This window comes from Granulicella tundricola MP5ACTX9, from assembly GCF_000178975.2.
Classification (GTDB): domain Bacteria; phylum Acidobacteriota; class Terriglobia; order Terriglobales; family Acidobacteriaceae; genus Edaphobacter; species Edaphobacter tundricola.
In genome coordinates this window covers 3,844,147-3,956,831 of sequence record NC_015064.1, presented here as the reverse complement: position 1 = coordinate 3,956,831, position 112,685 = coordinate 3,844,147, and the positions used below count along the sequence as shown (strand labels likewise).

Here is a 112,685-nt window from a genome sequence, read left to right as displayed (position 1 = left end):
CACGCAGGCAGGGAAACGGTTCTTCATCACGGGGGCCAATAGCGGTATCGGCTACTACGCTGCGCTGGAGCTTGCGAAGCGAGGTGGGATCGTCGTGATGGCGTGCCGCGACCAGGCACGCGGGCAGGCCGCATTGGAGCGCCTGAAACGGGAGGCGACCGGGCCGGAATCAGCCGCGTCCGAGGCGGAGCTTGTAGTGCTGGATCTGGCCTCCCTGGCCTCAGTGCGGGCCGCTGCGACCGCCGAATGCACCCGAAATCTACCCTTGCACTGCCTGATCAACAACGCTGGCGTCATGGCGCCGAAGCAGCGGCTGGAGACCAGGGATGGCTATGAACTTCAGTTCGGCACCAATGTGCTCGGGCATTTTGCATTGACCTGCCTGCTGATGCCGTTGCTGGAGCGCGGGCGTGCCTCGCGGCCTGAGGATGCCTCCCGCGTGGTGACGCTGGCGTCGATCGCCCACAAGAGCGGCAAGATCAACTTCGACGATCTCGAGTCGGAACGGAGCTACTCGCCGATGGGCGCGTACCAGCAGTCCAAACTCGCGGACCTGATGTTCTCCTTTGAGCTGGAGCGGTGCCTGCGCGAGAAGAATCTTGGGGTCGTCAGCCTGGCCGCGCACCCCGGCGTGGCGAATACGAACCTATTCCACGCAGGCGAGGTCTCCGCCGCCGAGAAGCTGGGACGCAAGTTCATGGGAACGCTCTTCGACCTGTTCCTGAACTCAGAGCAGGGCGGCGCACTTCCCACCCTCTATGCGGCAACGGCGGATTCAGCCGAGCCGGGCGCCTACTACGGGCCGCAGGGCTTCATGGAGATGCGCGGCGGCGATGTGGGGCCGGCGAAGATCGCTCCACAGGCCCTGGATCAGAAGGCGCAGAAGCGGCTTTGGGAGATCTGCGTGGAAGAGACCGATACGAAGCTGGCTTAGAGCTTGACGAGCGCCGCTTCGATGCCGGAGTTGACCTCGGCCTGGGCGAACTCGGCGGCGACCCGGATACCGTTCATGACGGCCTTGTCGTTCGACGAGCCGTGTCCAACGATGCAGACGCCGCGTACACCTAACATCGGCGCTCCCCCATACTCTGAGTAATCCAGCCGCTTCTTGAAGGCGTTGAAGGCCGTCCTCGAAAGCAGAGCCCCCACCTGTGAGGTCACGGTAGACTTCAGCGACTCGCGCAGCGTAAAGCTCACCAGCTTGGCGACGCCTTCAGACGTTTTGAGCGCCACATTACCCACGAAACCATCGCAGACGATGACGTCGGCAGTGCCGTTGAAGAGGTCGCGGCCTTCCACGTTGCCGATGAAGTTGATGCCCTTGATGGTGCGGAGGATGGGCAGCGTATCCCGGGTAAGGGAATTGCCTTTGGAGTCCTCTTCGCCGATCGACAGCAGCCCCACGCGCGGGTTCGAGACCTTAAGCACATTGCGCGCGTACATGGAGCCCATGACGGCAAATTGCACAAGGTTTTCCGGGTCCGAATCCACATTGGCACCGACGTCCAGCAGAAGCGCTGGCTGGCCATACATGCTGGGCATAATGGTGGCCAGGGCAGGTCGGTCTACGCCGCTGAGGCCGCCGAGCACCATCTTGGCCGTGGCCATGGCTGCGCCGGTATTGCCTGCGGTGAAGAAGCCGTCGGCCTTGCCTTCGCGGACCAGCTTTAGTCCGACGCGCATGCTGGAGTCACGCTTGGACCGGACGGCCGAGGCCGCCTTGTCGTCCATGGTGATCCATTCGGAGGCGTGGACGATGCGGATGGGCAATCTTGCGCCGAAGCGCCGTCCGCCCAACGCGGTTTCGAGCGCGGGCGCGAGGATATCTTCAGGGCCCGTGAGGGCCACATGGACATCCAGCGTACGGCACGCAAGAATGGCCCCGCGAATCTCCGATTCCGGGGCCTTATCCGAACCCATTGCGTCGACGACGATCTCAACCGGCATCAGTCTGGTCTGGCTCAGCTTTCCTGTTCTGTTGCGTTTGCTGCGCGCCGCTTAGCTGGCGGTTTCGGCCTTGGCAAGAACGGCACGGCCCTTGTACTCGCCGCACTTGGGGCAGGCACGGTGAGAGAGCTTACGCTCTCCGCAGTTGGGGCAGGCGCCGCTGTTGACGGGCGTAAGGAAGTCGTGGCTGCGGCGCTTGGCGGTGCGCTGTTTGGAATGGCGCCGTTTCGGATTAGGCATTGCTGGTATCCCTTCAAAGTGCCCGTGAGCCGAGGCTCGAAGCGGGCGAAACTCGTGTCATTCGATCTGCTACTACTTACTGCTTCAGGCTGCCGGCCAGTCCTTGCAACGCATTCCACCGCGGATCGACCGCGGTTTCAGCGCATTTGCAGGGGTTGGTATTCAGGTTTTGCCCACAATTCGCGCAAAGACCCTTGCAGTCCTGCGTACAGAGCGTCCGTCCGGGCAGGGTAAGCAGCACCTGCTCCCGCACGACGTCCTCTAGCAGAAGACCGTTCTTTCCATAATACCCTATTTCCGTCTCGTCTTCCGTAATTGCTCGCTCGCCGGATTCGGCGTCGGCCTCTTCGGGGCGGAAGAGCAGGTCGAAGCTGCCCTTGAGGGGCACGTCGACGGGATCCAGGCAGCGGGCGCATAGCACTTCAAAGCGGCCGTCATAGCTGGCGCGGACACGGATATCTTCTACTTCTTCACTTGGGCCACGGTGCTCGACGATGAGGTCCGCCTTGCCCTCAACGGGCAGCGGGCCGATCTGCGAGGTGTCCGCCGCATACTCGATCGTGCCGGGCGCGATGGTCTGGGTGAAGACGAGCGGTTCTTTCTGGAGGTCGAACGGGGTGATCAGCACATCTTCCAGCGTAGGACTGCCGGGGCCTGAGGTCAAATGCGATGGGTAACCCCCACCGGGGTATTTCTCGCAACTTCGTCGTGGTTCCGGTGAATTTGGTGCGCATTCGGATGTTCGCGCAACTTTTAGGGGATAGATGAGTTCTTATTACCAAGGCACTTGTACCGGGCAGCCAAAAGATTGGCGGATCGGCGAACGGCCCAGAATCTGGCCAGATGGCTGATTCGCCCTGTTAGGAGGGGCTATGAAAATTCTTCGTTATCTCGCACTTCTCAGCATCTTCGTTATTCCCTTCGGCGTGGCTCACGCGCAGATCGGGATCGGCATCGGCATTGGCGGATACTACAACGCGCCTTCCTGCAGCTACGGCTACTACGGCTATGCGCCTTACTCCTGTGCGCCCTATGGCTACTATGGCCCCAGCTACTTCAATGACGGCATCTTCATCGGTGCTGGTCCTTGGTTCCGTGGTGGATATGGCTATCGTGGCGGATACGGCTACGGCGGCTACGGATATCGCGGTGGCTACGGCTACCGTGGTGGCTACGGCGGATATGGCCGCGGCGGCTATGGCGGCGGATACCGTGGTGGCTACGGCGGCGGCGCACGTGGATTTGCCGGCGGCGGAGGCCGTGGTGGCTTCGGCGGCGGTGGCGCGGCACGCGGTGGATTTGGCGGCGGTGGCGGGCGTGGCGGGGGTGGTGGATTCCACGGCGGCGGCGGCGGTGGACACCGGTAATCGGTAGTCTGAAAACAACAGAAGGGCCGGCGGAGTTTGCCGGCCCTTTTTATTGCTGAATTCGCTAACAAGAACAGCAACCTATGGGCTACTTTCGGGCATTAGTTTTCAGTTGGCTGCCTCTCCACATGGTCCACCACAACCACCTCCACCGGGACCCTTTGCGCCTGCAGTTTGAGCCCTAACTGTTCCTCGATCGCCTTAAAGATTGAGGGCAGCGTGGAATCCTCCGAGCCCTCCGGCGCATAGCTCAGGTTGATATGAAACTCGCCCGTCAATCCCGTCTTATCGATCACAGGCTGATGGAGAGGAATCCGCAAGGCAGCCGCAAAGCTTAGCATCGACGCGCTCTGCAACCGAATCTCGTTGCTGAGAATGTAGTTTCCGCTCCCTTCGGTTGCCCCCGTGCTCGCTTCGAGCTTCGCTCCGCCCTTGGCCACCAGCAGTCCATAGCCCGGCACATCCTTCGTCTCGTGGTGCCACGTCAGCTTCAACCGCTCAGTTAACATCTGTTGCAGCAGCGGCATCATCTGCTGGCGCGTCAGCGATACGCCACCTTGGGTCGTCGCATTCAGGTCATACATTTGGGAATCAAGCCACTCAGGACCCCGCACCTGGTCCCGTTCCACTCCAAACGCAAGCTGGATCAGGATCGTCAGGCTGATGCCCGCCTCATGCACGCGAGAGCCCTCAGGCGGCGTAAGGTTGGACATCGTCCCGGGCGGGGACTGCCGCAGAGAAACCACCTCGAACCCCACCGCGGGTGCCACCTGCCCGAGCCCGTACCTCGATCCCAAAACAACAAAAGCCGCAGCGAGAGCTACCCTACGAGTCCGACCGTCCATCATCCCTCTCCCCTTACTGTTCCGACTGGAAAACCTGAAACAAATCCATCTCCTCTGAGCATCTGAACGACCAGTCAATCCAGACAAGAGAAAGGGTATGGCCCCGAACCATCCGTTACCCCAATAAACTGGGAACTGACACCTGAGCAATAACTACTCCTTTATGCCTCGCACTGAAACCGCAGCCCGAAAGATCGTCCAGACCCTCCGCTCCGCAGGCCATCAAGCCTTCTTCGCCGGCGGCTGCGTCCGCGACCTCCTCCTCGGCAAGACGCCCAAGGACTTCGACGTAGCCACCAGCGCCACGCCGGATCAGATCACCGCGCTCTTCCCCCGCACCCTCCAGGTCGGAGCCCACTTCGGCGTCATCCTCGTCCAAATGGACGTTGAAGGCGAGCCCACCTCCACTGAAGTCGCCACCTTCCGCCACGACGGAGCCTACTCCGACGGCCGCCGCCCAGACGCCGTCCGCTTCTCCACCGATCCCCGCGAAGACGTCCTCCGGCGCGACTTCACCATCAACGGAATGTTGCTGGACCCGTTCGCTGAAGGTTCAGACAACGCCATCCTGGACTTCGTCGGTGGTCGCAACGACCTGGCCGTGAAGATCATCCGCACCATCGGCTCCCCGGACACCCGCTTTGAGGAAGACAAGCTCCGCATGCTCCGGGCCGTTCGCTTCGCCGCCCGCCTCAGCTTCGCCATAGACCCCAACACCGCAGCCGCCATCACCCGCCACGCAGCCGAAATCTTCCAGGTCTCGAACGAGCGCATCCGCGACGAACTCACCCTCATGCTCACCGAAGGCAACGCCCACCGAGCCTTCGAACTCCTCTACCAGACCGGCCTCCTCCACCACATCCTCCCGGAGGCCGAACGCATGATCGGCGTCCAGCAACCCCCGCAGTACCACCCGGAGGGCGACGTCTGGGTCCACACCCTGCTCCTGCTCGACCACCTGTTCGCCGGAGCCTCGCCTACCCTAGCCTGGGGCATGCTCCTCCACGACATCGGCAAACCCGCCACCTTCCAGCCCCCCAACCCCGCCAAGCCCGGCGACCGCATCCGTTTCAACGGCCACGTAGAAACCGGCGTCCGCATCGCAGAGTCCATCCTCGCGCGCCTCCGCTTCTCCAACGACGACACCGCCCAGATCCTCGCCCTCATCCAGAACCACATGCGCTTCGGCGACATCCTCCACATGAAGCAAAGCACCCTCAAACGCTTCCTCCGCCTCCCCCACTTCGAGGAGCACCTCGCTCTCCACCGAGCCGACTGCCTCAGCTCCCACGCCCGCCTGGAGCTCTACGACTTCGCCAAAACCCAGTACGAGTCCCACGATCCCGAGCAGATCCGCCCCACGCTCCTCCTCACCGGCCGTGATCTCATCGCCGCCGGCTACCGCCCCAGCCCGCAGTTCAAGTCCATGCTGGAACGCGCGGAAGACGCCCAACTGGAGGGCATTCTGCACTCGCTTGAAGACGCTATCCACCTCATTATAAAAGAGTTCGGCGCACCCCCGCCAAGCCGGTAACCCAATTCGTCCGGCAGGTATGCACAACTCTTGGTGCAATCACATGTTTTTCCGCACTTAAACGACGAAACCCCCGTATTGACAGGGGTCTCACCACAAACTCGACCTGCAATTTGTGGTGCATTTGTGGTGATTTGTGGTCACTTACCGCGCATAACCAGCACAACGCGAACTTTACCCGCGATGGCCCGTAAATAACGCGTGCCCGACCCAGACCAGCGGAGCGGCCAGCGCGGTCATCAAAATATAGAACGCCGAAGCCGTCTTTTGCTTCGGTGCGGGCGCCGTCCACGTCACCAGCACCGGACCTTTAGCCGCAACCTCGGAAGTAACACATTCCAAACGCCGCTTAGGCACAAGAAACAATCCGTGTGAGGAAACAGCTCGTTGCGACATGACCCAACTCCTTGTCCCCAAGGCTACCCGCGCCCCGAACCCCCGCAAATCCCCCAAACGGGTCAGCAACTAGAATGGTTCCATGCCCTCCGGCCTCATCTTAGGAATCGAAAGCAGTTGCGACGAAACCGCCGCCTCCGTCGTCAAAAACGGCACGCAAGTCCTTTCGAATGTTGTAGCTTCGCAAATAGCCCTGCACGCAGCCTACGGCGGAGTCGTCCCCGAACTAGCCTCTCGCGAGCACCTCCGCAACATCGTCCCCGTAGTCCGCTCCGCCATTGCGGAAGCAGGCATTGTTTTCAGTGATTTAGACGCCATCGCCGTCACCGAAGGCCCCGGCCTCCCAGGCGCCCTCCTCGTAGGCATCCTCTATGCCAAATCCCTCTCCTTCGGCCTCGATAAACCCCTCATAGCAATCAATCACTTAGAGGGGCACATCCACGCCGTCCTCATGCAATCCGCCCCCAGAACCGACGGCCCCCTCCTGGCCCTCGTCGTCTCCGGCGGCCACACCCACCTTTACCTGGCTACCCTAACCCCCTCCAACACATGGACTTACCGCAACGTAGGCAAAACCGTAGACGACGCCGCCGGCGAGGCCTATGACAAAGTAGCCAAACTCCTCGGCCTGGGCTACCCCGGCGGCCCCTGGATCGACGCCCTCGCCCCCTTCGGTAATCCTGCAGCCATCTCCTTCCGCTTCGGCCCAATCGATACAAAAGAAAAGGACTTACGCTTCAACTTCTCCTTCAGCGGCATCAAGACCGCCGTCCTCCGTTACATCCAGGCTCACGCGATGCAGCCGGAAATCGAAGCCCGCCGCTCAGCCTTGGCCCTCACCCCGGATCTCCCGCCCAAAGACGCCGCAGCCCTTTGCAATCAACAAACCCTGGACCTGATCGCCTCCTTCCAGGCCTCAGTCGTAGGCGTTCTCATCCGCCAGACCCTCGCTGCGGCGGAGGCCTTCGGCGCAAAATCCATTGTCGTCTCCGGCGGTGTCGCCGCCAATCGCGAACTCCGCGAGCGCTTCCACAAAGAATCGGAGTCCCGCGGCCTCTCCGTGGCATTCCCGTCGCTCGCCCTCTCCACGGACAACGCCGCGATGATCGCCGCTGCCGCTTGGCCCAGGCTGTTGGCCAACGAAGTCGCGCCAGAGTCCATGAGCGCGATGCCGCAACTCCGCCTGGGCGCTTGATCCGCAGCCAATCGGCTAGAATCGACCTCAGCGGAAATCCTAAGGAAAAGACTGCACCACGCCTGCTTTCGGCGGCTGCGGCGGGCTGAAAAGACGTGGCTTTGGAACTCTTCAACACACTTGGCGGGCGAGTGGAATCGCTCACCCCGGCAGACGGCGCTGTTCTCCGAATGTATGCCTGCGGTCCCACGGTCTACGACTACGGCCACATCGGCAACTTCCGCACCTTCATCCATGTCGACGTGCTCCGCCGCTATCTGAAGCAGACCGGCATTGAAGTGAAACACGTCATGAACATCACGGACGTGGATGACAAGATCATCCGCAACGCCGCGCTCCTGAAGATGCCCATCGAGGACTACACCCGCAAGTATGAGGATGCGTTCTTTGAGGACATGGCCGCCCTTGGCGTCGAACGCCCCGAAGTCCTGCCCCGCGCCACCGAGAACATCGAAGAGATGGTCGCGCTCATCGAGCGGCTTGCCGAGAAAGACATCGCCTATCAGGCCGAGGACGGAAGCTGGTACTTCCGCATCGCTCGCTTCGCCGACTACGGCAAGCTCTCCAAGAAAGACTTTGAAGGCATTGAAGACGGCGCACGAGTCGACGTCGATGAGTATGAGAAGGATGCCGCCCGCGACTTCGCCCTCTGGAAGGCTGTGAAGCCGGGTGAGCACGCCTGGGAGACACGCCTCGGCCCCGGCAGGCCTGGCTGGCATATCGAATGCTCCGCCATGGCAACCAAGTTTCTCGGAGACGGCTTCGATCTCCATGCAGGCGGCGAAGACCTCACCTTCCCCCACCATGAGAACGAGATCGCACAGTCCGAATCAGCCAGCGGCACGGCCTTCGCTCGCCACTGGATGCACGTCCGATTCCTGCTCGTGGAAGGCCGCAAGATGTCGAAGTCCGAGGGCAACTTTTACACCCTCCGCGACCTCCTGCTCAAGGGCCATCGCGCCTCCGCCATTCGCTTCCTTCTGATGAGCGTACCTTACCGGCATCAACTCAACTTCACCTTCGACGGGCTGATCGAGTCCACGAACGCTGTCGAGCGCCTTCGCACCTTCGCCGATCGCATGCGCAAGGGCAGCTTCCCGGAAGGCCTGAACGAAGACCTTGCAGCAGCCACCGCCAAGGCCCTCGCAGGCTATGACGCGGCTCTCAGCAACGATCTCAACACGGCAGAAGCGCGCGCGGCCATCTTCGACCTGGTCCGTGCCGGCAACTCCGCGGCCGATGCCGGCACCGTCAAGTCCGGCAACGCCGCAGAGATTTTGAAGGTGCTGGAGCGCTTCGACGGTGTCTTTGCGGTCCTCGTCGACCGTGACGCGGAGATCACACGCGCCGCGCTGGACTGGGCAGAGAAGGACGGCCGCATGGATGAGGCCGCGCCTGAACTGGTCGCAACCCTGTCATTCAGCGATGCGGACATCGACGCGCTGGTCGCAGAGCGCACCCATGCGAAGAAGACTCGCAACTTCGCGCGCGCAGACGCCGTACGCAATGAGCTGCTCGCCAAAGGCATCCTGCTTGAGGACACCAAGGATGGAGTGCGTTGGAAGCGCAAGTAGCCGCGCACTCCAACGCTTCCTACATCCTCACGCTTGCGCTCGATCCAGCGTCACAGGATCTCTTCGACCGTCTCCGCAAGGCGCACTACCCACCGAAGCTCAACCAGATCGCGGCTCATCTCACGCTGTTCCACAAGCTCCCGCAGACTGAAGCGGTCCAGGCCTACGTGGCGAGCGCGGCTGTCCAAGAGAGCTTCACCATGCGAGTCACCGGTCTTCGTTCGCTTGGCCGAGGCGTCGCGTACAGCCTTCACTCTGATGAATTACAGGCGATTCATCGCCAGCTTTCCACCGGCTTTGCGGAACACCTGACCGCGCAAGACAAGCAGAAGTTCTGGCCGCACGTCGTCGTGCAGAACAAGGCCTCCGGTGAAGAAGCACGCGAGCTCAAATTAAAGCTCGAACTTGAATTCCGCGAGTTCGACGTGCAGGCGACCGGCTTGCAGCTTTGGCGATACCTCGGCGGCCCATGGGAGCTCGCCGCCACCTATACCTTCAGCTCGTAAGCTGACGCGCCAGTGCGCGGGCATCGCGGATCAGGTCCGGCAAGCCGACGCCTCGATATGCATTCCCGAGCAAGTGGACGTTCGACGGCAGCAGCCCCGCCAACTCAGTCATCCGGTCCAGGTGGCCGACCTCATACTGCGGCAGGCTCAACGGCCAACGCTGCACGGTTGAGAAAGCCGGCACAGGCAGCGGCCCGAGAATCCTGACCAGCTCCGCATGAGCCAGCGCAGCAAGCGCTCCATCATCGAGCGACGTCAGCGCCAGACCATTTGCACCGCCGAAGAAGGCGCGGAGAAGGCGCTTGCCCGGAGGCACTCGCCCGGGAAACTTCTGGTCCACGAACGTCGCGGCCAGCAACTGCGAGGGCTCGGAGTGCGGCACCAGAAAGCCGAAGCCTGCGGGCAGCGCAAACTCCTCGTCAAAGGCCAGCGCCACCAGCACCGCGGACGACGCCTCCGCAGGCAGCAACTCGACCGCGCGCTCCGGAGCCAGCCCGCGCAGCAGCGTTCGAATCACGTGTGCCGGCGTGGCCAGGATGATGTGATCGCTGTCCGGGATCGAGTTGATCGGCGCACTCATCCGGACCGAGCCGGCAGGCAAAGCCGCCGCCATGCGGTCAATCAACGTCCCGAGACCCGAGGCCAGAGTCGTAAAGATACTCGGACTATCGCGCCGGACAAGCGATTGCAGAGCCGTGATCAGCGAGCCGTGCTGCCGCTCCATCTCAACGAAGCGCGGCATCACAGCCCGTACGCTCAGCTTCCAGACGTCTCCGCCGAAGACCCCGGCCAGCAGCGGCGCGGCCACCGCATTCAGGACCTCGTGGCCGTAGTGGCGCAGCACGAAGGCTGCGATGGACTCGTCCTGGTCCGGTGCGGCAGCGCGTAGCTCTTCTGCGCGGGCTGGCTCGGCGGCGTAGGCTGCGCGAGCTTCATCGCTGAAGAGCGGTGAGCCTTCCAGTGCAAGCAGGTCCGTGGGGACCATCATGCGCATGCCGTCGGGCATCGCCATCAGTTTGTTATCGCGGACGATCCAGGTGACCCGGCCGGCGTCGTTCGATGGCGTGAGCTCATCTCCCAGGCCAAGATCGCGCGCGAGCTCCGCGGCCCACGGTTTTTCCGTGACCCACCCATCCGGCCCCTGCTCGATCGTGAACCCGTCGCGGTGGAGGGTGCGGACGGTTCCGCCCAGGCGAGGGGTGGCCTCGTACAGCGTAAACGGCTGGCCGAGCTGGTGGAGCTGCCACGCGCAGGTCAGCCCAGCGATACCGCCGCCGATGATGGCGATCCGCTTCATGCGCCCGCGAGCTCTTCCACGTCAGCCTTGTACGTGCCTTCGGCGATCGTCTTCAAGGCGCGGATCAGTGGCTCTGAGGCGTTGAGACTTTCGGCGCGGGAGACCTTCAGCCCCAGTTCCCGGCCCGTCTCCGCGAACGCGATGTCGATGTCGTACAAGATCTCGACGTGATCGCAGAGAAAGCCGATGGGCTGCATGACGACTGCCGTATGACCCTCCGCCACCAGCGCCTTGAAGGTGTCTTCGACGGTCGGGCCGATCCACGGCCCCCCGGCCACACCCTGGCTCTGGAAGGCGAAGTACCAGTCCCGGTCCGTCATGCCGACGGGGGCCAACGCCTGCGCGACCAAGGCGGCGGTGCGCTTGGCCTCGACCGGGTAGGGGTCGGGCTCGGTGCGTGCGCCGTAGTTCTGGATGCCCTCAGCCGGAACGGGGCGGCCCGGCTCCGCGCTGGGGCTGGTGGCGCTCTGGACCGTGCCCATCATGATGGTGCGGCAGGGAACGGAGTGGGCGGTGAAGAGGACGGGGACACGTCTGCCTGTGGTGGCGCAGGCTTCGGCCCATGCGGGCCAGAGGCGCTCAGCGAAGGCTGCTGCGAGGAGCGGATGCTCGGCCCAACCGGCGACGAAGTCCATCTGCATTGCCGGTTCTTCCGCCGCGGCCTTCGCGGTAACGGAGCGGTAGAGCCCGACCGAAGTGCGGCTGTTCTGCGGCGCCAGGCAGATGGCCTTGAAGTGGCGGACGCCATCGGCACGCATCTGCGTCACGACGTCCGCGATGTACGGGTGCCAGTTGCGCATGCCGACGTAGACCGGAATTTCAAGCTCGTCCGCGAGCATGCGGCTCTGCTGGAGGGTCAGCCGGGTGAGCGGCGGCCCGTCCGGTAGCGGCGTCTCCTGCAGGCCGATCTCCGCGTAACGGTGTTGCAGCTCTTCTACGACGGCGGCCGGAAGCGGGCGGCCATTGGTGACCTTGGACAGATACTCGGCCATCTCGGAGAGCACGTCCGGGGTTCCATGGGCGAGAAGGAGGATGGCGTCAGGCTGAGACATTCAGGTTCCTGCGAGATGGGTCTCCCCACTCCCGTATGTTTTTATCTAAAGTCTTGATTCGATTATGTTTAGATCGTGGACGTTCGCAAAGTATTTGAAGCAAACGACTTATACGCAAAGTATTCATTCAAAACGAGTTAGAAGTATACCCCGGCGATGCTTTGCTTTTAATCCCTACTTCCATTGTAGGCTTTTGCGTGGAGTGAATATGCCAACTATTTTCAACTTTTATCTCTTTTCGATTGAAGGAGATAAGCGAATTTTTGATGAGTTGGGGGCTTGACAAGATTTCGAGCTAATCCGAGTTCCGGACCTCCAGCGTGTCCACGGTGAGGTGGTCGATGTGCAGATGGTCGATGCGCGCTTCCATCAGGCGCAGACGGCGGATGGCGAGCGTGCCGATGGCCAACGCACCGATAGCCGTGGCACCGATGGCCAGAGCACCGGTGGCGAGGGCACCGAAAGCAAGGCTGGGTTTGCGGGGGAGCAGACGCATGCCCATGAGATGCGGCTGACGGCCCCAGCGCCTCTTCGCTCCACGACAACTCTCAACCTTCTACAATCTCTCCAGCCCAGTATGCCCACCGCCTCCATCATCGGCTCCGGACCCAACGGCCTCTCTGCCGCCATCACTCTGGCACAGGCGGGGCTTGAAACCACGGTCTACGAGCGCAACGCGCAGGCCGGCGGCGGCTGCTCCACCGGCGAGATCACCCTGCCCGGCTTCCGCCACGATCTCGGCTCCTCGGCTTATCCACTCGGCATCGCCAGCCCCTTCTTCAACTCGCTGCCCTTTGAGGTCCCCATTCCGTGGGTCCAACCACCCGCCGCCTGCGCCCACCCGCTGGACGACGGCACCGCCGTCCTGCTCGAGCGTTCACTCGCCGACACCATCGAGAACCTGGACGCCGCCGACGCCCGCAAGTATCGCTCGCTGATCGAGCCCATCGCCGACGCCTTTCCGCGCCTGATTGTAGACCTCCTCGGCCCCATCCAGCACATCCCGAAGCACCCGCTTCTCCTCGCACGTTTCGGACTCAGCGCCCCCCTGCCCGCCGCCTCGCTGGCCCGTTCCCGCTTCAAGGGTCCCCGCGCCCGAGCACTCTTCGCCGGCATGGCCGCGCACTCCGTCCAGCCACTCGAGATGCCCGGCACCGCCGCCGTGGCGCTGGTCCTGATGGCAGCGGGTCACGCCGTGGGCTGGCCCATCCTGGCCGGAGGAGCCCAGACCCTGACCGACGCGCTGATCGCGCACCTGCAATCGCTCAGCGGCCGCGTGGAACTCAACCACGAGATCAACACCCTCACCCAGCTTCCCGACACCCTGACCCTGGCCGACATCACCCCCCGCCAGCTCCTCCAGATCGCCGGCCCGACGCTGCCCCACGCCTACCGGACCCAACTCGAGTCCTTCCGGTACGGCGCAGGCGCGTTCAAGGTCGACTACGCCCTCAGCGCGCCCATCCCTTGGACCGCGAAGGAATGTCTCCGCTCCGCCACCGTCCATCTGGGCGGCACGCTGGAAGAGATCGCCGCCTCCGAACGCGGTTTCAATGCTGACAAGCCCTTTGTTCTCTTGGTCCAGCCATCCCTCTTCGATCCCACCCGCGCACCGGAGGGCAAGCACACCGCCTGGGCGTATTGCCACGTCCCTAACGGCAGTACAGCCGACCATCTGGCCGCGCTTGAAGCCCAGATCACCCGCTTCGCCCCGGAGTTCCAGGATGTCGTCCTAGCCCGCACCGTCTCACCACCTGCGGCGCTCGAGCGCTGGAACCCCAACCTGATCGGCGGCGATCTCTCCGGCGGCGCCATGACCCCGTCACAACTTCTCTTCCGCCCCACCCCGAGTCTCTACGGCACGCCGCTGCCGAACCTCTTCCTCTGCGGCGCCTCCACGCCTCCCGGCGGCGGCGTCCACGGCATGGCCGGCTTCCACGCCGCGCGCGCTGCCCTGAGGTCTCAAACTGCTAACCACCCCCGCTCTCGGTCCTGACACCCGGACCCGATAGAATTGCGTCTAAACCAGTCGTAGTTGACTCCCTTGCAGCCAAGGGGACCCAGAGGAACTTGATGCCAGACGCAATCCGCACACTGCGCCGCACCGCAGCCCTTCTGCCCCTGCTCCTGAGCCTCCTCACCGCCGGCGCGCAGGCGCAGGATCTCAAAGACCCCAAGGGTCTTGTCTCCGCCGCCGTCCAGTCTGAGCTCAACGCCAACCGCACCGACCACACCGCCTTCATCTACCGCGATCACGACACCACGCCCGATCACGACACCCTGAACCTCGTCGTCGAGACCCCCGAAGGCCTGCTGCAGCGCCGCCTGGAAAACAACGGCCACCCCCTGAACCCGGATGAACGCCGCGCGGACGACGCCAACATCAACGCTCTGCTGGCCAACGTGGACCTCCAACGCAAGCGAAAAAAAGACTCCGTCCACGATGACCAGCAGGCCGAAGACTTCCTCAAGCTCCTGCCGGTCGCATTTATCTGGACGCTGGATCATGAGCAGGGCGAACTGGTCTACCTCAACTTCAAGCCCGACCCCAACTACAACCCTTCCACACTTGAGCAGCGTGTGCTCTCCGCACTCGCCGGGCAGATCGTGATCTCGCTGCCGCAGAAGCGCATCCGCACCATCAAGGGCGCGCTGGTGGACGACGTCAAGTTCGGCTATGGCCTCTTTGGCCGCCTGCACAAGGGCGGCAGCTTCCAGGTGGAGCGGCGTGAGGTCGCACCGCGCCACTGGCAGGTGACCGAATCGCGCGTCCACCTCAGCGGCCACGCGCTCTTCTTCAAGAACATCGGAGACCAGGAAGACGAGATCAAGACCGACTTCCGCATCAGCCCGGCCGAGACCCTGAAGCAGGCCGACGAGATCCTGAAACAGAGCGCAAAGTAACCCGCTCCGTTATTCCTCTGCCTCCATCGCCCCGGTAGCATCGGGGCATGGCTGAAACCACCCGCGCTGAAACCACCCGAGCCGCCACACCTCGCTTTGACACGATCGACCTGCTTCGCGGTCTTTCCATCCTCGCCGTCGTCCTACTCCACACCTGGCTGCGCTTCTGGCTCAATGACATCAAGGTCCAGCCGCCCGTCCCACCCTGGCTCGCCCACCTGCTCTTCCATAACGGCGACTATGGCGTCACCGTCTTCTTCTGCATCTCCGGCTTCCTCATCACGTTCACGTCGCTGAAGCGCTTCGGCTCGCTCGCGCAGATGAAAGCCGCCATCTTTTACCGCATCCGCTTCGCCCGCATTGCGCCCTTGCTGATGCTGCTCCTTGCCATTCTCAGCGTCTTCGCCGTCCTGCACGTCCCTGGGTTTGAGATCAATCACAAGAAGGCCTCACTCCTCGGAGCAGTCTTCTCCGCGCTGACCTTCCACCTCAACTGGTACGAGGCCGTCCACGGCTATCTGCCCGCCTGCTGGGACGTCCTCTGGTCGCTCTCCGTGGAGGAGATGTTCTATCTCTTCTTTCCGCTGGCCTGCCTGCTGCTGCTCCGCTGGAAGCACGGCATGTGCGTCTTTATCGCGATGCTGACCTGTTTCGTCGTGATCGGCCCGTTCGCCCGCGCAATCTGGAGCGCCTACAACCCCATCTGGCAGGAGAAGACCTATCTCGGCGGCACAGACGCGATAGCCCTCGGCTGCCTGACTGCTCTGCTCACAAACCACCTGCTGGGCCGCCGCAAGGTGGGAGACAAAACGCTTCTGGCGATCCAGACCTTCGGCGCACTCCTCATCCTTTTCATCGCTCTTGCGCCGCGCTGGCATTGGCTCCACCCCGCCATGCGTTTTCTCGGCCGCAGTGCGCTGGATAACGACGTCCTCATGCTCGGCACCTGCCTGGTTATGCTGTGCAGCGTCCTGCTGGGCACCGGCGGCAGCCTCTTCACCGCACCCATCCGTTGGTTCGGCCGCCACAGCTATGAGGTTTACCTCACGCACGAGTTCCTCGTCATCGGGGGCGTCAGTCTTTACCTCCACTACAAAAAGGGCCCCATCACCCTCTGGTACCTCGGCATCCTGCTCCTGACCGTCCCGTTAGGCTGGCTGGTTTCACACTTCTTCTTCGAACCCCTGAACAGAAAACTCCGCGGAGCCCGCCCACCGGCCTAGCCATTTCATTTTCGTTGCAGCTAGAGCAGATTGCCCGTAAAGTAATGGCAGGTTGCTCGCAGAGGTCCATGATGACCGTCCAAGCCATTCCGCAGCGCCAGCCCGCCGTCTTCTATCGCCGCCTGGAGTCCAAGCTGGGCGTCAGTCCGCTGGACTCAGATCGGGATATTGCCCGCTTCGTCGAGGCCCGCCTGCCCCTGACCTCGGTCGACGCACTCTCCAGCCATGGCATCACCACGGAGGAGATTTACGACTACATCCTCCCACGCCGAACCCTCGTGCATCGCCGCACCCGCCATGAGGCCCTCACGCATGAGGAATCGGACCGGGCCGTCCGTCTGGCACGCATCGCTTCCCTGGCTGAGGAGGTCTTCGGAGAAGATGCAAAGGCCGCACGCTGGCTTCGTAAGCCCAAAACCCGCTTTGAAGGAAGAACACCCCTGGAGCTCCTGCGTACCGAGGCCGGCGCACGCCTGATCGAAGAGATGCTGCTCCAACTCGATTTTGGCTTCGCCGCCTAGCCATGCTTTTCTGGCGCATCAGCAACTACGCCACGCTCGATGGTGCCGGCGGCCTCTATGTCTCCGGCCGGTGGCACACGCGCGGACGTCCGGTCGTCTACTGCACATGGCACCCGTCCACCGCGCTGCTTGAAACGCTTGTCCACCTGGAGATCGACGCGGAAGATCGTCCGGCCAACTTTCAACTCCTCCGCATCGAATCCCCTAAAGGCCTCTCGCTTGAACGTCTCGAAGAGTCAGGGCTCCCAGCCAACTGGCGTGCAGATCCCACCGCGACCCAGCGGCAGGGCGACGCATGGCTGGCCTCTCGACGCACTCTACTGCTCGAAGTTCCCAGCGCCCTCCTGCCTGAAACCTGGAACCTGATCGTCAACCCGCTACACCCACAAGCGCCGGAGCTTCGGATTACCAAGATTTACAACCGGCCTTTCGATCCGCGGCTCATCTAAAAACCGCCAACCCAGCCCAGAGCCATCAGCCTACAATCGACCCTGACGATGCCGAACTCCCCGTACCCCCAATCCGACCGCGATCTTATCCGCTTCATCGAGCGCAGCCCCTCCCACCGCGCCGGCTACAAGCAGCTCATCCGCGAGCTCGGCCTCGGCGGCGGACGCGAGCGCCGGCTGCTGCTGGAGCAGCTCGCCCGCATCACCCTTCGCGGAGACCTCGTCAAGATCGACGACGGCCAGTGGGCCCTCCCCCGCGCCACGCCAGACAAAACAGAACGTCCGGGTGCCCCACGTCCCGATTCTGGGACGTGGGATAGGGGTACTCGTCCACACGGCCGCATCACCCGGGAAAACCTCGTAGCCGGCAAGCTGGACCTCCACCGCGACGGCTTCGGCTTCGTCCGCCCCAACGGCTCCTCCAAGCGCGAGGACGACCTCTTCATCCCGCCGCACGAGCTCAACGGAGCCATGCAAGGCGACGAAGTCCTCGTCGACGAAGCCCCCCCGGCCGTCGATGGTCGCCGCTCCGGCCGTATCGCCCGCATCCTCACCCGCCGCAACACCACCGTCGTCGGCATCTTCCACTATGCGCGCGGCCGCGGCAGCCGAGGCACCACCCCAGACTCCTACAACACCGCCAACTTCCACTACATCGTCCCGCTCGACGAGCGCATGACCCAGCCCATCCTCATCGAGTCCGCCCCAGACGGCCAACCCACCCTCCCCGCCACGCCCGCAGAGTCCCAGCACCGAGTCCTGGGCGAAGAGGCCAGGCGCGAACTCAGCTTCGACCCCTCGCTCCCCCACTTCCTCGAAGGCCTGGCCGTAGACGTCGAAGTCACCTCCTTCCCCACTGAATCCCGCCCCGCCCAGGGCCGCATCCTGGAGATCCTCGGCCACCCCGATGCCTTCGGCGTAGACGTCGAGATCGTCATCCGCAAGCACCATCTGCCCTACGCCTTCCCCGCCAACGTCCTCGCAGAGGCTGCCGCCAGCGCTGACCAAACCGTAGACACCCTCACCCCGGAAGACCTCTCCCTCCGCCACGACTTCCGCGGCCTGCCCATCGTCACCATCGACGGCGAAACCGCCCGCGACTTCGACGATGCCATCCTCGTCCAGCCCCTCCCCAACGGCAACTGGCAGCTCCAGGTCCACATCGCCGACGTCAGCCACTACGTCCGCCCCGGAACAGATTTGGATTTGGAGGCCCGGCTAAGAGGCACCAGCGTCTACTTCCCCGACCGCTCCGTCCCCATGCTCCCCCCGTCCCTCTCGTCGAACATGTGCTCCCTCCGCCCCGACGAGGACCGCCTCGTCCTCTCCTGCATCGCCGAGATCGATAACCACGGCGAGGTCGTCGATTACCAGCTCTGCGAAGGCATCATCCGCAGCGCCCGCCGCATGACCTACACCCAGGTCCAATCCATCCTCGACACCTCCTCCACCACACCCCCGCCGGGTGCCCCACGTCCCGACTCTGGGACGTGGGTTTCCGCGTACCTCTCCACAGACCTCTCCCCCGCCGAATCCGAAAAACACACCCGCGACCTGGAAACCCGCCTCCAATTCCTCGACCTCGCCCCCGCCTTCGAGCAGATGTACGACCTCGCCCTGAAGCTCAACCGCAAGCGCCACCGCCGCGGCTCCATCGACTTCGACCTCCCCGAGCCCGTCATCCGCTTCGACCCCCAGGGCAACATGGCCGCCATCACCCGGTCGGAACGCGGTTGGGCGAATCGCCTCATCGAAGAGTTCATGCTCACCGCCAACGAGTGCGTCGCGCATTGGCTCGAAGCCCTCGGCCCCAGCATCTACCGCATCCACGAGCTCCCCGACGCCAAGCGCATCCTCGACTTCGAAGAGGTTGCCGCAACCTACGGCCAGACCCTCGGCTTCTCGTCCTTACCCGTCAAAAAACTCACAATGAAGTCCGACCGCCGCTCCAACCGTGCCGCATCCGAACGCCACGGAGGCCGCACCCGCCAGGCCCAATCCCACGAGATCCCGGAATCCATCCCAGTCACCCCACTGATGTACCAGAAGCTGACCGCAAAGATCGCCGGCACCCCGGAAGAGCGCATCCTGTCGTACCTGATGCTCCGCTCCCTCAAGCAGGCCCGCTACAGCGAAAAGAACGAAGGCCACTTCGCCCTCGCCAGCCCCAGCTACACCCACTTCACCAGCCCCATCCGCCGCTACCCTGACCTCATCGTCCACCGCCTCATCCGCGCCGCCCTCCACGCCAACGCCAACCCCAACGGCCAACCCATCTTCTCCACCGACCCCCAACCCTGGTCCTCAAAGCGGAGCAGCACAAAACCGGGTGCCCCACGTCTCGCTTCTGAGACGTGGGTTTCCACCACCCTCCCCCCGGAAGAACTCGCCGCCATCTCCCTCGAATCCTCCCAATCAGAACGCCGAGCCGACGACGCAGAGCGCGAGCTCATGGAGTGGAAAAAAATAAAGTTCATGCAGGACCGCGTCGGCGAGGAGTTCCACGCCACCGTCCTCTCCTGCACCAAGTACGGCTTCTACGTTGAGCTCGACGACCTCTTCATCGAAGGCATGGTCCCCATCCAGAGCCTCTCGGAATCCCTCCCCTTCGGCGACCCCGACCGTTTCTTCTTCCGCGACACCGACCGCGTCATCGTCGCCTCCCACTCCGGCCGCGTCTTCAAGCTCGGCCAGCGCGTCCACGTCCTCCTTGACCGCATCGACCGCCCCAACCGCCGCCTCCAGTTCGCCCTGGTCCCTTCCCGCACCCCCCAGGGCGAGTCCCCCCGAAGCCTCCGCAAACCCAAAGCCACACCCGCCCGCAGGGAGACGTTTTCATCTCCAACCCGCACCGGCAAACCCAGCCGCACCAAAACCAAATCCAAAACCCGCCTCCGCGACAAAAAGGCCAAGGGCAAAGGCAAGCGCCACTAACCCTTGGCTTTTCTTGTTGTCATTCCCGAAGGGAACCTGCGTCTGCCGTCGCCGTTGCCTGTTCTCCCTCTTTCCCTCCGTGCCCTCTGTGATTCGCTGTCCCACCGCCATTTACAATACTCAAAGGAGATTCCCCAACAATGCCCCACATGGTTTTTTGCAGCAAATACAAAGCAGAGCTGGAAGGCCTGGACGAGCCACCCTTCGACTCAGACTTCGGTCAGAAGATCTACAAAAACGTCAGCAAAAAGGCATGGGGCGAGTGGGTCGAGCGCCAGAAGATGCTCCTCAACGAGTACCGCCTCCAGCCCTGGACCGCGGAAGCCCAGTCCTTCCTCGTCGAGCAGATGAACGGCTTCTTCTTCAACGAGGGCGAAGGCGGCGAGCTCCCCAAGGAATTCGTCCCTCCCACCCACTAAACACTCCCTAAACGATCAACGAACGCCGGGATGGGGCGTTTTCTGTTGTAAACTGGTGACACCCCACGCGTCTGGCTGTAGGCAGAGGCGTTATGCAACAAGTCGGGACGTGGCTCAGCCTGGTAGAGCGCACCCTTGGGGTGGGTGAGGTCGCTAGTTCGAATCTAGTCGTCCCGACCAATTTCCAACGCATTGAGAGACGTGGATCGATCAAGCGCGCGCCCATTGCTTTAGCCTAAATGCTACGGCATAGACAAAAGTGGAACATAAAAGAGTGTCTAAGCAAACATAGCTTTCTATTTAATGGAATCATAGAGTTCCGGTTCTAGGAAAGATGTGTCACTTAATGCCAATCTTTTTGCGATTGAGAAAACTCTTAATTCTTCACTAACTCTTGTATTTGGAGAAGACCACAGTTGATCTAGGATTTTCGTTGGTGGGACAGGGTGCTTCGCGACCAATATCGATAACCGTTGCAATTCTCGCCTTACCTTGAGGCTGTATTTCTTCTTAGAAGATCCATTAAGAGCCATCCAATGCTTATTCAAAGATCTTGAATAAGCATTTATTCTATTTTCTTTCTTGGTGATTGCAACCAAAGATTGGGTTACATCTTTCAACCAATCATGTTCTCCGGTGAGAGGGACTCCAAACTCTTTTATATGGGAAGCTAGTTCGCTGCCTAGCCACAAGGGCAGCCGAACATCCTCTTTTCTCAAAACCAAAAGATCGATGGCCTTACTTTTAAGGTGTTTACGTTCGTTGCCAATGCAAAATATGTCAAGATCCGACGCCGAAGTGGAAAGCCCAGCAGCGTACGAACCAAAAACGATTATCTCTTCACAATTCTGAAGAAGCCGTCTGACTTCTTCAGAAGAAGTCTGTAGGCGATTTTGCATAACCGCAGCGAGACTCTGTGCAGCGATCATTTAGCTAGCCTTTCTTCGATAACAGTGATGATGCTGTCGAGATAAGATTGTGCAAGCTTCAGATTTTCCCCAAAGAGTTCCCCAGAATACCCATTTATGCAGTCCTCAAAGTTGACTGCCAAACTGACCAAGTCATCTCCAGATGAAAGAATTAAAGTAAATAATTCAGATATCGAGGATGGTTCGTCATTGATATCGCATGTTTCCGCTACAGTTGATACCAAGGCGGAGACTGCAATTTCAACGTCTTCTGACTCGATGCTCGATTCTGGCAAATCGATTTCTCCATCTTCATCGATCTTTCCCACTAATTGATATGCTGCAGGCAGGAGGTCGCTGATACCTCTAAGTTCTTCAAGGATCAGTCGAAGAGTTTTTATAGCATGCCGATTTGTTTTGTCCGATTTCACTGAATTCCTTGGTGTCTAAGCAGCGTGGGATTACTTGAAAAGTTGCCTTGTGTCGCAATGCTCACCACAGACATGCTTTTGTAGATTTGGTGACGCCGGCTCTATGACGATATGCTGCGCTGTAGGTTGCCCTGGAACTATCGGGATAATGAAGGGAAGCCAAGCCGCATATATAAGTCCCAAATAAAACAACCCGTCGGCGCTCTCGGCTATTCGGAACTGTTTGTTGAACCGGAGTCGGCGCTTTTCTAAGAAACGCGACTTAAACTTATATGAGATCAGGGCAGATGGAGATTTCATGCTCAATAATGTTCTTGCTATGTTAGGAGACGAGAAATAGCTTTTGGGGTGGTTTTTTTGTCGTCGCTCGTCAATACGAACTTCTATTGCTCTTGCCCGTGTCCCGAAGATGCGTTGCAGCAAGACTTGTTCACGTTCAAACCAGAAAAAGAAGCCTAGGGAAACTCTGCACAAGTTCTGCGTCCGCGGCCTGATGGATTAATCTGATGGTTAGGGGTGGATGGCGATGAAGCAGCAGACGTTTGCGTCCCAGTCGATCTTTGAGAAGTATGGGCGGAAGTCTCGGCGGGAGCTGTTTTTGGATGAGATGGAAGTGGTTGTTCCGTGGCCCGAGTTACAGGCTCTGGTCGAACCGCACTACCCGAAGGCCGGCAACGGCCGTCGTCCTGTCGGGCTTGCGATCATGCTTCGGACGTACTTTATGCAACAGTGGTTCAACTTGTCCGACCCCGGCGTCGAAGAGGCGTTTTATGAGTCCTTCACGCTGCGGCGGTTCGCTGGTGTTGACCTGGGCGTGGCTCCGGCACCGGATGAAACGACAGTGCTGCGCTTCCGCCACCTGCTCGAAAAGCATGACCTTGGCGGTGCCATGCTCGACGCGGTGAACCTGCATCTGGCGGCCAGGGGCATCCGCATCGAGACCGGCACGATCGTGGATGCGACCATTATTCATGCGCCTTCTTCGACCAAGAACGAGAAGAAAGAGCGTGATCCGGCGATGCGTCAGACTCGTAAGGGCAAGCAGTGGTACTTCGGACTGAAGGCGCACATCGGCGTTGATGCAAAAGAAGGTCACGTGCACTCAGTGGCAACGTCGGCGGCCAACGTCTCCGACGTACACATGCTGCCGGATCTGCTACATGGGGAGGAGCGCAAGGTGTGGGGCGACGGCGGCTATCAAGGCCAGACCAAGGCCATCCGGCAGGCCGCGCCCAAGGCCCAGGACATGACCTGCAAGCGAACCAGGTTCAAGAACTATGTCGATGAAGCGGCAAAGAAGAAGAATACGACGAAATCAAAAGTAAGAGCGAAAGTAGAACACGTCTTCCGTATCCTGAAGCGCGTCTTCGGCTTCGACAAGGTACGCTACAGAGGCATCGCCAAGAACCATCACCGGCTATGCGCCAACTTCGCCCTCATCAACCTCTACCTCCACCGCAAGCACCTGGCGGGAACCGCCGCCTAGCGCCGGGAGACGGGCTATGAGTCTTCGACTCCGCACAAACCCCAGCCAGAACAAGCAAAGCACGGCCCCCCCGCAGAAAAACTTGGCCGCCGACTCAAGTCACACACCGACATCGTCAAATCGGCCGCCTGCGCAGAGGCTCCCTAGAAGAATACTCAGTGCGAGCGTAATGGTGATAGGACTTGGTCCTTTTCCCGTCGAAACAGCTACAAGACCACCTCCTAGAGCGGTGGCGGAAAATCCTTTGATCGTTACCCGGAACGCACCGATCTTGTCGATTTTGTCTTGAAGAATCTTGTACTCATCTCCTAAACGATCCAAGCCCCAAGACCTCCTTGTGGTCTACCTTACGCTCTGGGTGGTCATCTGCCTATATCGAACATTATTTCATTTGTCCAACGAACTCCGCCTGTTCACTCATTTTAAGTCATCAGCAAACTCATCATTGGACCGGTGGCCCGGTCATCGCACGTTGCTCGATGAGGCACAAGCCCGTGCCCATTCATCATGGTCTCACGGTAATGAGTGGCCCTAACAACGGCTGTCAACGAGGCGGCCTTACGGGGTACATTCACATCAACGGGGCCTAGCCTCGCCCGACCTCATCTTCGTCTACGGCACACTCCATCCGATCACGCCCCAGCGAGATCGCGGACATCGTCCGCGCCATAAAGTCGATCGGCAAAGCTTCACTCCGAGGAACCCGCTACGAACTCGGCGAGTACCCAGCCGTCCAGCTCGGCTCAAGAGCCACCTGAACCGTGCGCGGCGAGGTCTCCCTCCGCCCCACAAACCCGAAAGACCCGGCGGGCACCCACTCATTGTCTTCGCCCAGGACCATCACAAACCGGTGCCCCATTCATCACAGTCTCATCCTGGTGAGTGCGTCTTAGCCACCGCTGTGAACGAGCCACCTTCTCCAAGCCTCAAAACTTCGGGGCACTCACCCCTCACGCCTTCCCGACCATCACTCCAGAACTAGACGAAATTACCCAACCAGAAGAATGCGGACGAAGTTGCCTTCTCGCTCTTCTGCCACCGGCACTCCAGAAAATCCCGCAGATAGAAGCTCAGGTCCGCGCGCCCTTCCAACCCCAGGAATGTGCCGAACCCCACAGATACCGCAGTCGGAGCTTCATAGGACAGATCGGCCACCATTCCCAAATCAGGAAAGCCCCACCAACAAACCGAAAGAAATCTTTCAAAAACACCCTCAAAAACACCAGCAAATTCACGTGTCAAGCCCCAAAACGACCTAACTCTTTCATTCCAAAGGAAATAAAGATGGGGTATTCACCCACCCCAAACGCGTACAATTAAAGCAGGAGATCAGGGTGAAAATCTCCTCAACTCGGCATATAAGTCATTTGATATGAATACTTTGCGCCTAAGTCTTTGCGAATGAATGCTTTGCAAACCTGGTCCAGACCTAAACCGAATAGAATGAATACTTTAGAACAAACCGCCGGGGGTGGGGGATACCCTCATCTGCAAGCGAAACACACCGCAGGAAGAAACCCAGCGGCCCCCGCTCGCATCGCAGTCCACAGCCTCACCTGAACCCTTGATCACGACCCTGCCTCCTCTCGTTGACTCAGCACTCGATCCGCAGCCAACCCAGAACTACCAGGAGCAGTCGTGAACGTGAAGACGCTAGCCCTAGCCGCACTCGTCTCCCTCCCCCTCGCCGCCTCCGCCCAGCAGACGATCGCCACCCTCGACCTGCCCGAAGCCCCCGGCACCGGCGCAGCCGCCCATTTTCAAGCCGAACCGACCGTCCTCCGCAACACCCGCCCCTTCTCCAGCCTCGCCGTCGCGGTCAAGATCGGCGTCGCAGGCATCGGCTTCGACGTCGCCACCCCCCTCTCCACCCGCTTCAACCTCCGCGCCGGCGCCAGCTTCTTCGGCTACCAGACCAACTTCACCACCGACGGCATCCCCATCGACGGCAACCTCAAGCTCCGCAACGCCGCCGCCAGCGTGGACTGGTACCCATTCCACGGCTCGTTCCGCATCAGCTCCGGCATCACCCTCTATAACGACAACAACATCGCCGCCACCATCCTGGTCCCGGCGGCCAGACCATCACCCTCAACGACACCGACTACACCTCAGACCCCACCAACCCCATCCACGGAAACGCCGCCCTCAAATTCGGCAACAAGGTCGCCCCCCGCATCACGGTCGGCTTCGGCAACATGATCCCCCGCAGCAACAAGCATTGGAGCTTCCCGTTCGAGGTCGGCTTCCAGTACATCGCAGAGCCCACCGTTGTCCTGAACCTCACCGGCAGTGCCTGCTCCGCGGACGGCTGCGGCTCCATCGACACCGACCCCGAGACCCAGGCCAACATCGTGGCAGAGCGCAAGGAGCTCTCAGACGACCTGGCCCCTCTGCGCTTCTACCCCATCCTGTCCACCGGAGTCAGCTATCGATTTGGCCGCTAAGTGCCGTATTTCAGCGAGGGGCGGCGATCAGCGTAAAATCGCTCTCACACCGCTACTTCGGATAAACATGAAGACATCTGCTCGCTTGCTGCTGTGCGTTCTCGCTCTCGCCTTGCCTGTCCGGGCCTTTGCCGCTGCTGATCGAAACCGGCCTGACAGCCCGCCTGAGGTCGTTCACACCTCGACCGGCCTGACGGAGACCGGCATCCTGAATGGCGCATCCTACCGCATCGATATCCCCAGCAACTGGAACCACTCGCTGGTCGTGTACTACCACGGCTACTCGGAGGGTGTGTTCCTGTATCGAGCCACGGCCCCGCTCAACGAGCAGACCCAACCCCTCTACGATCGCGGCTACGCCCTCATCCAGTCGGCCTATTCGACCGCCGGCTGGGCCCTCGCCGAGGCCTACCCCGAGACCGAACAGCTACGCCAGTACTTCATCAAGCACTACGGTCAGCCTGCCACCGGCAAGGCCGCGGCCAAGAGCATGGAGACCATCGTCGCCGGCGGCTCCATGGGCGGCGCGCTGGTGGTGGCGACGCTTGAACTCAACCCCAAGCCGTACGTAGGCGGCCTGGATATCTGCGGCTCTGTCGGCCCCACGGACCTTGCCTTTCAACGCCGATTCGCCTGGCGCGCTGCCTTCGACTTTTACTTCCCGGGCCTGCTGCCGCCGGTAGTCATCACCCCGCTCGAGTTCCATGAGAGTACTGCACTCCGTCAGCGCATTGAAGCCGCGCTGACCGCCGCGCCCGCCTCCGCCGCAGCCATGCGTAACCTGATGGGCCTGCACACAGACCGCGAGGTCGCCATCGCAATCCCTTACTTCACCTACGTGATCGGGGACATCCAGCACCGCGCTGGCGGCAACGCCTTCGACAACCGTAACTTCCTCTACACCGGCACGAACCCGTCCACCACAACCACCGACAACGCCCTCAACGACGGAGTAAAGCGCTACTCAGCAGACCCCCACGCTCGCGAGTATCTGCTCCACCACTACACGCCCACCGGCCGACTGAACAAGCCGATGGTCGCACTCCACACCACCTATGACCCCCGTATTCCGGGCAGCACGCTGACTGTGTACGCCGAGCAGGTTGCCGTCGCCGGCTTTTCACAGAATCTCGTCCAGCAGTACGTCCATCGCGACGGTCACTGCACCTTTACGGCGGACGAGGTGGGCCGTACCTTCGACGAGCTGATGACCTGGGTCCACACCGGTCGCCGACCCACCCCTGGCCTGCTGCCCGCCACCATAGCAAGAGATCAGCAGAAGGAACTGCCCCGCTAGCTGCGGGACAGATCCTTCAACGCCCGCCAGCCGATATCGCGGCGGAACTGCATCCCTTCAAACTGCAGAACCTCCAGCGCGGCGTAGCAACGGCCCAGAGCCTCCCGGAGATCGTTCCCCGCAGCCGACACCCCAAGAACACGTCCTCCGGCTGTAACGATCTCTTCCTCGCTCTTCGCCGTGCCCGCGTGGAAGACATGCACCTCACCCCTCACCAGATCCAGCCCATGGATGGCGTAGCCCGAAACGATCTTGCCCGGGTACCCCCCGCTGGCCGCGATCACGCACGCAGAGGCTCCCGGCCTCAGCCGCACGGCAATCTGGTCGATCCGCCCATCCACCGCAGCTTCGATGATGTCCAGAAGCTCCGTCTCCAGCCGCAGCATCATCGCCTCGGTCTCCGGATCGCCAAAGCGCGTGTTGAACTCCAGCACCTTCGGCCCGTCCGGCGTCAACATGATGCCGCAGAACAGCACGCCAGAGAAGGGCGAACCCTCCTTTGCCATGCCGTCGACAACCCGCTGCGCCACATGCTCCAGCAGCCACGCCGACATCTCCGACGTAATTAGATCGTCAGTCGAGTAAGCTCCCATGCCACCCGTATTCGGGCCCGTGTCGCCTTCGCCGATACGCTTATGATCCTGTGCCGTGGCCAAGGTTACGGCCTTCCGGCCATCGCAGATGGCAAAGAACGAGATCTCCGGGCCGGTCAGCGTCTCCTCGATCACAACGCTCTCGGCCCGCTCACCCAGCAAGCCGCCCGAAAACATCTCGGCTGCCGCGCTGACCGCTTCGCCATGCGAGTCGCACATGACAACGCCCTTGCCAGCCGCCAGCCCATCGGCCTTAACCACGACGCTCGCGCCAAAGCCTGACCCTTCCGCCGCCAGAATCTGCTCGACCTGCTCCTTCGTGGTGCAGACCGCGTAGGCTGCCGTTGGAATCTCCCAGCGCTGCATGAAGTCCTTGGCAAAACCCTTGCTCGTCTCCAGTTGCGCGGCCTTCTTCGTCGGACCAAAGACCCGGATGCCGCGGTCCACGAGCGCGTCAACGATGCCCTCCGCAAGCGGTACCTCCGGTCCGACGATCACCAGATCCGGCACCTCCGCCTCAACAACCTGCAGCATCGAAGCCAGGTTGTTCATCTCAGCAGGCACGCAACGCGCCACAGCCGCAATCCCGCCATTCCCCGGAGCACACACAATCTCGCTCACGCGGGAGCTCTTCCGCAACGCCCAGATGAGCGCGTGCTCTCTTCCGCCACCGCCAAAAACCAGAATCTTCATCTCTAAAAGCTAGCACTGCTCTGTGACTGGAGTTCGGGAAGCCCGCAACGGCACGTCACGCCGTGGAAATCCGGCATCGTGCCGTCGAGCGCCGGGATGCAGTGGCCATGTGGATCGGTCTGCGGATTCCCAAGCTTGGCCGCGACCCGTTCCTCAAATCTCTCCGAGATAAAGTGCTCCAGCCGCTCCGCCTCGTCGTGCAACTCCTCGATCGGATAGTGCAGCACCTCATACAGGAAAGTCTCGACCAGCCGATGATGGCGAACGATCTCCAGCGCCCGCCGTCGGCCGGAGCCAGACAGCCGAACCCCGTAGCCGCGTTCATATACCACCATCGTGTCCGCCTCGGCCGCCAGCTTCTGCAGCATATTGGTGATGGAGGCAGGTGCGACACACAGTCTCGCTGCCAGTTCCGAGCTGCCCACCTGCCGCTGCTCTTCTCCGCCCAGCGTGTAGATCGCCTTCAGATAATCGTCCACCGACTCGCGGATCCTCTCTTTGGACCGGCGAGGGGGATGCGTTGCGGAATGTACGCGCTTGTTCATAACCTTATTTTAGGTTAGCCTAAGTAATGTTTAGGTATACCTAATTTATGAATGAGTCTTCCACAGCTTCGACCCCGCGCCGCCACGAGATGTGGAAGTTCTTCGGCCCGGCCTTCGTCGCGTCGGTCGCTTACATCGACCCCGGAAACTTTGCCACCAACATACAGGGCGGCACTCAGTTCGGCTATCGCCTTCTCTGGGTGCTGCTGTGGTCGAACGCCATGGCCATCCTGGTCCAGTACCTCTCGGCCAAGCTCGGCATCGTAACCGGCCTCACGCTTCCCCAGAACTGCCGCAAATACTTCAGCAGGCCAACAACGATCTGCCTCTGGGCAGCGGCCGAGATAGCCGCTATCGCCACGGATCTGGCCGAGTTCCTGGGAGCCGCCATCGGCCTCGACCTCCTGTTTGGCCCCTTGCTGTACGCGCACGGCTTCAGCCCACAGGCCACGCTGCTCATCGCCGCCCTGGTGACCACCGTCGCCGTCTTCGGGATTCTCGCTCTTGAACTCGCCGGCCATCTCTGGCTGGAGCGCGGCATCATCGGACTGGTCGCCGTCATCGGCCTCTGCTACGGCTTTGAGGTGGTCCTGGTCCATCCGGACTGGCACCGCGCCTTCCTGGCTACGATCCTTCCGTCACTCGACCGATCCAGCCCCAAGGCACTGCACGATTCCATCTATGCCGCCGTCGCCATGCTCGGCGCAACCGTCATGCCGCACGTCGTCTATCTCCATTCGGCCTTGGTTCAGCCCCGCCTGAAGCAATTAACTGGCTCGGACGTTCCGTCGAACCTTCGGGTCCAGGCTCAGACCGGAGAAGCTTCCCGTAGCCGCGAAACCAGGGAGATTCTCAGCCGATTTCTGCACTTTGAGCTCATCGATGTCTTCTTTGCAATGAACGGAGCTTGGTTGATCAACTCCGCCATGATCCTGATGGCAGCCGTCGCCTTCGCCCACACGGGAAATCTGCAACCCACCATTCAGGACGCCTACCGAACGCTCGGACCGCTCTTCGGCCGGTCGGCGGCCATCATCTTTGCCGTCGCGCTGCTGTGTTCCGGTCTTTCGTCGTCAACCGTTGGCGTGATGGCCGGGCAGGTCATCATCGAAGGCTTCCTGGACATCAAGTTCCCAATCCTGCTTCGCCGTCTGGTCACGATCATCCCCGCCCTGCTGGTGATCGGCATCGGACTGGACCCTTTGAAGATCCTCGTCCTCTCGCAGGTTGTGCTCAGCTTTGCCCTGCCCTTTGCCCTCATTCCGCTGCTCCTGCTGACCAACCGTGTCTCCGTCATGGAGACCTTCGTCAGCTCGACGCGAACGCGTATCGCAGGGTGGATCGTGGTGGTGATTATCCTGGCGCTGAATGGGCTTCTGTTATCCCAGATTGGGCTCTAGTGCGGTCCAAATCGCCTTCCGCACGAAAAAAGTCTCGTTTTGGATTGCAGGAACAAGTGTAAATCTGTGGAAAAGCAGCTCGAAATAGCGCCAAAGTAAGAATGTTCCAACCACCATCTGACCTACTTCGTGATGATGGCTTCCATTCGCTCTGAGCCGGGTGACTCAGTCAAGGTCAATCGTTTGTTGGAGGTAGCCCGAAACGGGAAAGCAATCCTACTTTCGTGGATGAACCTCATTGTTACCTCAGTAATAAGAGGCTAGTTAGTATTTTCGTATGTAACTCATTTCAATAGACTTATCTCATTTTACATTCTATGGTTTGTCTATTGAGTTTGTCGATAGCAACTTCGACAACCCCATACCACTTTAGAACCATACAGGAGCCCCACAATGAAGATGATCGTCCGTACCCTCGCCCTCGCCCTCCTCGTCACCGGTGCAGTCGCTTCCGCCAACGCCAACACCACAAGCTCCTCCAAGAGCATCGTCTCCTCCCGCACCAGCGCGATGCCCGTCCCCACCTGCCCCCCCGATGATCCCAACGGCTGCGGCATCGGTGCATTCAGCGGAAAGTAACCTTCCCTCTCACCTGCCGTAAAAGAATCTTCTAGCCGCCACCCCCTCCATGCGTTATTCTGTTGGCGTGGAGGGGCTCCGTTGACGAAGACTGCAATTATCGATCTCATCAGCTATGTTGAGCCGCTCGCGTGTCTGGCTGCATTGATTCTTATGCAGCGCCGTCGCCAGATTGTTCACTTCAAGTATCTGTCGGGCTTTCTTTTGACCCGGATACTTTCGATTGTGATCATGCTTCCACTCCTTCATCGTCTTGGTGGACGCATATCCATCCACGCTTCCTACCTCTCTTATTTCTTCGTTTACTGGATCAGCTATGCCATTGAGGCCATGTTGGGCCTCGGAATGGTCTACGACGTCTACAAGCTGGCGATGGCCCCTCTGCGTGGCCTCCAGACCTTAGGCATGGTGATGTTCCGCTGGGCAACGGCAATCGCCGTTGCGGTCGCGATCGGCATGGCCTTCGGTCCCAATGTCTCAAGTCACGGATTCCTTGTGCGGGCAGTAACTCAGTTGCAGCAGACTCAAAGCATTCTCACCCTATGCCTGCTGCTCTTCGTCGCTCTCGCCATCCGCCCAATGGGTCTCTCCTTCAAAAGCAAGATCTTCGGTGTGAGCCTGGGTCTGGGCATCCTGGCATCCATGAATCTCATTGGTTCCGCGTGGATATCGCAAGCCCCGTCGATGAGTTCGACCTTCAATCTCATCAACAGCATCATGTTCTGCATCGTCATCTCCACCTGGATGACCTACTTCGCACTACCAGAACCCAAGCGCCGCATGATCGTCCTTCCGACGACCTCGCCCTTCCTGCGCTGGAATCAGATCTCCATGGCGCTCGGTGACGAGCCGGGTTTTGTCGCGGTAGGCGGTATCCACCCGGATATGTTCGCCCCGGCTGAAGTTGAGATCATGCGCCGCGCCTCCAAGAAGATGGAGCCACTGGCTCTTCGCGAAACCCAAGCCTAACTCACACCTGAGCCTTCCGATTCCTCCGCTGTGCCAGCCTCCAAGGTCTGCGCCTTCACGAGGAATTGCGTTTTAAAGCTTAGCGCGACCGCCCGATCCTCCTAATCGGTCAGACCGCCTCATCATCCTCAAGCCCCCAACCTACACGAGAGCAGAGCTGCTGTGGTGGCCATGTAAGCCGTCCTACAGCGTGTTTCAACTCTGATTGTTCCCAGAATCAATCATTTATCCCCACTTCAATCCAGACCGCAAAAATTCGTAAGGATTTACTTGACAGGCGTTATTCGTTTAGCAGAAAGTTGCAAACGCACTCAGTGGTCAGACCTTTACGGGCCCAACAATGAGAGCGCAACTCCTATGCGCCATGGCAATTCGTTCCATTCATCACCATTCGTGAGGCATCAAGATGACGTTAGATTCTTTCAATCCGCAGAACCCCCGTGCGCCCCGCCGCACGCGCCGCATCCATGGCCTCTTCCTCGCCGTCGCCGCCGTGGCATTGATGATCACCGCAGTCGCCAGCGCCCAGCTTGCTGGTAAGGGCGCGCTCCGCGGCTCAGTGACAGACTCAACCGGCGCGGCAGTTCCTGGCGCCACCATCGTCGTCACCAACATCGCCACCAACACCAAACAGACGCTCGTCTCCACCAGTGCCGGTGACTACGAGGTCTCGCTCGATCCCGGCAAGTACACCGTCACGGTGACGCTCGCCGGATTCAAGAGCTTTGTCCAGCAGAACATTCAGGTCGACGCCCTCCAGACCTTCGGCGTCAACGCCCAGCTCCAGACCGGTGACGTCAGCGAGACGATCACCGTCACCGACGCGCCGCCCACCCTCGAGACCTCCAACGCCACCCTCGGCGTCACGCTTGAGCAGGAGCAGTACTCCAACCTGCCCATCATCCAGGATGGCGGCGGCCAGCGCCGCGCCACCGACCTCGCCTCCCTGCTCCCCGGCGTCTCGGCCAACGTCAGCAACGGCAACCTCACCACCAACGCAGGTATCGTCAACGGCGGCGGAAGCCGCGGTGCGACGTCCTCCATCTACATCAACGGCGTGCCCATTACCTCGGTCGCCGGAGAAGGCGATCCCCGTTTCGTATGGACCTCCCTCGCTGTTGATTCCATCGATCAGCTCCAGGTGCAGACTATCGGCTACTCGGCCATTTATGAGGGCCAGGGCGTTCAGAACTACGTCGTCAAGAGCGGCTCGAACAAGCTTCATGGCGTGGTATACGACTACTTCCGCAACACCGCGCTCGATACCTGGGGCTTCCTCGCCAAGTACAGCCCCAACCTCCCCGCCACCAAGCCGGTCGAGCACCAGAATGAGTACGGCGCCTTCTTCGGCTTCCCCATCATCAAGGACAAGCTCTTCGTCTTCGGTGGTTATGAAGGCTACCGCTACTCTCGCCTGGTTCCCCAGCAGCAGGAGACGATCCCCACCCTGCTCCAGCGCACCGGTGACTTCACCGAGTCTGCCGCGAACCCTATCTACGATCCAAACTCGACGCAGTTCTTCGCCGCCTGCCCCACGAACACCAAGGTTTCCTGCTATCAGCGCACTCCGTTCATGGGCGTGAAGAACGGTATCCCGACCGCCAACGTTATCCCCACCGGACGGCTCTCACCGGTTGCCCTCAATCTGGAGAAGTACCTGCCCATCCCCACCACGGGCGACCTTGCTAACAACTACGTGGTCAACTACCACACCGGTCTAAACAACTGGAGCACCGCCAACCGCATTGACTATCACGTCAGTGAGCGACAGAGCATCTCCGGCGTCATTGCCTTCGGACGCCAGTCCACCACCGCTCCTTCGGCGGTCGTCGTAAGCTCCGGCACCACCACCAACGGACTGCCGCCACCGTACATCTCCACCCAGCAGTTCGCACCCAAGACCAAGGTGCTGCTCTTTGAGCACGACTACACCTTCACCCCGAAGGTCATCAACCAGTTCAAATACGGTTACGGCCGCTACGACGGACCAGGCTACAACCAAGATGAAGGCAACGGCTTCGGTGCCGCAGCCAACGGCATCACCGGACTGCCCGCAGGCCAGGCCTCGGACTCCTTCCCAACCGTCACCTTCAGCGGAAACACCAACATCAACCGTTGGGCAGGCTACTCCTCCAACCGTCCCGTCGCGTCCGGTTATGTCGCCGTCGATAACGTCCAGTGGAACCTCGGCAAGCACTCACTCACCATCGGTGGCGAGGTTGCATGGCTTCAGTACAACTACCTCGTCAATGCAACCGGCGTGAACCCGCTGCAGCTCACCTTCAGCAACTCGCTGACGGCCGGCTACACTCCTAGCTCGACGACGCAGGTCACGACCAGCGGAATCGGCTATGCCAGCTTCATGCTCGGCGCGGCCAACTCCGCCTCATTCACTCAGTCGTCAGTTCCTGAGACGGGTGCGCGTTTCCGTCCCATCTCGCCTTATATCCAGGACAACTGGAAGGTCAACTCCAAGCTCACCCTGGATATCGGTCTACGCTACGACTACTACCCCACCTATAAGGAAGTGAAGGACCGCTTCTCGTTCCTCGATCCTAACGCCATCAACCCGCTCACCGGTACCAAGGGCGCGATTGCCTTTGGCGGTACGGGTGTCGGAACGTGTAACTGCCATCAGCCGGTCAACGACTACCTCAAGAACTTCGGCCCTCGTATCGGCATGGCCTTCTCGCCTGACCCCAAGACCGTCTTCCGTGGCAGCTACGCCATCATCTATACCCACGGCAACGACAACGGCGGCAGCGCGTCCTCTCGCCAGGGTTCCGGGCTTGAGGGTTTCAGCGTTACCCCGACAACCACCGTCGTCGATCCTACCGCCGCTCAGACCGGTACCACCTACTACAAACTGGACAATCCTTATCCTAGCTACACGCTGCCACCCACGCTCAATGCAGGGCTTGGCACCTACTACACCACCAACAGCACGCAGTCTCCACAGACCCCAACGTACGCGGACCCTTACTACGGCGGCCGTGCTCCTCAGTTCATCAACTGGTCCTTTGGCTTGCAGCGTGAGATCACCAGCAACATGGCGCTTACCATCAGCTATGTCGGTTCCCAGGGTCACTTCCTACAGCCTGACTCCCTCATCGCGCGCGGTACCGCTTCCAATGCTCTGGATCCGCAGTACCTCGCACTCAACACCAAGCTGAACGATAAGACTTCCACTGCCGCTGGTCTGGCAGACCTGGCCTCTGTCGGCAAGTCGCTTCCGTACGCAACCTTCGGCGGTATTGGAAATCCGGCTGTCTCACAGGCCTTGAAGCCCTTCCCTCAGTACAGCAGCGTGTCAGACTCCTTCGGTTTCGTCGGCAACAGCCGGTATGAAGCCCTGCAGGTCTATCTCACGCAGCGTCTTGCTCACGGCCTGACGTTCATGACCAACTACACCTGGTCGCGTTCGATCGACAACAACGGCACCTTCCGCTCCGGTTATGACATTTCCGCGCAGTTCGCCTCCGACGGCAAATTCCATGCAGCTCGTTCGCTGGATAAGAGCCTCTCGCTTGGCGATCAGCGTCACAAGTTCGTCATCACCGGCGCGTATGACCTCCCGTTCGGCAAGGGAGATCTGGGCGGCGGACACTTCATCACCCGCGCTCTCTTCGGCGGGTACAAGTTGTCCACCATCTTCCAGGCCTTCTCTGGGGCTCCGCTGTCGATCATTCAGAACTCCTGCCCCACCAACCCGGCAATTGCCAACACCAACGCCTGCACCCCGTTCCTCAACCCAGCCTACAGCGGCAACGGCCGCAAGGCTGGCACGCTTCCGTTCACCGCTGCGAACCTGAGCAAGAACATCTATCTTGACTCGAATGCATTTCTCTCCGCCGCAGCTTCTCCCACGTACATGTTCAACACGACGGCTCGCACGGCTCCTTACTCCGGACTGTTCCAGCCGCCCAACTATAAGTTGGACATGAGCATTCGCCGGTCGTTCCCCATCCCAACCGGCGGTCTTCATGACGGCACCCGTCTGACGTTTGAAGCGGATATGTTCAACGTGACCAACCACACGCATTTTGTGTACAGCGCACTGAATGCTCCTCTCACCTCCTTCGGCACAAGCTCCTATGGAACCCTGACCGTCGATACCAACTCCCCCACCAATCGTGCCGTGCAGCTCGCTGCCCGTATCGAGTTCTAACCCCAACAAAGCAAACCAGAACCGCCGCCCAGGGCTACCCTCGGCGGCGGTTTTCTTTGCTAAGATTCAGTTGGTAGACACAGCCGCGAGACTCGTGCGATCAGACTCCGGAGCCTCACCCCAACCAGAATTGAGGAATCACCTTGGCAAAAAGCAGTCTCGCCGCCATTCTCCGCACCCATGAAGCCGCACTCCTGAACGCATGGCTCGCCGAGCCGTCTCAGACCGCCAACATCCGCAACCGCATCAGCGAGGCAGAGCTCCGCAGCCAGTCCCGTGAATTCCTCGAGCTCTTCCAGCAAGCTGTCACCGAAGCCGGCGAACACACCTCCCTGAACACCGGCTTCTCAGACCTCAGCTCTCCTGCCTTCAAGCCTCTCCGTCGCTTCCTGGAGACCGTCTCCGCCAGCCGCACCCAGCTCGGCTTCTCCCCGTCCGAGACCGCGATGTTCGTCTTCTCGTTCAAGCCCGCACTCTTCGCTCACATCCGCACCACGGACCTCGACCCCATCTCCCAGGTCGAAGAGCTCACCCTCGCCTCCAGCCTCCTCGACGGTCTCGGCCTCCTCACCACGGAGGCCCACCAGAAGGTCCGCGAGTCCGTCATCCTGCGCCAGCAGCAGGAGATGATGGAGCTCTCCACACCCGTGGTCAAGCTATGGGACGGCGTCCTCGCCCTGCCCATCATCGGCACGCTCGATAGCTCCCGCGCCCAGACCATCATGGAGTCTCTCCTGGAGCGCATCGTCGCCACCGGCAGTGAGATCGCCATCATTGACATCACCGGCGTCCCCACCGTCGACACCCTCACCGCCCAGCATCTCCTCAAGACCGTCACCGCCGCCCGTCTCATGGGCGCGGAGTGCATCATCTCCGGCATCCGTCCGCAGATCGCCCAGACCATCGTGCATCTCGGCGTAGAGCTTGGCGACGTCATCACCAAGGCCTCGCTCGCCGATGCCTTCAAGATTGCTCTCCAGCGCACCAACTACACCATCGTCAAACGCACCACGTCCACCAAATAGGGAGGATCTGCATGGAACACATACCCATCCTCCGCATGGGGGATCTACTCCTGATCACCATCCAGGTGGACATGCACGACCGCCTCGCCATCACCCTCCAGGACGACCTGACGGAGCAGGTCGTGCGTTACGCCAGCCGCGGCGTCCTCATCGATATCTCCGCCCTTGAGGTTGTCGACTCCTTCATTGGCCGCATGCTCGGCAACATCGCCGCCATGAGCCGTGTCCTCGACGCGCAGACTGTCGTCGTCGGCATGCAGCCCGCAGTAGCCATCACCCTGGTAGAGCTTGGCCTTTCGCTTCCTGGCATTCGCACGGCGTTGAATGTGGAGCGTGGCATGCAGATCCTTCGCGCGGAATCCGCGCTTTCACAGCCCGCCCCGGAGCTGGAAGAGGTTTTGGATGATGATGGACAGCAGCCGGCCTGAGGTTGCGTCCAGCCTGCTCCCGATCCGTACGCCGGAAGATATCGTCCTCGTGCGAACCGCGGTACGCAAGGCGGCCCTCGGCATAAAATTCGGTCTCGTAGACCAGACCAAGCTGGTAACCGCAGCCAGTGAGATCGCGCGCAACACGCTCGACTACGGCGGCGGCGGCACCGTCGCCATTGAGCTCCTGCAAGACCCGAAGACCGGCGTCCGCCTGCGTTTCGAAGACCAGGGGCCCGGCATCGCCAACATCGACCTCGCACTCACCGACGGGTGGAGCTCCGGCAACGGTATGGGTCTTGGCCTCACTGGAACTCGCCGATTGATGGATGACTTCGATCTTGCATCCAAGCTCGGAGAGGGGACCACGGTCACGATCACCAAATGGAGCCGATAGCCCAATCCGTGGTCGTAGCCGTCGACGAGGAGACCGCCATCGCGGAGGCTCGCAGGACCACCGCAGCCCTCTGTCAGCGCATAGGCCTCAGCGCGGAGATCATCGCCCGTGCAGAACTCGTCGCAGTAGAACTCGCAGGCAACATCCTGCAGCACGCCGGCCACGGTCGTCTCTATCTCTCCTCCACGCCCACGGCGGACGCCCTCCAAATCATCGCCATCGACTCCGGCCCCGGCATCGCCAACGTGGAACGAGCCATGGCGGACGGCTTCACCACCTCTACAACCCCCGGCTTCGGCCTCGGAGCCGTAGGACGCCTCGCCGCAGGCGTCGATATCTACACCCAGCTCGGCAAAGGAACCATCCTCTCCGCCATCGTCGGACCCCAGCACCCATCCCTCCCCGGGCAAACCGCAGTCCTCTCCACCAGCCTGGAAGGCGAGACCCTTTGCGGAGACTCCTGGGCCGTCTTCCCCGCGCTCTCCCACACCTTCCAGGAGCATCGCCAGGTCTACATGGTCGTCGATGGCCTCGGCCACGGCCTCCACGCCTCGGAAGCCGCCGCCATGGCTGTCAGCATCGCCCACTCGGCCTTCGCCGCTGAGCCCGGCCTCGCCCTCGACGTCCTCATCAACCGCATGCATGGCCCCATGCACGCCACCCGTGGAGCTGCCATCCTGCTCGTCTCCGTCTGCGAAAATATCGCCACCTGCTGCGGCGTCGGCAATATCAGTTGCAGCCTCCACGCACCCGACGGTACCGACCGCTCCCTCGTCTCCAATAACGGCACCGTAGGCCACGTCATGCGCAAGATCCAGGAGTTCCGCTACCCCTATACCCCCGGAACCCTGCTCATCATGCACTCGGACGGCATCGCCACCAAGTGGCGCTTCGGCCAGTACCCTCGCCTGGAAGAGAAGTCTCCCGCGACCATCGCCGGCCTGATCTACCGAGACGCCGTCCGCGGACGCGACGACGCCACCGTCTTGGTCTCCCGTCTCGGAGCGTCGTCAGCACAGGCGGTCCTCAATGGCTAGCACTGCAAACCCCCGCCCTCTCCTCTCAGTCAGCGTCGCCCGAGATATGGATTTCCTGCTCGCTCGCCAGCGCGCCAAGCAGATCGCCGCCCTCCTGCGCTTCGATCGCCAGGACCAGACCCGCATCGCCACCGCCGTCTCGGAGATCGTACGCAACGCATTCGAGTACGCCGGCGGAGGCCGCGTCGAGTACTTCCTCGACATCAATACCTCGGACGGCCCAACCTTCCGCATCGTCGTCGCGGACAACGGCAAGGGCATCCCCCAGCTCGACCAGATCTGGAACGGCGCCTACCGCTCCCAGACAGGCATGGGCCTCGGCCTCATCGGCTCCCGCCGCCTGCTTGACGATCTCCAAGTCGAAACCAGCCCCAAAGGCACCACCGTCTCGCTCCTCAAGCGCCTCCCCCGCAACGTCAGCGCGCCTGACATCGCCGAGCTCTCCACCCAGCTCGCCATCCATACCGTAGGCCAGCCCAGCGCCTTACAGTCAGCCGCTCTCATCGACCAGAACCAGGAGCTGATCCGCCTCCTCGACGAGATCCGCGCCCGCGAGTCCGAGCTTCACATCCTCAACGAAGAACTCTCCGAAACCAACCGTGGCGTCCTCGTCCTCTACGCCGAACTCGAGGACCGCGCACGCGCCGTCCAGCACGCCTCCGAGCTCAAAACCCGCTTCCTCTCCGGCGTCACCCATGAGCTCCGCACCCCCCTCAACTCCATCGTCTCGCTCTCCCGCCTCATGCTCTCGCACTCGGACGGCTCCCTCAGCACGGAGCAGGAAAAGCAGGTCAACTTCATCCTGCGTTCCGCCCAGAACATGACTGAGCTCGTCAACGATCTGCTCGATCTCGCCCGCGTCGAAGCCGGCAAAGCCATCTCCAACCTCACGTACTTCACCGTGGCCGATCTCTACGCCGGCCTCCGCGGCATGTTCCGCCCCCTCGCCACCAACCCCAGCGTCAAGCTCCTCTTCGACATCCCCAGCGAGCCCCTCCGCCTCCACACCGACGAGGGCAAGCTCGCGCAGATCCTGCGCAACTTCATCTCCAACGCCCTCAAGTTCACCGAGCACGGCACCGTCACCGTCAGCGCCCGTCCCCGCGAAGGCTCCCCGGACTGGGTCACCTTCACCGTCGTCGATACCGGCATCGGCATCGCCCCGGAGCATCACGAGATCGTCATGCAGGAGTGGGGCCAGGTCGAGCATGTGCAGCAGGCCGCCCACGGCAAACAGAAAGGCAGCGGCCTCGGCCTGCCGCTCTCCCGCAGCTTCGCAGAGCTTCTCGGCGGACGCATCCACTTCACCTCGGAGCCCGGCCAGGGTTCCACCTTTGAGGTCAGCCTCCCCGCCCTCGTGTCGGAGCCGGCACCTGAACCTTCTGCCGTAAACGATCTCGATCAAGGCCACATCATCATGGCGGACGACGACGAGGTCGCCCGTTATCTCCTCCGCCGACGCCTCTCCGCCCACACCACCGCTGAGATCACGGAAGCCTGCAGCGGCCAGGAGGCGCTTGACGCCATTCGACGTCACCGCCCCCACATCCTCTTTCTCGATCTCGTCATGCCCGGCCTCAGCGGCTTTGAGGTCGTTCGCCAGCTCCGCCAGGACCCCACCACAGCCGACCTGCCCATCGTCCTCCATACCTCGAAAACCCTCAGCCCTGAGGAGACCCGTTCGCTCGAAGCCTACGATCTCACCCTCATTCCCAAAGGCAGCAAAACCCAGGGCGGCACAGACGATCCAGACGCGCCGGACGAACAGAGCATCCAACTGCAACGCGCCTTGCTTCAGGTAGGCTTGCACAACATGCACGAAGGCAAATCATGATCCAGGCCAAAGAACGCCAGCTCCTGTACGTTGATGACACGGAAGAGCAGCGCTACGTCATGCGCCGCATCCTGGAGCAGGCAGGCTTCACCGTCATCGAAGCCGGCACCGGTACGGAAGCCCTCCAGAAGCTGCACCCCGGCATCCTCGCCGTCATCCTTGACGTCAAGCTGCCGGACATGTCCGGATACGAGGTCTGCCGCCGCATCAAGTCTTCCCCCGCCACCGCAGCAATGCCCGTCCTCCAGATCTCCGCCAGCTTCGCCGACCCCACCCTCCGTGCACAGGGTCTCTCCGGCGGCGCCGACGCCTACGTCGCCCAGCCCGTCCACCCGGCCGAGCTCCTCTCCCTCGTCAACGCCCTCATCCGTTCGCACGATTCGGAGAAGACCCTGCGTTTTCAGGCTGAAATCGGCAGCCGTCTCTCTGAATCCCTTGACTATGCGAAGGTCTTCAACTGCGTAGAAGAGGTCTTCGTCCCGCGTTTCGCGGACCATTGCTTCATCGTGCTGCAGCGCAGCGCTGGAGCCCACGCCGCGACCGATAATGTCCGCACTGCACCGCCTGACACGCCCGGCCTGCCCGCCGATCTCCACGCCGTCGCCATAGAAGTGATCGACAACGGCCAATCCCGTTTCCTCAATCGATACACCATCGCCGTGCCGCTTGAGGTTGGCCGCATGCGGCTCGGCGCGCTGGTCTTCACCCTCGATCCCGATCACCGCCACTACAGCCCAACCAATCTCAGCCTCGCGGAAGATCTCGCCGATCGCGCCGCGCTCGCGCTTCAGAACGCCGCCCTCTACTCCGCCCAGCAGACTGCCCAGAAGGCCCTCATCCAGAGTGAAAAGCTCGCCGCCGCCGGTCGTCTCTCCGCAGCCATCGCCCATGAGATCAACAATCCACTCGAAGCCATCACCAACCTGATGTACCTCATCGACACTTCGGAGGAGATCACCCCGACCCTCAAGGGCTACGTCCAGGAGGCCCTCAGCGAGCTCTCCCGCCTCACCCACATCGCGCGCCAGTCCCTCGGTTTCTACCGCGAGCTCACCGGTGCAGCCCTCTTCGATCTTAACGAATCCGTAGACGATACCCTCAACATCTATCTCAAGCGCTTTGACGCTAAGCACATCCACGTTGAGCGCCACTACCATCCCGGCCCTTTGCAGCTCTCAGCCGTCAAAGGCGAGGTCCGTCAGGTCGTCTCGAACCTCCTCGTCAACGCCTACGACGCACTCCCCACGAACGGCTGCCTCACAGTCTCCACCGACACCTCAACCGATGCAGAAGGCTTAACCGACCTCGTCATCCTTCGCGTCACGGATAACGGCTCCGGCATCCCGCCCAACGTCGTCGCCCATATCTTCGAACCCTTCTTCACCACCAAGGAAGGCACCGGGACCGGTCTCGGCCTCTGGGTCTCGGACACCATCGTCACCAAGCACGGCGGCACCATCAAAGTCATGAGCCGGACGGAAGGCGACGACCACGGCACCACCTTCGAAGTCTCCCTCCCCGTAAAACCCGCCCACACCGACCAACCCACCGTCTAGGCCGTTGCACTTCGGGAGTCAGAAAGCAAGTCGGGTTCACCGAACGAATAGAGATTTCAGTCATGGAAGCCGCCTGAGTCGCCGTCAGATTCAGGACGAAACGCCGCGCCGAGGATCCAAAACCAGCCTCCCTGATCCTCGAATGGCGAAATACCGGTTAACCCCAATCGTCACAGAAGTTCAGCTATCCCTCAAACAAACGAGATTTGCTTGCTGGGACCCAGATTATAAAAGCGGTCAGAGCAAATTTTGTCGGGCACCTTCGCGACGGCTGGTATTTGTTTCTTTCTAGTTTGCCTCAAAGGGCTTGGGTGGCTTTGGGCTTTCCCTTTTCGTCCAGGTTCAGGTAGGCGGCGGGGACTTGGTGGTCATGGGTGAAGAGGACTAGCCATTGCTCCGGGATGGCGCGGGCCAGAAAGCGCTTGCGTTCTGTGATGCAGGTGAGGGGATCGAGGTCGTAGCCCATGACCCAGGTGGGGTCTAAATGATGGTGGGTGGGGATGAGGTCGCCGATGTAGCAGGCGTGTTGGCCGGCTGACTCCATGTGGACGGCGAGCATGTTGGCGGTGTGGCCGGGGAAGAGCTCGACTGAGATGCCGGGAGCGATCGTGGGGTTGAGGTGGATCTGGTCACTCGTGAGGAGGGTCATCTGGCCGGATTCGATGAGGGGATCGTAGTTGGGGGAGAGGTAGGAGACGCGGTCGCGGTCGAGTTGGAGGTGACCGTGCGCGACCTCGCCGGCGTGGGCGAAGTAACGGGCGTTGGGGAAGGTGGGGGTGACGGAGCCGTCGGGGTGGAGAGTTGTGTTCCAGCCGCAGTGGTCGAAGTGAAGATGGGTGTTGATGACGTGGGTGATCTCTTCAGGACGGATGCCTGCGGCTGCAAGGGATAGCGGCAGGATGGCCTGGTTCTGGTGGATGGACTGCATCTTTTCCGACTGCTTGTTGCCGATGCCGGTCTCGATGAGGACGACGTGCTGGCCGGTGCGGATGACGGTGGTGTTGAGGCCGAGGAGGATGCGGTTCTGGTCGTCGGCGGGGGTGCGCTTCTGCCAGAGAGGCTTGGGGACAACGCCGAACATGGCTCCGCCGTCGAGGAGGTAGGTGCCGTCGGTGCAGAGGGTGAGCTCGAAGTCGCCGAGCGCGAGGCGACCGCGGACGAGGTCGGCGTCAGTGGGTTGAGCGGCGGGATGCATGGGGGAAGGATACTGCGGGAGGATGTGTCGCGGCCACAGGAGGTGGTCAGCGCACTTGGGCGCAGTGGGTGGTGCGGCTAAGAGACTTCAGCGGCGACCAGCTCAACAGGGATGTCTGCTGCCATGGCGTCTGAAGAGGTGCCGGCGATGAGTTGCACGGTTCTCTGCGCTGCTGTGGGGAAGGAGACAGGTGCTTCGAGTTGAGTGATCGAGGCGAGGTCTGCGGAGGTGGCGACCGAGGACTGGGGCGAGGCCGCGGACATGGAGGCTGCAGCCAGCACGGCTGCGTCGGCGGAGATTGAACCCCCTATGGTTGCGGAGGCCTGGGTGAGCGCCGCTGCATCCGAGGCAGGTGTGCCGATGGTGCGAAGCGGAGTGACCGAACGGGCCTTCAACTGGAAGCATTGCCGACAGAGGACGGGGCGGCCCTGGGTCGGCTTGAAGGGCACGGTGGTCTCTATACCGCAATCCGAGCAGAGGGTGCGGGTCTCCGTGCGCGAGAGGCCTGCGGCGACGGGGCCGGTGCCGTTGGCGACGGCGCTGAGGCCGGAGCGGCGGCTCTTGCAGGGTTTGCAGCGTTTGGGGTCGTTTTTGAACTGCTTATCGAAGAAAAAGAGCTGCTCGCCAGCGGTGAAGATGAACTCGCCGTGACAGTCTACGCAGTTGAGGATGCGGTCAATGAATTGTTCCTGCATATCGCTTCTCCCATGGGGCGGAAAAGGCTGATGGCTCGGAGCATCGCGCAGGCCGATCAGACTTCTCTTGAAGATGGATGACTGGGGCCCGGGATCTGAAACGCTGAGAGTTGCAGTGAAACGTGCATGACCATTGCGGAGAAAGGAAGCCGCGGAGGAGATTTGCGTGTGAGCCGAGCCGGGAGGCCACAGCTCACACTGCAGGTCATGCTGGTAAGGGAGAGTTAGTCCTGTTCCTTACGAACCTTCTTGCGATTACGTTTGCGAGCGAGCGCTTCTTTGACGCGCTTCTTTTCGCCTGGTTTCAGATAGAACGAGTGACGCTTTACCTCTTTGATAATGTCTTCAGTCTGAACTTTGCGCTTGAAGCGGCGCAGGGCATTCTCGAGGGGTTCGCCTTCTTGTACGCGAATCTCTGCCATGGGGGAGTACACCTCACAATCGGGCCTAAACTGGCTAATAAGTAGGATAGTCCGAAGTTCGGGAGAATGCACACAAAAAACAGAGTTCGCTTGCTTATTTCTAGAGCTAATAGAACGCTAAATTACTGTTTCAACGGGGTTTGCTGTCTTCCCGAGAAAACTGAGCTGTCTTACAGGAGAGATGATGATTCGTTCGTATCGCGGTGTCAAGCCAATTATTCCGGAAAATTGTTACGTAGATGTGAGCGCGCAGGTGTTGGGAGATGTGATTCTGGGCGAGCAGGCCAGCGTGTGGATGAATGCGGTGATTCGGGGGGACGTGAACGCAATTCGGATCGGGGCGGGATCGAATGTGCAGGACTGCGCTGTGCTGCATGGAATGAAGGACTTATACCCGGTGCTGATTGGGGAACACTGCACAATCGGGCATAACGCCACGGTGCATGGCTGTGTGCTGGAGGATGAGGTTTTAGTGGGGATTGGAGCGGTGATTCTGAACGATGCCCGGATTGGAACGGGGTCGATTATTGCGGCGGGTGCGGTGATTCCGGAGCATACCGTAATCCCGCCGCGAAGCCTTGTGGCCGGGGTTCCGGGCAAGGTGCGGCGGGAGATCACGGACGAGGACCACAGGCTGATCCTGATGTATGCGAATAACTACCTGGGCTATACGAAGAACTATCTGGAGGAGTTGGCTTCAGGGGTACTTTAGTTTGGGGGATTGGCCTGCTGGGCTGCGTTGGCGGCCTTGTCCTGGTGCTTGAGGGCGTTGGCCTGATCCTTCTGGGCCTGGGCGTTCTCGCTGGCAGCCTTCTCTGCGGCCTTTTGCTGCTTCTTCTGGGCCTTCAGCTCCTTCTTGGTAAGGGGAGTGGCGGCCGCTGTGGTGGTGGTCGCTTCTCCTGGGGCAGCGGGCGTTTGGCTGGTGGCGGGAGCCTGCGGGGTTTGTGCGGGCTGCTGAGCGACTGCCATGGAGCTGAGTGCGAGGAAGTAAGGTGCCAGAAGTCTGAAACGGGTCGATGTCTTGGTGAGTGCCATGGGTGAATCCTTTCCCGGCTTGCCCTAGGGCGTGCCTAGGGTATGAGATGCAGGTGGGCGCGGGGTGGGTGCCGGTTGATAGACTAGGGGTCTTATGTCAACGATCAAAGCAGTGCGCGGGACGCGGGATTTATTGCCGCCTGAGACAGAGTTGTGGAACCGGGTTGAGGGTGTGGCGCGGAAGGTTTTTGAGCGGTATGGATTTGGGGAGATCCGGACGCCCCTGTTTGAGACGACGGAGCTGTTTGTGCGCGGGGTGGGCGAGGAGACGGATGTCGTTTCCAAGGAGATGTACACGTGGGAGGATCGGGCTCGGGCTGCGAGTGAAAAGGCGCAGAGCTTGACGTTGCGTCCGGAGAATACGGCGGGCGTGGTGCGGGCGTATATCGAACACAAGATGGATGCGGCGGGGGGGCTGCGCAAGCTGTTTTATATCGGGCCACAGTTCCGGCGGGAGCGTCCGCAGCGGGGGCGGTATCGGCAGTTCTGGCAGATTGGGGCTGAGGTGCTGGGGCCGGTCTCATCCGGGGCGGAGAGCGCGGTACGGGATGCTGAGGTGCTGGAGATGCTCGCCTCACTGCTGGATGAGTTGGGCGTGAAGGGCTGGCGGTTGGAGGTGAACTCGGTTGGGTCTTCGACCGACCGGCCTCGGTATGTGGCTGCGCTGCGGGCTGCGCTGGAGCCGGTGAAGGATCAGATGTGCGAGGACAATCGGCGGCGGGCAGAGACGAATCCGCTGCGGGTGCTCGACTCCAAGGCTCCGGAGGATCAGGAGATCATCAATGGGCTGCCGAAGATCGCGGACTACCTGGATGAGGCTTCAAAGGAACACTTTGCGCAGGTGCTGAAGGCGCTCGACGCTTGCGGGGTGGCGTATCACGTGAACCCGCGGCTGGTGCGTGGGCTCGATTACTACACGCGGACGACGTTTGAGTTTACGGTTCCGGATGGCAGTGGTCTGGGGACGCAGAATGCGCTGCTGGGCGGTGGGCGGTATGACGGGTTGAGCGAGATGCTCGGAGGGCCGAAGGCGCCGGGGATTGGGTTTGCGATCGGTGAGGACCGGCTGATCCTGATCCTGCAGGAGCAGGCGGCGGAACAGGCTGAGAGCAAGATGGATGCATACATTGCTCCGGTTGGCGTGGAACAGAATGCGGCTGCGCTGGCGCTGGCTCGGGAGCTGCGGCGGGATGGGCTGCGGGTTGAGGTTGGGGATGGAAGCTTCCGATTGAAGAAGAGCTTTGAGGCTGCGGATAAGGTGGCGAAGGCTGTTGTGATTCTTGGTGAGGATGAGGTGGCTTCAGGTAATCTCAAGGTCAAGCGGTTCGCTACCGGCGAGCAGCGCGATGTCAGCCGTACGGAGTTGGGAGCGTATCTTCATGGCGATCAGTAAGAGCGAAGCGTCACCCCGGCACCCTTATGAGAGTCTTGCCTCTACTCCTGAATGGCCGGTGATCGACCGCGCGATCCAGGAGCTAGCGGGTAACCGCGATCTGGTTGAGACGACGTCACACGAGTACATCGTTGGCTATCTTTGCCGTGCTCTCGAACGCACTCGTTCGACACTAGCAGAGCCAGCTTTGTCGGTGGCCGAAGATTCCGCTGAGACTGCGCGTCGCAGGGCTGTGTTGCGAGCCGCACGTGAAGCCATTCGAGCGGCCAATCCAGAGGGCAGGGATTTAGTTCAGGAACTCATAGATGAGCGACGTGCCGAAGCCGCGCGTGATTGAAGTCGTGGTGGACGCTTCTGCAGTGCTGGCGATCCTGCTGAGGGAAGTCGACGATAAGACCTTCAACAATCTGGAGGGTTTGCTCGGCAGATCGATCATCAGCGCTGTCAATCTGGCGGAGGTAAGGACACGACTTTCGGATTTGGGTAAGCTGCAACTCACGTCCATGAACGAGGTCTTGGATCTTATTCTGCGGGTAGAGCCATTCACCGAGGCTCAAGCGATCCTAGCGGCCGATCTGCGACCATCCACTAAAAGCCTCGGGCTTTCCTTGGGAGATCGAGCCTGCCTGGCGCTCGCTCTTGGAAAAGGTCTTGATGTTTATACGGCTGATCAGGCATGGTCGAAGCTGCAATTAGATTGCGCCGTACATTTGATCCGTTAGGTCCATCACGCCTCCACCGGGTCTGGGCTGCGAGTGGGTGCGTGTGGCGGCGAAAGCTTAACGGCTTTGCCGGTGCGGGCTGATTCATAAATTGCGTCTGTGATGCGCTGGTCCTGTAAGCCCTCTTCGCCCGGGGTGTGGGGCTTCAGGTTCTTCTGAACACAGAGGGCCATGTGGTCCATCTCTTCGGCGAATTGGTCCTTCTCTTCGATGGAAGGCTCGTGCATGATCTCCTGTCCGTCGATGAGTTTGGAGTAGCGGAGCTTGATCCCGTGATAGGCGAAGGCCGAGTTGAGTTCGGCGAAGGCTTCTACGCCTTCTATGCGGAGGAACTGACTTTTGTGGGCGTTGTAGCTGGAGTTGAAGGTTGCTACGAAGCCTGAAGGGAACTTTGCGATGACCTGGCAGCTTGCTTCGACTTCTGCGAAGCGTGGGTCGTCCTTGGGCTGAACGATGGTGGCCTGGACCTCGTACGGTTCTTCGTCGGAGAGGAAACGTGCGGCGTTGAGGCAGTAGACGCCTACGTCCGGCATGCAGCCTCCGCCAGCCAGGGCTTTCTTCTGCCGCCATTGTGTGGGGTCACCCTGGTTCTGGCTGTTGGTGGCGATGTACTGGCGGAGCTTGCCGAGTTTGCCGGCGCGGATCATCTTGATGAGGGCGAGGTCGTTAGGTTCATACTGGCTGCGGTAGGCGATCATCAGCTTTACTTTGGCCTGCTCACACGCGGCGATCATGCGCTCGCAGTCTTTGGCGGTGGTGGCCATGGGCTTTTCACAGAGGATGTGCTTGCCGGCCCTGGCTCCGCGGACGGTGAAGTCGGCGTGCATGGAGTTGGGGAGGACGATGTAGATGACCTGCACGTCCGGGTTCCGGGCGAGCTGGTCGTAGGTGGTGTAGTCGTAGACAGACGACTCCTTGATGCCGTACTGAGCGGCGATCTTCAGGGCCTTCTGGCGGTCCCCGCTGACGAGTGCGGTGGGCTTGCAGTACTTCGACTTGCCCATGGCGGGGAGGATTTCACCGAGGGCCAGGCGGCCAAGGCCTACGATGGCAAAGCCGGTGCGATGGTCGCGGGATTCGAAGGGGCCGGGGATCTTTTCGGGCTGCTCGGTGGTGGCGTGGATCTGGGAGAGCTCGACCTTATCCTGCGCGTTTGGCTTCTCAGGCTGCTGTGCGATTGCCGTGCCGGCGAAGCCTGCGGATGCGGCGAGGGCAGAGGCGGAGCGCAGGAAGTCGCGGCGGTTCAGCGGTGCTTCAGGTTGCAGTGCGGCGCTATTCATGACCCGCTGGGATGCGAGCGATCGTGCAAGGGGATGCCCCTTTGCACACGATCGCTCGACGGGATCATGCTAGGGTCGAGTGTTCGGTGGTCAGGTCCGCGTTGTCACGGGTGTTCTTCTGGACGGCAATTGCTGCGAAGAGGCTGAGCAGGTACGACATGGCGTAGAAGCCCTTCTCGCTGGGCGTCAGAGTAGCGTTCCAGAGGCCGACCGCGAGCAGCAGGATTGTCAGCAGGACGGAGAACCAGCTCAGGCCATAGTAGATGTTCGTCACCGGAATGCCTTCCATGCGGTCGCGCACGCTCTTCTGCACGGAGACTGCGGAGAAGAGGCCGTACATGAGCAGGGTGAAGAAGTAGCTCTTCTCGCTGAGGACCATGGTGGCGTTCCAGAGGCCGACCATGAAGGCGAGAGAGCCGGCGAAGAGCGCGGTCCATGAAGCTGCGATGAAGGCGAAGGTGGGCTTCTTGTAGACGGTGGCCATGTGGGTCGTTCATCTCCTCTGGCCCTTCCTCATCTGAGGCGAAGGCGCAGTGGTCCGATGATAGCGAACGGACAGCCATGGAGCGATGCCGCAATTGTGTTACTTGTGTCGCATCTGGCTGGGCGGTTTCGCGCCTAGTCGATTTTGAGGTTGATCGTCAGTTCGTTCTTGGTGTCGAAGGAACTGATGGTCTTGGTGGCGCTCTTCTTGTCTTCAGACTTGGCCCAGATGGAGTAGTCGGTGCCTTGGGTCAGTTGCACGAAGCGGTAAGAGCCGTTATCGAGAGCGATGGCGCTCTTGACGGAGTTGGTGCGGGAGTCCTGAAGATAGACGACCGCGCCCTTGATGGCGACGCCGTTCTTATCCTGGACGGTGCCCTGCACAACGCGCTGCACTGGGCCGCGCGCCTGCGCAGAGAGAACGGCAACTGACCCTACTGTCGAAGCGGAGGTGAAAAGGGCGAACGAGAGAACAAGAGAACCGGTGACGCGTTGCGTGAAATTTGTGCGGGCCATGATGACTCCAGTATACGGCTATGGGATGTAACCCACCTGTAATCCCTAAGTTCCGGAGCGGACCGTGTGCTGATGAACTCCGAAGAGGAAGACTATTCGTCTTCCTCTTCACCGCTGTCGCGGGTGAGGTCTTCGTCGTCATAGCCTTCGGCATCGACGGGAGCTACGTGCAGTGGATCGAGGGTGACGACTTCGAGTTCGGTACCGCACTCGTCACAGGTAATGACTTCGCCTTCATCGGTCATATCGACATCGATATCGAGCGGGTTATCGCATTCGGGACAGACAATTGCCATTGTTGCGGCCTCCAGGTCTTTTTTGGTTCGCGCTGTTGGATGATAAAACCATCTGAGACGTTCGCCCAAATCAGCAAACGTTCTCTTCATCATCGTTGACGGCTAATCACAAGGTTACGGCAAATGGGCGCAAAGGGTTTCCACCGGTGTGCGAATTTCTGCCGCTTTGTTTTCCGGAGACAGAGACGGGATTGTTTCGTTTCCTGATTCAATAAAGTTATGTTCCTTCACAGATCGTTCAAGGAGAATGCAGCAATGTTGGAGACCGGCAAGAAGAAGTTGAAGCGCGTGCGACTCACGAAGATGCTTTGCTCGGCAGTGTTTGCCGTTACCGCCTCCGCCGGGCTGGCGCAGGTCAAGGCTCCGGTTCACATTCCTGAGAGCGGCGATGCGCTGCCGATTGCGGCGGCGGACCCGGAGATTGCGGGGGCGCTGGCGAAGATCTCGCCGGACGACGTGCGCAACGATATTGCGAAGCTGGTGAGCTTCAGCAACCGGTCGACGGTCTCCAGCACGGTGAAGGATCTGCCGGCGGGCACCGGGGTGACTGCGGCCGCGGATTGGATCTTTGCGGAGTTCACGCGGATCTCTGCGGCCTGCGGTAACTGCCTTGAGGTGAAGCGGGACGACTTCATCGAGCCTGCGGCGACCGGGCCGAACGGACGTATCAAGCAGGACACGCGCATCCAGAACATCTATGCGGTGCTGCCGGGGACGGACCCGGCGCAGAAGGCTCGGCGGGTGCTGGTGACGGGGCACTATGACTCGCGTGTGACGGATGTGATGGATACGCATACGCCTGCGCCGGGGGCGAACGACGACGCTTCCGGTGTGGCGGTTTCGATTGAGTCTGCTAGGGTCCTTTCCAAGCTGAAGTTTCCGGCGACCATTGTGTTTGTGGCGGTGGCCGGGGAGGAGCAGGGGTTGAACGGCAGCCGGCACCTGGCGAAGCTCGCCAAGGCCGAGGGTTGGAGTCTTGAGGCGGCGCTGAACAATGACATCGTCGGCGGAGATACTACGCCGGGGGATACGGGGCAGGACAAGAGTGCGGTGCGGGTGTTCTCCGAAGGCGTTCCGGGGCCGGCGACGCCTGAGGAGGTGAGGGCGATCCAGAACCTGGGGGCTGAGGGCGATTCGCCTTCGCGTGAGCTGGCAAGGGCGATTACCGAGGTTTCGGACAGCTACTTCAAGTCTTCGAGCATCGGCGCAGCGAAGGGCAGACCGGGACAGCCGCACAGCCACTTGGTGCGCTACGTTCCTCCGTTTCACCCGGTCCTGATCTTCCGGCGGGATCGCTTCCTGCGCGGCGGCGATCACACCAGCTTCAACGCGGAGGGCTTCGCGGCCGTCCGGTTCACGGAGTGGCAGGAGAACTTCAACCACCAGCATCAGACTCCGCGGACGGAGAACGGCGTGCTGTACGAGGACAACATCCAGTTTGTGGACATGAGCTATGTCGCCAATGTGGCACGGCTGAATGCGGCTACGCTGGCGACGTTTGCGCGTGCGCCGGGCGAGCCGGAGAACGTCCATATCCTGACGCGCGGGCTGGATAACAACACCGAGCTGACTTGGACGGCCCCGGCGGGGGCTCCTGCCGGAACGATCTACCAGGTGCTGTGGCGTCCGTCCGATGCTCCGGTGTGGACGAACCTGCAGTCGGCGGGTTCTGCGATGACGATCAAGCTGCCGATCTCCAAGGACAACGTGGTCTTTGGGGTGCGGACTTCCGATGCTGCCGGGCACACGAGCCCTGCCGTACTACCAAAGCCGCAGGGACGTTAGCGCGGGCGGGGCTGGTTCGGCCTATGATGGAGAGATCATGGCTCGGTCCGGCCCCATCTCGATGACTCTGCCCCCGTTCGCGGGGGCTACGCGGCGACTCATTCTGTGGAACGTCGCGGTGTTCTTTGCGCTGGCGATCCTGGCGTTCGGCTCCAGGGGGCTGGTGAGCCTGCTGGAGATTCACCTGCAACTGACGCCGGAGCTGGCTCTGCTGCACGGCGAGGTCTGGCAGTTCGTCACGTACGCGTTCATCAACGGGAGCATCATCAACACGGCGTTTGCGATGCTGACGCTGTGGTTTGTGGGCTCGCTGCTGGAGGGCTCGTTTGGGAGCCGGTGGCTGTATGAGATCTACCTGATCTCGGCGATTGGCGGGGCGGTGGTGGCGTCGGCGGTGTCGATGTCGCATATTGAGCGGCTGCAGCCGATCTACGCTGCGTCCGGACCGTATGCGGGGATTTTTGGGCTGATGATCGCGATCGGCGCTTTCTTCGGCGATCAGGAGTTTCTGCTGTTCTTCGTACTGCGGATGAAGGCCAAGTACCTGGTGGCGATCTACATCCTGGTGGACGTGGCGATGTTGCTGAAGAGCTCGGATGCGTTCAGCGCGCTGCTGCAACTGAGCGGCGGGCTGTGTGGGTATATTTTCCTGCGGCTGGCACCGCGGCGTGGTCTCGCGATGGGGATCTCCGAGCGTTACTTTGCGCTGCGGAACGAGTTCTACCGGGCGAAGCGGCGGCGCGCGGCGAAGAAGTTCGAGGTGTATATGCGGAAGCAGAACCGGGAGGTTCACTTCGACAAGGATGGCCGGTATGTGGACCCGGATAAGGACCCTACGGATAAGCGTTGGATGAACTAGGGGTACCCCCCCGTCTTTTAGCGCAAAGTATTCAAAGTAAACGAGTTAGGTCTGGACCTCCTGCGGGTGGATTTTGTAAAGTATTCATAATGCTGGGTTTAGCGGGCATCAGATCGTAAAGTATTCAAAAGAAATAGCTTACGGCGATTACCCCTTGGAGGGCTTCGCCGTAAGCTATTTTCTTTTCTTGCTCTCCATCTATTTTATCAAGTTGAGCTGGGTAAATACCCCAACTATTTTTGACTATTTTGTCTTTTGTTTTGTTGGGTTTAGGGAGAATTCCAGGGTTGTGGGGGCTTGACACGCTTGTTTGCTGGTGTTTTCCGCGATTTTGACTGTAAGTTGCTGAGGGTCAGTGGTTTATGGGTTAGGCTGCGAGGGGATCGTCCAATCCTGCCACTTGAGGTTGGGGACTCGGGCGAATTCACGAACGTTGGCGGTGATGAGGGTGAGGTTCCGGGCTATCGCGTGACCGGCTATGAGAGTGTCGTAGGGGCCGATGGGCTGCTTTGTTCGTTCGAGCTCGGCGCGGATTCGGGCGGCTTCAAGAGCATCTTGATCTTCGAAGGGCAGAACTTCAAGGGTGAGGAGAAGACGAGTCAACTGCACTTGGCGAGAGTACTGGTGAAGGCTCTTTTCAAGGCCGACGAACAGTTCAAAATGGGAGATACATGAGATGTAAAGTGGCTCACCTGCGAGAAGATGTTCGCTATACGAATCGAAAAGAAGCTGGCTTGTGCGAGACATGATGCCAATACAGGCGTTTGTGTCCAGTAGAACGCTCACTCAGGCCAGTCCCGTTCCTGCATAGGAGGCTGGTTGCGACCTTCAGCCATAAAGGGACCAAACTCCCTATTGTGTGCGTCGAATTGATCAGCCAAGGCTTGAACTTCTTCATGAGTCCATTTACGGCGTTTCTCGCTCAGCGGTTCGACGAGGATGCGGCGGTTGGTTGCCCGATGCAGGAGTACCTTCGTCGCATCCAGCCGGAAGGCCTCCGGGAGACGCAGAAACTGGCCGGACTCGTCTTCGAGGATTTCGACTTCGACGAACTCGGACTGGTGCGGGATGGGGTTCGCGGCCATGGGGGGAGTATAGGCTTGGGCGGGGTGGTGGACAAGGCTGAAGGGGCGGCTTTACTTAGGCCCCCGAAACTTTCGGTTAGTTGTTAGGGCAAAACAAGCAACGGCAAAATGCAAATACCGAGGTTCTGGCTTCGCCAGAATGACGATTTATTTTTGTCGCTGTCGTCATCTCTGTAGTTTTGGAAGCGATCTCCGGAGAGATCGCTTCCCGTGATGCGTTGAGTTAGATGTCGAGGTTCTTGACGTCCAAGGCGTTTTCTTCGATGAAGCGGCGGCGGCTTTCGACGTCCTCGCCCATGAGGGTGGTGAAGATCTCCTCGGTGGCGGCGATGTCTTCCAGCTTGACCTGCATGAGGGTGCGACGTTCGGGGTCCATGGTGGTCTCCCAGAGCTGGGGGGCGGTCATCTCGCCTAGTCCCTTATAGCGCTGGACCTGGTACTCCTTGCGGCCCTGCTCGATGACGTACTCGAAGACCTCACGCGGGGTTTTCTTCTCGACAGGGTCCTGGCTGGCGCGATTGCTGCGCTTGCCGGGCTTGGTTTCGGCGGCGGTGCCGGGAGCGGCGGCGATGGTCTCGTTGATGCCCTCTTCCTGGGCGACCTCGTCGGCTTCATCCATCTCAGCCTGGGAGGTGGCTTCTGCTTCTTCTGCGCTGCCTGCGGCGGGTGTGGGGACTGCTGCTTTGGCGGCGTAGGAGATGTGGAAGGGGCCCTTGAGCTGGGATTCGATCTGGGCGTACTTGCCGAGGAGCTGACGGCTTTCTGCGGCGTTGGCGAGGGCCCAATCGATCTTGCGTTCTGCGCCCTGGGCATCGGTGAAGCTGACGGACCAGGTCTGGTGCTCTTCGTCGAGGACGGGCTCGCCAACGGCGCGGAACTGGGCCTCATGCGCCAGGGCCTGGAGCTTGGTCTTCATCTCCTCGAGCTTGGCGGGGGACTGGAAGTCTTCCTTCTTGGCGGGGGTTGCTCCGCCGTGGGCGAAGAGCTCCGTGAAGGCGCGGGTGACGTCCTCGTTGCGGAGACGCTTGTTGACCTTGTCGAGGAAGCCGAGATACTCGTTGAGGCGGCCGATGAACTCGGTGAGGTCGGCGCCTTCGATGCGGGCTCCGCCTTCACCATGCGTGATGACCATGCCGTCCGAGGCGCGCTTGACCATGACGTTGACGTACTCGCGCTCATCCTTGATGTACTGCTCGAACTTGCCCTTCTTGATGCGGAAGAGCGGGGGCTGGGCGATGTAGACATGGCCGCGCTTGATGAGCTCCGTCATGTGGCGGAAGAAGAAGGTGAGGAGCAGGGTGCGGATGTGAGAGCCGTCGACGTCGGCATCCGTCATGAGGATGAGCTTGCCGTAACGAAGCTTGGAGACGTCGAAGTCGTCCTTGCCGATGCCGCAGCCGAGGGCCGTGATCATGGCGCGGATTTCTTCGTGGCCGAGCATCTTGTCGTAACGGGCTTTCTCTACGTTGAGGATCTTTCCCTTGAGCGGGAGGATGGCCTGGAACTTGCGGTCGCGGCCCTGCTTGGCGGTTCCTCCGGCCGATTCACCCTCGACGAGGTAGAGCTCGCAGCGGTCGGGCTGGCGTTCGGAGCAGTCGGCGAGTTTGCCGGGGAGGCCGCCTCCATCGAGTGCGCCTTTGCGGCGGGTGAGGTCGCGGGCTTTGCGTGCGGCTTCACGGGCGCGGGCTGCGTCAATGGCCTTGTTGATGATCTTCTTGGCGACCTGGGGGTTTTGTTCGAGGAAGGCTCCGAGGCGCTCGTTGACGAAGGCCTGGACGGTGCCGGCGATGTCCGAGTTGAGCTTGCCCTTGGTCTGGCCTTCAAACTGGGGCTGCGAGAGCTTAACCGAGATGACGACGACAAGGCCTTCGCGGACGTCGTCTCCGGAGAGGTTCTCCTTCACGTCCTTGAAGAGTCCGAGGGACTGGCCGGCGGCATTAATGGTGCGGGTCAGGGCGGTTTTGAAGCCGGAGAGGTGGGTGCCGCCGTCTACCGTGTTGATGTTGTTGGCGAAGGTGAAGACGGTCTCGGAGTAGGCGTCGTTGTACTGCATGGCGATTTCCATGGCGACGTTGTCGCGCTCGGCTTCCATGTAGATGGGCTTCTCATGCAGGACGGCCTTGCCCTTGTTGATGAGCTTGATGAACTCGGCGATGCCGCCGAGGTACTTGAAGGACTGGGTCTTGGCTTCGCCGGTTTTCGTCTCGGTCTGGCGCTCGTCGGTGAGGGTGATCTCGATGCCCTTGTTGAGGAAGGCGAGCTGACGGAGGCGGTTGGCGAGGGTGTCGTAGTTGTACTCGGTGACGGAGAAGATGGTCTTGTCAGGGAGGAAGTGGACCTTGGTGCCCTTGCGGGTGCTGGGGCCCATCTTGCGGAGCTCGGAGATGGGGTCGCCGGCGGCGTAGTCCATCTCCCAGGCGAAGCCGTCGCGCCAGATCTCGACGTCGAAGGCTTCGGACAGGGCGTTGACGCAGCTTACGCCCACGCCGTGGAGGCCGCCCGAGACCTTGTAGTTGGAGGCGTCAAACTTTCCGCCGGCATGGAGGATGGTAAGGACGACCTGGACGGCGGGCATGGTGACGCCGTTAATGACCTTGTTGTCGACGGGGATGCCGCGGCCGTCGTCGACGACGGTGATGGAGTTGTCGACGTGGATGGTGACGTCGATGCGGGAGGCGTAGCCGGCGAGGGCTTCGTCGACGGAGTTGTCGACGACCTCGTAGACGAGGTGGTGGAGGCCCTGCTCGCCGGTGGAGCCGATGTACATGGCGGGGCGCTTGCGGACGGCTGCGAGGCCTTCGAGGACGGTGATGTTTTCGGCGGAGTAACCGGCGGCTTTGGCTGCGTCGGTGTTGGCCTGTGCATTTGGATCGAGGGGGGTGAGGTCTGGATTTGCGGGCGTGTTGGGGGTGGATGCCATGTAGGTTTTTCGCGTCTCCGTCGTGCTTCTGGGCGGGGCTGTGCGGAGTGTGTGGGAGCGCGGAAGATCGCGTCAAATCAGCACTTTCGACAGATTTCCCTGTATCTAAAGTTTACCATGCGGGTGCGGGTGGTCGAAGCGGGTTACTTGGGGGCGTGCGCTGTCGCAAGAACGGTTGAAGCCTTTGCGGGCGAGGTGCCGACAGCGCGGCGGGAGAGGGATTTTGCGCGGACGCCGATCGTGATCTTCAGGCCTAGAACGTCGAGAACGGAGTTCAGGGTCTCAAAGGTCGGATTTCCTTCTTCGGAGAGGGTCCGGTAGAGACTTTCGCGGGTGAGTCCCGCGTCTTGTGCGACCTGCGCCATGCGGCGAGCCTGGGCGACGTTGCGGAGGGCCTTGAGAAAGCCCTCTGGGTTGTCCTCGAGGGTTGCGTTGAGATAGTGCTTGGCTTCGATTGGATCGGCGAGGCTTGCGAGGAGCGCCTCGCGGTAGGGTGTCGTCTTGTTAGCCATGTTTCCTCCAGAAGTCTTTGGCTGCGGCTATATCGGCTGTCTGCGTGCCCTTTGAGCCGCCGCGAATCAGATGGACCTCATTCCCTTTCTGGCCGAAGTAGACGCGGTAGCCAGGGCCGAAGTCGACGCGAAGTTCGGAGACGCCCTCGCCTACTGGTTTGACATCGCCAAAGTTGCCGTCTTCAATCCGGTCGATCCTTACCGTGATTCTGGCTCGTGTCCGCACGTCGAGGCTGTCGAAGAGCCATTCCTGAAAGGGCACACTGCCGTCCTCCGCGTGGCACATCAGGATGGTTCGAGGTGAAGTCAATCGGCTCAGGCCTCATTAGTTGTAATTTATAGATTACATTTGGCGAAGTAAAGGGGCTTCTCCTTCAGCGCAGCGTCAGGCTGCGCCTGTGCTGACGCCTCCCTCCGCTTGCGGAATGTGGGCGAGCGAGACGAGGATGAAGCTGATGATCATGAGTAGGAACCATGCGCCGAATTTGGTGAAATGCACGATATGCCATGCGGAATGCTGATCCGGGTAGACCCAGATGTTGCCAAACGTGCCGGCGTTTTCCGCGATCCAGATGAAGAGCGCCACCAGCGCAAAGCCCAGCAGTAAGGGCATCCGCCGGTAGGCCCGGTAAGGCTTGTAGTACACCCACGTGCGGCCGTAGAGGCAGGCGACCGCGGCAAAGAGCAACCAGCGGAGATCCGGCAGATAGTGGTGCGTGAAGAAATTGGCGTAGATCAGCAAGGCCAGCCCATAGGTGAGGCGGCGGTCCGGATAGTGGCTGAAGCGGAAGTCCAGCGCGCGCCAGACGCGGGCGAGATAGCTGCCGACCGACGCATACATAAAGCCGGAGAAGAGAGGGACGTGGCCCAGGCGGAAGAGATTTGCCTCTGGATAGGTCCACGAGCCTACATGCGTCTTGAACAGCTCCATCAGCGTTCCGATGACGTGGAACATGAGGATCACTTTGGCTTCGCGGAGGGTCTCCATGCGAAAGGCCAGCAGCAGGACCTGAATCAGCAGAGCTGCCAGAAAGAGGAAATCGTAACGTGCCAGCCATGCATGGTGTGGCCAGAAAAGGCGCGTGCCAAGCACCAGAGCCAGCAGGAGTCCGCCAAAAAGGCACGACCAGGCCTGCTTGAAGACGAAGAGGCCAAACTCCCAGAGGAAGGCTGTAAACCGGCTGGAGGGCTTGTGGCGCTCCAGCCGGAGACGGAAGGCATGGAAACGGGTGAGTTGGGAGTTTGAAGGACCGGGCACTTAGTTCGCTTTAAGCACAGCCTCAATCTGGTCCAGGCCCCAGGCCAGGTCTTCCTTGCTGATCATGAGCGGGGGGGCCAGGCGGATGACGGTGTCGTGGGTTTCTTTGCAGAGGAGGCCGCGGTCTTTGAGGGCTTCGCAGATGGGGCGGGCTTTGATGTTGAGCTCGAGGCCGATCCATAGGCCTTTGCCGCGGACTGCGACGATCTGGGGGAGGTTGAGGCTTTGCAGGCGGGCGAGGGCGTAGGCGCCTAGGTCGGCGGAGCGGGCGGGGAGATCTTCGTCGACTAGAACCTTCAAGGCGGCGCGGGCTACGGCGCAGGCCAGGGGATTGCCGCCGAAGGTGCTGCCGTGGTCGCCGGGGGTGAAGACGCCGAGGATCTCTCGGCTGGCGAGGACGGCGGAGACGGGGTAGAAGCCGCCGGAGAGGGCTTTGCCGATGATGCAGACGTCGGGGCGGATGTTGTCGTGCTCGAAGGCGAAGAGCTTGCCGGTGCGGCCGAGGCCGGACTGGATCTCGTCGCACATGAGGAGGAGGTCGTGCTCGTCGCAGAGTTCGCGGAGCTCGCGGAGGTAGCCGGCGGGGGGGACGATGATGCCGGCTTCGCCCTGGACGGGTTCTACGAGGATGGCGACGGTGTTGGGCTTGATGGAGGCGCGAATTGCTTCGACGTCGCCGAAGGGGACCTGCTTGAAGCCGGTGGGGAAGGGGCCGAAGCCGCACTTGTACTGGGATTCGGACGAGAAGCCTACGACGGCGATGGTGCGGCCGTGGAAGTTGTTGCCGCAGACGAGGATCTCGGCGGTGCCGGCGGGGACACCTTTGACGGTGAGGCCCCACTTGCGGGCGGCTTTGATGGCGGTCTCGACGGCTTCTACGCCGGAGTTCATGGGGAGGGCCATCTCAAAGCCGGTGAGGGCGTGGAGGTCACGGTAGAGGAGGGGGAGCTGGTCGTTGCGGAAGGCGCGGGAGGTGAGGGTGACCTTCCGGGCTTGCTCGATCATGGCCGCGAGGATGGCGGGGTGGCAGTGGCCCTGGTTGACGGCGGAGTAGGCGGCGAGGAAGTCGAGGTAGCGCTTGCCGTCGATGTCCGTGACCCAGGCTCCGGAGGCGTGGGTGATGACGACGTCGAGGGGATGGTAGTTGTGGGCGCCGTACTGGTCTTCAAGGGCGATGAGCTCTGAAGCCGTCAGGGCGGCGGTGGTTTCTGATGCAAGATCGGCCGTGGGCATGGGAACCTCGTGCTGGAAGATTTGCTGTTTTTCTAGGATACCTGTCTGCGCGGGCGAATGGGGCTTGCGGAGGTTGCGTCAATGTACGGTGAATCCTTCGCGACGGCGATTGACGGGCCTCGCGGTGGGCCGTAGCTTCGCGCTTATGACTAAGACGGATGACTTCGATCAGCTTTTGAGCAACTACCGGCAGGCCGTGGATGCGTGGGTGGAGGCGATCCATGCGGAAGAGGAACTGGCTACGGACGATCACTCGATGGTGCAGATGGAGGCCTGGGATACGGCCGGGCTAGCGCTGCATGATGTTGAGTTGACGGCCAAGAAGGCTCGCGACGAGTACAAGAATGCGCTGCGGCGGAAGAACTACGGGTTTTGAGCCCTGGATCGTGTACACTTGGAGAGTTGTGCAGAAGTGTGTCCGGGAGTTCTCCGGGCTCAGAACCGACAGGTTCAGAACTACTAAGGGAATCATCATGCCAAAGTTGAAAACACACTCGGGAGCTGCAAAGCGCTTCACGAAGACCGGCACGGGCAAGTTCAAGCGCGGTCATTCGAAGATGCGGCACATCCTGACGTCCAAGAACAACAAGACCAAGAGCCGTCTGGGCAAGTCTGGTCTGGTCTCGGATGCGGATCACTACAACGTGTCCCGTATGCTTCCTTACGCCTGAGCTTCTGCTCTGGTGTGGGTAAGTTGAATTGTTTTGATCGAGCTGCTGCAAAGCAAAGGGTCAGCAAAGCGTAAAGGCCCCTGGAGCGAGCGTAAGCGACCTCCATTGAGATCAGAATGTGCTACAGGCGAGTGAAGTGGAAGCCTTTCCACCAGCCGCTTAAACGAAGTACGCAAACAGGAGATTACGATGCCCCGTGTAAAACGGAGTACTAAACGCGCAGATCGCCGCCGCAAGATTCTCAAGCGCGCGAGCGGTTACTTCCTCACGAAATCCAAGCTGTACCAGGCTGCCCAAGAGGCCGTTGAGCGTGGACTCAAGTTCGCCTATACGGGCCGCAAGCAGAAGAAGCGTCAGTATCGCTCGCTGTGGATTGTCCGTATCGGAGCTGGTGCCCTGAAGAACGGCATGAGCTACTCGACGTTCATCAACGGCCTGAAGCTGGCCGGCAACACGCTGGATCGCAAGATCCTGGCTGACATTGCAGCCAACGACGCCGCCGGTTTTACCGCGCTGGTTGAGGTGGCGAAGTCTGCCCGTGCGAACGCTGCGCAGGGTCATGCGGATCGTCAGAAGGCAGAAGCCGCCGCCGTCTAGCTTGTTCGTCGCATCCAACGAGGCACGGCCCATAAAGCCGTGCCTCTTCTATTTCCACCACAAGGTATTCTGAATTTATGCCGCAAAGCGCATCCTCCAGTACGTCCGACTCCACGGAAGCCGCGGGTGGCGCACGCTCCGCCGAGCAAAAGGGCGGAGCGGAGTTTGAATCCTGGGGCCGCTATCCGAAGTACCCCGGCAACATCGTTCCGCTGCAGTGGCAGCAGGACTTTCCGGCCAAGCTGGATGGGCTCCACAACGGCGCGTTGCCGGTGGGGATGGGCCGGAGCTATGGCGATTCCTGCCTGCTGAACGGCGGCAACCTGCTGCTGACGACGAGCATGAACCGCCTGCTCTCGTTCGATCCTGAGACCGGGCTGCTGACGGCCGAGGCGGGAATTACGCTGGCGCAGATCCTGGACTTTGCGGTGCCGCGGGGGTTCTTCCTGCCGGTGACGCCGGGGACCAAGTACGTGACGCTGGGCGGCGCGATCGCCAACGATATTCATGGCAAGAATCATCATGTGGCGGGGACTTTTGGCAGCCATGTGACGCAGTTTGAGCTGGTGCGGTCGGATGGTTCTCACCGGCGGTGCTCGCAGACGGAGAATCCGGACTGGTTTGCGGCGACGATCGGCGGGCTGGGGCTGACGGGGCTGATTCCGTGGGCGCAGGTGCGGCTGCGGCCGATTGTGAGCCGGATGATCGACTACGAGGGCATCCAGTTCCATGGGATCGACGAGTTCCTGGACCTCACCCAGCAATCCCAGTCCGTCGAGTACACGGTGAGCTGGATCGACTGCGCCTCTACCGGCAAAAACTTTGCGCGTGGCGTGTTCATGCAGGGGGACCACTCGCGGATCCCCGGTGAGTTGAAGCCGAGCCCGGAGCCGAAGCTGGTGTTTCCGTTCGATGCGCCGGGTTTTGCGCTGAACCACGCGACTGTCTCGCTGTTCAATACGGCGTTTTTTCATAAGCAGATGAAGCCCAGGGTGCAGGCGCTGCAGGACTATGAGCCGTTCTTCTATCCGCTGGATAAGGTGCTGCACTGGAACCGGTTGTACGGCAAGTCCGGCCTGCTGCAGTTCCAGTACGCGATTCCGTGGGAGTCGGCGCGCGAGGGGACGATTGCGATCCTGCGTGAGGTGGCGGAGTCCGGGCTGGCTAGTTTTCTGGCTGTGCTGAAGGCCTTTGGCGACGTTCCTTCGCCGGGGCTGATGAGCTTTCCGCAGCCGGGGATTACGCTGGCGCTCGATTTTCCGATCAAGGCGGATGTGACGTTTCCGTTGTTCGAACGGCTGGCAGACATGACACGCGACTTTGGCGGCAGGCTTTATCCTGCGAAGGATGCGGCGATGACGGCTTCGCAGTTCCAGACCTTTTACCCGCAGTGGGAGCAACTCGCCCGCTTCCGCGACCCGATGTTGACTTCCAGTTTCTGGGAGCGCGTTACCGGAGACCGTCCAGGCCAATGAGCACCTATCCCCCGAATCAAGATTCCTCCGCTTCTACGACTGAACGTTTGCAGACCCGCCGTTCCGAACCTGCAGTGAACCAGGTGCCGCGCAAGATCCTGGTGCTGGGCGCGACTTCAGGGATCGCTGAGGCGACGTGCCGGATCTGGGCGCAGCAGGGTGCGAGCCTGTTTCTGGTCGGGCGCAATCAGCAGAAGCTGGATGCTGTCGCGGCAGATCTGAAAACGCGCGGTGCGAGCTATGTGGACACGGCTGTCGCGGATCTGGATGACACGTCCAGCCATCCGGCACTGCTGGCGCATGCGATCAACTCGCTGACCGGCATGGATATTGCGTATCTGGCGCATGGCGTTCTGGGCGACCAGACCGAGGCTGAGCAGAACTTTGAGGTTGCGGCGCAGATTCTGCATACGAACCTGATGTCCGCGGTGTCGCTGCTGACGTGGCTGGCAAACTTCTGCGTGCAGCGTCATGCGGGCACGCTGGCGGTGCTGTCTTCGGTTGCGGGCGATCGTGGCCGCAAGTCGAACTACGTTTATGGCGCTTCGAAGGCTGGCTTGAGCGCATTCCTGGCGGGGCTGCGTAATCGGGTGGATCGCGAGGGTGTGCACGTCATCACGATTAAGCCGGGTCCGACCCGGACGGCGATGACCGCTTCCATGCCTGGGTCTGAAAAGTTTGCGGACGTTAACAAGGTGGCGGCTACGATTGTGAAGGCGATCGACAATGGGACGGACAATCTTTATGTGCCGTTCCAGTGGCAGCCGATCATGTTCATCATCCGGCATATCCCGGAGCGGGTGTTCAAGAAGTTGAACCTTTGATTCTGGGCTTCTGTTAGTATTTAGTCTCCGATGGTGGCGTCTATGGTTTCACCGCCGGACTATTTAGGGGCCCCTGCGGGGGCCCCGTACTATTTGGAGCTACAGCTTATGCAAAGAAATGCAGTGTTTGTCGACGCAGGATATTTGTATTCACAGTCTGCGGTGAGCTTGACGGGTGCCAACGCGGCTCGACCTTCCCTTCGGCTCGACGAAGCTGAGTTGATCAATCAGCTCAAGTCCTTGGCGTTGAACCTGAGTGCGGGAGCTCAACTTCTGCGGATTTACTGGTATGACGGGGCCAAGAATGGAATGACCGCGGAGCAGTTGGTTCTTGCGGATATGGCCGACGTCAAGGTGCGCCTTGGGTCTATCAATAGTGCCGGACAGCAGAAGGGTGTCGATTCGCTATTGGTTACCGATCTTATTGATCTGGCAAGAAACCAGGCGATCTCCGATGCTGTGATCGTTACGGGGGATGGCGATATGCGCGTGGCTGTGCAGATCGCACAGAGTTTTGGCGTGAGAGTTCACCTGGTTGGTCTCGAGCCCAGCAGTGCTTCTCAATCTCAGTTGCTTCGGCAGGAAGCCGACACAGTTCATGAAATACCAAAGATTGACGTGGCTAAGTTCATGAAGCATTACGGTGCGTTAGCAGCTATCCCAGCAGTTCCAGTTGCAGCGAAGCAACCTGTAGAAGTTTCGCTTACATTCGAAAACGCAGTGGCACGTTCAATCCACGACATCTTATCTCAAGTCTCGTTGGACGAGATGGAGCGGCTTCGTGGGTTGGTCGCTTCTAATCCATCTATTCCGGCGCAATATGATCGGCCAATCCTTGGGACCTGCCGTCACTTGATTAGCCGGGACTTAACGGACTCCGAAAGACGAACCATGCGTAAGGCAGCAGTGCAGTTTATCCAAGGAACTGCTGATTGAGATAAAGCGTGCACATCCAAAATCAGGCATCCTCTAACCATCATCCTTCCGGCTTAGTGCTTTGCGACGGTGACCGTGATGGTGCTGGGGTATTGGGTGCTGTGGTGGATTGCGGTGTGGGCGGTGACGGCGGTGGTTTCGTCGTAGTTGTTGCCGCCGGTGTTGAGGTTGCGGTCGAAGCGGGGGAAGTTGGAGCCCGCTACTTCGAGGCGGATGCGGTGGCCGGCGGGGAAGAGGTTGCTGGTATTCATGGGGGTGAGGGTGACCTTGTAGACCTTGTCCTTTTCCATCCAGACCATCTTGTCGTCGCCTTCACGGTACCGGAGGCGTTGGATGGTTTCGTCGAGGTTGTAGGCCTTGCCTTCGGCGTCTACGTCGATGAGCTTGACGGTGACGTCGGTGTCCTTGACGTCTGAGGAGACGTAGAGGGTGGCGGTGATGGGGCCGGAGAGTTCCATTGGCTCCGTCAACGGGTCTGAGGTGTAGACGAGGATGTCGTCACGCTCCTCCATCTTGCGCTGGTCGAGCGCGCCGCCCATGCCGGGGATGGTGTTGGCGGCGCAGCAGACGTTGCCGCCGTAGCTTGGGGTGGGGTGCATGGGGTCGTAGGTGAAGTGATCTGGGACGTCAGGGGTGGGGACGGAGCGGCGGACGGGGACGCTGATGGGGAAGATGAGCTTGCCATCGCCGTGGAGGGTGTTGGCGTGGCCTGCGCTGGCGAGCGTGAGGGTGACGGGCTTTGCGCCCTCAGGGGGCCAGGTTTCGGAGTGCTGCCACTTGTTGAGGCCCATGGTGTAGTACTGGACCTTGGGGGTCTTCTCAAGGAACTTGTTGTCTTCGCCCTTGAGGAAGTGATCGAACCAGGCGTAGGTCATGGCGCCCCAGTCGAGGCGTGCGTCGCCCATGTCGCGCTCGCCGACGACGGTGTGCTCGGTGGCGCGGGTGTAGCCGCAGTGCAGGGTGGGGGCGATGACGGCGTACTGCTGGTTGGCGGCTTCGCCCTTAGCGGTGCTGCGGACGAAGTTATAGGCGGCGAGGTTGGGGCCGATGGAGACGTCGTACCAGGTCATGAACCAGAAGCCGGGGACGTTGATGGGCATGGTGTCGGACTGCCAGAGACCGCCTTTGCGCCAGGCTGGGTCGTTTGGGGTGCGCTCGATCATGGCTCCGCCGGTGGTGTTGGGCATCTTGTCGGAGAAGATGCCTTTGGGGCCGCCGGCTGCGGAGATGATGTCCTTTTCAGGGAGATGCTCGAAGGCTTTGGCCCAGTCTACGGGTGGGGGGCTGATGGAGAGGTCGAAGAGTTTGGAGCCCTGGATGAGATCGGCCTGGGAGGTTCCGGGAGGGAAGTTGGGGCGGATCTGGTTTTGTTCGCCGGCGAGCCAGTCGATGAAGAGCATCTGGACCGCGCCGCCGCGATACCAGTTGCCCTGCTCGTTGTATGGGCCTACCTTGCCTACTCCCGCGCCGAAGGATTGCGGGATGATGGTGGTGAGGTGCTTGTTGCCGAGGGATGCGGCGGCCATCTGCCACTCTGCTGTTGAGGAGCAGCCGATGAGGCCGACCTTGCCGTTCGACCAGGGCTGGGTGCCCATCCAGTTGAACTGATCGTCGGCGTCCGTGAGGGGCGCGCCGAGGATGTCGTAGTTGCCTTCGGAGAAGAAGTGGCCGCGCTCGTTCATTTCAATGAGGACGTAGCCGCGCTTGACGGCGTCGAGCTCCTGGCTCATGTCGCGGTAGGTGCCGAGCCTTACGTCCCAGAAGTTGAAGTTGTAGGGGGTGCGGCTGAAGATGATGGGGTAGGTTTTGGTGGTGTCTTTGGGGCGGTAGATGTCGGTGGCTACGTGGATGCCGTCACGCATGGGGACCATGACTTTGCGGTCGATGACGGCTATGTCTTCGAGCTGTTTTTCTATGGATTGGCGCTTGGCGATGAGGGCCTGGGTTTCTTCGGGGGACATGGGGGCACGGCGGCCTTGAGCGAAGGCGATGGGGGTGAGGAGGAGGAGGGCGGTGAGGGGGAGGCGCATTGTTTGTGGCGTCCTTTGGCGAGTATGAACTGTGGGTACGAATGCAAGAGCAACTGCAACTGCCAATGCCAATACGGAGGTTCTGAGCTCCGCTCAGAATGACGACCAAGACAAACAAAGGCAACTGCAACTGCGAATACGGAGGTTCTGAGCTTCGCTCAGAATGACGACCAAAACAAACAAGAACAAAGCAGCGGCAACAGCAACTACGGAGGTTCTTCCCCTTACAGGGTCAGAATGACGGCAGGTTTCTTGTCGGTTACTGCTGTTGTTGCTGGGCCATTTGTTGTTGGCGGGTAAGGGGTGGGGGGATTTCCGGGAGGGCTTGGGCGCGCTCTACGAGGATGGACCAGTCTTCGGGGACGGGGAGGTCCTGGTCGAGGGGTGGGGTGCCCTCGCTGGGGGTGACGCGGACGGCTACGGTGAGTTCACTGTTGGCACGGCCGCGGAACATGCCGTGGGTGGGGGGGACGTCGGCGTAGTCGCGGCCGATGGCGGTGCGGATGTGGCGGTCGCCGGCGACGAGGCAGTTGGTGGGATCGAAGCCGACCCAGCCGAAGTGGGGCATGAGGACTTCAACCCAGGCGTGGGTGGCGGAGGCGGACTGTGCGGAGCGGTCTGAATCTAAAGAGTGGTTCGGGTCCGTGGCGCGGTGGGCGAGGTAGCCGCTGACGTAACGGCAGGGCATCTTGAGCTTGTCGCGGACGAGGGTGATCATGATGTGGGCGAAGTCCTGGCAGACGCCCTGGCGGGACTCGAGGGCGACGTCGATGGGGGAGTCGACCTTGGTGGACTTGGGCTTGTAGCCGAAGTACTCGTAGAGCTGGCGGTTGAGGTCATGCAGGAGCATGAGGGGGTCGTCGCGGCGGCGGACGTCGAGGGACTTGGCGAGGTCGTCGAGGAGCGGGGTGGCGATGGCGAACTCGCTGGGGTAGAGGAACTCCCAGTAGTCGCCCTCGTGAATCATGGTGTCGAGATCGCGCCAGGCGTCGGGTGCGAGGAAGGAGGGGATTTCGATGGAGGGCTGGACCTCGACGAGGGACTCGGCGACGATGACGAGTTGCGGATGGGCGCCGGGGATGTCGAAGTGGTGGACGTGGTTGGCGAGGTGATCGCGGTAAGAGAAGACGCGGCAGCGGGGGCTGACGGAGAGATGGAAGGTGAGGCAGCGCTGGTTCTGGTCGCTGCGCGGGTGCATGCGGGTTTCCATCATGCTCTCGCTGACCGGCTTGTCGTAGAGGAACTTGGTCAGGTGGCGGATTGAATAGAACATGCGGCCTCCGGTGCTTAGGGCCTAGGGACTAGGGCCTAGGGACTAGCTTGCTAATGCGGATTGGATGGAGTAGTCGACGTAGAGCTCGTAGATGACGAGGTGGATCTCACGGCACTGGGCCTGGATGGCCTGGAGGTAGGCTACGATGTCCTGCTCAAGGATCTCTTCTACGCCGGAGTAGTTGAGGGTGGCCTGGAGGCGGCCAGAGAGGCGGCGGAGTTTGTCGGCGCGGCTCTTGCCGCCTTCGTGCTGGATGGCTTCAAGCGCGCACTGGAGGCTGTCGATGGAGAAGCGGAGGGAGTGGGGGAACTCTTCGTCGAGGAGGAGGAACTCGAGGATGCGTTCGGGGGTGAGGTCTGCGGTGTAGACCTTGCAGTAGGCCTCAAAGGCGGTGGCGGAGCGGAGCAGACCCATCCATTCGAGGTACTCGTTTCCTTCGGTCTGGCGTTCGGCGTCGCTTTCAGGGTCACCCCAGAGCTCGGCATGGTAGGCCTGGAGGAGAGATGCGGTGGCTGAGGCGCGTTCGATGTAGCGGCCGACCTGGATGAACTGCCAGCCTTCGCCGTGACTCATGGTGGAGTCTGTGACGCCCTGGAACTGGTGGACGGCCTCCATGACGTGCTGGAGGAACTCGGTGGGCTGCTCGGGCTCGAGCGCCATGGTGCCGGGTTCGACTCTGCGCTGGGTCTGCGGGCGGGTGACTTCGAGGTAGAGGCGGTTGAGGCGGTCCCACTGCTCGGTGGAGATCTGCTCGCGGACGTGGCGGGAGTTTTCGCGGGCGGCGATGAGAAGGGAGCGGATGGAGGCGGGGTTGGTGCCGTCGAAGGTGAGGGTCTGGGTGAGGGCGTAGGGGTCGCCGGCCCAGACGACGTCCTTGGGGTTGCCGAGGGCGAGGAGGACGCGCTGCCAGCGGCGATCGGCCGAGGTGGCGCTTTCGTCGAGCATGAGGTTGAGGTTGACGTCGAGCAGACGGGTGGTATGCTCGGCGCGCTCGAGGTAGCGGGACATCCAGTAGAGACTATCGGCGACACGTGAGAGCAATGGGCGGTCTCCTAGAGGAATGGGTTAGAGAACAGGCGTTACGCTTTCTTCCTCGTCAGTCTTACATCTTCGAGCATTGCTTTGCGGAGCGCTGCATTGATGCGGCTCTGATAGCCGGCGCCGTCGCGCTTTGCCCAGGCAAGGACATCTCCGTCGATACGAAGGGTGATCTGCTGCTTATAGGGCTTGAACAGACCAAGGATACCGCTTCTGTTAGCGAAGGTGTTCGTGGTCACCTCTGGGCTGTCGGTGAAGTTGATGACTCTTTCCTTGTCTTGCAGGAGCTTTTCAAGGAGTTCAAGATCGTGCTGAGTCAGGGGTTCACCGCCCGAACGCTGGACGAGATTCGAAGTAGAGGGCTTGTTCAGCCGCCGAGGCTTCGCGGACGGAGATGATCCGGATGACGGCCGCTTCGTCTTGCCAATCGATGGGTTCCTGCTCGTATTCGCCGGTTTCGATAAGGTCTTCATCTTGTTCTCCGTAGTTCAGCGTGACGACGATGGTGATAAGCAGGATGCCATGCACCGGCGCGACGACCAGGGTTCTCCACTCGCCTTCCCGGAACTGCTCTTCAACCGGGATGCCGAGTCCAGATTCAATCGCTGCCTGGCCGAGCGGAAAAGAGAGGCCATGCTCCCGTACATTGCGCCTCGCTTTTCGTTCGTCCCAGGTGAATCTCATCGTACACCTTTGTAACTACATTTTTGTAGTTATGCTCCTACTGGCTCAGAACCCAGGTGTCTTTGCTGCCTCCGCCCTGGCTGGAGTTGACGACTAACGAGCCTTTCTTGAGGGCTACGCGGGTTAGGCCGCCGGGGACGATGGTGACCTTGTCGCCGTAGAGGACGTAGGGGCGGAGGTCTACGTGGCGGGGTTCGAGGGCGTCGCCGATGAGGCAGGGGGCGCGGGAGAAGGAGATGGTGGGCTGGGCGATGTAGTTGCGTGGGTCGGCCTTGATCTTCTCGGCGAAGATGGCTTGCTCGGCCTTGGTGGATTGGGGGCCGATGAGCATGCCGTAGCCGCCGGATTCGCCTACGGCCTTGACAACTAACTTGTCGAGGTTCTGGAGGACGTGCTGGCGGCTGGCGGGATCGGTGAGGAGGTAGGTCTTGACGTTCTGGAGGACGGGGTCCTCGTTGAGGTAGTACTTGATGATGTCCGGGACGTAGGCGTAGAGGGCCTTATCGTCCGCGACACCGGTGCCGAAGGCGTTGGCGAGGGTGACGTTGCCGGCGCGGTAGGCGTTGAAGAGGCCGGCGACGCCGAGGATGGAGTCAGGACGGAAGGCGAGGGGATCGATGAAGTCGTCGTCTACGCGGCGATAGATGACGTCCACGCGGCGGAGGCCGGAGGTGGTGCGCATGTAGACGACGTTGTCATGGGTGACGAGGTCACGGCCTTCGACGAGCTCGATGCCCATCTGGCGGGCGAGGTAGGCGTGCTCGAAATAAGCCGAATTGAAGACGCCGGGGGAGAGCAAAACGATGTTGGGCTCTGGGCGGCCTTCCGGAGCGAGTGAACGCAGGGTGCCTAAGAGGGCCTGAGTGTACTGCTCGATGGGGCGGACGTTATAGCTGCGGAACATCTGCGGGAAGATCCGCTTCATGACGCGGCGGTTGGTGAGCATGTAGCTCACGCCGGACGGGACGCGGAGGTTGTCTTCGAGGACGACGAACTCACCGTCTTCCATGCGGATGAGGTCCGTGCCGCAGACGGCGACGTAGACGTTGCGCGGAACCTGGAGGCCGACCATCTGGCGGCGGAAGTGCTTGCAGGAGTAAACGACCTCGCGGGGGACGACGCCGTCGGCGAGGATGCGGCCTTCGTTATAGATATCGCGCAGGAAGAGGTTGAGGGCGATGATGCGTTGGGTGAGGCCGCGCTCGACCGTCTCCCACTCCTTGCTGGTGATGATGCGGGGCAGGAGGTCGTAAGGGAATATCTGCTCGACGCCCTCTTCCCGACCGTAGACGGTGAAGGTGATGCCCTGGTTGAGGAAGCTGAGGTCGGCGGCCTGTTTGCGGCGTTCGAGCTCGCCCTCTGGCAGTGAGGAGAAATGGTTCAACAGGGGCCGGTATTGCTCGTGCAGGTTAGCCGGGCTCTCGAACATCTCGTCATACGCGTTGTCCAGCAGGTAGTTCTTCAGCGCGTCTTCGTCGAACTGCTTCGAGTGATTTTGGGTCATCGGAGTTTTGAGTATAGCGGCAATCCGGGTTGAGTTTGTGGCGAAACTCTTGGTGTGAGGGACGACGGATGACTTGGGATGGGCACATCGGGTAGTCTTCGCTCCTCTGAAGAAATGAGTTGGAGGGTGCTTTGAACGCGAAAAACGCTCGGATTCTGACCGTGTTGGCGGTGGTGGTGCTGCTGGCGGCGATGGTAGGGCAGATCGTTCATGCGATCAAGGGCGAGTCGCTGACGTGGGATGAGGGCGACCATATCTTTGCCGGGTACGAGAGCTGGAAGGCGCATGACTACAGCCTGAATCCGGAGCATCCGCCGATGGTGAAGATGGTGGCGACGCTGCCGCTGCTAGGGCTAAATCTGAAGGTTGCGCCGCAGCAGGGGCGGTTCTTCAAGACGGAGGCTTACCTGGGTGGGCGCGAGCTGCTATTTCGGAATGGGCCGGCGAATGGCGGGCAATATCTGGGGCGGGACCTGATCCTGCGGGTGCGGTTGTTTGCGATGGTGTTCACGGTGATTGCGGCGCTGCTGGTGTTCAGTGCGGGGACGGAGATGTTTGGGGTGGGGGCGGGGTTGATGGGGCTGGCGCTGTTCTGCTTTGAGCCGAACCTGCTGGCGCATGGGGCGTACGTGACGACGGACATGGCTGCTTCGTGTACGTTCTTTGCGACCTGCTATGCGTTCTGGCGGTGGACGGTGCGGCAGACGGCGGGGCGGCTGGCGGTGGTGGGGGTGGCGGCTGGGCTGGCGCTGGCGGCGAAGCACTCGACCGTGCTGCTGGCTCCGATGCTGGTGGTGCTGGCGGTGGGGATTGTGGTGGTTCGGTGGCGGACGAACGATGCGAAGTTGCCGGGTGTGGGGCGGCTGGCTGCGGGGCTGGTGGGGATCGTGCTGATTGCGGTGGGTGTGCTTTGGGCGTTCTATGGGTTCCGGTTCGGGATGCGGCCGGGTGGGGTGCCGATGTCGCCTTCACTGACCGAGTATGTGGGGCCGCTGGCGGGGGTGGAGGCCAGGGGGATTCTGTTGGCGGCTAAGCTGAGGCTGCTGCCGGAGAGCTGGCTGTTCGGGCTGGCGGATGTGAGGGCGATGGCGAATGGGATGCCGAGCTACTTCTTTGGGCGGGTGTATGCGCATGGGGTGTGGTTCTACTTTCCGGTGCTGTTTACGATCAAGAGCACGCTGGGTATGCTGGGGCTGCTGGTGTTGACGGTTGTGGCGATGGTGCGGGGGTGGGTCAAGAACGGGCTGGCGCTTTGGTTTCTGATTGCGCCTCCGGCGGTGTATCTGGTGGTGGCGATGGACTCGCATTTGAACATTGGCGCGCGGCATATCCTGCCGGTGTGGGTGTTTTGCTGCGTGCTGGCGGGCGGTGGCTCGGCGGCGCTGGCTCGGCGGGGACGGGCTGGGGCGTGGGTTGTGGGGGTGCTGCTGTTTCTTCATGCGGCGAGTACGGTTCATGCGGCGCCGAACTATATCTCGTATGCGAACGAGGGCTGGGGTGGGCCGACGCATACGTACCGGTATCTGACGGACTCGAATACGGACTGGGCGCAGCAATTGGTGGCTACGTCCGAGTATCTGCGGCAGCATGGGGTGACCCACTGCAACATGGCTTACTTTGCGGCTCCGCTGATTCTGCCCAGCGACTACGGGGTGCCGTGTAAGCAGATGCCTACGTATGACTCGTTGAGTAATCCAAGTGTGGCGGCTGCGGTGGAGATTCCGGGGGTGATCGATACGGCGGTGGATGGGCCGGTGCTGATCAGCGCGGGGGATCTGAATGGGTTCGAGTTTGGGACGTCGGTGATGAATCCTTATGAGGGATTCAGGAGCGTGAAGCCGGTGGCGTTTATCCAGGATGGAATCTTTGTGTATGAAGGACGGTTTGCGGTGCCGCTGGCGAGTGCGCTGGCGCATGCACAGCGGTCCATGGTGATGATGGAGGCCAAGGATCCTGCGGGTGCTTTGAAGGAAGCGCAGACTGCGGAGCGGACTGCGCCGGGGGCGGTGCAGGTGGAGATGCAGCTTGGCGATGTGGAGGCTGCGGCTGGGGATAAGGCGGCGGCCAGGGATGCTTACGGGCGGATGTCGGGACAGATTGAGACGATGGAGCCGGATGCGCGGGAACAGTGGCGTACCACGGTGAAGGACAAGATGGCGAAGTTGTAGGTTTTCGGCTCGCTTTCGGTGTATTGCGATGACCCGAAAGGGGCATTACCAGTGACGTTTGCCGATGACAATATCTGGGCATGCGAGTCAACCTTCTTACCCAAAACGTCGCCCCTACCTATCCGCTTACGTCCTCGATCCCGCTGTCGCTGACGATTCGTCCGGCATGCGGCCTGCCTGGCGAGTACGCGTATCCGACCGACAGCACGTCGCTCATGCGGATGCTGCGTAGGAAGACGGATCTGCCGTCGACCGTGCTGAAGCGCTTTGAGGGCGCACTGCAGACGGGGACGCCGGCAAAGCTGCTGGGCGTGGAACTGAGCGAGGGCGTGCTGACCGAGATCGGCTACTTCGTCGACTAAACTTGTATTTCGGCGATGGCGATGCGTCTTTCACGCGGATGCAATGCTGTTCTGTACGCCCGTAAGGTAGACTAAATAGACGCGCATTTTAAGGTTTTGCACTCTATTCAGTCGCGCACAGAACAGGACATACCCCTCGTGAGCAGCTCCACCAAGCAAGCTATCCGTAATATCGCCATTATCGCGCACGTCGACCACGGCAAGACGACCCTCGTCGACGCCATGCTGCGCCAGTCCGGAACCTTCCGCTCGAACGAAGCCGTCGCCGAGCGCGTCATGGACTCGAACGACCTCGAAAAAGAGCGAGGCATCACGATTCTGGCCAAGAACACGGCCATCCAGTACCACGACAGCAAGATCAACATCGTCGATACGCCAGGCCACGCCGACTTCGGCGGTGAGGTTGAGCGTGCGTTGAAGATGGTCGACGGCGTCGTTCTGCTGGTCGACGCCTCCGAAGGTCCGCTGCCGCAGACGCGCTACGTGCTTTCAAAGGCTCTTGAGGCGAAGCTGACGCCGATCATCGTGATCAACAAGATCGACCGTCCCGACGCTCGCGTGCAGGAGGTCCTGAACGAGGTCTATGACCTGTTCATCGATCTGGATGCGGACGAGTCGATCCTGGACTTCCCGGTCATTTATACGAACGGCAAGGCCGGTACGGCGACCATGGACATGAGCGTCCCGGGCACCGACCTGCAGCCGCTGTTCGAGCTGATCTTCAAGACGATTCCCGAGGCTCCCGGTACTGCTGACGGCGATCTGCAGATCCTGGTGACGAACCTCGATTACTCCGACTACCTTGGCCGCCTGGCGATTGCGCGTGTGTTCAACGGCACGCTGAAGGTCGGGCAGGAGGTCAATCTCTCGAAGATCGACGGCACCCTGGTTCCGGTGAAGATCACGAAGCTGTTTACGTTCAACGGCTTGAAGCGTGAGGACACGACCGAGACCGCGGTGGGCGATATCGTTGCCATTGCGGGTATCCCGGGGATCACGATCGGCGAGAGCTTCTGCGCGCTCGAGAATCCGAAGCCGCTGCCGATCATCTCGATCGACGAGCCGACGATTGCGATCAACTTCTCGGTCAACAACTCGCCGTTCGCCGGCCGTGAAGGCAAGTATGTGACGAGCCGCAACATCAAGGACCGCCTGGAGCGCGAGCTGCTGACGAACGTGTCGATCCGCATGGAGCCGACCGAGTCCGCCGAGACGTTCAAGGTGCTGGGCCGCGGTGAGTTGCAGCTTTCGGTGCTCATCGAAATGATGCGCCGCGAAGGCTTCGAGCTGCTGGTTTCGCGTCCGACGATCGTGACCAAGCGCGTCGATGGCAACCTGATGGAGCCCTCCGAGATCCTGACGATCGATATTCCGGAGAACTTTGTCGGTACGGTCATCGAGCGTCTCGGACCCAGAAAGGGCGAGATGGTCAAGATGGCGAACCACGGTTCAGGCCGCGTGCGCATGGAGTTCAAGGTGCCTTCGCGTGGTCTGATCGGTCTGCGGAACGAAATGCTGACCGAGACGCGTGGAACGATCGTGATGAACTCGATTGCCGGCGACTATATCCCGTACCAGGGTGAGATTCCGCAGCGTCCTTCCGGCGCGCTGATCTCCGACCGTCAGGGCACCACGACCACCTACGCGCTGGACGGCGTGCAGGAGCGCGGCGTTCTGTTCATCGGCGATGGCGTTGAGGTGTACGAGGGCATGCTGGTTGGCGAGCACTCGCGCGATAACGACCTGGATGTGAACGCGGTTCGTGAGAAGAAGCTGACGAACATGCGTGCTTCTGGTTCCGACGATGCGATCCGCCTGGTTCCGTTCAAGATCCTGACGCTCGAGCAGTCGATCGAGTTCATTGCTGATGATGAACTGGTCGAGGTGACTCCGAAGTCGCTGCGTATGCGGAAGAAGGTTCTGGCTGCGAATCGCCGGCCTAAGGGCAATCGTGGTGGGTCTGTGCTGGTTTAGTGGGATCGGAGGGGTATCCCCCCCCCTTGTTTAGTTGCAAAGTATTCAAAAGAAACGGCTTAGGTCTGGACTTCCGGAATTGCGATTTTGCAAAGTCTTCGGAATAAAGGACTTAGGCCGTTTTATTTTGTAAAGTATTCATTCTGTTGTGGTTAAGGGGTGCGGCTCCTAACGGAGAACATGCAACCGCAACGGCAAAAGTAACTACTGAGATTCTTCGCTGCGCTCAGAGTGACGGTTGTGGGGGTGGTGGAATTTGAGGTGGCGGTCACGACGGTGGTTCGTCCTGATTTGTTCTCTACTTCTATCTTACCTGAGTGGGCGGGGGAAATACGCCATTTATTTTTTGGGTGTAAGTGGCTTTGATTGTTTGAGTTATAGGATTTTTTGATGGGCTGGGGGCTTGACACGCGAGTTTACGGGTGTTTTTGCGAAAAATAGTTGTAAGTTGTTGTACGGATTGAGGTTGCGTAGGGTCGATTCTCTTGACCGAACTTTGGGGAGCACCACTACGCAGCTTGCTCATTTTCTCGCTGGATTGCTCGGTGCATGAGGTCGTGGAGGTAGGTGCTCAGCTCCATTCCATTTCGCTCAGCCAGTCTAGCTGCGGTCATCGCATCTGCATCTTGAATGGTAATTGTGGTGGGGACAGAGGCCTGCTCGCGAGCAGCCATGCGGTTCCGAACCATGTTTGTCTGAGCTCTCCCGGTGCGAATGGCTTCCGCAAATTCCACGTCCCGCTCTTCACGATGATCGAACCACCACTGAGCCTCTTCGGCTTCTGAGGCAAAGGCCGGTAGGTTGCGTTTATCGTTCATACTGGCTCCTTTGATGTTCAATGAATTCAAACTTCGTGCTACGACCCGCATCGAAAGCCGTCACAACCCTTAGTTTGTTGTTCCGATCTATCGTGACCATGAAAAGTATGCGACCAGCGAAGGTTTGTCCAGCCTGCTCAAAGCGGTCCTCATTGTCGACTCTGTACTGATCCAGATCTAGTGTAACGCCGCTGAGAGCCTGCTCAACTTCTTCAGGGCTGACGCCGTGCAATGCGATGTGATTGCGGTTTGCGTCATCCCAGTCGAATTACATTTGCGGAGTTTAGCACCCTGGCACTGTAGCCCCCTACTGTTTCACGGTGCCCTGGACAGCGTCTTCCAAGGTGATTCCGTTCTTTTCCAGGAGGTCTCCGAGGGTGCGGTCTAGTTCGATCTGGGCTTTTTGATAGTTGGAGCGGGCGGCGATCTCTGTGGATTTGGCCTGGGCTACGTAGGCTTCGTCTTGCAGGACGTTCAGGGGGGTGGACTGGCCGAACTCGAGCTTGTCGCGTTCTGCGGAGAGGAGTTGTTCCTGGGCTCCTCGGCTGGCACGGCTGGCTTTGTAGGCGGCGAAGGCTGTGTCTACCGCAATGGTGGCGTTTTCAATGTCCTGGCGAATCTGGTTGGAGAGCTTTTCTGCTCTTGCCTGGACCTGGCGGAGCTGGATGCCGTCGCGTGCGGCGTCAGATTCTGCTACTCGGTTGCGGAGGGGGAGGTTGAGCTGGACGCCGCCCTGGACGATGGTGCTGACGCGCAGGCCGCCCAAGGCGAAGTTCTGCGGGAGGGTGGGAATGCCGGTGCCGGGAGTGCCGAGCTGCTCGTAGGCCTGCTCCGTCGATCCCCTTGTTTGTGCATTCACATACGCGTTGAGCTGCGGCAGGGCCTGGTTGCGGGAGGCGGCTACGTTGATCTGGCCGGTTTTGATCTGGAGCTGGGCCTGGGCGAGGTCGGGGCGGCGCTCGAGGGCGCGGTCGATGAGGTCGCCGACGGGGGTTTCGGGGAGGAGCTCGGGGACGACGATGGTGTCGGTGGGGACGATTTCTGTGAAGCCGGCGGCGAAGACGGGCGAGTCGGCACGGAGGAGCTGGTTGCGGAGGATGACCTCCTGCTGGCGGTAGAGGCCTTGGGCCTGGATGAGGGAGAACTCGGAGGAGCTGACGAGGGCGGAGACGCGGGTGAGCTCGATGGGGGCGAGGGTGCCTTCGATGACCTGGTTGGCGTCGTCGTCACGGAGTTTCTGGGCGGCGCGGAGGGCTTCCTGCTGGACGGCTACGTTTTCCCCGAGGGAGACGAGATCGAAGTAGATGCGGGAGATGCCGTAGACGGTCTCAAGGACCTGCTGCTCAAAGAGGAGGCGGCCAATCTTCTTGTTTTCATTGGCGATCTTGATGAAGCGGGTGTTGACGTCTCGGCCGAAGCCGCGGAGGAGCGGCTGGGTGACGGTGCCGGAGGTGCTGGGGCGGGAGAAGGGATCGTAGGAGGAGTTGGAGCCGTAGATGACGGAGGAATCGTTGTTGACCGTGAGTTCGAGCTGGGTTCCGGTGTGGAAGCCCTGGATGTAACTGACGTTGGCGGTGACGAAGTTAAGGGCGCCGGGCGTGGTGGTGGTTGCGCCGGTGGTGGCTCCGGTTCCGGTCGTGCCGGTGGTTCCCGTGGTGCCGCCGGTGAGGGTGACGGTGTCGGAGCGGCGGAAGTAGCCGGCTTCGAGGAAGAGATTGGGGTCGAAGAGGGGGATGGAGGGGCCGGCGGCATACACGGCCGTGGCGGTGGAGGCTTCCGAGAGATTGGTGGTGGCCTGGGTGTTGGAGTTGAGGCTGGTTAGGTCTGTGACGGTGGGGGTGGTGGGGTTGGGGTTGACGGCCGCGGTGTTGAGGAGCGGGGAGCCCGGGCCGCCGACGCCGTTGGGTGGCTCGGCGATGGTGTAGTCGATGCCGCGGAGAGTGCCGCCGCCGGAGGCGCGGAGCTTGTCGGTATCGGCGAGGAGGAGGTTGTAGCGTTCGACTTCTACGTCGAGATTGCTTTCTATGGCGAGGGCTATGGCGTCCTTGGCGGAGAGGTAGAGCTTGCCGTCATGGACGAGGGAGCGGAGGCGGTCGCCGGCACCGGGAAAGAGAGGGGGGACGGTGGGGCGGCGGTATGGGCCGAAGAAGCGGCGGGAGACCAGGCCGGCGGGGGCGGAACGGGTGGGGATCGTGTCGGGGAGGCCGGTGAGGAGGGTGGGGACACCGGGGGTGAAGGCGGAGATGGGTGGGACGGATGGGGGTGTGGGGGTGGTGGGGAGGGCAGGGGGATTCTGGGCCTGGGGCTGCTGGGCGTGTGAAAACGAGAGGGTAAAGGCGAAGGCTGCGGCTATGGCTAACTTGGGCAGGAGCGGTCGAGCTTCGCTCGAGGCCCACCCTAATCGCGATGAAGCTGCGATGAGGGTGGGGCACACGAGGGTGTTGGGTGTGTTGAAGGAATTCGTCTGGCGGGAGGGATGGGTCATTATTGATTGCTCCCCTTGTTGGGGCCGCCGGCCTTGGTTTCCTTGCCGGATTTGGCGCCTTGCTTCTGGCCGGGTTTGGCGGCCTGGCCTTGCATGTCCTGGTCTGTGACGCCGGGGTCTCCGTACTGGGTGGAGCCGCCGGGAGGCGTGTTCTGGGGTGGGGCGGAGGTGGGAGCAGCCTTCTGCTCGGTCTTCTTGTTTTCCTGGGGCTTGACGGTTGCGCCTTCAGCGATCTGGTCGGTGAAGATGCTGGCGATGAGGTCGCCGGACTTGAGGCCGGAGACGATCTCGGTCTCAGCGCCGAAGTCGCGGCCGATGATGACGGGCTGGAGGTGGATCTTGTTATTGGAATCGATGACGGCGATGGTGGGGCGGTCGTTGCGGATGGCGATGGCGTCACCGGTGACCATGATGGGACCGGATTGCATGTTCGCCGGGCCGCCACCGTTGTGCTGGGCGAAGGTGACGACGGCGTACATGCCGGAGAGGAGATGGCCGTCGTGGTTATCGACCTGGACCTCTGTGAGGAGGGTGCGGGAGTTCTGGTCGATGGCGGCGGCGGTGCGGGTGACGTCGCCGTAGAAGGTGTTGTTGGGGAACTCCTGGAAGTGGAGTTCGGTGTGCTGGCCGGTGGCGATCATGGAGGCGTAGCCCTCGGGCACGGAGACGAGGATGCGCAGGCGCTGGACCTGGGCGATGGAGAAGAGCGGGCCGCCCTGGGAGCCGCCGGTGCTTGGTCCGGCCAGTGAGGCTCCGCTGCCGCTGGTGCCGGAGGTGTTGGTGGAGCCACCCTGCTGGGAGCTGCCGTTGGTGAGGCCGGGGGTCTGGGCGGGTGGTGGTGCGCCGTTGCCTGCGGAGCCGGTGGTGGAGATGTAGGCGCCGGTGTCTACGTTGCGCTGGGTGACGACGCCGTCGAAGGGCGAGGTGACGCGCTCGAAGGACTGGAGGGCGATGGCGTGGTTGAGGTTGGCGCGGAAGGCATCGACGTTGCGGTCCGCGGAGGCGACGTTGGCGCGCTGGGCCTGGAAGTTGGTCTCCTGCTGGTCGCCGTCCTGGCGGGAGAAGACGCCGCGGGAGACAAGGGCGCGGTAGCGGTTGACGGTGACTTCAGTGAGGGCGAGCTGGGTTTTTTGCTGGGCGAGTTGGGCTTGGGCCTGGTTGAGCTGCTCGCGTGCCTGGAGGACCTGCTGGTCGAGGTCGGGGGCGTCGATGACGGCGAGGAGCTGGCCCTTGTGGACGTGGTCGCCGATATCGACGTAGCGGCGGGTGAGGTAGCCGGTGGCGCGGGCGTAGACGGAGGCCTCGGTGAGCGGCGTGGTGGTGCCGGGAATGACGAGGCCGGCACCGGATTTGGCGGTCTGGACGCGGACGGCTTCGACGACGGGCACGGCATTTTTGGTGTCGTCGGCGCGCTTGCGGGTCTCCTTATCCTGCGCGAGGCGGGGGATGGCACCGGCGATGAGTACGATGATGAAGATGATGACCACGCAGGCCAGAATGATATAGAGAACCTTCTTCGAGCTCTTGTGCTTGAAGGGGGCTTCGACGACCTCTTTGACGGGGCGATGATGCTTTTTGGCCGAGGAGTTGGTCTTCTCGAAGGCTTTGCCGAGCTTGGTGTCGTCGATGGCGTTGGGGTCGGCGAAGGACTCGCCGAGTCGGCGCTCTTCGGGGCGCTCGGGGTGGGAGAACTCGTCGCCGATGTCGGAGCGGCCGTCGGAGAGGCGATGGGTTTCGTCTGGGTTCTGGTCGGAAGGCATTAGAGTTGGTGCTCCTGGGCTGGGGCTTGAATCGGAATGTGGGCTTGGACAGGAAGACAGATACCGAGGTTCTGAGCTTCGCTCAGAATGACGACGTATTCTTTCTGGCTCAAAGAAGTCGAGATCATGCGGTTTGGGCCTCGGGATGGAGGTCTGGGTCGAACTCGTCGATCTCCTTGTCGTAGTCGACGGGGGCGTTCTTCTTCAGGAGCGAGTAGATGACGGGGACGATGAAGAGGGTACCCACCGTGGCGAAGAGCAGCCCTCCGATGACGGCGCGGCCCAGGGGGGCGTTCTGTTCGCCGCCTTCACCGAGTGCCAGGGCCATGGGCAACATGCCGATGATCATCGCGAGGGCGGTCATGAGCACGGGGCGCAGGCGGGTGTGGCCGGCGTTGAGGGCGGCATCGAACTGGTTCTTGCCGGCGATGCGTTCGTCGTTGGCGAAGACGACCATGAGGATGGAGTTGGCGGTGGCGACTCCGATGGTCATGATGGTTCCCATGAGCGACGGGACGTTGAAGGTGGTCTGGGTGACGAACAGCATCCAGAGGATTCCGGAGAAAGCTCCGGGAATGGCCATGAGGATGATGAGGGGGTCCAGCCAGGACTGGAAGTTGACGGCCATGAGGAGATAGACCAGGCCGATGGCGAAGACGATTCCGACGCCGAGACGGATGAAGGACGTCTGCATGGTGGTGACTTCACCGCGGACGTCGATGGCGTTTCCAGGGGGCAGGCCTTTGGACTCTTCCTTGATGATCTTGTTGATCTCACCGGCTACACCGCCGAGGTCGCGGCGATCGACGTCTGCGTAGATGTCGTAGACAGGCTGGATGTTGTAGTGGTCGATGATGATGGGGCTCTGGTCGCGCTTGAAGGTGGCCAGGTTGCCGAGGAGCTGCGAGACGTTACCGTTGGTGGAGGTGATGGGGAGGCGGGCCATCGCCTGCAGGGAGTTGAGCCGGTACTGGGGGGTCTGGGTGACGATCTGGTAGTTGACGCCGTTGAGCGGGTTGAGCCACTCGTTGGGGGCCGTCTGGCCGGTGCCGGTGAGGGAGATCAAGGTGGACTGGGCGATCTCCTGCTGGGTGAGGCCGATCTGGCGAGCCTTGGTACGGTCCACGTTGACCTGCAGGGTGGGATAGCTGACCTGCTGGTGGATGTGGACGTCCACCGCACCGGGGATGGCGGCGATACGCTTCATGATCTTCTGGGCGAGGACGTAGTTTCCCTTGCCGCGGCCGCTGATGGCGACGTCGATGGGTGCGGGCAGGCCGAAGTCCAGGATCTGGTTGGTGATGTTGGCGGGGGTGAAGAAGAAGGTCGCGCCGGGATACTTTTCAGCCAGCTTATCCCGCAGGAGGCGCTGGTATTCGGTGGTCTTGCGCTTGCCGGGTTTGAGTGCGATCTGAATCTCGCCGTCCGAGTTGGAGATGGTGGCGCTGTTGCCGAAGGCGAGGTTGATACCGCCGGTCGGAAGGCCGATGTTATCGAGGATGAGATCGATCTCGTCCGGGGGGATGAGGGCACGGATGTCTTTTTCGATGGAGGCGAAGTACTGCTCGGAGTCCTCGATGCGTAGGCCGACGGGCGGATTGACGTGCAGGCGCATCTGGCCGGAGTCGACGTATGGGAAGAAGTCTTCTCCGATGAAGAAGGTGAGAGGAAGTGAGAGAAGGATGAAGCCGAAGAAGAGGATGAGGGTGAGACCGGCGTTCTCCAGGCACCACTCGAGCGCGTTCTTGTAGTGGTGCTGCATCTTCTCGAACTGGCGGTCGAACTTCATGTGCCAGCGCCAGACCCAGGATTCACGCTCCTCCTGCTCGGATGCGCCTTCGTCCTGGTAGAGGCGGATCTCCGAGGCCAGGAGGAAGTGCATCATCGTGGGGACGATGGTGCGGGAGAGGAAGTAGGAGGCCATCATGGCGAAGGCCACGGCCATGGCGAGTGGGGTGAAGAGGTATTTGGCCGCGCCGGTGAGGAGCACGACCGGGATGAAGACGATGCAGATGGAGAGGGTGGAGACGAAGGCGGGTGCGGCGACCTGCTGGGCGGAGTCCAGGATGGCTCGGACAAGCGGCTTCTTCTCGCTCATGTTGCGGTGGGTGTTTTCGATCTCAACGGTGGCGTCGTCGACGAGGATACCGACGGCCAGGGCGAGACCGCCGAGGGTCATGACATTGATGGTCTCGCCGAGCGCGGTGAGGATGACGAGCGAGGTGGCGATTGAGAGCGGAATCGACGTACAGACGATCAGGGTGGAGCGCCACGAGCCAAGGAAGAGCAGGATCATGAGGCCGGTGAGTGCGGCGGCGATGGTGGCCTCACGTGCGACCTCACTGATGGACTCGCGAACGAAGATGGATTGATCGAAGAGCGGGGTGACCTTGAGGTTGGGGGGCAGGCCGCCCAGGACCTTGGGCAGGTTCTTCTTGACGCCGTCCACGATGTCCAGGGTGCTGGTAGCGCCGTTTTTGAGGACGGTCAGGAGCGCGCCGCGCTTGCCGTTTTCACGGACGATGTTGGTCTGGACGGCGAAGCCCTCTTCCACCTGCGCGACGTCCTTGATGAAGACCACGGAGCCGTTGGCGGCGCGGATGGGAAGGTCATTCAACGCAGAGACTTCGTTCGGCGAGGAGTTCAGCTTGACGACGTACTCGCGGTCCCCGATGCGTGCGGTTCCGGCTGGGAGGATGAGGTTCTGCTGGGCGATGGCGGTGCCGACGTCCGCCGCCGAGAGGTGCTTGGCGTACATCAGGTTGGGGTCGGCATCGACCATGATCTGACGGACTTTACCGCCGTAGGGCAAGGGAATGGAGGCACCCTTGACGTTCGAGAGGCGAGGGCGGATGAAGGAGAGACCCAGGTCGTAGAGGTCTGACTCAGAGAGGCCCTGGCCGGAGAGGGAGAGCTGAAGGATGGGGACGGTGGATGCGTCGTACTTGATGATGAAGGGCGGGAAGGAGCCGGGCGGCAGGGTGCGGAGGATGGTCTGGACGATGGAGGTGACCTGGGCTACGGCAAGCTCGATTTTGACGTCCGGCTGGAAGTAGACCTTGATGACGGAGACGCCCTGGTAGGACTCGGACTCGGAGTGCTCGATGTCATTGACGGTGGTGGTGAGGGCGCGCTCGCAGACAGTGACGATGCGGCCTTCCATCTCGGTCGGGGTGAGTCCGGAGTAGGTCCAGACGATCGTCACGACCGGGATATTGATCGCCGGGAAGATGTCCTTGGGGGCGGTGATGGCCGAGCCGATGCCGAGCAGGAAGATGAGCAGCGAGAGGACGACAAAGGTGTACGGGCGCCTGAGCGCTAGTTTGACGATCCACATGCCCTGGAATTCTCCCTTGGTAGCTGTAAAGGCTTAGCGCGTTGGATGCAGGCGCTGGCCCATTTGCTTTGGTGTCGATGAGACGTTTGCAGCTGGGCGGAAGACTCGAAAGTTGAGGGCGGGGAAGTGGATGGGGTGAAAAGAGTTACGGGGTGATCGGTGGGGGTGAACGGGGTGGCCGGAAAAACAGAACGATGGGGTGGAAGCGGGGTAAGTTAAACCCCACTCCGCTTCCGCCAGACCACCTTCACCTTGCTCCGCCAACGTTCATCCAGCCCCACCAGCATCCATTCCACCCGCGGCGACAAATACCGCAAAACAATCTCAGTCGCCGGATGAACCCGCAAAGCCGGAGCCACCAGATACAACCGAGGCCCCACCCCAGACAACCTCACATCTCCAAAGTACCCATGCCGCTGAAACTCCCCCAGCCCACTCACCGGGTCCGGGTTCTGCAGGTGATGCCACCGCACCCGCACCCAGTAATCGAGCCCCTGCAAAGCCAACTGCATATCCTCATCCGCCTTCAGTTCGAGCACCGCAAGCCGCCCATCCTCGCTGACGGAAAGCAGATCCATCATCCCCCGATCCGCCGCCGCAAACGCCGGCACCTGCGCATACACATGTCGCGCATCCAGCTTCGTATCGATCAACGTCAGATCCCGCCGCAGCTCCCCTTCGAGCCAACGCTCCGGCTGCATCCGGTACAGCGGGTCACGCTTATCCCCCGCACCCGACCGCCGCTCGTACAGCCTCGCCACCAACTCCCGCAACGCCCCTTCATTCTCATCGGCGAGCAGCGTCTCATTCGCCCCCGCGCCAAAGCTGATCTCCTCCACCCGGTTGAACGACTCCCCCGTCGCTCCCATCCGAACCCGCGCAAACTCCAGCCCATGCAGCAGAAACGCCACCTCCGTCCCGCTGCGAATCCGCTGCTCCGTCACCGCCCCCATCCCCTCCGGCAGCATTCCCATCACCCGCGCAGCGCTCGCCGCAAACCGCTCCCGAGCTGCCGCCTCGTTCGGCGCATGCACCAGCCGGGTCTGCAGATTCCCATGATCCGCCGCATCCCTCAGCTCCAGCGTCTCCTCCCTCTGGTCAAGCTCCCACAACTCCCACTGCGCCGCATCCCCGTTCAGCCAGGCCATCCGCGAAAGCGTCAGCGCCCCCATCCCCCGCGGCACCACCAGCTTCAGCCCCTGCACCGTCCGCCGCCCATCCCCCGCCGTCCGGCAGCTTTCGAGCCAAAGAATCCCCAGCGTCAGGATGCCGTCGACCGTCGTCTGCGCCTCCTCCTCATTGACCCCGATCACCGCCCAGCTCTTCTGCCCCTGCACCAGCAGCCCCCGCGCATACGCCGGGCCAAAGCTCTTTTCGAGATCCATCGCCGTCCGAAACGCATCCGGCTTCCACCCCTCGAACTGCCGCCCCAGCGCCCGTTCCAGCACCTTCACATACCGCACCCGAGTCGCCTCCCGCGTGGAAGGCGTCCGCCGGTCCTTATCTCCAGCCACCTCCAGCGTCTGCGGCTTCGCCTGCCCAAACTTGTGCGTCGTCAGCCGCAAAACCTTATCCCGCAGCGCCGCACCGCTCACGCGCCGGACCAAATTCCGCTCCTCACCCCAAAGATGAAGCGTGCAGCGCCCATGCTCGGTCCCCAGCGTGTACTTCGCCTCCCGCATGTCGAACAGGACCTTGCCATCCTCCATCACCACCGCCGCTGGATACTCCGCCAGGTAGTTATCCAGCGTCGCCGCCAACTGCTCAGGAGTCTGTTCGTGCTCGGAGGTCACGGCTCGCGGCGTCATGCACACCAGCATAATCCGCCGGTGGCCCATGATCGGTCAGAGCCGTGTGTCCAGACCTGACTAACCTGTTTTGAAGACTTTGAATCGATTTACCCCGGTGGGGGTCAAGGGGTCGATCTCCCTACCAGTGCCGCGCATACCGCAGATGCATGATGTGCGCCACATGATGCCGAGAGTGCCACGCATACTCCTGTGCCGCCAGATCCACCGTAGTCCGGCCGTACGCAGAATGCACAAAGCCCCGCTGCCATTGCTCCTCCTTCAAGGATTGCAGCAGCATCACCCAGCGCGCGTGCAGACTCTCCACCAGTTCCAGCGACCATTCCACCGGCGCACTGGAATCGTGCAGCCTCGAGCATGCCGCCTCGTCGTAGGACGGAACCTTCGGCCAGTCCTCCGTCAGCGCCAGCCGCATCCGGATAAAGGCCATCATATGACTGTCCGCCACATGGTGAACCACCTGCCGCAGCGTCCATCCGCCCTCGCGATACGGCGTAGCCAACTGGTGATGATCCAGCCGGTTCACCGCATGGCGCAGCCGGTCCGGCAGCTCCGCCAGCACCGAGATTGCCCCCAGCCGGTCATCCGCGGACACCACCTCAGGCGCCACAAACGGCCCGATCGGGTACCGGGGGTCGGTACTCCGCTCTGCCTTCCGCCGCTCACCCTGCCTGGAATCACCCTTCATGGCCTAAACCGTAGCACACCCGTCCGCATCCTAAAACCCATGAAGCTGTCTTTATCCCTCCTCTGCTTCGCCCTGACCGTCACCGCTGTGGCCCAGAAAGCCTTCGTTGGCTTCGACCGCAACGACTACCCCGGCGACGCCCGCCTCGCCGACCTCCACCAGCGCTTCGCCTTCACCGGCTACTGGCTCAACAATCCCCCCGGCACCACCTCCAACTCCTGGCAATCGAAACGCCTGCAACTCCGCTCCGCTGGCTTTGGCTTCCTCGTCCTCTGGAACGGCCGCCTCGACGCCGAGATCAAGAAATCGAAGCTCTCCCCCAAGGCTCTAGGCCAGCAGGACGCCGCCGCCGCCATCGCCGCCGCCAACCGCGAATCCTTCCCATCCGGCACCATCCTCTTCCTCGACCAGGAAGAAGGCGGCCGCCTCCTGCCGGAGCAGGCCGGCTACTTCTTCGCCTGGACGGAAACCATCGCAGCCTCCGCCTTCAAACCCGGAGCCTACCTCAGCGGCCAACCCGCCCCGGACGGCACAGACTCCAAAGGCAAGCCGGTCTTCATCACCACCGCCCAGCTCGTCCGCGCTTATATCGCCTTGGCGAACCTTCACCCGGTCACCCTCTGGGTAGCCCAGGACACCTGCCCCCCATCCCCCGGCTGCACCATCACCCCGCCGCCCCTCAAATCCAGCGGAACCCCCGGCGCGGACATCTGGCAGTACGCCCAGTCCCCCCGCCGCCCGGAGCTAACCCGTTCCTGCGCCTCAACCTACGCCCCGGACAACAACTGCTACGGCGGTGCCTCTAAAGACCTGGCGATAGACCTCAACGTAGCCAACTCATCCGACCCATCCCATGGCCGCTAATCCATCCAGCATTCCCAAAATGGGCCGCCCTGCAAAACGTCTGATTTGCGGCTGGTGCCTTCGAAGCCTATCATGGGGATAATGACGTTTCCCACCGGCGCCGCCCTTGATCTTCGCGAGACTCACGATACCAACGATCACAAGCGCTACTTCATTGAAAAATTAGGCCTCTCAGAGCGCCTCATGGAGCGTTGTCTCGGGGAAGCCCTCTCCGCCGGCGGCGATTACGCCGACCTCTACTTTGAATCCGTCACCAGCACCTCGCTCGGCATGGACGAAGGCCTCGTCAAAACCGCCAGCCAGGGCATCAGCGTAGGCTGCGGCATCCGCGTCGTCTCCGGCGAGCGCACCGGCTTCGCCTTCACCGACGACCTCTCCAGCGAGCGTCTCCTCCGTGCCGCGCGCACCGCCGCCCTCATCGCCAGCGGCCCCGCCAAGGAGCTCGCCAGCGGCTTCCGCCACACGGAAACCCCGTCCCTCTACCCCATCGCCGGCCTCTCCAGCGACGCCGATCTCGCCGCCAAGCTCGCACTCATCGAGCGCGCCGACAAAGCCGCCCGCGCCTACGACTCCCGCATCACCCAGGTCCGCGCCGGCATCAACGACGAAGTCCGACGCATCCTCGTCGCCGCCTCCGACGGCACCTTCGCCTCCGACACCCAGCCCCTCGCCCGCCTCAACGTCATGGTCATCGCCAAGGACTCGCAGAACACCGCACGCGGCAGCTCAGGCGGCGGCGGACGCGTCACCCTCGACTTCTTCGAAGGCACAAAGAGCCCCGAGCACTTCGCCCGCGAGGCAGCCCGCACCGCCCTCCTGCAATTAGGAGCGGTCGACGCACCCGCCGGAGAGATGGAAGTCGTCCTCGGCCCCGGCTGGCCCGGCGTCCTTCTCCATGAGGCCGTGGGCCACGGCCTGGAAGCTGACTTCAACCGCAAGAAAACCTCAGCCTTCTCCGGCCTCATTGGCCAGCAGGTCGCCAGCTCCAAGGTCACCGTCGTCGATAACGGCACCATCGCCAACCGCCGCGGCTCTCTCAATGTGGACGACGAAGGCGTTCCCACCCAGGAGACCGTCCTCATTGAAAACGGCATCCTCAAAACCTTCCTGTCCGACAAGCTGAACTCCCGCCTCATGGGCGGCGTCAGCACCGGCAGTGGACGCCGTGAAAGCTACCACCACATTCCCATGCCGCGCATGACCAACACCTACATGCTCAACGGCGACGACATGCCCGAAGACATCATCAAAAGCGTCAAGCGCGGCCTCTACGCCGTGAACTTCGGCGGCGGGCAGGTCGACATCACCAACGGAAAATTTGTCTTTTCGGCATCGGAAGCCTACCTCATTGAGGATGGCAAGGTTACCCGGCCGGTCAAAGGTGCGACGCTCGTGGGCAACGGCCCCGAGGCGCTCAAGTACGTCTCCATGGTCGGCAACGACCTGGCGCTCGATGAGGGAATTGGTACCTGTGGCAAAGCCGGGCAGAGTGTGCCTGTGGGGGTCGGTATGCCGACCATCAAACTCGATCGCATGACGGTCGGAGGAACGGGACAATAATATGGCAGCCGAACGCGAAAAGATCTACGAGTGCGAAGTCAAACGTCGGCGCGTCCGTGCCGGTGGCGGATATGAAGCCTTCTGGAAGGTAAAAACCCTCGTCGAAGCCCTTGCAGATCTCGACACCGAGTTCCGTTGCAAGGACTGCGGCGGAGCCGTCAAACTGCTCGGCCGCAACGGCAAGGCAGGCACCGTGCCCTTCGTCGAGCACAAGGACCCGTCTGACGCAGCCTTCTGCTCCAGCGGCCTGCTCTTCCGCAAATCCACCGACGGTCGCGAAGCACGTCTCTCGCCCCGTCCCGTCATGTTGCGCACCGGCCTCCCCGGCGTGCGTCCCGACACCATCGCACTCCCGGCCTTCGTGCCCGCACCCATCGTCGTTGAAGGAATAGAAAACTAATGGCTGTCGAACGGGAAAAGATCTACGACTGTGAAGTAAAGCGTCGGCGTATGAAAGAGGGCGGCGGATACGAGCCCTTCTGGAAGGTCAAATCCGTCGCCGACGCCCTCGCCGATGCCGACACCGAGTTCCGCTGCAAGGACTGTGGCGGAGCCGTCAAGCTCCTCGGCAAGAACAGCAAGACCGGCGGCGCACCGTACGTGGAGCACAAAGATCCACTCGACTCCGCCTACTGCTTCGGCGGCATCATCTTCAAAAAAGCCACCGACGGCCGCGAGGCCAAGCAGTCCGCCCACCCGGTCGAATAACTCATGCCCGCAGTCGTCCACGCTTTAGACCTCCGCACCCTGGCCCAATCCGTCCTGGACCGAGCCCTCAAAGCCGGAGCCACAGACGCAGAAGCCGTAGCCTACGAGGGCGAGGAGTTCTCCGCCCTCGTCCGTCTCGGCCAGGTTGAAACCCTCAAGGAATCCGGCTCCCGAGCCATCGGCCTGCGCGTCTTCAACGGCCTCCGCAGCGCCAGCACCTCATCGTCAGATCTCTCACCGGACGGCCTCGCTAAGCTCGTAGAAGGCGCAGTCGCACTCGCAAAAATCACCAGCGAAGACCCTTTCTCCGGCCTGCCTGAGGCCTCCGCCTTCGGCCAGATCGAAACCGATCAGCATCTCTACTACGAAGACGTCAACGATCAACCCCCCGAAGAGCGCATCGAGATCGCACGCCGCTGCGAGGCCGCAGCCATGGCCTTCGACACCCGCATCCAGAACTCCGGCGGCGGAGATTTCGACACCGCCACCAGCCACAAGATCATGGTCAACTCGCGCGGCTTCATAGGCGAGACCCGCCGGTCGTATTGCGGTTTTTCAGCAGCACCCATAGCCCACGACGAGCACGGCCACATGCAGCGCAACTACTGGTTCTCGAGCAGCCGCACCACCCGCCTCCTCGAAGACCCGGAAGCCATCGGCCGCAAAGCCGCAGAGCGCACCCTCCGCCGCCTGGGAGCACGCCGCGTCAAAACCCAGCGCGCGCCCGTCGTCTTCTCGCCCGAGATCGCAAAGTCCATCATCGGCAACATCTTTGAAGCCGCCAACGGCGACGCCATCTACCGCCACGCCAGCTTCCTCGACGACATGCTCGGCCAGCAGATCGCCGGCCCCAACATCAACGTCATCGACGACGGCACTATGGTCCACAAACGCATCGACCCCCTCACCGGCGATACCATTCTCATCGGCGGCTTCGGCACCAGCCCCTTCGACGGTGAAGGTCTCCCCACCCGCCGCACAGTCCTCGTAGAGAACGGCATCCTCAAAAACTACGTCCTCAACACCTACACCGCCCGCAAGCTCGGCATGGCCTCCACAGGCAACGCCTCCCGCGGACTCGCCGGGAACCCCGGCATCGGCGCAGGAAACTTCTACCTCGAACCCGGCACCCAGACCCCGGAAGAAATCATCGCCGGCATCCCCAGCGGCCTCTATGTGACGGAGACCATGGGCTTCGGCGTCAACCTCGTCACCGGCGACTACAGCCAGGGCGCAGCCGGTCTCTGGATCGAAAATGGCGAACTCGCCTACCCCGTCGAAGAGATCACCATCGCCGGCAACCTCAAGGACATGTACAAAAACATCGTAGCCATCGGCAACGACCTCACCTTCCGAGGAGCCGCCGCCGCCCCCACCCTCCACATAGAAGGCATGATGATCGCCGGCGCGTAGTCTTCGGGATTCTTTGTGGTTGTTTGATTCCTGTTGTCGCTCGTATGATTATGACCATGCCAAAGAGCGTAAAAACGACTGCGAAGACTGGACTGCTCACTAAGGCGGATCGTGCGTTCATTGCCGATTTCAGCAAGAGTTCGCAATCGCACGTCGACAAAGTGACACGTACGAAGGCGCTGGCCATGAAAGAACTGGTAGACGCCGGCATATACGACGTCCACGGCAAGCTGCGTAAGCGGTATCGCTCGGTTGCATAACCTCTCGGCTTCCTTCATCCTCGCCTATCACGGCTGCGATGAAGCAGTAGCGGAAAGCCTTCTGCATAACCGCCCCTTTAGGGCATCACAAAATGACTACGATTGGCTTGGCGAAGGAATTTACTTTTGGGAAGCTAATCCGCTCCGTGGACTTGAATTTGCTCTCGAAGCATCAAGGCGTAAGCCAACATCGATCGGAAAACCCACAGTCATCGGAGCCGTAATTGATTTGGGCTTTTGTCTTGACCTCACTACAAGCCTTGGGCTGCGAATCGCTCAAACAGCATTCAGCCGGCTTGAGCAAGTATCGCGTGAAGCTGGCCTTCCCCTACCCGTCAATCAGCCGGACGGACTGCGCCACAATCTTGATTGTGCAGTATTGAATTACGTTCACCGCTTGCAAGCCGAAGAAGGAAAGTCGCCTTTCGATACTCTCAAGGGAGTCTTTATAGAAAAGCCGACGCTCTACCCTGGATCAGCTTTCGGAATAAAGAATCATATTCAAATTGCCGTGCGCAACCCAGAGTGCATAAAAGGAGTCTTCCGAGTTCCCGATGCTCATCTGAATCCAAGTGCTTGAGCCCTCCAAGACTACAATCTCCAAAGTGTCATCCGCCTTCCAATTCGCTCACCACCTCCCCTTCACCCCCACCCAAGCCACAGAAATCCTGCGCCAGATCCCCACCCTCCCCGGCGTCTTCGCCCTCCGTGGCGAGCGCGACACCGACGAGCCCTACCTCACCCGCGCCGCCGATCTCCGCCGCCGCATGACTCGTCTCCTCGCACCACCCGAGTCCCAATCCAGGCGATTAAACCTCAGCCAAAAAGTAACGACCATAGCCTGGTGCGTCACCGGCTCCGAGTTCGAGTCCACCCTCGTCCTCTACGACGCATTAGCCGCCCAGTTCGGCCACCCGGAAGCTCGCCGTCGGATGAAGCTCCACACCCCCACCTTCCTCCGCTTCACCGCCGAGCACGCCCACCCCCGCGTCTACTCCACGAACAAGCTCTCCCGCCGCTCACTCGACAACACCTACGGCCCATTCCAGTCCCGCACCGCAGCGGAGCGTTACTGCGACGCAGTCTTAGACCTCTTCAAACTCCGCCGCTGCCATGAAGACCTTGAGGTCTCGCCCAGCCACCCCGGCTGTGCCTATGGCGAGATGAAGAAGTGTATGGCCCCCTGCAACCAGACCTGCACCGCGGACGAGTACGCCGCCGAATCTGCCGCCGTCAAAGCCTTCTTCGACACCCACGGCGACTCCATGCTCGCCGCCATCTCCGCCGACCGCGAACGCGCCTCCTCAGACATGGAGTTCGAGCAAGCCGCCGCCCTCCACACCCAGTACACCAAGGTCAAAGCCACCGCCGCCCTTGCCGACGAGCTCGTCCGCCCCATCCCCCACCTCCGCGCCGTCATCGTCCAGAAGTCGTCTGACACCGCCGAAGACCCCAACCAGGCCGCCCTCTTCATGCTGGAAGCCGGCTGCCTCTCCGGCCCGGAGCGCCTCTCCACCCTCGGCGTCCGCGCCGTCAAAGAGCAGACCTCCGTAGGCTCCTCCCTCTTCGCCCAGCCGCTGATGCTCCAGGCCGTCCCGCTAGAACCCGAAGCCGCCGCCACCCCCACAGACTCCCCAGAGCTTCGAGCCGAGCAAGTCCTCCAAACCCTCACAGACAAGTTCATCCAGGCCGGCCCACCAGACCCCGCCCGCCTCTCCGACCATCTCTCCCTCCTCCGCCGCTGGTACTACCGCCCGGAAAAGCAGCGCCAGGGAGAGGTCTTCCTCCCCAACCCAGACGGCTCCTGGCCTATCCGCCGCATACTCCGCGGAGCCGCCCGCATGGCCCTCGGCGACCCCAGACCCATCGCCGAAACCAACCGCGAGGCCGCCCCGGAAGCCGCCGAAGCCATCAAGACCAAGCTCCTCCACGAAGGCCGCGAAGGCATAGAACGCGCCGTCCCAGTTATCGCTGGCCGCGCCCGACGCAAAAAGTCCGTCGTCCCCGCAGACGTACTCTCCGACTGACCTGCAACCCCTCGCAGGTATACTTCGTCACGCGCCAGATTTCCAGATCCCGGAGTCGTCTCGATGAGCGGTAGCACTGAAGCCGAGCTGAACCAGTCCCTCACCTTCCCCAGCCTCAAGCCAGCCTTTCAGCACAGCTTTACGGAACGTCCCCAGACCATCCACATGCGTTTCCCCGCCGGCTTCCAGGTCTACAAATGTACCGAGTACCCCTTCCTCCGCAACGGCGGCGGCGTCACCGAGTTTTGGTGCCCCTGGCAGCGCATGATGCTCGGAAACATTGAGGTTCCCGGCTTCAAGGAGCTCCGCATGCGTTACCGCAACATCGGCGGCAGCGTCGGCCGCCCGCAGGAGTTCGCCCGCGTCCGCAACGCCGTCACCAACGAGTGGAACGCCATGAGCTCCCTCACCAAGGCCGAGCTGCGCCTCCCCGTCTGGGGCTTCATCGGCGTCTGCTCCAACCAGCTCGTCTCCACCGCCCAGGAAAAGGAGCGCCCCAGCGGCGCGCCACCCACCGCCAAGGTCGTCTTCCTCGGCGGCGACTACCAGCTCCTCCTCCCCAACATGACCGCCGAGCACATCTTCAAACTCTAGCCACGCTGATAAACTCCTCTTCAGGAGACCGCCCCGACGCATGATCGAACTTGCCTTTTCCATCCTCGCCTCAGACTTCGCGCATCTCGCAGATGAGATCGCCACGGCCGAGCGCGGCGGCGGCACCATCGTCCACGTCGACGTCATGGACGGCCATTTCGTTCCCAACATCACCTTCGGCCCGCCCGTCGTCGCAGCCATCCGCCCCCTCACCAAGCTCCCCCTCGACTGCCACCTCATGATCGAGAACCCCGACTCCTTCATTGAGGACTTCGCCAAGGCCGGAGCCGACATCCTCTGCGTCCACCAGGAGGTCTGCCGCCACCTCCATCGCACCCTCCAGCTCATTCAGCAGCACGGTTGCCAGCCCGCCGTCGTCATCAACCCCGCCACCCCGGTTGAGACCCTTATCGAGGTCCTCCCCATGCTCCACCACGTCCTCGTCATGAGCGTGAACCCCGGCTTCGGCGGCCAGAAGTTCCTCCCCCTCGCCCTCGATAAGATCGAGCACCTCGCCGAGCTCCGCGAGGAGATGGGACTCAACTTTCGCATCGAAGTTGACGGCGGAGTCGCTCACGATACCGTCGCTCGAGTCGTCGAAGCAGGAGCGGATATGCTCGTCGCCGGTTCGGCCATCTTCGCCCCCGGAGATCCAGCCCGCACCGAGCAGAACGCCCGGGAGTTCCTACGCCTAGCCCGCGCAGCCGCTCCCACCGCATAAACGCCCCATGCAGACCGCGGAAACCCGCAAAAAGTCTGCGGCAAGGCTAAAATAGAGAGAGGTTTCTCGCCCGGGCTATCCCTCCAACAACGGAGCCCGCACGCCGGAAGCCTGTGAGGTTCTAAAAGCGTGATCCTGAAGCCCGTTCGCACCTTCTTCCCCAGCCGTTTAGCATTCGTACTCGCAGCCGCAGCCTTCGGTACTCTCGGAGCCACCGCAGCCCACGCCCAGGTCACCAGCCCCGGCCCGGACCAGAATCCCGGCGGAGCCGTCCCTCAGGCCGCCACTCAGCAGGGCGTTCCCGCAGGCACCCCCGTAGGAGCCCAGGCCCCCGCCGCCGGCGACAACATCCCCACCGCGACCATCAGCAATCAGCCCCCCAGCGCCTTCCATCGCGGCAAAAAGAAGGCTGATCCTGCCGTCAAGGACACCAAGACCGTCCAGTCCAAGGACACCAAAAAGAACGTCAAGAAGAACACCAAGGCCGACGCCCTCATCGGCGTAGACTCCAAGCTCCCGGACAAGCAGCTCTACGACAAGGCCTACGCGGCCATCCAGAAGGGCCACTACGACGTCGCCCGCCTGGATCTGCAGACCATGCTCAACACCTATCCCGACTCCCAGTATCAGATGCGCGCCAAGCTCGCCATCGCGGACTCATGGTACAAGGAAGGCGGCACCGCGGCTCTCACCCAGGCAGAGAGCGAGTACGCCGACTTCCGCGTCTTCTTCCCCAACGCCCCTGAGGCCGCCGAGGCCCAGATGCGCATCGGCGACATCTACTTCCGCCAGATGGATCGGCCCGACCGCGACCACGCCAAGTCCATCCACGCGGAAGAAGAGTACCGCCGCATGTTGACCGACTACCCCGACTCCACGCTCGTCCCCCAGGCCAAGCAGCGCCTGCGCGACGTCCAGGAGGTCCTCGCCACCCGTGACGCCGATATCGCCGCCTTCTACGCCACCCGCGAGAACTGGGCCGCCGTCATCGCCCGTTACCAGACCGTCGTCGATACCTACCCACTCTACAGCCACATGGACGACGCCCTCATCGGTCTCGGCGACGCCTACGAGGCCCAGGCCCGCTACATCCGCACCCTGAAGCTCGCCGAAGGCCCTAAGCAGAAGCTGGAAAAGACCTACGACGACCAGGCCATCGCCGCCTACAGCAAAGTCGTCCTGGAGCACTCCGCAGCCCCTCACGTCGAGGACGCCCGCGACCGCCTTGCAGCCATGAATGTGCCCATCCCTGAGCCCACCAAGGATCAGCTCGCCGCCAGCGCCGCCATGGAGAACAGCCGCAACTCCTATCGCCTCGCCGACCGCGCCCGCCTCCTCATCATGCACGCCCCGGACACCGTCACCTCCGCCCGCATGGGTGAACCCACCATGGCCGATCCCCACGCCACCACCGCGCCTGAGGTCACCAAGTCCGTCGTGGCCAACTTCAACGCGGCCCTGAACCCCAACGCCGCCAAGCCGGCCGACGCGACAGCCACTGCAGCGGCTCAGCCTGACGCCGCCGCGCCCGCAACCGCAGCAGTTCCGGCCAAGCCCCTCGCCTTCCAGGACGTCACCACCGGCGACGCTCCGGCCAACTCCGGCGCAGTCGAGATGACCCCCGCCAGCTCCGGCACCACCTCCACCGGCACCAGCATGGGCGTTGAGATCCTCAACTCCTCCTCGCCCACCGGCACCGCCGCAGACCCCAATAACGGCCTCCACGCAGTCCGCCCCGCCGACAGCACCCCGCTGCCGCCGGTCGAGTCTGCCGCCCCCACCCCCGGCCAGGTCAACGAGGCCACCAACCCCCAGCCCGCAGCCCAGGCGGCCCCCGCAGACGGCAAGAAGCCCAAGGCCGCCTACGACAAGGGTGACGAGTCCTCCAGCAAGCACAAGAAGAAGAAGGGCATCGCCAAGATCAACCCCTTCTAACCCCGCATCGCAAACAAGCCCCACGATCGCACTCAGCGACCGTGGGGCTTTTCTCTTTCCCTCACCTCGTCATAGCTGATAGCTGGCAGCTGGACAGAACAGCCCTCCCATCCCGTCCTCCACTTCCAGGAGAACAGAGAACTACCACTACCCACTACCCACTGCCTTACCGGTGCTACCCTTAACCGTGATGAGCATCGAAGAGACCCAACCCTCCGCCCCCACAGAACTAGCCAAGGCCTACGACCCCTCCACCATCGAAGAAAAGTGGGCTGACTACTGGGTCGAAAAGAAGCTGTTCGACACCCCGGCTGCCGCCCCCGGAACCGCCGCCTTCACCATCCTCCTCCCGCCGCCCAACGTCACCGGCGTCCTCCACATCGGTCACATGCTCGAACACACCGAGATGGACATCCTCACCCGCTGGCACCGCATGTCCGGCGAGACGGCCCTCTGGGTTCCCGGCACCGACCACGCCGGCATTGCCACCCAACTGATGGTGGAAAAGCAGCTCGCCGCAGAAGGCAAAACCACCCGCGCCGAGCTGGGCCGTGAAGCCTTCGTTGCCCGCGTCTGGGAGTGGAAGCAGAAGTACGGCTCCGCCATCACCGACCAGATGCGCCGCCTCGGGGACTCCGTCGACTGGTCTCGCGAATACTTCACCATGGACGACGACCTCTCCCACGCCGTCACCGAGGCCTTCGTCCGCCTCCACGAGCAGGGCCTCATCTATCGCGGCGCTTACATCGTCAACTGGGACCCCGTCCTCCAGACCGCCGTCTCGGACCTTGAAGTCGAATCCGAAGAGCGCACCGGCAAGCTCTACTCCATCCGCTACCCCCTCGCAGACGGCACCGGCTCCATCGTCATCGCCACCACCCGCCCGGAGACCCTCCTTGGCGACACAGCCGTAGCCGTCAACCCCACCGACCCGCGCTACCAGCACCTCATCGGTAAGACACTCTCTTTGCCCCTAACAAACCGCGAGATCCCCATCGTAGCCGACGAATGGGCCAACCCCGAGTTCGGCACCGGAGCCGTCAAGGTCACGCCCGCGCACGACCCCAACGACTTCGCCATCGGCAAGCGCCACGACCTCCCCAGCCTCACGATCCTCGACAAGACCGCCCACATCGATCTCCCCGGCAGCCCGTACCACGGCCTCGACCGCTTCGAAGCCCGCAAGCAGATCGTCGCCGAACTAGAAGCCATCGGTCTCCTCGTCGAAATCAAAGACCACGCCATGACGGTCCCGGTCTCCCAGCGCTCGGGCTCCGTCATAGAGCCCCGCCTCTCCGACCAGTGGTTCCTCGCAGTCAACAAAGCGCCATCCACCGGAGGCGAAAGCATCGCAGCCAAAGCCATCGCCGCCGTCCGCGAAGGCCACATCAAGTTCACGCCAGACATGTACGAGAAGACCTACCAGCAGTGGATGGAAAACATCCACGACTGGTGCCTCTCCCGCCAACTCTGGTGGGGCCACCGCATCCCCGCCTGGTACTGCGCCAACCGCCACATCACCGTCTCTCGCACCACCCCCACTGCCTGCCCAACCTGCGCCAGCACAGACCTGACGCAGGAGACCGACGTCCTCGACACCTGGTTCTCCTCCGGCATGCTCCCCTTCACCGTCTTCGGTTGGCCCAAAGTACAGGGACCAGGGTCCAGTGCTCAGGGATCGGCGAACCTGAGCCCTGGGCCCTTATCCCTGAGCCCTGACCTGGCCTCCTTCTACCCCACAGACCTCCTCGTCACCGGCTTCGACATCCTCTTCTTCTGGGTAGCCCGCATGATCATGCTCGGCACTCACTTCATGCAGGAAGTCCCTAACGCAGATGGCACCCCCCGCACCCTCGCCGACTCCGTCCCCTTCCGCGAGGTGTACATCCACGCCCTCGTCCGCGACGCCGACCGCCAAAAAATGTCCAAGACCAAGGGCAACGTCATCGATCCCATCGAGATCATCACCAAGTACGGCACAGACGCCGTCCGTTTCACCTTGGCCTCGCAAGCCTCACCCGGCACAGACATAGCCTTCAACGAAGCCCGCACCGAAGGCTACCGAGCCTTCGCCAACAAAATCTGGAACGCCGCCCGCTTCCTCTTCATGAACATAGAGCGAGCCAAAGAAGCCGGCCTCTCCACCACCCTGGTCACAAATCTCGACATCCCCACCACTCTGGGTGCCCCACGTCCCGCCTCTGGGACGTGGGTTGGAGCGCCTATAGAAACCCAGTGGATCTTCGACCGCCTCTCAGAGACCTCCAAGACAGTCGATCAAGCCCTCAAGGACTACCGTTTCGACGAAGCCGCCAACGCCATCTACCAGTTCTTTTGGGGCGAGTTCTGCGACTGGTACCTGGAACTAGTCAAGGTCCGCCTCGACTTCAGCGGAGAAAACAACGCAGCCACCGAGCAGTCCCTCTCCGCCCTCGTCACAGTCTACGAAGCCGCCCTCCGCATGCTCTCCCCCTTCATGCCTTTCATCACGGAGGAGATCTGGCACGTTCTCTACGCGGCATTAGGCCTCGAAGCCCCGGCAAAATCCATAGCCCTAACCCGCTTCCCACAGCACGAGGATTATCCGCAAGGCGGCATCGCAGCCACCGACATGACCCTCCTGCAGGAGGTCATCGTAGCCATCCGAGGCATCCGCAAAGAGACCGGCGTCCCCGAAAAAGAAGCCGCCCCAGTCCTCATCTTTGCCTCGAACCCCCACATCGGCCTCATGGTTCAGTCCAACGCCGACATCCTCGCCAAGATGGCCCGCGTCAGCGCCGTCTCAGTCGCCGACTCGCCCCTCTCCGGCTCCGGCACCAAGAGCACCCCAAGCTTTGACGTGCAGGTCGTCTACGAGCGCCAGATCGACGTCCCCGCCGAGCGCGAGCGCCTCACCAAGGACCTGGCCAAGTACGAAAAGGGCCTGCAGGCCGCAGACAAGCAGCTAGGCAACAAAGGCTTCATGGGCCGAGCCCCCGCCCACATCGTAGAGGGCCTGCGCAAGCAACACGCCGAAACCCTGATGCTTCACAACAAAACCAAAGCTACCCTCGAAGCCCTGCCACCCGAATAGACCCACCCAATCCAATCCGAGGCAACAATGAAGGGGCGAGACCTGAGTCTCGCCCCTTTATCGTTGCCTCTTCGGTTCAGCCTTCGCCCTCATTTTTCCGTGGAGAAGCGGAAGGTGGTGGTGCTGCTGAAGGTCTGGCCGGGCTTCAGTTCGGTAGTGGGGAAGTTGGGCTGGTTAGGCGAGTCCGGGAAGTGCTGCGTCTCCAGGCAGAAGCCGGTGTGCTTGGCGAAGACCATGCCCTCGCGGCCCTTGTAGGTGCCGTCCAGGAAGTTGCCGGTGTAGAACTGGACGCCGGGCTCGGTGGTGGTGACGGTGAGAACGCGGCCGGAGGCAGGGTCCATCACCCGCGCGGCCAGATGCGTCCCGGCAGCAGACTTGAGGACGAAGTTGTGGTCGTAGCCGCCCGCGTAGACCATCTGCTGGCCTGCAGGGCCCGCGGTGACGTTGATGCGGTCGCCGATGGTCGTCGGCTTCTGGAAGTCGAACGGCGTCCCTGCGACGGGCATGAACTTGCCGGTGGGGATGAGCCCGGAGTTGACGGGGGTGATCTTGTCGGAGTTGATCATCATCTTCTCTCCGAGGATCTCGCCGTGGCCGCTGAGGTTGAAGTAGGTGTGGTTGGTGAGGTTGAGGACGGTGTCCTTGTCGGTGGTCGCGGAGTACTCAATCTTCAGTGCGTCGGCGGCAAGCGTATAGCGGACATGGGCGGTAAGGGTTCCGGGGAAGCCCTGGTCGCCATCTTTCGAGACGACGGTGAACTCCACGCCGGAGGGAATCTGCTTGGCGGTCCAGTTGTAGCGGTCGAAGCCGGTGGTGCCGCCATGCAGCGTGTTGCCATTGTTGTTGAGCGGGAGCTGATACTGCTTACCGTCCAGCGTGAACTGGCCTTTGCCGATGCGGTTGGCGTAGCGCCCCGGAACGGAGCCCATGTAGGTGTTCTTGTCGGCGAGGTACCCGGCCAGATCGTCGTAGCCAAGCACGACGTCGGTCTTGTGGCCCTCGCGGTCCGGCGCCTGGATGGCGGTGATGTGCGCTCCCAGCGTGATGAGCTTGACCTCAAGCTGAGGGCTGGTCAGGGTGTACGACTGGACCGTGCCGCCGTCCGGCAGCGTGCCGAACGGGGCGGTGGTGACCTTGGTCTGGGCGAACGCGGCGGCAGGGATCAGTACGAGCGGAATCAGGCGGGTGAGCTTCATCGGGAAACGTCCTTTGCTTTCTTCAGTGCGAGCGGTGGGCGACAGGGCCTTCGGCTCCCGAGCATAGCGGTCGGGGGGTATGGTCTGCAAGCGAGGCCGCACGTCGAAGAGCATCTGCTAGTCTTCGCAGGATAACGTTTTCAGGGAGCTGGCGTGATGCAAAGGTGTGCAGTCTGGGCCGGGGTGCTGGCGATTTGCGGTGTGATGGGCGCGCAGGAGCCCGTGTCGATCCAGGTCGATCTCTCCAAGCCCGTGGGCGCGTACAAGCCCGTCTATAGCTGGTTCGGCTATGACGAAGCGAACTACACGACCGCCCCCGACGGGCAGAAGCTGCTGCGCGAGCTGCACGATCTCAGCCCCGTGCCGGTCTCCATCCGGGCCCATCATCTCCTCACCTCCGGCGACGGCGTGGCGGAGCTGAAGTTCAGCTCCACCAACGTCTACACCGAGGATGCGAACGGCAAGCCCGTATACGACTTCAAGATCCTCGATGGCATCTTCGACGCGTACAAGGCCGCGTGTGTGAGGCCGATGGTGGAGCTCGGTTTCATGCCGGAGGCCCTGGCGGCGGACGTCCCGGGCCGGACCGAGCCCTACCAGGTCCACTATCCCAAGTCGACGATCTCCGGGCGCTCCAACAATCCGCCCAGGGACTACAAAAAGTGGGGTGAGCTCATACGCGTGGTCACGGCGCACCTGGTCGAGCGCTACGGCAAGGAGGAGGTGCTGCGCTGGTACTTCGAAGTCTGGAACGAGCCCGATATCGACTACTGGCACGCGCCCGCAGAGGACTACTGGAAGCTCTACGACTACGCCGTCGCAGGCGTGAGAACCGCACTCCCGGGCGCAAAGGTCGGCGGCCCCGCGAGCACCAGTCCGCGCAGCGAGAAGGCTCGGCTCTTCCTGAAGAACTTCCTGGACCATGTGGATACGGGCAGCAGCGCCGCGGACGGCAAGCGGGTCCCCATGGACTTCATCACCTTCCACGCCAAGGGCAGCCCAAAGATCGCCGCGGGTAAGGTCACCATGGGCATTGCCAGCGAGCTGCGCGACGCGGATGAAGGTTTCAAGTTGATCGCCGGCTTCCCACGCTTCAAGTCGCTCCCCATCATCCTGAGCGAGGCCGATCCCGAGGGCTGCGCGGCCTGCTCGTCCAAGGTCGAGCCGGCCAATAACTACAGGAACGGCACCCTCTATCCGGCGTATACGGCCGATGCCTTGAAGGGCTTGTTCGAGCTGCAGGACCGCCACGGCGTGAACCTCCTCGGGATGCTGAGCTGGTCGTTTGAGTTTGAGGATAAGGAGTACTTTGAGGGCTTTCGAGACCTTGCAACAAATGGTGTCGACAAGCCCGTGCTGAACGTCTTCCGGATGTTCGGACTGATGAGCGGCAGCAGGGTCGCGGTGACGAGCTCGGGCCGAGTGGATCTGGACGCAAAGCTCGCCGCTGGCGTAAGAGAAAAGGCTGACGTGGATGCGCTGGCGACGAAGGGCGATCGCAGCGCGGCGGTGCTGGTCTGGAACTATGACGATATCGATGGGAAGGCTGCTGCTGCGAAGACCACAGTAAGCATCGGTGGCATGCCCGCGGGAGTTACCCGCGTTCTGCTGGAGCACTATCGTCTGGACGATACGCATAGCAACTCGTACACGGTGTGGAAGGGAATGGGGTCGCCGCAGAAGCCTACGGAGGAGCAGTACAAAGAGCTGCAGGCATCGGGACGGTTGGAGATGTTGACGAGTCCCGAGTGGGTGGAGGTGAAAGGGGGAGTGATGGAGGTGAAGATGAGTTTGCCGCGGGATGGGGTTTCGCTGTTGAGGGTGAGTTGGTGAGCCTACGAGACGGCTCCGGGACAGTGATGGCAGGACCTGGGGAGCGGTAGGGCAAGACGAAACGAAGACATCCCGGTGACAACCAGCGGATGCCGGCTCTGCATACTGGAACAGATCCCGGTGCACCGTCTTGTGTCGGGAAGCTTATAAGCCCGGCCAGGAGCACTAAGTCGTCACTCTGGTTTGAGCCCAAGGAAGCGAGTCCATGAACGTCCTGAAGGATCGTGAAGAGGCTGTGCGAAGCCCTGTTGTGGATCGGACCCTCTTCCAGAAGACACTGGCCGAGTGTATCCAGGCAGCCGGCATCGATCCAGGTTGCCATGAGTTGATCGTCGGCGGCAGCTATGAGGATGCCGAGATGCTGCGTGGCGTCGGGTTTCGGCGGATGACTCTCTCCAATGTCGATGCGGTCGCTGCCTCCGGCCCACCCCGCATGGAGGGAGTCGAACTGGATACGGTCTATGCGGATGTAGAGAAGATGCCGCTGGCCGATGGAAGCTACGACCTGGTCCTGGCGCACGCGGTGCTGCACCACTGCCGCTCGCCCCATGCGGCCTTGCTGGAGATGCTGCGCGTCAGCCGCCGGAACGTGATCTTCCTTGAGCCGAACGACTCGCTGCTGATGCGCGCGTTGGTGCGGTTTCGTCTTTCCTTTCCCTATGAACTGCCGGCCGTGGTGGCATGCGGCTTTGAGTCGGGCGGTGTTCGCAATACCTGCATCCCGAACTACATCTATCGCTGGGATCGGCGAGATATGCAGAAGGCCACGGCTTCGTTCCTGGCGGAGTCGGACTTCGCTCTTTATGCGCGCTCGTACTGGGACTTCAATGTCGATCGCGCAGAGCTTGCCCGGCGAAATCAGACGAGGATCGGAAGCTTCACGAAGGTGTTGGGACCTGGGCTTTTTCTCGCCGGCCTGCACGGGTTTCAGGCCGTGGCGAACCGTCTGCCGTGGGTAAGCGGGCAGGGCAACAAGTTCTTTGGGTGCATCACCAAACAGGACAGGCTGAAACCCTGGCTCGTGCGGCAGGGGGATGGCATCGCTTTCAAGCGGGATTACGGGCAGCGAGGGTAGGCAGGCCTGAGCCTGGTTGGCGTGCTGTACATCCTGGCGAGCGTGGTGAAGAAGCTGGTGCCGAAGAGGAAGGGATTTGCTGGGTCTGGGGAGGTTGAGGTGGGGGTCTCTGAGGCTTCGGTTGGGTTAGGGCTGCTGTTCAGCAGTCCGAAAACCCCGTTCCTAAGAACAAACCACAACCTCCGTGTGCCCCATCCTCACCGACGGTTCTATCGTCGGTTAGGGTGGGCATCGTTTGCGGAAGCAAACGACCGCTCTCCTCCACATTTCCCAAAACCCTGTTTTCGAGGCACAACGCTGTTCCGCTCTCAATCGTCCGTTTCAGGAGTAACAACACGAGCAGTCACCGTCGGTGGGCTAAAGAGAAAAAATGCTGATGATCGGTTAGCAAATTCTCTTGCCAACAAAACTACATTAGTAGTAGATTCAGCGACAAGGATAGTTCATGGACAAGCGCATAGCAAAATCGGAGTTGCAGCTGCTGGAACAGATGTGGAAGCTGGGCCCTTCATCGGTCCGCGAAATTCACGAAAGCCTGTCGGAAGAAAACAGGCTGGCTTACACAACGGTGCAGACCATGCTCGTTCGTCTGGAGGAGAAAAATGCTGTTCGCCGAGTAAAGAAGATCGGAAATGCGCTAATTTTTGAAGCCGTTTTTACGCGCGAAGCCGTGCATCGCCGACTCATCCGAGACTTGCTAGATCTTTTTGGAGGATCCGCAAAGCCCGTGATCTCTCACCTGGTTGAAAGCGGCGATCTGAGCCTTGCGGATATTCGAGCTATAGAAAAGCAGCTTAAGAGGCCAACCGCATGATGATGTCTGTCGCTCGACACTTACTGGAGTCGACGTTGTTTGCAAGCTTCATGCTGCTGTTAGTGGTGCTGTTGCGTAGGCAGGCCGCAAGTCTCCGGCATATGCTTTTGCTCGCTGCGGTGTTGAAATTTGCGGTTCCACTTGAAGGTCTGCAGATGTTTGGAACTTTATTGCGGCGCCGGCTTCCTCAGCGGATTGAACCTTTTCAGATCCAGCTCCCCATCCTCGACATACAGCGTAGACATAGTCTTGCGCAGCCGCTTCAAGATTCAACGCTTTTGCATGTGGCATTGGCATTTTGGGTGGTAGGAACCGTCGTTCTGTTGGCTATTTGGATCATGGCTCTCAACAAGGTAGGGAAGACCTCTCTCAATACGGCTCCTGACCACATACAAGCACTTCGGCAGGCGTCACGAAGATTACGGGTGACAAGAACAGTAGAGATTCGCACCTCGACCGAAGCGCGCGACCCCTACCTGATGGGTCTTTTTCGACCAGTTCTAGTCATACCCGAAAGCTTACCTGAGACGTTGTCAGCCGCTGAATACGAAGCGATTCTTTTGCATGAGTTGGCACACGCAAAACGCTGGGACAACCTGACGCGCTCGTCGGTACACGTCTTGGTTTGTGTCTTCTGGTTTTATCCTCTCCTGCGATGGCTGGAGCGCCGGATCGAGGGTGAAGCGGAGCTCGCCTGTGACGAGTTGGTTCTAAATGCAGGCGTAACAGCAACGGATTATCTGCAGGGTATTTGCAAGGTCTGTCAGCAGTTCCTCTTGCGGCCGCTCGCTGGTCGCAGCCACGTCAACAGTTTCAACCTGCGCAATCGAATGGAGCTGATTATGTCTTTTTCATCCCCAAAAAGGGGGGTGCCGTTCTCCTCCGCTTTTGCCGTCTTACCCTTCTCGTCATTGCGCTTGCCGCAACTGCAACCGGCTTTGCATCTTCATCCAATGACGCTTCGCAGACCGGTCCTGCTGCAGCTTCGAATAGCTGCGTAACTGCTGACCAACAATTCCCTCAGGGAACCATCGTGCGGCTAAACAACGCGAAAGCCCTTCAGATGTGTACGTTATCGGAGGGCCGACCGAAGTGGACAGCCACAACAGAAGCCACCCGAGATCAAACCAAGAAGGTTGTGAACCTTAGCCTTCCGACACCACCGTCAGCTGTCTCTTGTAGAGAAACAGCACCGCAAGGAAAGCTTTGCACTTGCGACGACCTGACCTATTCGCCCGGAGCGGTCGTGGCATCTGAAAAAGGCAATCTTGTATGTCCAGCCTCCGGTGGTCACTGGCAGTCCTATAAAGGTAAGCAGACACCATGGCCTCCGGAACCTACCATTGCTGTCCAGTGATGAAGAACTCCAGTGAGGCGACGAACTAGAGCCGCCTCATTAGAAGCCCTTCGTTGGACAATCAGCTTGCCTTTCACCCACGACAACTCCGGTTGTCGAGACGAAGCTCTCGCACAGGTTTTCGGCAACTTCGCTGGGCTCTCTATTACCACCGGGTCGGAGAAGGCGGGGCGTTGCTTCCGCAAACGAGACCCACCCTCTCGCGATGAGACTGCGAAAGGATGGCCTCTTTTGTTCGGGAGTACTTACTTTGCGGCAGGGTTTTGCATGGAGCAGGCTTTGTCGGTGCGGCCGCAAAGGCATTTCTGGGCCTCGGCCTTGGGGTGGGAGGCTTCGGCGTAGAGCTTCTGGGCCGCAATGAGACCGGTGCCGAACTGCGCGTTGAGCTGCGGTAGGCTCTTGACGATCACCTGCTCCAACGCCCCGATGAGCGCGATGGTGTCCATGTAATCGAAGAAGCCGAGGTGGGCGATGCGGAAGATCTGACCCTTCATCTCGCCCTGGCCGTTGGTAATGATGGCCCCGAAACGGCTCTTCAACTCCTTGACGAAGATGCCGGAGTCCACGCCCGCGGGGGGCACCACGGCGGTGGCTGCGGAAGAAGGTGCGTCGGGCGCAAAGAGCGTCATGCCCAGCGCGAGCATGGCCGCGCGGGTCATGGCTGCGATCGTCTCGGCGTTGTCGACGAGCTTCTTGCGGCCTTCCGCAATGCTGCCTGCGGGGTTCTCAGCCGTAGCAGCCTGTCCTGCAATCCAGTCGAGCGCTGCACCTAACGCCGCGATCAGAGCGACCGCCGGGGTATAGGCGGACTCGCCTGCGCGTGCATTCTTGCGCTCCTTGCGGAGATCGAAGTAGTAACGCGGATTGTAGGTCGCTTCCATGCGATCCCACGCCTTGGGTCCCACGGCGAGGTAGCTGAGGCCGGGCGGAATCATGACCGCCTTCTGCGAGCCGCCGATGAGCACGTCGATGCCCCAGGCGTCCATGTCCAGATGCGTGGTGCCAAGGCCGGTGATGGCGTCGACCACGAGCAGGGCCTCAGAGCCCGCATCCTTCAACAGCTTGGCGACGCCGGGCGTGCAATGGCGGACACCGGTGCTGGTCTCGGTGGCCTGCATGAAGACGGCGCGAGTTTCGAGCTTGAGGGCAGCCTTGACCTCGTCGAGCGAGAAGGTCTGGCCGTAGGGCGCGGAGACGACGTCGACTTCACATCCAAAGGCCTTCGCGAGAGCCGTCCAGCGCTCGCCGAACTTGCCGGCGGTCAGAACCAGCACGCGATCTCCGGGGGATGTCAGGTTGCTGACGGCGGCTTCCATCGCGCCGGTACCGGAGCTGGAGAGGACGATGATGTCGCCGGTCTCCGTGCCGACGAACTGCTTGAGCTGCGCGAGCACGCGGGTGTAGAGAGCGCGGAACTCGGCCGTGCGGTGGTGGATGTCGGCGGCGGCCATGGCGAACTGGGCGGCGGGAAGAAGGGGGGTCGGACCAGGCGTGAAGAGGCGAGTTTTGCGGATCATGGCTCTTATTGTATGGGTTTACGCAGGGGAGGCGGGTAGGTTGCACGACCTATAATCGGGGTTGAAGAGGTGAGATTCAATGAGCGAGTTGATGATTTCAGAACGGATTGGCAAGGACATTATCGTGGCGATGAAGGCCAGGGAAGAACACCGGCTGACCACGCTGCGGATGGTGAAGTCTGCAATGAAGAACAAGGAGATCGACAAGCGGGAGCCGCTGACCGAGGCTGAAGAGCAGCAGATCCTGACCACGCTGATCAAGCAGCGCAAGGAGTCGATCGAGAGCTTTACCAAGGGCGACCGGCCAGAGCTGGCGGCCAGGGAAGCAGTCGAGATCGGGATGATCGAGGGCTACCTCCCGCAGGAGGCAAGCGAGGAGGAGGTTCGGACGACCATCATGGGCGCGCTCGAGCACCTGGCCGCCGATAACGACGGCATCAGGCCCGGCCCAAAGGATATGGGGACCGCGATGAAGGTGATTCGGCAGCGTCTGCTGGCGAGCGGAATCAGGGCCGACGGGAAGATCGTCAGCGAGATCCTGAAGGCGGAACTGAACAAGGGCTGATCCCCTTACTCGGGAACGATCTTCACGAAGATGCCGTTGGGGAGGGTGGCCCCGCCGAGCAGATGGATGGAACCGTCCTTGGTGAAGCCACGCAGCATGGCCGGGAGAGCCACCGGACTGGCGACAGTCTTTTGTGGTTCGCGTGTGGTGATTTGTGGTGCAGTTGGTGTCGCTTTGTATTCGCCTTTTTTCATGCCGCGATCCATGGCCTGATTGGCCAGCGCGTCGGCGTCCTTGTTTTTATGGCGCAGTGCATGACTGATTTCAAAGGACTTAAGCTTGGCGATGCGGTCGCGAGCCTCCTGCCAAAGCGGTTTGAGGTCGGGCGAGTTGACCTTGTACTTGCCTTGGATCTGCTTCACCATAAGCTCGGAATCAGATACGACCTTGAGGCTAAGACGCTTATTTTCAACAGCATAGGCCAAAACAGCCAGAAGCCCTGAGTACTCCGCATAATTATTCGTCCGAATTCCCAAAAATTCAGAAAGTTCTGCAATCTTTTGGCCGCCGGTGTCGGTAATGACAGCTCCATATCCAGACGGGCCGGGGTTTCCGCGGGAGCCTCCATCGCAGTGGGCAAAAATAGTTTCTGGTAAATCGCTGGGGAAAAGTGGCATTCCCCTAGTTTATCGTGCCGGTGGAATGCTGGTTTGAGTGGAGTGTTCCAGTGACGAAAAGCTGGGCAAGGAACGACGGAGCTTGCTGGGCTCAAGCCTGGATGCCTCTTGGTCAGCCTGGCAACAACCGATTGGAAACTCACAACCAGAATCAAGTTTTGAATCAGACCACGGGGGAATTCGGTATCTCAGCCTCAACCCTCTTCTGCACTGCAGTCTCAGTCGCAATCACCACATTCTCATGCTTGATCTCGAGCCGCAGCCGGTTGAAGATGCTCATATAAACGTTCGCCACCCACACCAGCGCAAACCACGCAATCAGGTACCCGCGCCACCCGTCGTACAGCATCTGAAACTGCGTCAGGATCAGAAAGAACGCAGTCACATAGTGCGAGAAGCAGTACTCGCAAGTGAACAGGTAGAAGAACTTCCGAGCCACCAGCGGCTTGCAGTTCTGCGACCTGTCCTTGCAATACTCCCTCGGCTCGCGAAACACCTCCTCATGCGTCACAGTCCATGAGGCACACGCAATCGGCAACGCCAGCAGCATCAGGTACGCAAACTGGTGACTCAAACTCATCGCAAGCATCGGCATAGGCGTATTACATCTGATGCACACAACAGGTTTAGGATGACGAGATGGATTGGAAGAGCAAACGCATCAGGACGATCCTCGAAGGCGCCCTGATTGAAGACAAGGCCGCCTTCGACGTGACCACGGCCCTCACCATCAACCCCAGGCTCCGCGCCACCGGCACCATCATCGCCAAGGAGCCCTGCGTCGTAGCCGGCCTCGGTGCCATCCCGGTTTTCCTGGAGCTCTTCACCGCCCTCGCCGAGAAGGCCGGCCACCGCCCCCTCGGCCGCTTTGAAGTCATCCACCACCCCGAGATCTTCGACGGCGTCCGCGTCAAAAAAGGCGCCACCATCGCCGTCATCCGCTACAACGCCTCCGCCCTTCTCTCCACCGAGCGCGTCATCCTCAACCTCATGCAGCGCATGAGCGGCATCGCCACCCTCACCCAGGAGTTCGTCAAAGCCGTCGCCGGCACCAAAACCAAGGTCCTCGACACCCGCAAGACCATCCCCGGCCTCCGAGCCCTGGATAAATATGCAGTCTGCTGCGGAGGAGGAGTCAACCACCGCCTCGACCTCCAGGACGGCATCCTCATCAAGAACAACCACATCTCCCTCGGCGGAGGCCTCCCCGCAGCGCTTGCTGCCGCCCTCAAGAACCGCCCCCACAACCAGCCCGTCCAGGTGGAAGTCCGCTCCCAGCAGGAGCTCGACGAAGCCATCGCCGGCGGCCCTGATTCCATCCTCCTCGACAACATGACCCCCGCCGCCACCAAAAAGGCAGTCAAGCAGATCCGAGCCGCCCTCCCCAACCTGCCCATCGAATCCTCCGGCAACATGAGCCTCGCAACAGTCCGGGATTACGCGATGGCCGGAGTAGACTTCGTCTCCGTAGGGGCCCTCACCCACTCCGCCGTAGCCGTAGACCTCAGCATGAAGATCGCCGCCGATGCCTCTTAGCCCCGAAACGAAAGCCACAATCCTCGGCCCGCTCACTCATCTAGCCACCACCACCAGCACCAACCAGCTAGCCCTCGAAGCCGCCCAGCAAGGCACCCGCTCCGGAGTCTGGCTCGCAGACGAACAAACAGCAGGCCGGGGCCGAGGCGGCCACACCTGGCACTCCGCCCCCGGCGACGGTCTCTACGTCAGCATCCTAGCCACCCCCCGCATCCCCCTCGCCCAGGCCATCCACATCCCGTTAGCCACCGGCCTAGCCGCACAATCCGCCATCCAGGAGATCACCGGCCTCACCGCCGACATCCGCTGGCCCAACGACCTGTTGCTAGGCACCAAAAAATGCGGAGGAATCCTCGTAGAATCCACCTCAGAATCAGGCCCTGACCCACTCCTCCGCTACGCCGTCATCGGAGTAGGCATCAACCTCAACCACGCCGCCTTCCCGCCCGATCTAGCCAAACTAGCCACCTCGCTCCGCATAGAGTCAGACCGCCCAGTGGACCGCGATCAGCTCCTGGAAGCCTTCCTCACCCATCTCCATCGCGAGCTCGACACCCTCACCACCTCCAACCTCCTCACCCGCTTCGCCCAGTCCTCCACCTGGGTCACCGGCAAGCGAGTCCACGTAGACGAGTCCGGCGGATATACTGGCCTGACGTGCGGACTCAACCCCCAGGGCTTCCTCCAGGTCCGCACCCCGGAAGGCGACATCCGCACCGTCCTCTCCGGCGGCGTACGCCCAGCCTGAAACACGGAGCCTTATGCTTTTAGCCATCGACGTCGGCAACTCCAACACCGTACTCGGCCTCTACCGCCCCACCGACGGCTCAGCCCTGCACTTCGACCCAGACCCCATCACCAACTGGCGCATCACCACCCCCCGCTCCCGCACCACGGACGAGTTCGGCGTCATTCTCCGCAGCCTCTTTGAGTCCAACGGCCACGCCCTCACCGCCGTCACCGGCATCGCCATCTCGTCGGTCGTACCCCCCATGGACCACATCCTTCGCCAGGTCAGCGAGCAGTACTTCAAGCAGCGCCCCCTCTTCGTCGAGCCCGGCGTCCGCACCGGCCTCCCCGTCCTCACCGACAACCCCGCAGAGGTCGGCGCAGACCGCATCGTCAACTGCGTCGCCGCATTCGAGCACTTCCGCTCCCCCTGCATCGTCGTCGACATGGGCACCGCCACCACCTTCGACGTCGTCTCCGCCAAAGGCGAGTTCCTCGGCGGCGCCATCGCCCCCGGCCTCGGCATCTCCGCCGACGCCCTCTTCACCCGCGCCGCCCGCCTCCCCCGCATCGAGGTCAAACGCCCCGCCAAGGTCATCGGCACCGGCACGGTCGATAACATCCAGATCGGCCTCTACTACGGCTACATCGGTCTCGTCGACGGCATCCTCGAACGCATGATCCTGGAACTGGCCCTCACCAACGGCCCCATGGAAAACATCAGGACCATCGCCACCGGAGGCCTGGCCGGCCTCATCGCCGCCGGCTCCAAATACATAGGCGAAGTAGACCCCAACCTAACCCTCACCGGCCTCCGTTTGGTCTTCGAGCGCAATCTGGAACGCCAGGAAAAACAACGCCGCCGCAGCCAATAACCCCGCCCCACCACCATCACCACAAACCTACGTCATCCTGAGCGTAGCGAAGGACCCCCGTATTGGTCTTCAGCCCCCCGTCCCCGCCGCACAATCATCCGGGCTCTAGCCCCGGGCCGTCCTCACCCCGGAACCCATGAACCACATCCCCTATTTCACCGAGATCGAAGACCGCTTCCAGCAACGCCGCGGCTCCATCCTCATGCTCTCCACCCTGGACTGGGCCCTCATCGAGACTTGGCACGACGCCGGCATCCCCCTGGAGGCCGTTCTAAGAGGAATAGACGAAGCCTTCGATAAATACGAAACCCGCAAACTCCGCACCAAAGGCCGCTTGCAGAAGATCAACGGCCTCGCCTGGGCCGCCCAGTCTGTCATGCAATCCGCAGAACTCTCCGCCGAAGCCGCCATAGGCCTCGCCCCCAGAAAAGAATCCCCAGAAAGCGGCTTTGAAACCGAACCCGTAGCCGCCTACCTCGAAGCCAATGCCCAAACCATAGAAGCCTCAGGCATAGCCGGAGAAACCGCCACCCGCCTCCGCGAACTAGCTGCTGACCTCCGCATCAACCCCACGCAGCATCTGGAAGATCTGGACCGCACCCTCACGGTCCTTGAAGAAAAGATGCTTGCCGCCATCCTGGCCGCCACCCCGGAGGACGACCTCGTAGCCCTCCGAGAACAAGCCGCTCGCGAGCTAGCCCCCTACCGTGGCAAGATGCAAGCCGTCCAGATCAAGCAGGTCCAACAGCAGTTCCTGCAAAAGCGTCTCCTGGAAGCCTGCAATCTCCCCCGCCTAAGCCTCTTCTACATGCCTCATAGCTAGTGGTCTACCATCCTCTACGCCCCAGCCTACGCTCGCATGGGAGAAGGCAGCATGCCGTTGCCGAAGGAGGACGCGACGATTGTCGAGCCAATGGTCAACGCCAGCCGAGCGCGGGAGCAACCGTCTTTAGGATGGCTTCCATGACGTGGACGTTATAGGCGACGCCTAGCTGGTTGGGGACCGTGAGGAGGAGGGTGTCTGCTTCTGCGATGGCCTGATCGTTTTTTAGCTGCTGGATGAGCACCTCTGGTTCTGCGGCGTAGTCTCGGCCGAAGA

At 61.3% G+C, this 112,685-nt stretch carries 110 protein-coding genes, 1 tRNA gene and 1 pseudogene (2 of these 112 only partly in view); 63 read left to right on the top strand and 49 right to left on the bottom strand.

Features of this window, described 5'->3' with window-relative positions; genetic code table 11:
• A protein-coding gene (locus ACIX9_RS17245) for an oxidoreductase (RefSeq protein ID WP_013581775.1) crosses the window boundary here: on the top strand, positions 1 to 934 show its 3' portion. 32 nt of this gene lie to the left of the window's left edge; 934 of the gene's 966 nt are visible here — the last part of the coding sequence; its start codon lies off the left edge, out of view; the stop codon is at positions 932 to 934.
• Here ACIX9_RS17245 and plsX read toward each other — a convergent pair.
• The 3 genes from plsX to ACIX9_RS17230 all read right to left on the bottom strand — a co-directional run bounded on the left by plsX (position 931) and on the right by ACIX9_RS17230 (position 2,851).
• Positions 931 to 1,947: a phosphate acyltransferase PlsX gene (gene plsX, locus ACIX9_RS17240; protein WP_013581774.1), complete on the bottom strand. Its 1,017-nt coding sequence runs from the start codon at positions 1,945 to 1,947 to the stop codon at positions 931 to 933. The two genes, ACIX9_RS17245 and plsX, sit on opposite strands and share 4 nt — an antisense overlap.
• Positions 1,948 to 1,998: 51 nt before the next feature.
• Positions 1,999 to 2,187, bottom strand: coding sequence for a 50S ribosomal protein L32 (gene rpmF, locus ACIX9_RS17235; RefSeq protein WP_013581773.1), 189 nt, complete (start codon positions 2,185 to 2,187; stop codon positions 1,999 to 2,001).
• Between the two features lie 76 nt (positions 2,188 to 2,263).
• Positions 2,264 to 2,851, bottom strand: a complete 588-nt coding sequence (locus ACIX9_RS17230; RefSeq protein WP_013581772.1) for a YceD family protein — start codon at positions 2,849 to 2,851, stop codon at positions 2,264 to 2,266.
• A gap of 208 nt (positions 2,852 to 3,059) precedes the next feature.
• On the opposite strand from ACIX9_RS17230, the gene ACIX9_RS26525 reads away from it, so the two are divergent.
• Entirely contained in the window at positions 3,060 to 3,554 is a 495-nt protein-coding gene (locus ACIX9_RS26525; RefSeq protein ID WP_013581771.1) for a hypothetical protein, read from the top strand.
• 101 nt (positions 3,555 to 3,655) lie between these two features.
• On the opposite strand, the gene ACIX9_RS17220 is transcribed toward ACIX9_RS26525, so the two are convergent.
• Complete coding sequence (locus ACIX9_RS17220) at positions 3,656 to 4,402, bottom strand: TIGR03435 family protein (RefSeq protein ID WP_041597190.1); 747 nt, start codon at positions 4,400 to 4,402, stop codon at positions 3,656 to 3,658.
• Positions 4,403 to 4,562: 160 nt separating this feature from the next.
• Here ACIX9_RS17220 and ACIX9_RS17215 point away from each other — a divergent pair, with 160 nt between their 5' ends.
• Positions 4,563 to 5,933, top strand: coding sequence for a CCA tRNA nucleotidyltransferase (locus tag ACIX9_RS17215; protein ID WP_013581769.1), 1,371 nt, complete (start codon positions 4,563 to 4,565; stop codon positions 5,931 to 5,933).
• Positions 5,934 to 6,107: 174 nt separating this feature from the next.
• Here ACIX9_RS17215 and ACIX9_RS25985 read toward each other — a convergent pair whose 3' ends face one another.
• Complete coding sequence (locus ACIX9_RS25985; protein WP_013581768.1) at positions 6,108 to 6,329, bottom strand: hypothetical protein; 222 nt, start codon at positions 6,327 to 6,329, stop codon at positions 6,108 to 6,110.
• An 82-nt stretch (positions 6,330 to 6,411) separates the two neighbouring features.
• Between ACIX9_RS25985 and tsaD the strand changes: the two genes are divergently transcribed.
• The 3 genes from tsaD (at position 6,412) to ACIX9_RS17200 (ending at position 9,604) form a co-directional block, all read left to right on the top strand.
• Positions 6,412 to 7,524: a tRNA (adenosine(37)-N6)-threonylcarbamoyltransferase complex transferase subunit TsaD gene (gene tsaD, locus ACIX9_RS17210; protein ID WP_013581767.1), complete on the top strand. Its 1,113-nt coding sequence runs from the start codon at positions 6,412 to 6,414 to the stop codon at positions 7,522 to 7,524.
• A gap of 95 nt (positions 7,525 to 7,619) precedes the next feature.
• The gene (gene cysS / locus ACIX9_RS17205) at positions 7,620 to 9,098 is read left to right on the top strand and encodes a cysteine--tRNA ligase (protein ID WP_013581766.1); all 1,479 of its coding nucleotides are present in this window, start codon (positions 7,620 to 7,622) and stop codon (positions 9,096 to 9,098) included.
• Positions 9,083 to 9,604: a 2'-5' RNA ligase family protein gene (locus ACIX9_RS17200; RefSeq protein WP_013581765.1), complete on the top strand. Its 522-nt coding sequence runs from the start codon at positions 9,083 to 9,085 to the stop codon at positions 9,602 to 9,604. The genes cysS and ACIX9_RS17200 overlap by 16 nt, the downstream gene beginning before the upstream one ends.
• On the opposite strand, the gene hemG is transcribed toward ACIX9_RS17200, so the two are convergent.
• From hemG to ACIX9_RS26520, 3 genes are all read right to left on the bottom strand, one after another.
• The gene (hemG, locus tag ACIX9_RS17195) at positions 9,594 to 10,901 is read right to left on the bottom strand and encodes a protoporphyrinogen oxidase (protein WP_013581764.1); all 1,308 of its coding nucleotides are present in this window, start codon (positions 10,899 to 10,901) and stop codon (positions 9,594 to 9,596) included. The genes ACIX9_RS17200 and hemG overlap by 11 nt on opposite strands.
• The gene (locus tag ACIX9_RS17190) at positions 10,898 to 11,953 is read right to left on the bottom strand and encodes a ferrochelatase (RefSeq protein WP_013581763.1); all 1,056 of its coding nucleotides are present in this window, start codon (positions 11,951 to 11,953) and stop codon (positions 10,898 to 10,900) included. Before ACIX9_RS17190 ends, hemG begins: the two co-directional genes overlap by 4 nt.
• A 295-nt stretch (positions 11,954 to 12,248) precedes the next feature.
• Entirely contained in the window at positions 12,249 to 12,455 is a 207-nt protein-coding gene (locus ACIX9_RS26520) for a hypothetical protein (protein ID WP_232298743.1), read from the bottom strand.
• A 75-nt stretch (positions 12,456 to 12,530) separates the two neighbouring features.
• Here ACIX9_RS26520 and ACIX9_RS17180 point away from each other — a divergent pair, with 75 nt between their 5' ends.
• The 8 genes from ACIX9_RS17180 (at position 12,531) to ACIX9_RS17145 (ending at position 20,583) form a co-directional block, all read left to right on the top strand.
• Positions 12,531 to 13,949 (top strand): phytoene desaturase family protein, encoded by a 1,419-nt coding sequence (locus ACIX9_RS17180; RefSeq protein WP_041597189.1) that lies wholly within the window; start codon positions 12,531 to 12,533, stop codon positions 13,947 to 13,949.
• 77 nt (positions 13,950 to 14,026) lie between these two features.
• On the top strand, positions 14,027 to 14,857 hold the full coding sequence (locus ACIX9_RS17175) for a hypothetical protein (RefSeq protein WP_013581761.1): 831 nt from the start codon (positions 14,027 to 14,029) through the stop codon (positions 14,855 to 14,857).
• A 47-nt stretch (positions 14,858 to 14,904) separates the two neighbouring features.
• Positions 14,905 to 16,080, top strand: coding sequence for an acyltransferase family protein (locus ACIX9_RS17170; protein WP_013581760.1), 1,176 nt, complete (start codon positions 14,905 to 14,907; stop codon positions 16,078 to 16,080).
• A 68-nt stretch (positions 16,081 to 16,148) separates the two neighbouring features.
• The gene (parS, locus tag ACIX9_RS17165; protein ID WP_041597188.1) at positions 16,149 to 16,601 is read left to right on the top strand and encodes a type II RES/Xre toxin-antitoxin system antitoxin; all 453 of its coding nucleotides are present in this window, start codon (positions 16,149 to 16,151) and stop codon (positions 16,599 to 16,601) included.
• A gap of 2 nt (positions 16,602 to 16,603) precedes the next feature.
• Positions 16,604 to 17,050, top strand: a complete 447-nt coding sequence (locus ACIX9_RS17160; protein WP_013581758.1) for an RES family NAD+ phosphorylase — start codon at positions 16,604 to 16,606, stop codon at positions 17,048 to 17,050.
• 48 nt (positions 17,051 to 17,098) lie between these two features.
• Positions 17,099 to 19,984, top strand: coding sequence for a ribonuclease R family protein (locus ACIX9_RS17155; RefSeq protein ID WP_013581757.1), 2,886 nt, complete (start codon positions 17,099 to 17,101; stop codon positions 19,982 to 19,984).
• Positions 19,985 to 20,124: 140 nt separating this feature from the next.
• Positions 20,125 to 20,403 carry an oxidative damage protection protein gene (locus tag ACIX9_RS17150; RefSeq protein WP_013581756.1) on the top strand — a complete coding sequence of 93 codons (279 nt, stop codon included), beginning with the start codon at positions 20,125 to 20,127 and terminating at the stop codon, positions 20,401 to 20,403.
• A gap of 103 nt (positions 20,404 to 20,506) precedes the next feature.
• A tRNA-Pro gene (locus ACIX9_RS17145) sits at positions 20,507 to 20,583 on the top strand.
• A gap of 116 nt (positions 20,584 to 20,699) precedes the next feature.
• Here the strand turns inward: ACIX9_RS17145 and ACIX9_RS24950 are convergent.
• Entirely contained in the window at positions 20,700 to 21,332 is a 633-nt protein-coding gene (locus ACIX9_RS24950; protein ID WP_013581755.1) for a nucleotidyltransferase domain-containing protein, read from the bottom strand.
• Positions 21,329 to 21,742 (bottom strand): hypothetical protein, encoded by a 414-nt coding sequence (locus ACIX9_RS17140; protein ID WP_041597187.1) that lies wholly within the window; start codon positions 21,740 to 21,742, stop codon positions 21,329 to 21,331. The genes ACIX9_RS24950 and ACIX9_RS17140 overlap by 4 nt, the downstream gene beginning before the upstream one ends.
• Positions 21,743 to 22,268: 526 nt before the next feature.
• Here ACIX9_RS17140 and ACIX9_RS17135 point away from each other — a divergent pair.
• The gene (locus ACIX9_RS17135) at positions 22,269 to 23,228 is read left to right on the top strand and encodes an IS5 family transposase (protein ID WP_041597230.1); all 960 of its coding nucleotides are present in this window, start codon (positions 22,269 to 22,271) and stop codon (positions 23,226 to 23,228) included.
• 99 nt (positions 23,229 to 23,327) lie between these two features.
• On the opposite strand, the gene ACIX9_RS25980 is transcribed toward ACIX9_RS17135, so the two are convergent.
• The 3 genes from ACIX9_RS25980 to ACIX9_RS17130 form a co-directional block, all read right to left on the bottom strand.
• Positions 23,328 to 23,549, bottom strand: coding sequence for a hypothetical protein (locus ACIX9_RS25980; protein WP_157477658.1), 222 nt, complete (start codon positions 23,547 to 23,549; stop codon positions 23,328 to 23,330).
• A 385-nt stretch (positions 23,550 to 23,934) separates the two neighbouring features.
• On the bottom strand, positions 23,935 to 24,087 hold the full coding sequence (locus tag ACIX9_RS25975) for a hypothetical protein (RefSeq protein WP_013581754.1): 153 nt from the start codon (positions 24,085 to 24,087) through the stop codon (positions 23,935 to 23,937).
• A gap of 119 nt (positions 24,088 to 24,206) precedes the next feature.
• Positions 24,207 to 24,470 carry a hypothetical protein gene (locus ACIX9_RS17130; RefSeq protein ID WP_157477656.1) on the bottom strand — a complete coding sequence of 88 codons (264 nt, stop codon included), beginning with the start codon at positions 24,468 to 24,470 and terminating at the stop codon, positions 24,207 to 24,209.
• Positions 24,471 to 24,866: 396 nt separating this feature from the next.
• Between ACIX9_RS17130 and ACIX9_RS24040 the strand changes: the two genes are divergently transcribed.
• The 3 genes from ACIX9_RS24040 (at position 24,867) to ACIX9_RS17115 (ending at position 26,972) form a co-directional block, all read left to right on the top strand.
• Positions 24,867 to 25,430 (top strand): hypothetical protein, encoded by a 564-nt coding sequence (locus ACIX9_RS24040; RefSeq protein ID WP_049789371.1) that lies wholly within the window; start codon positions 24,867 to 24,869, stop codon positions 25,428 to 25,430.
• Positions 25,427 to 25,675 (top strand): hypothetical protein, encoded by a 249-nt coding sequence (locus ACIX9_RS17120; protein ID WP_041597186.1) that lies wholly within the window; start codon positions 25,427 to 25,429, stop codon positions 25,673 to 25,675. Before ACIX9_RS24040 ends, ACIX9_RS17120 begins: the two co-directional genes overlap by 4 nt.
• Positions 25,676 to 25,742: 67 nt before the next feature.
• On the top strand, positions 25,743 to 26,972 hold the full coding sequence (locus tag ACIX9_RS17115) for a hypothetical protein (RefSeq protein WP_013581752.1): 1,230 nt from the start codon (positions 25,743 to 25,745) through the stop codon (positions 26,970 to 26,972).
• Here the strand turns inward: ACIX9_RS17115 and purD are convergent.
• Both purD and ACIX9_RS17105 read right to left on the bottom strand, forming a co-directional pair.
• A complete protein-coding gene (gene purD, locus ACIX9_RS17110; protein ID WP_013581751.1) occupies positions 26,969 to 28,258 on the bottom strand; it encodes a phosphoribosylamine--glycine ligase in 1,290 nt (429 codons plus the stop codon). The two genes, ACIX9_RS17115 and purD, sit on opposite strands and share 4 nt — an antisense overlap.
• 2 nt (positions 28,259 to 28,260) lie before the next feature.
• Positions 28,261 to 28,803 (bottom strand): metal-dependent transcriptional regulator, encoded by a 543-nt coding sequence (locus ACIX9_RS17105; RefSeq protein ID WP_013581750.1) that lies wholly within the window; start codon positions 28,801 to 28,803, stop codon positions 28,261 to 28,263.
• Positions 28,804 to 28,850: 47 nt separating this feature from the next.
• Here ACIX9_RS17105 and ACIX9_RS17100 point away from each other — a divergent pair, with 47 nt between their 5' ends.
• The 10 genes from ACIX9_RS17100 to ACIX9_RS24035 all read left to right on the top strand — a co-directional run bounded on the left by ACIX9_RS17100 (position 28,851) and on the right by ACIX9_RS24035 (position 42,196).
• Positions 28,851 to 30,203, top strand: coding sequence for an Nramp family divalent metal transporter (locus ACIX9_RS17100; RefSeq protein WP_013581749.1), 1,353 nt, complete (start codon positions 28,851 to 28,853; stop codon positions 30,201 to 30,203).
• Between the two features lie 393 nt (positions 30,204 to 30,596).
• Positions 30,597 to 30,782, top strand: coding sequence for a hypothetical protein (locus ACIX9_RS17095; protein ID WP_013581746.1), 186 nt, complete (start codon positions 30,597 to 30,599; stop codon positions 30,780 to 30,782).
• A gap of 81 nt (positions 30,783 to 30,863) precedes the next feature.
• Complete coding sequence (locus ACIX9_RS17090; protein WP_013581745.1) at positions 30,864 to 31,751, top strand: hypothetical protein; 888 nt, start codon at positions 30,864 to 30,866, stop codon at positions 31,749 to 31,751.
• Positions 31,752 to 32,157: 406 nt separating this feature from the next.
• The gene (locus ACIX9_RS17085) at positions 32,158 to 35,919 is read left to right on the top strand and encodes a TonB-dependent receptor (protein WP_013581744.1); all 3,762 of its coding nucleotides are present in this window, start codon (positions 32,158 to 32,160) and stop codon (positions 35,917 to 35,919) included.
• 143 nt (positions 35,920 to 36,062) lie between these two features.
• Positions 36,063 to 36,944: an STAS domain-containing protein gene (locus tag ACIX9_RS17080; protein ID WP_013581743.1), complete on the top strand. Its 882-nt coding sequence runs from the start codon at positions 36,063 to 36,065 to the stop codon at positions 36,942 to 36,944.
• 11 nt (positions 36,945 to 36,955) lie between these two features.
• Positions 36,956 to 37,372 (top strand): STAS domain-containing protein, encoded by a 417-nt coding sequence (locus tag ACIX9_RS17075; RefSeq protein WP_013581742.1) that lies wholly within the window; start codon positions 36,956 to 36,958, stop codon positions 37,370 to 37,372.
• On the top strand, positions 37,347 to 37,769 hold the full coding sequence (locus ACIX9_RS17070; RefSeq protein ID WP_013581741.1) for an anti-sigma regulatory factor: 423 nt from the start codon (positions 37,347 to 37,349) through the stop codon (positions 37,767 to 37,769). Before ACIX9_RS17075 ends, ACIX9_RS17070 begins: the two co-directional genes overlap by 26 nt.
• On the top strand, positions 37,757 to 38,806 hold the full coding sequence (locus ACIX9_RS17065) for an ATP-binding protein (RefSeq protein ID WP_013581740.1): 1,050 nt from the start codon (positions 37,757 to 37,759) through the stop codon (positions 38,804 to 38,806). The genes ACIX9_RS17070 and ACIX9_RS17065 overlap by 13 nt, the downstream gene beginning before the upstream one ends.
• Positions 38,799 to 40,640: an ATP-binding response regulator gene (locus ACIX9_RS17060; protein ID WP_013581739.1), complete on the top strand. Its 1,842-nt coding sequence runs from the start codon at positions 38,799 to 38,801 to the stop codon at positions 40,638 to 40,640. Before ACIX9_RS17065 ends, ACIX9_RS17060 begins: the two co-directional genes overlap by 8 nt.
• Positions 40,637 to 42,196: an ATP-binding protein gene (locus tag ACIX9_RS24035; protein ID WP_013581738.1), complete on the top strand. Its 1,560-nt coding sequence runs from the start codon at positions 40,637 to 40,639 to the stop codon at positions 42,194 to 42,196. Before ACIX9_RS17060 ends, ACIX9_RS24035 begins: the two co-directional genes overlap by 4 nt.
• Before the next feature lie 298 nt (positions 42,197 to 42,494).
• Here ACIX9_RS24035 and ACIX9_RS17050 read toward each other — a convergent pair whose 3' ends face one another.
• From ACIX9_RS17050 to rpsU, 3 genes are all read right to left on the bottom strand, one after another.
• Entirely contained in the window at positions 42,495 to 43,391 is an 897-nt protein-coding gene (locus ACIX9_RS17050) for an MBL fold metallo-hydrolase (protein ID WP_013581737.1), read from the bottom strand.
• Positions 43,392 to 43,468: 77 nt separating this feature from the next.
• Positions 43,469 to 44,086, bottom strand: a complete 618-nt coding sequence (locus ACIX9_RS24945) for a zinc-ribbon domain containing protein (protein ID WP_013581736.1) — start codon at positions 44,084 to 44,086, stop codon at positions 43,469 to 43,471.
• 224 nt (positions 44,087 to 44,310) lie between these two features.
• Positions 44,311 to 44,508, bottom strand: coding sequence for a 30S ribosomal protein S21 (gene rpsU, locus ACIX9_RS17040; protein ID WP_013581735.1), 198 nt, complete (start codon positions 44,506 to 44,508; stop codon positions 44,311 to 44,313).
• 181 nt (positions 44,509 to 44,689) lie between these two features.
• On the opposite strand from rpsU, the gene ACIX9_RS17035 reads away from it, so the two are divergent.
• The gene (locus ACIX9_RS17035; protein WP_232298742.1) at positions 44,690 to 45,220 is read left to right on the top strand and encodes a gamma carbonic anhydrase family protein; all 531 of its coding nucleotides are present in this window, start codon (positions 44,690 to 44,692) and stop codon (positions 45,218 to 45,220) included.
• On the opposite strand, the gene ACIX9_RS17030 is transcribed toward ACIX9_RS17035, so the two are convergent.
• Entirely contained in the window at positions 45,217 to 45,543 is a 327-nt protein-coding gene (locus tag ACIX9_RS17030; RefSeq protein ID WP_013581733.1) for a hypothetical protein, read from the bottom strand. The genes ACIX9_RS17035 and ACIX9_RS17030 overlap by 4 nt on opposite strands.
• Positions 45,544 to 45,637: 94 nt before the next feature.
• Here ACIX9_RS17030 and hisS point away from each other — a divergent pair, with 94 nt between their 5' ends.
• Both hisS and ACIX9_RS17020 read left to right on the top strand, forming a co-directional pair.
• A complete protein-coding gene (gene hisS / locus ACIX9_RS17025; protein ID WP_013581732.1) occupies positions 45,638 to 46,936 on the top strand; it encodes a histidine--tRNA ligase in 1,299 nt (432 codons plus the stop codon).
• A 305-nt stretch (positions 46,937 to 47,241) separates the two neighbouring features.
• Positions 47,242 to 47,658, top strand: a complete 417-nt coding sequence (locus ACIX9_RS17020; RefSeq protein WP_013581731.1) for a PIN domain-containing protein — start codon at positions 47,242 to 47,244, stop codon at positions 47,656 to 47,658.
• Between the two features lie 5 nt (positions 47,659 to 47,663).
• On the opposite strand, the gene ACIX9_RS17015 is transcribed toward ACIX9_RS17020, so the two are convergent.
• The 4 genes from ACIX9_RS17015 to ACIX9_RS17000 all read right to left on the bottom strand — a co-directional run bounded on the left by ACIX9_RS17015 (position 47,664) and on the right by ACIX9_RS17000 (position 50,326).
• Positions 47,664 to 48,938 (bottom strand): Gfo/Idh/MocA family protein, encoded by a 1,275-nt coding sequence (locus ACIX9_RS17015; RefSeq protein WP_013581730.1) that lies wholly within the window; start codon positions 48,936 to 48,938, stop codon positions 47,664 to 47,666.
• Positions 48,939 to 49,002: 64 nt separating this feature from the next.
• Positions 49,003 to 49,422, bottom strand: a complete 420-nt coding sequence (yiaA, locus tag ACIX9_RS17010; protein ID WP_013581729.1) for an inner membrane protein YiaA — start codon at positions 49,420 to 49,422, stop codon at positions 49,003 to 49,005.
• Between the two features lie 134 nt (positions 49,423 to 49,556).
• Positions 49,557 to 49,937, bottom strand: a complete 381-nt coding sequence (locus ACIX9_RS17005; protein ID WP_013581728.1) for a carboxypeptidase-like regulatory domain-containing protein — start codon at positions 49,935 to 49,937, stop codon at positions 49,557 to 49,559.
• Between the two features lie 92 nt (positions 49,938 to 50,029).
• On the bottom strand, positions 50,030 to 50,326 hold the full coding sequence (locus ACIX9_RS17000) for a hypothetical protein (RefSeq protein ID WP_232298741.1): 297 nt from the start codon (positions 50,324 to 50,326) through the stop codon (positions 50,030 to 50,032).
• Between the two features lie 162 nt (positions 50,327 to 50,488).
• Between ACIX9_RS17000 and ACIX9_RS16995 the strand changes: the two genes are divergently transcribed.
• Entirely contained in the window at positions 50,489 to 52,018 is a 1,530-nt protein-coding gene (locus ACIX9_RS16995; RefSeq protein WP_013581726.1) for a M20/M25/M40 family metallo-hydrolase, read from the top strand.
• A gap of 37 nt (positions 52,019 to 52,055) precedes the next feature.
• Positions 52,056 to 52,877 carry a rhomboid family intramembrane serine protease gene (locus ACIX9_RS16990; RefSeq protein ID WP_041597183.1) on the top strand — a complete coding sequence of 274 codons (822 nt, stop codon included), beginning with the start codon at positions 52,056 to 52,058 and terminating at the stop codon, positions 52,875 to 52,877.
• 124 nt (positions 52,878 to 53,001) lie between these two features.
• Here ACIX9_RS16990 and ACIX9_RS25970 read toward each other — a convergent pair whose 3' ends face one another.
• The 8 genes from ACIX9_RS25970 to rocD all read right to left on the bottom strand — a co-directional run bounded on the left by ACIX9_RS25970 (position 53,002) and on the right by rocD (position 59,885).
• Positions 53,002 to 53,181, bottom strand: coding sequence for a hypothetical protein (locus tag ACIX9_RS25970; protein ID WP_157477654.1), 180 nt, complete (start codon positions 53,179 to 53,181; stop codon positions 53,002 to 53,004).
• Between the two features lie 56 nt (positions 53,182 to 53,237).
• Positions 53,238 to 53,663 (bottom strand): type II toxin-antitoxin system VapC family toxin, encoded by a 426-nt coding sequence (locus ACIX9_RS24935; RefSeq protein WP_083808476.1) that lies wholly within the window; start codon positions 53,661 to 53,663, stop codon positions 53,238 to 53,240.
• The gene (locus ACIX9_RS25965; RefSeq protein WP_013581723.1) at positions 53,660 to 53,962 is read right to left on the bottom strand and encodes an antitoxin; all 303 of its coding nucleotides are present in this window, start codon (positions 53,960 to 53,962) and stop codon (positions 53,660 to 53,662) included. The genes ACIX9_RS24935 and ACIX9_RS25965 overlap by 4 nt, the downstream gene beginning before the upstream one ends.
• 223 nt (positions 53,963 to 54,185) lie before the next feature.
• Positions 54,186 to 56,882, bottom strand: a complete 2,697-nt coding sequence (gene gyrB / locus ACIX9_RS16975; protein WP_013581722.1) for a DNA topoisomerase (ATP-hydrolyzing) subunit B — start codon at positions 56,880 to 56,882, stop codon at positions 54,186 to 54,188.
• Positions 56,883 to 57,025: 143 nt separating this feature from the next.
• Complete coding sequence (locus ACIX9_RS16970) at positions 57,026 to 57,394, bottom strand: addiction module antidote protein (protein WP_013581721.1); 369 nt, start codon at positions 57,392 to 57,394, stop codon at positions 57,026 to 57,028.
• Positions 57,387 to 57,656, bottom strand: a complete 270-nt coding sequence (locus ACIX9_RS16965) for a type II toxin-antitoxin system RelE/ParE family toxin (RefSeq protein WP_198152118.1) — start codon at positions 57,654 to 57,656, stop codon at positions 57,387 to 57,389. The genes ACIX9_RS16970 and ACIX9_RS16965 overlap by 8 nt, the downstream gene beginning before the upstream one ends.
• Positions 57,657 to 57,779: 123 nt before the next feature.
• A complete protein-coding gene (locus tag ACIX9_RS16960) occupies positions 57,780 to 58,652 on the bottom strand; it encodes a DUF817 domain-containing protein (RefSeq protein ID WP_013581719.1) in 873 nt (290 codons plus the stop codon).
• Positions 58,653 to 59,885 carry an ornithine--oxo-acid transaminase gene (gene rocD, locus ACIX9_RS16955; protein WP_013581718.1) on the bottom strand — a complete coding sequence of 411 codons (1,233 nt, stop codon included), beginning with the start codon at positions 59,883 to 59,885 and terminating at the stop codon, positions 58,653 to 58,655.
• Positions 59,886 to 60,030: 145 nt separating this feature from the next.
• Between rocD and ACIX9_RS16950 the strand changes: the two genes are divergently transcribed.
• The 6 genes from ACIX9_RS16950 (at position 60,031) to ACIX9_RS16925 (ending at position 64,388) form a co-directional block, all read left to right on the top strand.
• Entirely contained in the window at positions 60,031 to 60,261 is a 231-nt protein-coding gene (locus ACIX9_RS16950; RefSeq protein WP_157477652.1) for a hypothetical protein, read from the top strand.
• A 97-nt stretch (positions 60,262 to 60,358) separates the two neighbouring features.
• Entirely contained in the window at positions 60,359 to 60,556 is a 198-nt protein-coding gene (gene rpmI / locus ACIX9_RS16945) for a 50S ribosomal protein L35 (RefSeq protein WP_041597180.1), read from the top strand.
• Positions 60,557 to 60,745: 189 nt separating this feature from the next.
• Positions 60,746 to 61,153, top strand: coding sequence for a 50S ribosomal protein L20 (rplT, locus tag ACIX9_RS16940; RefSeq protein WP_013581715.1), 408 nt, complete (start codon positions 60,746 to 60,748; stop codon positions 61,151 to 61,153).
• A gap of 77 nt (positions 61,154 to 61,230) precedes the next feature.
• Positions 61,231 to 62,628 carry an FAD-binding oxidoreductase gene (locus ACIX9_RS16935; protein WP_013581714.1) on the top strand — a complete coding sequence of 466 codons (1,398 nt, stop codon included), beginning with the start codon at positions 61,231 to 61,233 and terminating at the stop codon, positions 62,626 to 62,628.
• Positions 62,625 to 63,452, top strand: coding sequence for an SDR family oxidoreductase (locus ACIX9_RS16930; protein ID WP_013581713.1), 828 nt, complete (start codon positions 62,625 to 62,627; stop codon positions 63,450 to 63,452). Before ACIX9_RS16935 ends, ACIX9_RS16930 begins: the two co-directional genes overlap by 4 nt.
• Before the next feature lie 108 nt (positions 63,453 to 63,560).
• Complete coding sequence (locus ACIX9_RS16925) at positions 63,561 to 64,388, top strand: NYN domain-containing protein (protein ID WP_013581712.1); 828 nt, start codon at positions 63,561 to 63,563, stop codon at positions 64,386 to 64,388.
• Positions 64,389 to 64,441: 53 nt separating this feature from the next.
• Here the strand turns inward: ACIX9_RS16925 and ACIX9_RS16920 are convergent, their stop codons facing one another.
• The 6 genes from ACIX9_RS16920 to ACIX9_RS16895 all read right to left on the bottom strand — a co-directional run bounded on the left by ACIX9_RS16920 (position 64,442) and on the right by ACIX9_RS16895 (position 70,917).
• The gene (locus ACIX9_RS16920) at positions 64,442 to 66,418 is read right to left on the bottom strand and encodes a CocE/NonD family hydrolase (protein ID WP_013581711.1); all 1,977 of its coding nucleotides are present in this window, start codon (positions 66,416 to 66,418) and stop codon (positions 64,442 to 64,444) included.
• 259 nt (positions 66,419 to 66,677) lie between these two features.
• Positions 66,678 to 67,691 (bottom strand): transglutaminase family protein, encoded by a 1,014-nt coding sequence (locus ACIX9_RS16915; RefSeq protein WP_013581710.1) that lies wholly within the window; start codon positions 67,689 to 67,691, stop codon positions 66,678 to 66,680.
• 42 nt (positions 67,692 to 67,733) lie between these two features.
• Entirely contained in the window at positions 67,734 to 68,732 is a 999-nt protein-coding gene (locus ACIX9_RS16910) for an alpha-E domain-containing protein (protein WP_013581709.1), read from the bottom strand.
• Positions 68,733 to 68,770: 38 nt separating this feature from the next.
• On the bottom strand, positions 68,771 to 68,968 hold the full coding sequence (locus ACIX9_RS26515; protein ID WP_049789365.1) for a BrnA antitoxin family protein: 198 nt from the start codon (positions 68,966 to 68,968) through the stop codon (positions 68,771 to 68,773).
• A gap of 85 nt (positions 68,969 to 69,053) precedes the next feature.
• Positions 69,054 to 69,413 (bottom strand): BrnT family toxin, encoded by a 360-nt coding sequence (locus tag ACIX9_RS24030; RefSeq protein ID WP_049789363.1) that lies wholly within the window; start codon positions 69,411 to 69,413, stop codon positions 69,054 to 69,056.
• Between the two features lie 37 nt (positions 69,414 to 69,450).
• Entirely contained in the window at positions 69,451 to 70,917 is a 1,467-nt protein-coding gene (locus ACIX9_RS16895; protein ID WP_013581707.1) for a circularly permuted type 2 ATP-grasp protein, read from the bottom strand.
• A gap of 131 nt (positions 70,918 to 71,048) precedes the next feature.
• On the opposite strand from ACIX9_RS16895, the gene ACIX9_RS16890 reads away from it, so the two are divergent.
• From ACIX9_RS16890 to typA, 3 genes are all read left to right on the top strand, one after another.
• Positions 71,049 to 73,085 (top strand): ArnT family glycosyltransferase, encoded by a 2,037-nt coding sequence (locus ACIX9_RS16890; RefSeq protein ID WP_013581706.1) that lies wholly within the window; start codon positions 71,049 to 71,051, stop codon positions 73,083 to 73,085.
• Between the two features lie 80 nt (positions 73,086 to 73,165).
• Positions 73,166 to 73,447: a hypothetical protein gene (locus ACIX9_RS16885; protein ID WP_013581705.1), complete on the top strand. Its 282-nt coding sequence runs from the start codon at positions 73,166 to 73,168 to the stop codon at positions 73,445 to 73,447.
• Positions 73,448 to 73,585: 138 nt separating this feature from the next.
• Positions 73,586 to 75,421 carry a translational GTPase TypA gene (gene typA / locus ACIX9_RS16880; RefSeq protein ID WP_013581704.1) on the top strand — a complete coding sequence of 612 codons (1,836 nt, stop codon included), beginning with the start codon at positions 73,586 to 73,588 and terminating at the stop codon, positions 75,419 to 75,421.
• Positions 75,422 to 75,930: 509 nt separating this feature from the next.
• On the opposite strand, the gene ACIX9_RS16875 is transcribed toward typA, so the two are convergent.
• From ACIX9_RS16875 to ACIX9_RS16845, 7 genes and pseudogenes are all read right to left on the bottom strand, one after another.
• Positions 75,931 to 76,239, bottom strand: a complete 309-nt coding sequence (locus tag ACIX9_RS16875; protein ID WP_013581703.1) for a hypothetical protein — start codon at positions 76,237 to 76,239, stop codon at positions 75,931 to 75,933.
• Positions 76,229 to 76,489, bottom strand: a pseudogene (locus tag ACIX9_RS27775) (BrnT family toxin); the annotation flags it as partial. The gene ACIX9_RS16875 and the pseudogene ACIX9_RS27775, both read right to left, overlap by 11 nt.
• Positions 76,490 to 76,546: 57 nt before the next feature.
• Positions 76,547 to 78,724 carry a TolC family protein gene (locus ACIX9_RS16865; protein ID WP_013581702.1) on the bottom strand — a complete coding sequence of 726 codons (2,178 nt, stop codon included), beginning with the start codon at positions 78,722 to 78,724 and terminating at the stop codon, positions 76,547 to 76,549.
• The gene (locus tag ACIX9_RS16860) at positions 78,724 to 80,484 is read right to left on the bottom strand and encodes an efflux RND transporter periplasmic adaptor subunit (RefSeq protein WP_013581701.1); all 1,761 of its coding nucleotides are present in this window, start codon (positions 80,482 to 80,484) and stop codon (positions 78,724 to 78,726) included. Before ACIX9_RS16860 ends, ACIX9_RS16865 begins: the two co-directional genes overlap by 1 nt.
• 124 nt (positions 80,485 to 80,608) lie before the next feature.
• Positions 80,609 to 83,821, bottom strand: a complete 3,213-nt coding sequence (locus ACIX9_RS16855; RefSeq protein ID WP_013581699.1) for an efflux RND transporter permease subunit — start codon at positions 83,819 to 83,821, stop codon at positions 80,609 to 80,611.
• A 215-nt stretch (positions 83,822 to 84,036) separates the two neighbouring features.
• Positions 84,037 to 85,629, bottom strand: coding sequence for a hypothetical protein (locus ACIX9_RS16850; protein ID WP_041597899.1), 1,593 nt, complete (start codon positions 85,627 to 85,629; stop codon positions 84,037 to 84,039).
• A gap of 121 nt (positions 85,630 to 85,750) precedes the next feature.
• Complete coding sequence (locus ACIX9_RS16845; protein WP_013581697.1) at positions 85,751 to 86,317, bottom strand: YfiT family bacillithiol transferase; 567 nt, start codon at positions 86,315 to 86,317, stop codon at positions 85,751 to 85,753.
• Positions 86,318 to 86,356: 39 nt separating this feature from the next.
• On the opposite strand from ACIX9_RS16845, the gene ACIX9_RS16840 reads away from it, so the two are divergent.
• From ACIX9_RS16840 to ACIX9_RS16790, 12 genes are all read left to right on the top strand, one after another.
• Positions 86,357 to 87,181 (top strand): glycoside hydrolase family 25 domain-containing protein, encoded by an 825-nt coding sequence (locus tag ACIX9_RS16840; protein ID WP_013581696.1) that lies wholly within the window; start codon positions 86,357 to 86,359, stop codon positions 87,179 to 87,181.
• A gap of 81 nt (positions 87,182 to 87,262) precedes the next feature.
• Entirely contained in the window at positions 87,263 to 88,741 is a 1,479-nt protein-coding gene (gene tldD, locus ACIX9_RS16835; RefSeq protein WP_013581695.1) for a metalloprotease TldD, read from the top strand.
• A 1-nt stretch (position 88,742) separates the two neighbouring features.
• A complete protein-coding gene (locus ACIX9_RS16830; RefSeq protein ID WP_013581694.1) occupies positions 88,743 to 89,141 on the top strand; it encodes a hypothetical protein in 399 nt (132 codons plus the stop codon).
• Positions 89,141 to 89,449, top strand: a complete 309-nt coding sequence (locus tag ACIX9_RS16825; RefSeq protein ID WP_013581693.1) for a hypothetical protein — start codon at positions 89,141 to 89,143, stop codon at positions 89,447 to 89,449. The genes ACIX9_RS16830 and ACIX9_RS16825 overlap by 1 nt, the downstream gene beginning before the upstream one ends.
• A 3-nt stretch (positions 89,450 to 89,452) precedes the next feature.
• Entirely contained in the window at positions 89,453 to 90,862 is a 1,410-nt protein-coding gene (locus tag ACIX9_RS16820) for a TldD/PmbA family protein (protein ID WP_013581692.1), read from the top strand.
• Positions 90,863 to 90,918: 56 nt separating this feature from the next.
• Entirely contained in the window at positions 90,919 to 91,122 is a 204-nt protein-coding gene (locus tag ACIX9_RS16815) for a hypothetical protein (protein WP_157477650.1), read from the top strand.
• Positions 91,115 to 91,702, top strand: a complete 588-nt coding sequence (locus tag ACIX9_RS24925; protein ID WP_013581690.1) for a hypothetical protein — start codon at positions 91,115 to 91,117, stop codon at positions 91,700 to 91,702. Before ACIX9_RS16815 ends, ACIX9_RS24925 begins: the two co-directional genes overlap by 8 nt.
• A gap of 25 nt (positions 91,703 to 91,727) precedes the next feature.
• Positions 91,728 to 93,149, top strand: coding sequence for an excinuclease ABC subunit C (locus tag ACIX9_RS16810; RefSeq protein WP_041597177.1), 1,422 nt, complete (start codon positions 91,728 to 91,730; stop codon positions 93,147 to 93,149).
• A 63-nt stretch (positions 93,150 to 93,212) separates the two neighbouring features.
• Entirely contained in the window at positions 93,213 to 93,743 is a 531-nt protein-coding gene (locus ACIX9_RS16805) for a hypothetical protein (RefSeq protein WP_013581688.1), read from the top strand.
• Positions 93,744 to 93,783: 40 nt separating this feature from the next.
• Entirely contained in the window at positions 93,784 to 94,464 is a 681-nt protein-coding gene (rpe, locus tag ACIX9_RS16800) for a ribulose-phosphate 3-epimerase (protein ID WP_013581687.1), read from the top strand.
• Positions 94,465 to 94,593: 129 nt separating this feature from the next.
• On the top strand, positions 94,594 to 96,399 hold the full coding sequence (locus tag ACIX9_RS27430) for an outer membrane protein assembly factor BamD (RefSeq protein WP_013581686.1): 1,806 nt from the start codon (positions 94,594 to 94,596) through the stop codon (positions 96,397 to 96,399).
• A gap of 190 nt (positions 96,400 to 96,589) precedes the next feature.
• A complete protein-coding gene (locus ACIX9_RS16790) occupies positions 96,590 to 99,472 on the top strand; it encodes a valine--tRNA ligase (RefSeq protein ID WP_013581685.1) in 2,883 nt (960 codons plus the stop codon).
• Positions 99,473 to 99,561: 89 nt separating this feature from the next.
• Here the strand turns inward: ACIX9_RS16790 and ACIX9_RS16785 are convergent, their stop codons facing one another.
• Positions 99,562 to 100,668 (bottom strand): aldose epimerase family protein, encoded by a 1,107-nt coding sequence (locus tag ACIX9_RS16785; protein ID WP_041597893.1) that lies wholly within the window; start codon positions 100,666 to 100,668, stop codon positions 99,562 to 99,564.
• 156 nt (positions 100,669 to 100,824) lie between these two features.
• Here ACIX9_RS16785 and ACIX9_RS16780 point away from each other — a divergent pair, with 156 nt between their 5' ends.
• The 4 genes from ACIX9_RS16780 to ACIX9_RS16765 all read left to right on the top strand — a co-directional run bounded on the left by ACIX9_RS16780 (position 100,825) and on the right by ACIX9_RS16765 (position 105,391).
• Complete coding sequence (locus ACIX9_RS16780) at positions 100,825 to 102,501, top strand: GH39 family glycosyl hydrolase (protein ID WP_013581683.1); 1,677 nt, start codon at positions 100,825 to 100,827, stop codon at positions 102,499 to 102,501.
• A 205-nt stretch (positions 102,502 to 102,706) separates the two neighbouring features.
• Complete coding sequence (locus ACIX9_RS16775; protein WP_013581682.1) at positions 102,707 to 103,576, top strand: class I SAM-dependent methyltransferase; 870 nt, start codon at positions 102,707 to 102,709, stop codon at positions 103,574 to 103,576.
• 445 nt (positions 103,577 to 104,021) lie between these two features.
• Positions 104,022 to 104,390: a BlaI/MecI/CopY family transcriptional regulator gene (locus ACIX9_RS16770; RefSeq protein WP_013581681.1), complete on the top strand. Its 369-nt coding sequence runs from the start codon at positions 104,022 to 104,024 to the stop codon at positions 104,388 to 104,390.
• The gene (locus ACIX9_RS16765) at positions 104,387 to 105,391 is read left to right on the top strand and encodes a M56 family metallopeptidase (RefSeq protein WP_013581680.1); all 1,005 of its coding nucleotides are present in this window, start codon (positions 104,387 to 104,389) and stop codon (positions 105,389 to 105,391) included. The genes ACIX9_RS16770 and ACIX9_RS16765 overlap by 4 nt, the downstream gene beginning before the upstream one ends.
• 601 nt (positions 105,392 to 105,992) lie before the next feature.
• Here ACIX9_RS16765 and ACIX9_RS16760 read toward each other — a convergent pair.
• The gene (locus ACIX9_RS16760) at positions 105,993 to 107,264 is read right to left on the bottom strand and encodes a pyridoxal-phosphate-dependent aminotransferase family protein (protein ID WP_013581679.1); all 1,272 of its coding nucleotides are present in this window, start codon (positions 107,262 to 107,264) and stop codon (positions 105,993 to 105,995) included.
• 79 nt (positions 107,265 to 107,343) lie between these two features.
• Here ACIX9_RS16760 and ACIX9_RS16755 point away from each other — a divergent pair, with 79 nt between their 5' ends.
• Complete coding sequence (locus ACIX9_RS16755; protein ID WP_013581678.1) at positions 107,344 to 107,829, top strand: GatB/YqeY domain-containing protein; 486 nt, start codon at positions 107,344 to 107,346, stop codon at positions 107,827 to 107,829.
• 5 nt (positions 107,830 to 107,834) lie between these two features.
• Here the strand turns inward: ACIX9_RS16755 and ACIX9_RS24025 are convergent, their stop codons facing one another.
• Together ACIX9_RS24025 and ACIX9_RS16745 are read right to left on the bottom strand one after the other, a co-directional pair.
• Positions 107,835 to 108,446 carry a ribonuclease HI family protein gene (locus ACIX9_RS24025; protein WP_013581677.1) on the bottom strand — a complete coding sequence of 204 codons (612 nt, stop codon included), beginning with the start codon at positions 108,444 to 108,446 and terminating at the stop codon, positions 107,835 to 107,837.
• A gap of 163 nt (positions 108,447 to 108,609) precedes the next feature.
• Positions 108,610 to 109,041: a hypothetical protein gene (locus ACIX9_RS16745; RefSeq protein ID WP_013581676.1), complete on the bottom strand. Its 432-nt coding sequence runs from the start codon at positions 109,039 to 109,041 to the stop codon at positions 108,610 to 108,612.
• 44 nt (positions 109,042 to 109,085) lie between these two features.
• Between ACIX9_RS16745 and nadC the strand changes: the two genes are divergently transcribed.
• The 4 genes from nadC to ACIX9_RS16725 all read left to right on the top strand — a co-directional run bounded on the left by nadC (position 109,086) and on the right by ACIX9_RS16725 (position 112,409).
• Positions 109,086 to 109,982, top strand: a complete 897-nt coding sequence (nadC, locus tag ACIX9_RS16740; RefSeq protein WP_013581675.1) for a carboxylating nicotinate-nucleotide diphosphorylase — start codon at positions 109,086 to 109,088, stop codon at positions 109,980 to 109,982.
• Positions 109,972 to 110,730: a biotin--[acetyl-CoA-carboxylase] ligase gene (locus ACIX9_RS16735; RefSeq protein ID WP_013581674.1), complete on the top strand. Its 759-nt coding sequence runs from the start codon at positions 109,972 to 109,974 to the stop codon at positions 110,728 to 110,730. The genes nadC and ACIX9_RS16735 overlap by 11 nt, the downstream gene beginning before the upstream one ends.
• A 13-nt stretch (positions 110,731 to 110,743) precedes the next feature.
• Positions 110,744 to 111,586 carry a type III pantothenate kinase gene (locus tag ACIX9_RS16730; RefSeq protein WP_013581673.1) on the top strand — a complete coding sequence of 281 codons (843 nt, stop codon included), beginning with the start codon at positions 110,744 to 110,746 and terminating at the stop codon, positions 111,584 to 111,586.
• A gap of 136 nt (positions 111,587 to 111,722) precedes the next feature.
• Entirely contained in the window at positions 111,723 to 112,409 is a 687-nt protein-coding gene (locus ACIX9_RS16725; RefSeq protein ID WP_013581672.1) for a hypothetical protein, read from the top strand.
• Between the two features lie 94 nt (positions 112,410 to 112,503).
• Here the strand turns inward: ACIX9_RS16725 and ACIX9_RS16720 are convergent, their stop codons facing one another.
• On the bottom strand, positions 112,504 to 112,685 hold the end of the coding sequence (locus ACIX9_RS16720) for an LLM class flavin-dependent oxidoreductase (protein ID WP_013581671.1). It continues 841 nt past the right edge of the window; the window shows 182 of its 1,023 coding nt (coding positions 842-1,023); the start codon falls outside the window, past its right edge; its stop codon occupies positions 112,504 to 112,506.

Coding starts and splice junctions, on each gene's coding strand:
- hisS (WP_013581732.1), top strand. CDS start 45,638: ATGTCAACGATCAAAGCAGTGCGCGGGACGCGGGATTTATTGCCGCCT.
- ACIX9_RS16995 (WP_013581726.1), top strand. CDS start 50,489: ATGTTGGAGACCGGCAAGAAGAAGTTGAAGCGCGTGCGACTCACGAAG.
- ACIX9_RS16735 (WP_013581674.1), top strand. CDS start 109,972: ATGCCTCTTAGCCCCGAAACGAAAGCCACAATCCTCGGCCCGCTCACT.
- parS (WP_041597188.1), top strand. CDS start 16,149: ATGATGACCGTCCAAGCCATTCCGCAGCGCCAGCCCGCCGTCTTCTAT.
- ACIX9_RS17120 (WP_041597186.1), top strand. CDS start 25,427: ATGATCCCCCGCAGCAACAAGCATTGGAGCTTCCCGTTCGAGGTCGGC.
- ACIX9_RS16825 (WP_013581693.1), top strand. CDS start 89,141: ATGGCTGTCGAACGGGAAAAGATCTACGACTGTGAAGTAAAGCGTCGG.
- ACIX9_RS16775 (WP_013581682.1), top strand. CDS start 102,707: ATGAACGTCCTGAAGGATCGTGAAGAGGCTGTGCGAAGCCCTGTTGTG.
- ACIX9_RS16725 (WP_013581672.1), top strand. CDS start 111,723: ATGAACCACATCCCCTATTTCACCGAGATCGAAGACCGCTTCCAGCAA.
- ACIX9_RS16790 (WP_013581685.1), top strand. CDS start 96,590: ATGAGCATCGAAGAGACCCAACCCTCCGCCCCCACAGAACTAGCCAAG.
- ACIX9_RS16850 (WP_041597899.1), bottom strand. CDS start 85,629: ATGACGCCGCGAGCCGTGACCTCCGAGCACGAACAGACTCCTGAGCAG.
- ACIX9_RS16815 (WP_157477650.1), top strand. CDS start 90,919: ATGCCAAAGAGCGTAAAAACGACTGCGAAGACTGGACTGCTCACTAAG.
- rpmF (WP_013581773.1), bottom strand. CDS start 2,187: ATGCCTAATCCGAAACGGCGCCATTCCAAACAGCGCACCGCCAAGCGC.
- ACIX9_RS26520 (WP_232298743.1), bottom strand. CDS start 12,455: ATGGGCATGCGTCTGCTCCCCCGCAAACCCAGCCTTGCTTTCGGTGCC.
- ACIX9_RS17075 (WP_013581742.1), top strand. CDS start 36,956: ATGGAACACATACCCATCCTCCGCATGGGGGATCTACTCCTGATCACC.
- ACIX9_RS17170 (WP_013581760.1), top strand. CDS start 14,905: ATGGCTGAAACCACCCGCGCTGAAACCACCCGAGCCGCCACACCTCGC.
- ACIX9_RS16950 (WP_157477652.1), top strand. CDS start 60,031: ATGACTAAGACGGATGACTTCGATCAGCTTTTGAGCAACTACCGGCAG.
- ACIX9_RS17180 (WP_041597189.1), top strand. CDS start 12,531: ATGCCCACCGCCTCCATCATCGGCTCCGGACCCAACGGCCTCTCTGCC.
- ACIX9_RS17030 (WP_013581733.1), bottom strand. CDS start 45,543: ATGGCACTCACCAAGACATCGACCCGTTTCAGACTTCTGGCACCTTAC.
- ACIX9_RS17220 (WP_041597190.1), bottom strand. CDS start 4,402: ATGATGGACGGTCGGACTCGTAGGGTAGCTCTCGCTGCGGCTTTTGTT.
- ACIX9_RS24945 (WP_013581736.1), bottom strand. CDS start 44,086: ATGCAGGAACAATTCATTGACCGCATCCTCAACTGCGTAGACTGTCAC.
- ACIX9_RS24950 (WP_013581755.1), bottom strand. CDS start 21,332: ATGATCGCTGCACAGAGTCTCGCTGCGGTTATGCAAAATCGCCTACAG.
- ACIX9_RS17070 (WP_013581741.1), top strand. CDS start 37,347: ATGATGATGGACAGCAGCCGGCCTGAGGTTGCGTCCAGCCTGCTCCCG.
- ACIX9_RS16760 (WP_013581679.1), bottom strand. CDS start 107,264: ATGATCCGCAAAACTCGCCTCTTCACGCCTGGTCCGACCCCCCTTCTT.
- ACIX9_RS17000 (WP_232298741.1), bottom strand. CDS start 50,326: ATGATGAAGAGAACGTTTGCTGATTTGGGCGAACGTCTCAGATGGTTT.
- tsaD (WP_013581767.1), top strand. CDS start 6,412: ATGCCCTCCGGCCTCATCTTAGGAATCGAAAGCAGTTGCGACGAAACC.
- ACIX9_RS17020 (WP_013581731.1), top strand. CDS start 47,242: ATGAGCGACGTGCCGAAGCCGCGCGTGATTGAAGTCGTGGTGGACGCT.
- ACIX9_RS17175 (WP_013581761.1), top strand. CDS start 14,027: ATGCCAGACGCAATCCGCACACTGCGCCGCACCGCAGCCCTTCTGCCC.
- ACIX9_RS16820 (WP_013581692.1), top strand. CDS start 89,453: ATGCCCGCAGTCGTCCACGCTTTAGACCTCCGCACCCTGGCCCAATCC.
- ACIX9_RS17100 (WP_013581749.1), top strand. CDS start 28,851: ATGAATGAGTCTTCCACAGCTTCGACCCCGCGCCGCCACGAGATGTGG.
- ACIX9_RS16865 (WP_013581702.1), bottom strand. CDS start 78,724: ATGACCCATCCCTCCCGCCAGACGAATTCCTTCAACACACCCAACACC.
- ACIX9_RS16990 (WP_041597183.1), top strand. CDS start 52,056: ATGGCTCGGTCCGGCCCCATCTCGATGACTCTGCCCCCGTTCGCGGGG.
- yiaA (WP_013581729.1), bottom strand. CDS start 49,422: ATGGCCACCGTCTACAAGAAGCCCACCTTCGCCTTCATCGCAGCTTCA.
- ACIX9_RS24025 (WP_013581677.1), bottom strand. CDS start 108,446: ATGCCACTTTTCCCCAGCGATTTACCAGAAACTATTTTTGCCCACTGC.
- ACIX9_RS25985 (WP_013581768.1), bottom strand. CDS start 6,329: ATGTCGCAACGAGCTGTTTCCTCACACGGATTGTTTCTTGTGCCTAAG.
- ACIX9_RS17005 (WP_013581728.1), bottom strand. CDS start 49,937: ATGGCCCGCACAAATTTCACGCAACGCGTCACCGGTTCTCTTGTTCTC.
- rpsU (WP_013581735.1), bottom strand. CDS start 44,508: ATGGCAGAGATTCGCGTACAAGAAGGCGAACCCCTCGAGAATGCCCTG.
- ACIX9_RS17095 (WP_013581746.1), top strand. CDS start 30,597: ATGAAGATGATCGTCCGTACCCTCGCCCTCGCCCTCCTCGTCACCGGT.
- ACIX9_RS16895 (WP_013581707.1), bottom strand. CDS start 70,917: ATGACCCAAAATCACTCGAAGCAGTTCGACGAAGACGCGCTGAAGAAC.
- ACIX9_RS16830 (WP_013581694.1), top strand. CDS start 88,743: ATGGCAGCCGAACGCGAAAAGATCTACGAGTGCGAAGTCAAACGTCGG.
- ACIX9_RS16855 (WP_013581699.1), bottom strand. CDS start 83,821: ATGTGGATCGTCAAACTAGCGCTCAGGCGCCCGTACACCTTTGTCGTC.
- ACIX9_RS16805 (WP_013581688.1), top strand. CDS start 93,213: ATGAGCGGTAGCACTGAAGCCGAGCTGAACCAGTCCCTCACCTTCCCC.
- ACIX9_RS16845 (WP_013581697.1), bottom strand. CDS start 86,317: ATGAAGGGTGATTCCAGGCAGGGTGAGCGGCGGAAGGCAGAGCGGAGT.
- ACIX9_RS17155 (WP_013581757.1), top strand. CDS start 17,099: ATGCCGAACTCCCCGTACCCCCAATCCGACCGCGATCTTATCCGCTTC.
- ACIX9_RS17015 (WP_013581730.1), bottom strand. CDS start 48,938: ATGAATAGCGCCGCACTGCAACCTGAAGCACCGCTGAACCGCCGCGAC.
- ACIX9_RS16765 (WP_013581680.1), top strand. CDS start 104,387: ATGATGATGTCTGTCGCTCGACACTTACTGGAGTCGACGTTGTTTGCA.
- ACIX9_RS16915 (WP_013581710.1), bottom strand. CDS start 67,691: ATGTTCTATTCAATCCGCCACCTGACCAAGTTCCTCTACGACAAGCCG.
- ACIX9_RS17060 (WP_013581739.1), top strand. CDS start 38,799: ATGGCTAGCACTGCAAACCCCCGCCCTCTCCTCTCAGTCAGCGTCGCC.
- ACIX9_RS17115 (WP_013581752.1), top strand. CDS start 25,743: ATGAAGACATCTGCTCGCTTGCTGCTGTGCGTTCTCGCTCTCGCCTTG.
- ACIX9_RS16745 (WP_013581676.1), bottom strand. CDS start 109,041: ATGCCGATGCTTGCGATGAGTTTGAGTCACCAGTTTGCGTACCTGATG.
- gyrB (WP_013581722.1), bottom strand. CDS start 56,882: ATGGCATCCACCCCCAACACGCCCGCAAATCCAGACCTCACCCCCCTC.
- ACIX9_RS24035 (WP_013581738.1), top strand. CDS start 40,637: ATGATCCAGGCCAAAGAACGCCAGCTCCTGTACGTTGATGACACGGAA.
- hemG (WP_013581764.1), bottom strand. CDS start 10,901: ATGAAGCGGATCGCCATCATCGGCGGCGGTATCGCTGGGCTGACCTGC.
- ACIX9_RS16755 (WP_013581678.1), top strand. CDS start 107,344: ATGAGCGAGTTGATGATTTCAGAACGGATTGGCAAGGACATTATCGTG.
- tldD (WP_013581695.1), top strand. CDS start 87,263: ATGACGTTTCCCACCGGCGCCGCCCTTGATCTTCGCGAGACTCACGAT.
- ACIX9_RS17035 (WP_232298742.1), top strand. CDS start 44,690: ATGATGATTCGTTCGTATCGCGGTGTCAAGCCAATTATTCCGGAAAAT.
- ACIX9_RS16770 (WP_013581681.1), top strand. CDS start 104,022: ATGGACAAGCGCATAGCAAAATCGGAGTTGCAGCTGCTGGAACAGATG.
- ACIX9_RS17190 (WP_013581763.1), bottom strand. CDS start 11,953: ATGTCTCAGCCTGACGCCATCCTCCTTCTCGCCCATGGAACCCCGGAC.
- plsX (WP_013581774.1), bottom strand. CDS start 1,947: ATGCCGGTTGAGATCGTCGTCGACGCAATGGGTTCGGATAAGGCCCCG.
- ACIX9_RS16730 (WP_013581673.1), top strand. CDS start 110,744: ATGCTTTTAGCCATCGACGTCGGCAACTCCAACACCGTACTCGGCCTC.
- ACIX9_RS16780 (WP_013581683.1), top strand. CDS start 100,825: ATGCAAAGGTGTGCAGTCTGGGCCGGGGTGCTGGCGATTTGCGGTGTG.
- ACIX9_RS25965 (WP_013581723.1), bottom strand. CDS start 53,962: ATGGCCGCGAACCCCATCCCGCACCAGTCCGAGTTCGTCGAAGTCGAA.
- ACIX9_RS17065 (WP_013581740.1), top strand. CDS start 37,757: ATGGAGCCGATAGCCCAATCCGTGGTCGTAGCCGTCGACGAGGAGACC.
- ACIX9_RS17160 (WP_013581758.1), top strand. CDS start 16,604: ATGCTTTTCTGGCGCATCAGCAACTACGCCACGCTCGATGGTGCCGGC.
- ACIX9_RS17105 (WP_013581750.1), bottom strand. CDS start 28,803: ATGAACAAGCGCGTACATTCCGCAACGCATCCCCCTCGCCGGTCCAAA.
- ACIX9_RS16885 (WP_013581705.1), top strand. CDS start 73,166: ATGCGAGTCAACCTTCTTACCCAAAACGTCGCCCCTACCTATCCGCTT.
- ACIX9_RS16920 (WP_013581711.1), bottom strand. CDS start 66,418: ATGCGCCTCCCCCTCACCGCCCTCCTCCTCCTCACCCCCATCGCCTTC.
- ACIX9_RS26525 (WP_013581771.1), top strand. CDS start 3,060: ATGAAAATTCTTCGTTATCTCGCACTTCTCAGCATCTTCGTTATTCCC.
- nadC (WP_013581675.1), top strand. CDS start 109,086: ATGGATTGGAAGAGCAAACGCATCAGGACGATCCTCGAAGGCGCCCTG.
- ACIX9_RS16840 (WP_013581696.1), top strand. CDS start 86,357: ATGAAGCTGTCTTTATCCCTCCTCTGCTTCGCCCTGACCGTCACCGCT.
- ACIX9_RS16925 (WP_013581712.1), top strand. CDS start 63,561: ATGCAAAGAAATGCAGTGTTTGTCGACGCAGGATATTTGTATTCACAG.
- ACIX9_RS24030 (WP_049789363.1), bottom strand. CDS start 69,413: ATGAGATTCACCTGGGACGAACGAAAAGCGAGGCGCAATGTACGGGAG.
- ACIX9_RS17150 (WP_013581756.1), top strand. CDS start 20,125: ATGCCCCACATGGTTTTTTGCAGCAAATACAAAGCAGAGCTGGAAGGC.
- ACIX9_RS16935 (WP_013581714.1), top strand. CDS start 61,231: ATGCCGCAAAGCGCATCCTCCAGTACGTCCGACTCCACGGAAGCCGCG.
- purD (WP_013581751.1), bottom strand. CDS start 28,258: ATGAAGATTCTGGTTTTTGGCGGTGGCGGAAGAGAGCACGCGCTCATC.
- rpmI (WP_041597180.1), top strand. CDS start 60,359: ATGCCAAAGTTGAAAACACACTCGGGAGCTGCAAAGCGCTTCACGAAG.
- ACIX9_RS16970 (WP_013581721.1), bottom strand. CDS start 57,394: ATGGCTAACAAGACGACACCCTACCGCGAGGCGCTCCTCGCAAGCCTC.
- rpe (WP_013581687.1), top strand. CDS start 93,784: ATGATCGAACTTGCCTTTTCCATCCTCGCCTCAGACTTCGCGCATCTC.
- ACIX9_RS17215 (WP_013581769.1), top strand. CDS start 4,563: ATGCCTCGCACTGAAACCGCAGCCCGAAAGATCGTCCAGACCCTCCGC.
- ACIX9_RS16930 (WP_013581713.1), top strand. CDS start 62,625: ATGAGCACCTATCCCCCGAATCAAGATTCCTCCGCTTCTACGACTGAA.
- rplT (WP_013581715.1), top strand. CDS start 60,746: ATGCCCCGTGTAAAACGGAGTACTAAACGCGCAGATCGCCGCCGCAAG.
- ACIX9_RS17085 (WP_013581744.1), top strand. CDS start 32,158: ATGACGTTAGATTCTTTCAATCCGCAGAACCCCCGTGCGCCCCGCCGC.
- ACIX9_RS16785 (WP_041597893.1), bottom strand. CDS start 100,668: ATGAAGCTCACCCGCCTGATTCCGCTCGTACTGATCCCTGCCGCCGCG.
- ACIX9_RS25975 (WP_013581754.1), bottom strand. CDS start 24,087: ATGGGGCACCGGTTTGTGATGGTCCTGGGCGAAGACAATGAGTGGGTG.
- ACIX9_RS16875 (WP_013581703.1), bottom strand. CDS start 76,239: ATGAACGATAAACGCAACCTACCGGCCTTTGCCTCAGAAGCCGAAGAG.
- ACIX9_RS17135 (WP_041597230.1), top strand. CDS start 22,269: ATGAAGCAGCAGACGTTTGCGTCCCAGTCGATCTTTGAGAAGTATGGG.
- ACIX9_RS17050 (WP_013581737.1), bottom strand. CDS start 43,391: ATGCATCCCGCCGCTCAACCCACTGACGCCGACCTCGTCCGCGGTCGC.
- ACIX9_RS16860 (WP_013581701.1), bottom strand. CDS start 80,484: ATGCCTTCCGACCAGAACCCAGACGAAACCCATCGCCTCTCCGACGGC.
- rocD (WP_013581718.1), bottom strand. CDS start 59,885: ATGCCCACGGCCGATCTTGCATCAGAAACCACCGCCGCCCTGACGGCT.